Annotated in this window: 104 protein-coding genes and 1 tRNA gene (1 of these 105 running past the window's edge); 38 read left to right on the top strand and 67 right to left on the bottom strand. The window is 54.6% G+C overall.

Annotation, left to right across the window (positions count from 1 at the left end):
• Both Q0824_RS15890 and Q0824_RS15885 read left to right on the top strand, forming a co-directional pair.
• A protein-coding gene (locus tag Q0824_RS15890) for a hypothetical protein (protein ID WP_298452958.1) crosses the window boundary here: on the top strand, positions 1-274 show its end. 302 nt of this gene lie to the left of the window's left edge; 274 of the gene's 576 nt are visible here — the last part of the coding sequence; its start codon lies beyond the left edge, outside the window; its stop codon occupies positions 272-274.
• A gap of 28 nt (positions 275-302) precedes the next feature.
• Positions 303-2,519, top strand: coding sequence for a patatin-like phospholipase family protein (locus Q0824_RS15885; RefSeq protein ID WP_298452956.1), 2,217 nt, complete (start codon positions 303-305; stop codon positions 2,517-2,519).
• On the opposite strand, the gene Q0824_RS15880 is transcribed toward Q0824_RS15885, so the two are convergent.
• The 3 genes from Q0824_RS15880 to Q0824_RS15870 form a co-directional block, all read right to left on the bottom strand.
• Positions 2,516-3,199: a GntR family transcriptional regulator gene (locus Q0824_RS15880; RefSeq protein WP_298452954.1), complete on the bottom strand. Its 684-nt coding sequence runs from the start codon at positions 3,197-3,199 to the stop codon at positions 2,516-2,518. The genes Q0824_RS15885 and Q0824_RS15880 overlap by 4 nt on opposite strands.
• Positions 3,200-3,297: 98 nt before the next feature.
• Complete coding sequence (cls, locus tag Q0824_RS15875; RefSeq protein ID WP_298453182.1) at positions 3,298-4,728, bottom strand: cardiolipin synthase; 1,431 nt, start codon at positions 4,726-4,728, stop codon at positions 3,298-3,300.
• Positions 4,728-5,777 (bottom strand): AraC family transcriptional regulator, encoded by a 1,050-nt coding sequence (locus tag Q0824_RS15870; protein WP_298452952.1) that lies wholly within the window; start codon positions 5,775-5,777, stop codon positions 4,728-4,730. Before Q0824_RS15870 ends, cls begins: the two co-directional genes overlap by 1 nt.
• 400 nt (positions 5,778-6,177) lie before the next feature.
• Here Q0824_RS15870 and Q0824_RS15865 point away from each other — a divergent pair, with 400 nt between their 5' ends.
• From Q0824_RS15865 to Q0824_RS15850, 4 genes are all read left to right on the top strand, one after another.
• Entirely contained in the window at positions 6,178-6,981 is an 804-nt protein-coding gene (locus Q0824_RS15865) for an alpha/beta fold hydrolase (protein ID WP_298452949.1), read from the top strand.
• A gap of 34 nt (positions 6,982-7,015) precedes the next feature.
• Entirely contained in the window at positions 7,016-8,098 is a 1,083-nt protein-coding gene (locus Q0824_RS15860; RefSeq protein WP_298452945.1) for an SMP-30/gluconolactonase/LRE family protein, read from the top strand.
• Entirely contained in the window at positions 8,098-8,562 is a 465-nt protein-coding gene (locus tag Q0824_RS15855) for an acyl-CoA thioesterase (protein WP_298452943.1), read from the top strand. Before Q0824_RS15860 ends, Q0824_RS15855 begins: the two co-directional genes overlap by 1 nt.
• A gap of 103 nt (positions 8,563-8,665) precedes the next feature.
• Entirely contained in the window at positions 8,666-9,649 is a 984-nt protein-coding gene (locus Q0824_RS15850; RefSeq protein WP_298452940.1) for an NADP-dependent oxidoreductase, read from the top strand.
• Between the two features lie 22 nt (positions 9,650-9,671).
• Here Q0824_RS15850 and Q0824_RS15845 read toward each other — a convergent pair whose 3' ends face one another.
• From Q0824_RS15845 to speA, 6 genes are all read right to left on the bottom strand, one after another.
• A complete protein-coding gene (locus Q0824_RS15845; protein WP_298452937.1) occupies positions 9,672-11,624 on the bottom strand; it encodes a sodium:proton antiporter in 1,953 nt (650 codons plus the stop codon).
• Between the two features lie 21 nt (positions 11,625-11,645).
• A complete protein-coding gene (gene tcdA / locus Q0824_RS15840) occupies positions 11,646-12,437 on the bottom strand; it encodes a tRNA cyclic N6-threonylcarbamoyladenosine(37) synthase TcdA (RefSeq protein WP_298452934.1) in 792 nt (263 codons plus the stop codon).
• A gap of 135 nt (positions 12,438-12,572) precedes the next feature.
• Complete coding sequence (locus Q0824_RS15835; protein ID WP_366521685.1) at positions 12,573-13,604, bottom strand: acyl-CoA dehydrogenase C-terminal domain-containing protein; 1,032 nt, start codon at positions 13,602-13,604, stop codon at positions 12,573-12,575.
• Between the two features lie 182 nt (positions 13,605-13,786).
• Positions 13,787-14,425: a ChrR family anti-sigma-E factor gene (locus tag Q0824_RS15830; protein ID WP_298452928.1), complete on the bottom strand. Its 639-nt coding sequence runs from the start codon at positions 14,423-14,425 to the stop codon at positions 13,787-13,789.
• Positions 14,422-15,021, bottom strand: a complete 600-nt coding sequence (locus Q0824_RS15825; RefSeq protein ID WP_298452925.1) for a sigma-70 family RNA polymerase sigma factor — start codon at positions 15,019-15,021, stop codon at positions 14,422-14,424. The genes Q0824_RS15830 and Q0824_RS15825 overlap by 4 nt, the downstream gene beginning before the upstream one ends.
• A gap of 132 nt (positions 15,022-15,153) precedes the next feature.
• Complete coding sequence (gene speA / locus Q0824_RS15820; protein WP_298452922.1) at positions 15,154-17,064, bottom strand: biosynthetic arginine decarboxylase; 1,911 nt, start codon at positions 17,062-17,064, stop codon at positions 15,154-15,156.
• 214 nt (positions 17,065-17,278) lie between these two features.
• On the opposite strand from speA, the gene speE reads away from it, so the two are divergent.
• Positions 17,279-18,160, top strand: a complete 882-nt coding sequence (gene speE / locus Q0824_RS15815; RefSeq protein WP_298452919.1) for a polyamine aminopropyltransferase — start codon at positions 17,279-17,281, stop codon at positions 18,158-18,160.
• A 66-nt stretch (positions 18,161-18,226) separates the two neighbouring features.
• Here the strand turns inward: speE and Q0824_RS15810 are convergent, their stop codons facing one another.
• Together Q0824_RS15810 and glnK are read right to left on the bottom strand one after the other, a co-directional pair.
• The gene (locus Q0824_RS15810) at positions 18,227-19,495 is read right to left on the bottom strand and encodes an ammonium transporter (protein WP_298452915.1); all 1,269 of its coding nucleotides are present in this window, start codon (positions 19,493-19,495) and stop codon (positions 18,227-18,229) included.
• Positions 19,496-19,566: 71 nt separating this feature from the next.
• Complete coding sequence (gene glnK, locus Q0824_RS15805) at positions 19,567-19,905, bottom strand: P-II family nitrogen regulator (RefSeq protein WP_200203395.1); 339 nt, start codon at positions 19,903-19,905, stop codon at positions 19,567-19,569.
• A 389-nt stretch (positions 19,906-20,294) separates the two neighbouring features.
• Here glnK and Q0824_RS15800 point away from each other — a divergent pair, with 389 nt between their 5' ends.
• From Q0824_RS15800 to trmB, 3 genes are all read left to right on the top strand, one after another.
• Positions 20,295-20,549: an accessory factor UbiK family protein gene (locus tag Q0824_RS15800; protein WP_298452910.1), complete on the top strand. Its 255-nt coding sequence runs from the start codon at positions 20,295-20,297 to the stop codon at positions 20,547-20,549.
• A 90-nt stretch (positions 20,550-20,639) separates the two neighbouring features.
• Positions 20,640-22,166 (top strand): YifB family Mg chelatase-like AAA ATPase, encoded by a 1,527-nt coding sequence (locus tag Q0824_RS15795; RefSeq protein WP_298452907.1) that lies wholly within the window; start codon positions 20,640-20,642, stop codon positions 22,164-22,166.
• Positions 22,167-22,237: 71 nt separating this feature from the next.
• A complete protein-coding gene (gene trmB / locus Q0824_RS15790) occupies positions 22,238-22,990 on the top strand; it encodes a tRNA (guanosine(46)-N7)-methyltransferase TrmB (RefSeq protein WP_298452904.1) in 753 nt (250 codons plus the stop codon).
• 17 nt (positions 22,991-23,007) lie between these two features.
• On the opposite strand, the gene Q0824_RS15785 is transcribed toward trmB, so the two are convergent.
• The 10 genes from Q0824_RS15785 to Q0824_RS15740 form a co-directional block, all read right to left on the bottom strand.
• Entirely contained in the window at positions 23,008-23,541 is a 534-nt protein-coding gene (locus Q0824_RS15785; protein WP_298452901.1) for a hypothetical protein, read from the bottom strand.
• Positions 23,541-24,689 carry a radical SAM family heme chaperone HemW gene (hemW, locus tag Q0824_RS15780; protein WP_298452898.1) on the bottom strand — a complete coding sequence of 383 codons (1,149 nt, stop codon included), beginning with the start codon at positions 24,687-24,689 and terminating at the stop codon, positions 23,541-23,543. Before hemW ends, Q0824_RS15785 begins: the two co-directional genes overlap by 1 nt.
• 5 nt (positions 24,690-24,694) lie before the next feature.
• Complete coding sequence (gene rdgB, locus Q0824_RS15775; RefSeq protein ID WP_298452895.1) at positions 24,695-25,294, bottom strand: RdgB/HAM1 family non-canonical purine NTP pyrophosphatase; 600 nt, start codon at positions 25,292-25,294, stop codon at positions 24,695-24,697.
• Positions 25,295-25,301: 7 nt separating this feature from the next.
• The gene (locus Q0824_RS15770; protein WP_298453178.1) at positions 25,302-25,727 is read right to left on the bottom strand and encodes a DUF4426 domain-containing protein; all 426 of its coding nucleotides are present in this window, start codon (positions 25,725-25,727) and stop codon (positions 25,302-25,304) included.
• A gap of 32 nt (positions 25,728-25,759) precedes the next feature.
• The gene (gene metW, locus Q0824_RS15765; protein ID WP_298452892.1) at positions 25,760-26,362 is read right to left on the bottom strand and encodes a methionine biosynthesis protein MetW; all 603 of its coding nucleotides are present in this window, start codon (positions 26,360-26,362) and stop codon (positions 25,760-25,762) included.
• A complete protein-coding gene (locus Q0824_RS15760; protein WP_298452889.1) occupies positions 26,359-27,507 on the bottom strand; it encodes a homoserine O-acetyltransferase in 1,149 nt (382 codons plus the stop codon). Before Q0824_RS15760 ends, metW begins: the two co-directional genes overlap by 4 nt.
• A gap of 135 nt (positions 27,508-27,642) precedes the next feature.
• A complete protein-coding gene (locus Q0824_RS15755) occupies positions 27,643-29,607 on the bottom strand; it encodes a dynamin family protein (RefSeq protein ID WP_298452887.1) in 1,965 nt (654 codons plus the stop codon).
• 258 nt (positions 29,608-29,865) lie between these two features.
• Positions 29,866-30,450 carry a YggT family protein gene (locus Q0824_RS15750; protein ID WP_298452885.1) on the bottom strand — a complete coding sequence of 195 codons (585 nt, stop codon included), beginning with the start codon at positions 30,448-30,450 and terminating at the stop codon, positions 29,866-29,868.
• An 18-nt stretch (positions 30,451-30,468) separates the two neighbouring features.
• Entirely contained in the window at positions 30,469-31,314 is an 846-nt protein-coding gene (gene proC / locus Q0824_RS15745; protein ID WP_298452882.1) for a pyrroline-5-carboxylate reductase, read from the bottom strand.
• 61 nt (positions 31,315-31,375) lie between these two features.
• A complete protein-coding gene (locus Q0824_RS15740; RefSeq protein ID WP_298452879.1) occupies positions 31,376-32,080 on the bottom strand; it encodes a YggS family pyridoxal phosphate-dependent enzyme in 705 nt (234 codons plus the stop codon).
• Between the two features lie 139 nt (positions 32,081-32,219).
• Between Q0824_RS15740 and Q0824_RS15735 the strand changes: the two genes are divergently transcribed.
• The 3 genes from Q0824_RS15735 (at position 32,220) to Q0824_RS15725 (ending at position 35,996) form a co-directional block, all read left to right on the top strand.
• A complete protein-coding gene (locus Q0824_RS15735) occupies positions 32,220-33,254 on the top strand; it encodes a type IV pilus twitching motility protein PilT (protein ID WP_200203444.1) in 1,035 nt (344 codons plus the stop codon).
• 77 nt (positions 33,255-33,331) lie between these two features.
• On the top strand, positions 33,332-34,453 hold the full coding sequence (locus tag Q0824_RS15730) for a PilT/PilU family type 4a pilus ATPase (RefSeq protein ID WP_298452874.1): 1,122 nt from the start codon (positions 33,332-33,334) through the stop codon (positions 34,451-34,453).
• Positions 34,454-34,574: 121 nt separating this feature from the next.
• Positions 34,575-35,996 carry a TonB-dependent receptor gene (locus Q0824_RS15725; RefSeq protein ID WP_298452871.1) on the top strand — a complete coding sequence of 474 codons (1,422 nt, stop codon included), beginning with the start codon at positions 34,575-34,577 and terminating at the stop codon, positions 35,994-35,996.
• Positions 35,997-36,068: 72 nt separating this feature from the next.
• Here the strand turns inward: Q0824_RS15725 and polA are convergent, their stop codons facing one another.
• Positions 36,069-38,816, bottom strand: a complete 2,748-nt coding sequence (polA, locus tag Q0824_RS15720; protein ID WP_298452868.1) for a DNA polymerase I — start codon at positions 38,814-38,816, stop codon at positions 36,069-36,071.
• Between the two features lie 87 nt (positions 38,817-38,903).
• Here polA and Q0824_RS15715 point away from each other — a divergent pair, with 87 nt between their 5' ends.
• The gene (locus Q0824_RS15715; RefSeq protein WP_298452865.1) at positions 38,904-39,242 is read left to right on the top strand and encodes a DUF2782 domain-containing protein; all 339 of its coding nucleotides are present in this window, start codon (positions 38,904-38,906) and stop codon (positions 39,240-39,242) included.
• Positions 39,243-39,255: 13 nt separating this feature from the next.
• On the opposite strand, the gene Q0824_RS15710 is transcribed toward Q0824_RS15715, so the two are convergent.
• A complete protein-coding gene (locus Q0824_RS15710; protein ID WP_298452862.1) occupies positions 39,256-39,771 on the bottom strand; it encodes a fibronectin type III domain-containing protein in 516 nt (171 codons plus the stop codon).
• Positions 39,772-40,134: 363 nt separating this feature from the next.
• Between Q0824_RS15710 and Q0824_RS15705 the strand changes: the two genes are divergently transcribed.
• Positions 40,135-40,515 (top strand): hypothetical protein, encoded by a 381-nt coding sequence (locus Q0824_RS15705; RefSeq protein WP_298452858.1) that lies wholly within the window; start codon positions 40,135-40,137, stop codon positions 40,513-40,515.
• Positions 40,516-40,649: 134 nt separating this feature from the next.
• Here the strand turns inward: Q0824_RS15705 and Q0824_RS15700 are convergent, their stop codons facing one another.
• Both Q0824_RS15700 and pyrE read right to left on the bottom strand, forming a co-directional pair.
• Positions 40,650-41,303 carry a DUF4124 domain-containing protein gene (locus Q0824_RS15700; protein WP_298452855.1) on the bottom strand — a complete coding sequence of 218 codons (654 nt, stop codon included), beginning with the start codon at positions 41,301-41,303 and terminating at the stop codon, positions 40,650-40,652.
• 3 nt (positions 41,304-41,306) lie between these two features.
• A complete protein-coding gene (gene pyrE, locus Q0824_RS15695) occupies positions 41,307-41,945 on the bottom strand; it encodes an orotate phosphoribosyltransferase (protein ID WP_298452852.1) in 639 nt (212 codons plus the stop codon).
• 81 nt (positions 41,946-42,026) lie between these two features.
• Between pyrE and Q0824_RS15690 the strand changes: the two genes are divergently transcribed.
• Positions 42,027-42,833 (top strand): exodeoxyribonuclease III, encoded by an 807-nt coding sequence (locus tag Q0824_RS15690; RefSeq protein ID WP_298452849.1) that lies wholly within the window; start codon positions 42,027-42,029, stop codon positions 42,831-42,833.
• 138 nt (positions 42,834-42,971) lie between these two features.
• Here the strand turns inward: Q0824_RS15690 and rph are convergent, their stop codons facing one another.
• Positions 42,972-43,688 carry a ribonuclease PH gene (gene rph / locus Q0824_RS15685; RefSeq protein ID WP_298452845.1) on the bottom strand — a complete coding sequence of 239 codons (717 nt, stop codon included), beginning with the start codon at positions 43,686-43,688 and terminating at the stop codon, positions 42,972-42,974.
• A gap of 168 nt (positions 43,689-43,856) precedes the next feature.
• Here rph and Q0824_RS15680 point away from each other — a divergent pair, with 168 nt between their 5' ends.
• Entirely contained in the window at positions 43,857-44,723 is an 867-nt protein-coding gene (locus Q0824_RS15680; RefSeq protein WP_298452842.1) for a YicC/YloC family endoribonuclease, read from the top strand.
• 42 nt (positions 44,724-44,765) lie between these two features.
• Here the strand turns inward: Q0824_RS15680 and Q0824_RS15675 are convergent, their stop codons facing one another.
• Entirely contained in the window at positions 44,766-45,350 is a 585-nt protein-coding gene (locus tag Q0824_RS15675; protein ID WP_298452840.1) for a TetR/AcrR family transcriptional regulator, read from the bottom strand.
• 151 nt (positions 45,351-45,501) lie between these two features.
• Here Q0824_RS15675 and Q0824_RS15670 point away from each other — a divergent pair, with 151 nt between their 5' ends.
• A complete protein-coding gene (locus Q0824_RS15670; RefSeq protein ID WP_298452838.1) occupies positions 45,502-46,722 on the top strand; it encodes an oxygenase MpaB family protein in 1,221 nt (406 codons plus the stop codon).
• A gap of 182 nt (positions 46,723-46,904) precedes the next feature.
• A complete protein-coding gene (locus Q0824_RS15665; protein WP_298452836.1) occupies positions 46,905-47,519 on the top strand; it encodes a TetR/AcrR family transcriptional regulator in 615 nt (204 codons plus the stop codon).
• A gap of 11 nt (positions 47,520-47,530) precedes the next feature.
• Here the strand turns inward: Q0824_RS15665 and Q0824_RS15660 are convergent, their stop codons facing one another.
• Genes Q0824_RS15660 through Q0824_RS15640 form a run of 5 tightly spaced genes read right to left on the bottom strand, consistent with a single transcriptional unit; the run spans position 47,531 to position 54,593 of the window.
• On the bottom strand, positions 47,531-48,952 hold the full coding sequence (locus Q0824_RS15660) for a coniferyl aldehyde dehydrogenase (protein ID WP_298452833.1): 1,422 nt from the start codon (positions 48,950-48,952) through the stop codon (positions 47,531-47,533).
• 1 nt (position 48,953) lies between these two features.
• Positions 48,954-49,916 carry an alpha/beta hydrolase gene (locus tag Q0824_RS15655; RefSeq protein WP_298452830.1) on the bottom strand — a complete coding sequence of 321 codons (963 nt, stop codon included), beginning with the start codon at positions 49,914-49,916 and terminating at the stop codon, positions 48,954-48,956.
• A gap of 2 nt (positions 49,917-49,918) precedes the next feature.
• Positions 49,919-51,454: an AMP-binding protein gene (locus Q0824_RS15650; protein ID WP_298452827.1), complete on the bottom strand. Its 1,536-nt coding sequence runs from the start codon at positions 51,452-51,454 to the stop codon at positions 49,919-49,921.
• Positions 51,455-51,487: 33 nt separating this feature from the next.
• Positions 51,488-53,104 (bottom strand): GMC family oxidoreductase N-terminal domain-containing protein, encoded by a 1,617-nt coding sequence (locus Q0824_RS15645; RefSeq protein ID WP_298452824.1) that lies wholly within the window; start codon positions 53,102-53,104, stop codon positions 51,488-51,490.
• Positions 53,088-54,593, bottom strand: coding sequence for an NAD(P)/FAD-dependent oxidoreductase (locus tag Q0824_RS15640; RefSeq protein ID WP_298452821.1), 1,506 nt, complete (start codon positions 54,591-54,593; stop codon positions 53,088-53,090). The genes Q0824_RS15645 and Q0824_RS15640 overlap by 17 nt, the downstream gene beginning before the upstream one ends.
• A 353-nt stretch (positions 54,594-54,946) precedes the next feature.
• Between Q0824_RS15640 and Q0824_RS15635 the strand changes: the two genes are divergently transcribed.
• Positions 54,947-55,720 carry an enoyl-CoA hydratase/isomerase family protein gene (locus tag Q0824_RS15635; RefSeq protein WP_298452818.1) on the top strand — a complete coding sequence of 258 codons (774 nt, stop codon included), beginning with the start codon at positions 54,947-54,949 and terminating at the stop codon, positions 55,718-55,720.
• A 6-nt stretch (positions 55,721-55,726) separates the two neighbouring features.
• Here the strand turns inward: Q0824_RS15635 and Q0824_RS15630 are convergent, their stop codons facing one another.
• Both Q0824_RS15630 and Q0824_RS15625 read right to left on the bottom strand, forming a co-directional pair.
• Positions 55,727-56,542 (bottom strand): RluA family pseudouridine synthase, encoded by an 816-nt coding sequence (locus Q0824_RS15630; RefSeq protein WP_298452815.1) that lies wholly within the window; start codon positions 56,540-56,542, stop codon positions 55,727-55,729.
• Positions 56,542-57,429 carry a universal stress protein gene (locus tag Q0824_RS15625; RefSeq protein ID WP_298452812.1) on the bottom strand — a complete coding sequence of 296 codons (888 nt, stop codon included), beginning with the start codon at positions 57,427-57,429 and terminating at the stop codon, positions 56,542-56,544. The genes Q0824_RS15630 and Q0824_RS15625 overlap by 1 nt, the downstream gene beginning before the upstream one ends.
• A gap of 147 nt (positions 57,430-57,576) precedes the next feature.
• On the opposite strand from Q0824_RS15625, the gene gmk reads away from it, so the two are divergent.
• The 4 genes from gmk (at position 57,577) to Q0824_RS15605 (ending at position 61,288) form a co-directional block, all read left to right on the top strand.
• The gene (gene gmk / locus Q0824_RS15620) at positions 57,577-58,221 is read left to right on the top strand and encodes a guanylate kinase (RefSeq protein ID WP_298452809.1); all 645 of its coding nucleotides are present in this window, start codon (positions 57,577-57,579) and stop codon (positions 58,219-58,221) included.
• 89 nt (positions 58,222-58,310) lie between these two features.
• A complete protein-coding gene (gene rpoZ / locus Q0824_RS15615; RefSeq protein ID WP_298452807.1) occupies positions 58,311-58,523 on the top strand; it encodes a DNA-directed RNA polymerase subunit omega in 213 nt (70 codons plus the stop codon).
• Between the two features lie 146 nt (positions 58,524-58,669).
• Positions 58,670-60,811: a RelA/SpoT family protein gene (locus Q0824_RS15610; protein WP_298453175.1), complete on the top strand. Its 2,142-nt coding sequence runs from the start codon at positions 58,670-58,672 to the stop codon at positions 60,809-60,811.
• A 90-nt stretch (positions 60,812-60,901) separates the two neighbouring features.
• Positions 60,902-61,288, top strand: coding sequence for a RidA family protein (locus Q0824_RS15605; RefSeq protein WP_298452804.1), 387 nt, complete (start codon positions 60,902-60,904; stop codon positions 61,286-61,288).
• Between the two features lie 67 nt (positions 61,289-61,355).
• Here Q0824_RS15605 and Q0824_RS15600 read toward each other — a convergent pair whose 3' ends face one another.
• On the bottom strand, positions 61,356-62,222 hold the full coding sequence (locus Q0824_RS15600; protein WP_298452801.1) for an NAD-dependent epimerase/dehydratase family protein: 867 nt from the start codon (positions 62,220-62,222) through the stop codon (positions 61,356-61,358).
• Between the two features lie 76 nt (positions 62,223-62,298).
• On the opposite strand from Q0824_RS15600, the gene Q0824_RS15595 reads away from it, so the two are divergent.
• From Q0824_RS15595 to Q0824_RS15585, 3 genes are all read left to right on the top strand, one after another.
• Positions 62,299-63,258 (top strand): hydrogen peroxide-inducible genes activator, encoded by a 960-nt coding sequence (locus tag Q0824_RS15595; protein ID WP_298452798.1) that lies wholly within the window; start codon positions 62,299-62,301, stop codon positions 63,256-63,258.
• Between the two features lie 8 nt (positions 63,259-63,266).
• Positions 63,267-65,342, top strand: coding sequence for an ATP-dependent DNA helicase RecG (gene recG, locus Q0824_RS15590; protein WP_298452795.1), 2,076 nt, complete (start codon positions 63,267-63,269; stop codon positions 65,340-65,342).
• Between the two features lie 103 nt (positions 65,343-65,445).
• Positions 65,446-66,810 carry an HDOD domain-containing protein gene (locus Q0824_RS15585; RefSeq protein ID WP_298452792.1) on the top strand — a complete coding sequence of 455 codons (1,365 nt, stop codon included), beginning with the start codon at positions 65,446-65,448 and terminating at the stop codon, positions 66,808-66,810.
• A 295-nt stretch (positions 66,811-67,105) separates the two neighbouring features.
• Here the strand turns inward: Q0824_RS15585 and Q0824_RS15580 are convergent, their stop codons facing one another.
• From Q0824_RS15580 to rpsU, 10 genes are all read right to left on the bottom strand, one after another.
• Entirely contained in the window at positions 67,106-67,561 is a 456-nt protein-coding gene (locus Q0824_RS15580) for a DUF2489 domain-containing protein (protein ID WP_298452789.1), read from the bottom strand.
• Positions 67,562-67,580: 19 nt separating this feature from the next.
• Positions 67,581-69,878 (bottom strand): molybdopterin-dependent oxidoreductase, encoded by a 2,298-nt coding sequence (locus Q0824_RS15575; protein WP_298452786.1) that lies wholly within the window; start codon positions 69,876-69,878, stop codon positions 67,581-67,583.
• Between the two features lie 160 nt (positions 69,879-70,038).
• Complete coding sequence (locus Q0824_RS15570) at positions 70,039-73,290, bottom strand: Ig-like domain-containing protein (protein WP_298452782.1); 3,252 nt, start codon at positions 73,288-73,290, stop codon at positions 70,039-70,041.
• A 13-nt stretch (positions 73,291-73,303) separates the two neighbouring features.
• Positions 73,304-74,641 carry an outer membrane protein transport protein gene (locus Q0824_RS15565; RefSeq protein WP_298452779.1) on the bottom strand — a complete coding sequence of 446 codons (1,338 nt, stop codon included), beginning with the start codon at positions 74,639-74,641 and terminating at the stop codon, positions 73,304-73,306.
• A gap of 342 nt (positions 74,642-74,983) precedes the next feature.
• Positions 74,984-75,793: an OmpA family protein gene (locus Q0824_RS15560; protein WP_298452776.1), complete on the bottom strand. Its 810-nt coding sequence runs from the start codon at positions 75,791-75,793 to the stop codon at positions 74,984-74,986.
• 26 nt (positions 75,794-75,819) lie between these two features.
• On the bottom strand, positions 75,820-76,194 hold the full coding sequence (locus Q0824_RS15555; protein WP_298452773.1) for a DUF4398 domain-containing protein: 375 nt from the start codon (positions 76,192-76,194) through the stop codon (positions 75,820-75,822).
• 364 nt (positions 76,195-76,558) lie between these two features.
• Positions 76,559-76,635 (bottom strand) — tRNA-Ile (locus Q0824_RS15550).
• Positions 76,636-76,734: 99 nt separating this feature from the next.
• Entirely contained in the window at positions 76,735-78,591 is a 1,857-nt protein-coding gene (gene rpoD / locus Q0824_RS15545) for an RNA polymerase sigma factor RpoD (protein WP_298452770.1), read from the bottom strand.
• Between the two features lie 108 nt (positions 78,592-78,699).
• The gene (gene dnaG, locus Q0824_RS15540) at positions 78,700-80,436 is read right to left on the bottom strand and encodes a DNA primase (RefSeq protein WP_298452767.1); all 1,737 of its coding nucleotides are present in this window, start codon (positions 80,434-80,436) and stop codon (positions 78,700-78,702) included.
• Between the two features lie 150 nt (positions 80,437-80,586).
• On the bottom strand, positions 80,587-80,802 hold the full coding sequence (gene rpsU / locus Q0824_RS15535; RefSeq protein ID WP_072794797.1) for a 30S ribosomal protein S21: 216 nt from the start codon (positions 80,800-80,802) through the stop codon (positions 80,587-80,589).
• A 249-nt stretch (positions 80,803-81,051) separates the two neighbouring features.
• On the opposite strand from rpsU, the gene tsaD reads away from it, so the two are divergent.
• Positions 81,052-82,110 (top strand): tRNA (adenosine(37)-N6)-threonylcarbamoyltransferase complex transferase subunit TsaD, encoded by a 1,059-nt coding sequence (gene tsaD / locus Q0824_RS15530; protein WP_298452765.1) that lies wholly within the window; start codon positions 81,052-81,054, stop codon positions 82,108-82,110.
• A gap of 1 nt (position 82,111) precedes the next feature.
• Here the strand turns inward: tsaD and plsY are convergent, their stop codons facing one another.
• Positions 82,112-82,681, bottom strand: coding sequence for a glycerol-3-phosphate 1-O-acyltransferase PlsY (plsY, locus tag Q0824_RS15525; protein ID WP_298452763.1), 570 nt, complete (start codon positions 82,679-82,681; stop codon positions 82,112-82,114).
• 161 nt (positions 82,682-82,842) lie between these two features.
• Between plsY and folB the strand changes: the two genes are divergently transcribed.
• Together folB and folK (Q0824_RS15515) are read left to right on the top strand one after the other, a co-directional pair.
• On the top strand, positions 82,843-83,220 hold the full coding sequence (folB, locus tag Q0824_RS15520; RefSeq protein ID WP_298452761.1) for a dihydroneopterin aldolase: 378 nt from the start codon (positions 82,843-82,845) through the stop codon (positions 83,218-83,220).
• Positions 83,213-83,737, top strand: coding sequence for a 2-amino-4-hydroxy-6-hydroxymethyldihydropteridine diphosphokinase (gene folK / locus Q0824_RS15515; protein WP_298452759.1), 525 nt, complete (start codon positions 83,213-83,215; stop codon positions 83,735-83,737). Before folB ends, folK (Q0824_RS15515) begins: the two co-directional genes overlap by 8 nt.
• Here the strand turns inward: folK (Q0824_RS15515) and pgi are convergent.
• From pgi to dksA, 10 genes are all read right to left on the bottom strand, one after another.
• The gene (gene pgi / locus Q0824_RS15510) at positions 83,720-85,381 is read right to left on the bottom strand and encodes a glucose-6-phosphate isomerase (RefSeq protein ID WP_298452757.1); all 1,662 of its coding nucleotides are present in this window, start codon (positions 85,379-85,381) and stop codon (positions 83,720-83,722) included. The genes folK (Q0824_RS15515) and pgi overlap by 18 nt on opposite strands.
• A gap of 35 nt (positions 85,382-85,416) precedes the next feature.
• Positions 85,417-86,265, bottom strand: a complete 849-nt coding sequence (gene panC, locus Q0824_RS15505; RefSeq protein WP_298452754.1) for a pantoate--beta-alanine ligase — start codon at positions 86,263-86,265, stop codon at positions 85,417-85,419.
• Positions 86,262-87,056: a 3-methyl-2-oxobutanoate hydroxymethyltransferase gene (gene panB, locus Q0824_RS15500; RefSeq protein ID WP_298452751.1), complete on the bottom strand. Its 795-nt coding sequence runs from the start codon at positions 87,054-87,056 to the stop codon at positions 86,262-86,264. The genes panC and panB overlap by 4 nt, the downstream gene beginning before the upstream one ends.
• Positions 87,057-87,128: 72 nt before the next feature.
• Positions 87,129-87,626, bottom strand: a complete 498-nt coding sequence (folK, locus tag Q0824_RS15495) for a 2-amino-4-hydroxy-6-hydroxymethyldihydropteridine diphosphokinase (protein ID WP_298452747.1) — start codon at positions 87,624-87,626, stop codon at positions 87,129-87,131.
• Positions 87,626-88,987 carry a polynucleotide adenylyltransferase PcnB gene (gene pcnB, locus Q0824_RS15490; RefSeq protein WP_298453172.1) on the bottom strand — a complete coding sequence of 454 codons (1,362 nt, stop codon included), beginning with the start codon at positions 88,985-88,987 and terminating at the stop codon, positions 87,626-87,628. Before pcnB ends, folK (Q0824_RS15495) begins: the two co-directional genes overlap by 1 nt.
• A 726-nt stretch (positions 88,988-89,713) precedes the next feature.
• The gene (locus Q0824_RS15485; protein WP_298452744.1) at positions 89,714-91,111 is read right to left on the bottom strand and encodes a sigma-54 dependent transcriptional regulator; all 1,398 of its coding nucleotides are present in this window, start codon (positions 91,109-91,111) and stop codon (positions 89,714-89,716) included.
• 7 nt (positions 91,112-91,118) lie between these two features.
• Positions 91,119-94,082 carry a sensor histidine kinase gene (locus Q0824_RS15480; RefSeq protein ID WP_298452741.1) on the bottom strand — a complete coding sequence of 988 codons (2,964 nt, stop codon included), beginning with the start codon at positions 94,080-94,082 and terminating at the stop codon, positions 91,119-91,121.
• Entirely contained in the window at positions 94,072-94,248 is a 177-nt protein-coding gene (locus Q0824_RS15475) for a hypothetical protein (protein WP_298452738.1), read from the bottom strand. Before Q0824_RS15475 ends, Q0824_RS15480 begins: the two co-directional genes overlap by 11 nt.
• A gap of 50 nt (positions 94,249-94,298) precedes the next feature.
• A complete protein-coding gene (gene gluQRS / locus Q0824_RS15470; protein ID WP_298452734.1) occupies positions 94,299-95,174 on the bottom strand; it encodes a tRNA glutamyl-Q(34) synthetase GluQRS in 876 nt (291 codons plus the stop codon).
• A 63-nt stretch (positions 95,175-95,237) separates the two neighbouring features.
• Positions 95,238-95,678: an RNA polymerase-binding protein DksA gene (gene dksA / locus Q0824_RS15465; RefSeq protein WP_298452730.1), complete on the bottom strand. Its 441-nt coding sequence runs from the start codon at positions 95,676-95,678 to the stop codon at positions 95,238-95,240.
• A 181-nt stretch (positions 95,679-95,859) separates the two neighbouring features.
• On the opposite strand from dksA, the gene sfsA reads away from it, so the two are divergent.
• Positions 95,860-96,591 carry a DNA/RNA nuclease SfsA gene (gene sfsA / locus Q0824_RS15460; RefSeq protein ID WP_298452726.1) on the top strand — a complete coding sequence of 244 codons (732 nt, stop codon included), beginning with the start codon at positions 95,860-95,862 and terminating at the stop codon, positions 96,589-96,591.
• Here the strand turns inward: sfsA and Q0824_RS15455 are convergent.
• The 3 genes from Q0824_RS15455 to Q0824_RS15445 are packed head-to-tail and all read right to left on the bottom strand — an operon-like array spanning position 96,575 to position 98,924.
• On the bottom strand, positions 96,575-96,961 hold the full coding sequence (locus tag Q0824_RS15455; protein WP_298452724.1) for a Rieske 2Fe-2S domain-containing protein: 387 nt from the start codon (positions 96,959-96,961) through the stop codon (positions 96,575-96,577). The two genes, sfsA and Q0824_RS15455, sit on opposite strands and share 17 nt — an antisense overlap.
• Positions 96,958-97,317, bottom strand: coding sequence for a pentapeptide repeat-containing protein (locus Q0824_RS15450; protein WP_298452721.1), 360 nt, complete (start codon positions 97,315-97,317; stop codon positions 96,958-96,960). The genes Q0824_RS15455 and Q0824_RS15450 overlap by 4 nt, the downstream gene beginning before the upstream one ends.
• Before the next feature lie 32 nt (positions 97,318-97,349).
• Positions 97,350-98,924, bottom strand: a complete 1,575-nt coding sequence (locus tag Q0824_RS15445; protein ID WP_298452718.1) for a bifunctional aminoglycoside phosphotransferase/ATP-binding protein — start codon at positions 98,922-98,924, stop codon at positions 97,350-97,352.
• 121 nt (positions 98,925-99,045) lie between these two features.
• On the opposite strand from Q0824_RS15445, the gene mrcB reads away from it, so the two are divergent.
• Positions 99,046-101,379: a penicillin-binding protein 1B gene (gene mrcB / locus Q0824_RS15440; RefSeq protein ID WP_366521680.1), complete on the top strand. Its 2,334-nt coding sequence runs from the start codon at positions 99,046-99,048 to the stop codon at positions 101,377-101,379.
• A complete protein-coding gene (locus tag Q0824_RS15435; protein ID WP_298452712.1) occupies positions 101,376-101,942 on the top strand; it encodes a tetratricopeptide repeat protein in 567 nt (188 codons plus the stop codon). Before mrcB ends, Q0824_RS15435 begins: the two co-directional genes overlap by 4 nt.
• Before the next feature lie 55 nt (positions 101,943-101,997).
• Here the strand turns inward: Q0824_RS15435 and Q0824_RS15430 are convergent, their stop codons facing one another.
• From Q0824_RS15430 to Q0824_RS15405, 6 genes are all read right to left on the bottom strand, one after another.
• Positions 101,998-102,918, bottom strand: a complete 921-nt coding sequence (locus Q0824_RS15430; protein ID WP_298452710.1) for a triacylglycerol lipase — start codon at positions 102,916-102,918, stop codon at positions 101,998-102,000.
• A 345-nt stretch (positions 102,919-103,263) separates the two neighbouring features.
• Entirely contained in the window at positions 103,264-104,544 is a 1,281-nt protein-coding gene (gene hemL, locus Q0824_RS15425) for a glutamate-1-semialdehyde 2,1-aminomutase (RefSeq protein WP_298452707.1), read from the bottom strand.
• 15 nt (positions 104,545-104,559) lie between these two features.
• The gene (gene thiE / locus Q0824_RS15420) at positions 104,560-105,228 is read right to left on the bottom strand and encodes a thiamine phosphate synthase (RefSeq protein ID WP_298452702.1); all 669 of its coding nucleotides are present in this window, start codon (positions 105,226-105,228) and stop codon (positions 104,560-104,562) included.
• The gene (locus Q0824_RS15415) at positions 105,216-106,004 is read right to left on the bottom strand and encodes a hydroxymethylpyrimidine/phosphomethylpyrimidine kinase (RefSeq protein WP_366521684.1); all 789 of its coding nucleotides are present in this window, start codon (positions 106,002-106,004) and stop codon (positions 105,216-105,218) included. The genes thiE and Q0824_RS15415 overlap by 13 nt, the downstream gene beginning before the upstream one ends.
• A 12-nt stretch (positions 106,005-106,016) precedes the next feature.
• Positions 106,017-106,439: a protoporphyrinogen oxidase HemJ gene (hemJ, locus tag Q0824_RS15410; RefSeq protein ID WP_298452699.1), complete on the bottom strand. Its 423-nt coding sequence runs from the start codon at positions 106,437-106,439 to the stop codon at positions 106,017-106,019.
• Between the two features lie 3 nt (positions 106,440-106,442).
• Positions 106,443-108,218: a chloride channel protein gene (locus tag Q0824_RS15405; protein ID WP_298452696.1), complete on the bottom strand. Its 1,776-nt coding sequence runs from the start codon at positions 108,216-108,218 to the stop codon at positions 106,443-106,445.
• 170 nt (positions 108,219-108,388) lie between these two features.
• On the opposite strand from Q0824_RS15405, the gene argC reads away from it, so the two are divergent.
• The 4 genes from argC to erpA all read left to right on the top strand — a co-directional run bounded on the left by argC (position 108,389) and on the right by erpA (position 111,075).
• Positions 108,389-109,426 carry an N-acetyl-gamma-glutamyl-phosphate reductase gene (gene argC, locus Q0824_RS15400; RefSeq protein WP_298452694.1) on the top strand — a complete coding sequence of 346 codons (1,038 nt, stop codon included), beginning with the start codon at positions 108,389-108,391 and terminating at the stop codon, positions 109,424-109,426.
• Positions 109,427-109,435: 9 nt separating this feature from the next.
• Positions 109,436-110,176, top strand: coding sequence for a DUF6776 family protein (locus Q0824_RS15395; RefSeq protein WP_298452691.1), 741 nt, complete (start codon positions 109,436-109,438; stop codon positions 110,174-110,176).
• 2 nt (positions 110,177-110,178) lie between these two features.
• Entirely contained in the window at positions 110,179-110,658 is a 480-nt protein-coding gene (locus tag Q0824_RS15390) for a polymer-forming cytoskeletal protein (RefSeq protein ID WP_298452688.1), read from the top strand.
• Positions 110,659-110,742: 84 nt separating this feature from the next.
• Entirely contained in the window at positions 110,743-111,075 is a 333-nt protein-coding gene (erpA, locus tag Q0824_RS15385) for an iron-sulfur cluster insertion protein ErpA (protein ID WP_298453167.1), read from the top strand.
• A gap of 39 nt (positions 111,076-111,114) precedes the next feature.
• Here the strand turns inward: erpA and Q0824_RS15380 are convergent, their stop codons facing one another.
• Both Q0824_RS15380 and Q0824_RS15375 read right to left on the bottom strand, forming a co-directional pair.
• On the bottom strand, positions 111,115-112,212 hold the full coding sequence (locus tag Q0824_RS15380) for an anhydro-N-acetylmuramic acid kinase (protein ID WP_298452685.1): 1,098 nt from the start codon (positions 112,210-112,212) through the stop codon (positions 111,115-111,117).
• Between the two features lie 6 nt (positions 112,213-112,218).
• Entirely contained in the window at positions 112,219-113,598 is a 1,380-nt protein-coding gene (locus tag Q0824_RS15375) for a peptidoglycan DD-metalloendopeptidase family protein (protein WP_298453165.1), read from the bottom strand.
• 303 nt (positions 113,599-113,901) lie between these two features.
• Here Q0824_RS15375 and tyrS point away from each other — a divergent pair, with 303 nt between their 5' ends.
• Positions 113,902-115,104 (top strand): tyrosine--tRNA ligase, encoded by a 1,203-nt coding sequence (gene tyrS / locus Q0824_RS15370; protein ID WP_298452683.1) that lies wholly within the window; start codon positions 113,902-113,904, stop codon positions 115,102-115,104.
• The last annotated feature ends 239 nt before the right edge of the window (positions 115,105-115,343 follow it).

Below are 115,343 nucleotides of genomic sequence, written 5' to 3'. Positions count from 1 at the left end.
CCATTCGGTGGTACCCGCTGTTGAGGCCGGTGACCGTTTGCCGGTAGCAGGAGACAAGGTTGATGACATTCTTGCGGGATCAGCCTTGGGGCTCGATCCTGTCGGGGTAACGCTGGTGGAGCCAGATGAAGTAGAACCACCCATGTTTCAGCATCTTGATGACTGGACGCTGGCGCCCCCGGGGAGTGACATAGGTGTTGAAAGGGATCTCCCTCCACCGATGGTGCCCGACGTGTCTCACCTTTCGTTGGTAGACGATGAGCCCAAGAAGTGAACATAAGACGCACGGAACTTGCCCGGTTTTGAAGCCGCTCTCATTATTAGCGCTGACCTGGTTGATTTTGGTGTCGCCCATATCGCTCGCTGCAGCGGCCAGTGATACTGCGGCTGAGCGCCCCCGAATAGGACTGGTGCTAAGCGGCGGTGGCGCCAAAGGCATGGCCCATGTAGGCGTGCTTCGGGTGCTGGAGGAAATGAAGATACCCGTGGACATGGTGGTGGGAACCAGCGCGGGTTCTGCTGTCGGCGCCCTCTATGCCTCTGGCATGCCAGTTTCCGAGATTGAGCACCGCTTTCTTGAGATGGACTGGTTGTCGAGCTTCCGGGATGACCCTGGCAGGGTTTACAAGCCTGTTCGCCGGAAACAGGCCGACTGGAAATACCCGCTAGCGCCGGGCCTCGGAGTTAGCCTTGATGGCCTGCATGTGGGTGCCGGCATCATTGCCGGTCAGAATCTGGGGTTTATCCTCAACGAACTGACAAACAGTGTTTCGCTGGTAGAAGATTTCGATCGATTACCTATTCCCTTTCGCGCTGTTGCGACTGATCTTGAAACCGGTGAAATGGTGGTGCTTGGCAGTGGGAATCTTGCTACAGCCATCCGTGCCAGTATGAGCATTCCCGGTGTTTATGCACCCGTCAGGTTAGGCGACCGCTTGTTGGTTGATGGAGGCATTGCTGCCAACCTTCCTGTCAGTGTCGCTCGCGATATGGGTGCAGACCTGATCATTGCGGTTGATATTACCGATGCCTTGTTGGGGCCAGATGAACTTCGGGAGGCATTCTCCATATTTGGTCAACTGACAACGATCATGACCCGGCGAAATACCGACTCACAATTGGATATGCTTGATGAGAAAGATATTCTCATCCGTCCGGATCTGGAAGGCCACGGTGCTGCAGATTTTGAAAACGCCTCGGTTTTGTTTGAATTGGGTGCCAGCGGTGCCCGAATGAACGCAGTTGAGTTGAATCGTCTGGCCGTGTCGGACGAGGCGTGGCACTTATACGCATTACACATGGCCTCTGCCACCCACAGGAAAAATATCGTTGCCGGAATTGAGGTGAAGCATGAGCGTCGCCTGGGCCGCGAGTTTCTTCGGGAACGGATACGGCAACCCATCGGTGAGCCGCTGGATGTAGAAGCGCTGGAAGCAGACCTGAAACGTATCTATGGGCTTGGGTACTACGAAATTGTGTCCTATTCCCAGACGCCATCTCCGGATGGAATTTTGCTTCTTATAGAGGTTCAGGAAAAAAGCTGGGGGCCCAACTATTTGTCGTTTGGCCTTAGTTATGAAGACAATTTTGACGGCGACACTCATTTCAATCTTGCGTCCTCCTTACGTGTAACCGAACTGAACGTGTTGGGCGCCGAGTGGCAAACGGGGGTGCAGCTCGGTACTGAGCCCTTTATTCGAACTCAGTGGTACCAGCCGATTGATTATGGGTATGAGCGGTTTCTGGTGGCAGGAGTGGAGTACTATCAGGACACCTTTGGAATTTATGGCTCCGAAGGTGAGCGGGTTGCTGAATTGGATGTGGCGTTTAGTCAGGTAGATCTCGGTTTGGGTATGGAATTAGGCGGCAACGCCGAAATCCGGTTTGAGTATGCCCGAGGGTATGCCACCGTAGATCAGCAGCTTGGCACCACAACGGCGCCCGAAGACGCAGTTCACCAAGGCAACCTTAGCCTGCAATTGGTACACGACTCCCTTGATGATGCCTTCTTCCCCCAAAATGGAGCGTTTGCGGGTATTCGTGGCCGTGTGGAGCGTGAAAGCCTTGGATCTGACAGGCACTTCGATTCGGTGACCGGAATGGTACTTGGCACTGACAGCTGGAATAGCTTTACCCTCACAGGACTGCTTTACGCACATACAGTCACTCGCGGGGAACCCGGGATTGAAAATGCGATTCGTCTTGGAGGGTTTCGGCGTTTGTCTGCCTATGCGCCCGGTCAGATTACGGGCGACAGTGCGGCCATGGGGTCTGTTTATGCCAGCCAGTCGTTCGGTGGGCCTATTACCCCATGGTTTGCCGGCATGGGGTTTGAGACGGGAAATGCCTGGGAATCGCTCAGTGATGCCAGTTGGGCGAGCTCGGTGAGATCATGGAGTGCATTTGCCGGGCTCGATACATTTCTTGGCCCCGTGCAGCTTGCAACAGCCTATAGCAACCAGGATAACTGGACGGTTTATCTGAACATTGGATTTTCGTTCACGCAGCTTTTTTATTAGATCTTTTTGCCTGGGCCATCGGTGGTGGCTGTCGCCTCCCGCACCTGCTGACACTGCTGGTTAGCATATTGGTGGAGGATGGCGGCCAGCCTCTCTTCGTCTCTGTCCTTGAGTGCGCTGATCGATTCCCGCATGTGCTCCAAGTTGTCTTCCAGGAGGCGACTTCCGCCACTTTTGAAGGCCGCGAAGGCGCAACGTCTTGCCGAAGGCCATAGGTCTTCAATTGCCGCAACGATAAAATAGTTGTCAGCGTAGGCGAGAGACGCTTGGGTATACTCAATGCCCAAATCCAGAAAAGCCATCAAGTCATTGTTATGAAAATGAGCTTCCATTTGTTGATACAGCTGCTCTAACCGCTCAATGTCTTTTGGTTGCCACTGGCGGGCGAGTTTTTGACCGGTATGGGTCAGGTACAGCTTCAGTGTTTCGTAAAGGCTGCGCACAAAATAATCATCCAGCTCCGTCACAAAAGCGCCCTTGCGCGGCACGTTCTTTACCAAGTGACGCTTTTCGAGAAGTAACAGACCTTCCCGGATAGAGCCGTGGCTGACTTCCATACTTTTGGCCATGGCAGCCTCGTAAATGCGCTCGCCGGAGCTAAGCTGGCCGAAAACAATCAGGTTTTCGATGTGACGGGCGACCTGCTCGGTCAGCGTTACCTTGGGCTGGAAGGACTTCATGGGTGGTGTTCGCTGGGCTTAAGTGAATGAATATTGGGGATAATCGCATATTCATCCATAGCGGAGCCAGTGTTCCTGTGATTTGAGGCCAGGCCAAGCTAGAGCAAAGGCGCCAGAAGCCGAACGGCACGGCACGTCAGCCGGAAGGCAATGGAGCGATCCTGATAATCCTCTTTTGTCATTTTTCGGCAATAGGAAAGGTCCTCGGTGAGCATGGTAGCTACATCGGAAACAAAGGCTTCTGAGGTGTTGATAGCCATTATCTCGAAGTTCAGGCGCATAGAGCGGTTGTCCAGATTTGCCGTGCCCACAGCGGCATAGTGATCATCCACGAGGACAACCTTCTGATGCATAAAGCCGGGCTGGTAACGATAAATACCAATGCCAGCCTGGTTGGCTTGAATCAAATAGGAATAGGCTGCCAATCCAACCAGTCGGCTGTCTGATTTTTCCGGAATTATGATTCGTACGTCCACCCCCCGGAGGGCAGCGAGCTGCAGCGCGTTCACAACCTGAACATCTGGAACAAAATAAGGGGAGGCGATCCAGATGCGGGAGCGGGCATTGTTGATACAGCTCAGGAAAAACAGTGTGCAGGTTTCCCAGGTATCCGCCGGGCCAGTGGGGAGTACCAGCACCTGTTCATTGCCAGGCAGTGTTTCCTTGGGAGTCCAGTCCAGGTCGGGGAATTCATTGCTTGCCCAGTTCCAGTCTTCCAGCCAGGCAAGCTGCAACCCGGTCACGGCGGGGCCTTCTATCCTGCAGTGGGTATCTCGCCAGAACTCCTCGCCCAGTGCAGTGCCCATATACTCATCGCCGAGGTTGATGCCCCCGACAAAACCGATTCTTCCATCGCAGACCAGCAGTTTTCGATGATTGCGGAAATTGATCTGAAACCGCCGGCGCCGGATGTTTCCGTCGCCGAACGAAGCCACCTTGGCGCCGGCTTTTGCCAGTTCTTTCAGATAGCGGCGGGACAGGCCGAAGCTGCCAACGTCGTCATAGAGAAACCACACCTGCACTCCCTCTGAAAGCTTTTTTTCAAGGGTCGTTTTGATGCGTTGGCCAATCTTGTCTGAGCGAACAATATAGAATTCCAGAAGAATATAGGAAGTGGCGCTCTCCATCGCCGAAATCAGCGCCTCAAACGTCGCTTCGCCATCCTTGAGTAGCGTGCATTTGTTGCCCTCGGTGAACGGCTGCCGCCCGAGCCTGCAAAGAACCTGGAGCTGCTCATCAAGATGCTGTTGCTCCAGCATGGAGAGAGATGTGGTGTGCTGTTCAAAGCGTTTGAGCAGGGCCGTGAGGGACTTGTCTCCCATCCGCCGCGCTTTAACGTACCCGCCGAATCGCGAACGTCCCAAGACCAGGAAAAGTGGCACTGCAATATAGGGCAGGCCTAGCAGACCAATGATCCAGGCGATGGCGCCCTGAGTGGTGCGGTAGGTGAGCAGAATTCGATAAATACAGGCCGCCGAGCCCAGATAGAGCAGGCTGACAGCAAGGGCCACTAATGAGGTATCAAGCATCATTCATCCGCTTTTGGAGTAAGGTGCTGCTCGCGGTATTGGGCTGGGGCCATGCCGGTCCAGCGCTTGAACGCGCGGCTGAACGCACTGAGTTCGGAGAAACCGAGCAAAAAGGCGATTTCACCCAGAGCGAACTGGTCAGACGCAACGTAGCGCAGAGCCTTGTCTTTGCGCACATGCTCTACAAGTTCATGAAAACTGTAACCTTCCTTTTTCAGCCTCCGGTACAGGGTTTGGCGACTCATGTGGAACTGCCGTGCCAGAGTATCTGCATCAATCTTGTCCGTCGACATCTGGCGCGATATCAGTTTGCGTATTTTGCGACTGAAAGAGCGCCGGGTTTGCAGGCGCGCCAACAGACCGTTGACCTGTTTCAGGACGGCTGAATACACATAGGGATTGCGGTGGGGTATCGGGTGGCTCATGTGGCGACTGTGGATGGCCAGCCGGGTCACCGCGGCTCCGAATACCACGGGCCCGCCCAGAAGAGTCTCATATTTATCGGCGTAGTCCGGACGAGGGTGAGCAATTTCTGCCCACTCGACAGTCAGCCCGGAATAGATAAAATGCCGGCCCCGGGACAAGGCAGCGGCTATTGTCCGGTCCATATCCTGGCGACAGTAGTGTTCCGGCGAGTCCGCTTGCCAGGTCAGAATGACCAGGTCGCCAACCTGCTCAAAGCTTAGTATCACGGATTCATTGATGAGTCTGTGCAGGCGCACGTATTGGGTGACTGCTTCGCCCAAGGTGTCGCAGTTGAAGAACACATGCCCAACCAGCCCCATACGTTCGGGGTCAATAATCTGGCCGGCTTTCAGGCCCACGGCCGGGTCGCCGGTGACTCTCTCGGCATGATCCCAAAGCCGGTAGTGTGCCTGCGCGGGTACACGCCTGTCTGGCTCCCTGAGTGCTGACAGGTCCATACCAAGAATCTGCTCAACCCGTTGCCTGTTCAGTACACCCTGGCGGTTCAGGTAGTGAGCCAGCGCCAGCGTACTGGATGCAGCAACAAAGGGTGTTGTTGTCGTGCTGATAGGCGTTTGGGTCACATTTACAGGCTCATTAACGGGTTGTCAGGGGTTTGTTACAAAATGTCAAACGATTGGGACAGTCTGTCAACGCACTTCACCTCTTGTAACGATAGCATTTAAGCCACAGGTTGAAGTAATGGATAACTCATCAAGGAGATGTTTTATGAAACCAGTCATTTTTGTACCGAGTACAGAGTTTGAGCGCAAAAACGTAGCAGCGCTGGCAGAATATCTTGGCGAGATTTACTACTGCTAATTGCTCAGTAAACCAGCTTATGACTTTAATAACCGGGCACTGCCCGGTTTTTTTCTGCCCCCAGGAAAGCTTCGCCGACAATCCTTCCCCTTGCTCGCCTGACTGGCAGTGTTAATGTATCCGCATCTGAACATTGTGATACCCGACGGAGACTGCCTGCCCATGAGTGTAATACTGAACCATCGAATTACCGGAGAAGGTGCCCCACTTATTCTGATGCATGGCGTTTTTGGCGCGCTGGAAAATCTGGGCGCTATAGCCCGTAAGTTCCATACAAACTGGCAGGTTCATGGTCTGGATTTGCGTAACCACGGCAGTTCTTTCCATGCCGACACCATGGACTACCCTTCCATGGCGGGGGATGTCATAGCGTACATGGATGAGCAGGGGCTCGACAAAGCCTGCCTGCTGGGACATTCCATGGGGGGCAAGGTTGCCATGCAGGTTGCTTTGCAAGCACCAGAGCGGGTGGAAAAGCTGATCGTTGCCGACATCGCTCCGGTTGCCTACAAAGCCGGGCACGATGCGATTCTTGAGGGCATGATGCGAGTCGATCTTGCAAGCGTACGTTCCCGCCGCGATGCCGATAAACAACTGGCTGAGTTTGTTGAGACACTAGGTGTCCGGCAGTTTTTGCTGATGAATCTGGAACGTATTCCGAACGAGGACCAGCCAAAAGACGGATCTGTATATCGGTGGCGCCTGAACCTGGAAGCGATTGATGCCTGCTATGCCAATCTGGCTGCCGCACCAGAAGGCGATACGCCCTATAAAGGCCCGGTTTTGTTTTTGAAAGGCGCTGATTCGGCCTATATTCAGGAAAAACATCGTGAGGAAATCTACCAGCTGTTCCCTGAGGCGCAACTGGAGGTGATTGATGGCACCGGGCACTGGCTGCATGCGGAAAAGACTGACACCTTCGTGGCGTTGTGTCAGCAGTTTTTGACGGGGAAGGATGCCGTTTAAGCCTTTAAAAAAACAACAAACACAGGTTGAGCGTATGAAGTGGTTGATGGGTGGGTTAGTGGTTTTGTTTATTCTTCTGGGTGGCCTTTTTATGGCGCCATCCCCTATTGATGCCAAAGCCTGGCAGCCGCCAGCCCCGGAATCCATGACGGGCTTGCTTACCCCGAATGAGCATCTACGGCAGGCGAAATTGTTGGCAAAGGGCCAGGTTTATGGCCCGGAAGACACAGCCGTTAGCTCCGAAGGTGTGGTTTTTGCCGGCACCCAAGACGGTTACATTGTGAGGGTGTTTCCCGATGGTCGGGTTGAAAACTGGTTGTCTACCGGAGGCCGCCCCTTGGGCATGGTGTTTGATCAGAGTGGCAACTTGATTGTCGCGGATGCATGGAAGGGGCTGCTGTCCGTGACGCCTGCCGGCGAGATTACGGTGTTGAGCACGGAGGCTGAGGGAGTACCCTTCCGGTTTACAGATGATCTGGATATCGCTTCTGATGGGCGCATCTATTTCTCCGATGCCAGTTCCCGTTTCTACCAGCATGACTACCTTCTCGATCTTTTTGAAATGCGCCCCCATGGTCGGCTTTTGCGGTATACCCCGGAAACCGGTGCAACCGAGGTTTTGCTGAGAGACCTGCATTTTGCCAACGGCGTTGCGGTGGCACCGGATGGCGATTACCTGCTGGTGAATGAAACCTGGAAATATCGCATTCATAAATACTGGATAAATGGCCCGAAAGCTGGCCAGGCAGAGATTTTTGCAGAAAACCTGCCAGGCTTTCCCGACAATCTTGCGGTGGATGACCAGGGTAGGTTCTGGGTAGCCTTTCCTACACTCCGGAATGCCAATATTGATAAGTTACACCCCAAACCCTGGCTCAAAGAACTGGTTGCAAAACTGCCGCAGAGCTTTCAGCCTGCACCTCAGGAATATGGTCTGGTGGTAGCGTTTAATGGGGAAGGAGAGGTCATCACCAGTCTGCACGACACCGAGGGCAAACATTTGCAGGAAATTACGTCGGTTAACCCCCACGGCGATTACCTGTATTTTGGCTCATTGCACAATGATCGCATCGGGCGTTTGCCGTTGCAGGATGTTCCGGGCCTTGGAGAGCGGTAATGACCGAACAGAAGCCAATACAATGGGATCTTCCTGACCCCTATACCCTTGAGATCCAGGTGGTTGAGGAGGATACCGACGAGTTGGGACACGCCAACAATGTGGTCTATGTGCGCTGGCTCGAAGACGTCAGCTGGGCGCACATCAAGAGTCTCGGTATGACCTGGGAACTACATGAAGCCACTGGCAAAGCTATGGCAATCACCCGTACAGAGATCGATTATCTTGCATCTGCCAACCCGGGTGATCGGCTGATTTTGGGCACTTGGCTTACCGGCTTCGACGGCCGTTTTCGTTCTGCACGGCAGTTCCAGTTGGTGCGGCCAGCCGATGGAAGAACTCTGGTGCGGGCAATGTCGACACACGCCTGCGTGGATTTGAAAACCCAGCGCCCCTCCCGGGCACCGAAAGAATTTGCCGGCATCTTGAAAGCCGCCAGTGTAGAGGGCGGGAAAGGTTTGTAAGTTGGTGGTCAGTCACTATTACTGTCAACTTCTGGTAGTCTGAAAAGAGAATAAAGCGCCCCATCCAAATCAATCACTATCGGCACCCTTTGCGGAGATACCCATGGATACCCCCATTGATCAGCATTCTGAATCGTCCATGAAAAAGGTGGTCTACCACCAGTTTGGTGAGCGTGATGTTCTGGACGTTGTCAGCTCAGAGATTCCATCGCCACAACAAGGTGAGGTGCTGATTCGTGTCCACGGCGCCGGAGTGAATCCTATCGACTGGAAAACCCGCAAGGGCTTCGGGTTTGTAGCCCAGCAGATAGAAAGTTCTTTGCCCTGGACTCCAGGCTACGATGTGGCTGGAGAAGTTGTTGCCATCGGTGATGGCGTAACGACCTTGGCACCCGGCGACCGGGTTATGGGGTTGGTGGGTTTTCCATTGAATGGCGGGGGCTACTCGGAATATGCGCTGGCAACAGCAGACGAGCTGGCCGTTGTGCCCGAGGAGCTTGATCTTGTAACCGCAGCTGCCTTGCCGCTGGCAGCGCTCACAGCCTGGCAGGCGCTGTTTGAGGTGGCAGAGCTTGCGCCTGGCCAGAAAATCCTTGTGCACGCAGGCGCTGGCGGTGTGGGGCACTTGGCGGTGCAGTTTGCACTTGCACATGGCGCTCACGTTATTGCCACGGCCTCTGCAGGCAATCGTGATTTCCTTGCGGAGCTGGGTGTGCACGAGGTGATTGACTACAACACCACAGATTTTGCTGACGAATGCTTTGGGCTGGATGTTGTGTTGGATCTGGTTGGCGGTGAGACCGGCAAACGCTCCCTGCGGACACTTGGGGAGAACGGTGTGTTGGTTACTATTCCTACGGTTACAGCCGATGAGGTTATCAGCGCTGCCGAAGCCCAAGGGCTGAAGGCTTACGGCATGACCGTGCGCCCGGATGTGTTTCACCTTGATGAAATTGCCGAGCTGATTGAAGACGGTGATGTGAAGGTGCACATTGAGAAGGCTTTTAAGCTGGATCAGGCGGCACAAGCCCACGAACTACTTGAGGGTGGGCATGTGCGGGGCAAGCTGGTTCTGGATTGCAGCTAGCCCTTAAGTACTTTTGCTGAATTCAGCTTCTGGGAGACGAGCTTTCTGTTGAGGCGTCGCCCTCTGAAGCTGAGGGCTCCTTCCCGGGGGCCGAAGGCTCTTTGCCCATGGCCGAAGGCTCCTTACCCATAGCTGAAGGCTCTGCTCCTTCCCCATTGCTTTCTCTGCTTTTCCGTTCTTTGCGGTCTTGTGGTGGCACCAGGCTTATCAGGATCCAGTCATCATCTGGCTTCAGATCATCCATGCTACGTACCGGTTTTATGCGGCTCTTGCTGTCAAATACAAACAGTACCAAGGCCTGTCCCTGGTACTTCGCCAGAAAGTCGTTGTATCCAAACTCTTCGCTGAGCTGGGTGGTTTTTACCGTGTACCCCTGGCTCGCCAGGCTCGCAAGTTTGGCGTAGCTCACGTCGTCGAACAGGCCACGAGTCATCTGAATCTTCCCTGCGGTCTGGTGCCGTGCCTTCTGATCCTGGTCGCCTTCCGAAAGGCTGAATACGCTGGTGTCACCGAACCAGTCCAGGAAGTGATATGTGGCCAGCGAGTTCATGTGCTTGTACGGAGAGATAACCAACAGGTTGCCGATTCCAGTGAGATCAAGGTGAGTTGAGGCATGCTCGGAAATCGGGTTGCCGAAATACACCTTCAAGTTGTCCATCCGCGCCTGGCGCACGTTCTCCCAGTTGGTGTCCGCCAAAGCGACTGGAACCTCATGTTTTTTGAGCGCCAGGCCAATCATGCGGGCCACCGGGTTAGCGCCTAAAATCAGGAAACCATACTCAGCCGGTTCGGTCACTTTGAGCAACCGGGCGATAGGCCTTGCAGTCAGGCTTTGCAGCGTAACTGTGGCAATAATCAGTACGAACACCATGGGCACAAGAGCGGCTGCGCTTTCGTAGCCGAGGTTTTGAAGCTGGAAGGCGAATAGGGCAGAAACAGCAGCCGCAACAATGCCCCTTGGCGCAATCCAGCTTAAGAACAGCTTTTCACGCAAGTTCAGATCAGTGCCTATGGCCGAAATAAACACGCTGAGTGGCCGTGCGACCAGCATCAGAACAGCGAGAACCACGGCCAATCCCCAGCCCAGATCTGCAATGGCGGCAAACTCTACCCGGGCAGCGAGGATGATAAACAAAGCCGAAATCAGAAGTACGCTCAGGGACTCCTTGAACTCCAGAATGCTGTCGACAGAAACCTGCTTCATATTGGCCATCCAGATGCCCATAACCGTAACGGTGAGCAGGCCGGACTCGTGGGCCATTTCATTGGAGAAGGCGTAGACACCCAGCATAAAGGTAAGTGTTGCGGCGTTGTGCAAGTAATGAGGCATCAGGTGTTTGCGCAGCACCAGGCCATTCAGATAACCCGCCAGAGCACCAGTGGTGAAGCCAATGACCAGGGTTTTACCGAAGATATACAGGGAATGGCCGAACACGTTGCCCTGACCCCATGACACTATGCCCTCGAATACCAAAACAGCCAGCAAGGCACCTACCGGGTCAATAATGATGCCTTCCCAGCGCAGGATATTGGCCAGTTTGGCGCTCGGGCGCACAGAGCGAAGCAGGGGCGCGATAACAGTTGGCCCAGTGACAACAGAAATTGCACCAAAAAGCATGGCAACAGCCCAGGAAATCTCCAATACCCAGCGTGCTGCCAGTGTGGCAATAATCCCGGTAACAACAGAACCAACGAATATGAGATTGCGGGTCATTTTGCTGTGCCCGCGAATCTCATCAAAGCGCAGGGTCAAGCTGCCTTCGAACAGAATGATGGCAACCGCCAATGAGACCATGGGAAATAGCAGGTCACCGAATACTTCGTCGGGCTTCAGAAAACCCAGTACCGGGCCCACAAGAATACCGCCGGCAAGCAGAAAAAGAATGGCAGGCACGCGCACACGCCAGGCAAGCCATTGAAACGACAGTGAAAGAATACCAATGATGGCAAGAATCAGGACTGTGCTGGCTGGCATAAGGATCTGGAACCCGTGTGATTATTGGTTAGCGCGTTTTGCAATGCGATTTAACAGCCGGGAAGCTGCAAACAGGCCAAAGCTGGCTGTAACAGGGCAGGCGGCGCCAAAGCCGGTGGCGCAGTCTAGCCGTGTGGGGCCCGAGGTTGCAGGCTTTTGCAGGCAAATTTCGCCATCTCCGGCAGGATATGTGAGTTGTTCAGTTGAGTATACGGCCTCGATCCCAAATCGCCGCTTTGGATTACGAGAAAAACCGTATTCCCGGCGCAGAAGATTACGAACCTTCGCCAGCAACGGATCCTGTGTGGTTTTGCTGAGGTCTGCCACCAGAATTTTAGTGGGATCTGTTTGGCCACCCGCGCCTCCGGCGCAGACGATGGGAATCTTGCCCCGCTGGCAGTGGGCAATCAGGGCCGCTTTGGGTTTCACGCTGTCTATGGCGTCTACCACCGCTGTTATGTCCGGGGTGATCAGCTCGGTCAGGTTTTTCAGAGTGAGAAAGCCAAAGTGAACACGGATATCGGCATGGGGATTGATGGCTTTCAGCCGATCCGCCATGGCATCGGTTTTGGTGCGTCCGTACTGGCCTTCCAGAGCATGGAGTTGGCGGTTGGTGTTGGATACACAGATATCATCCATGTCGACCAGTGTAATGGTGCCAATTCCACTGCGGGCTAATGCCTCAGCCGCCCAGGAACCAACTCCGCCCAAGCCGATTACAGCAACGTGGGCATCGCGGAAGGCGTGCAGGGCGCGGCGCCCGTACAGGCGTTCGATGCCGCCAAAGCGGAGAGCGTAGTCATCGGTGTTCATGGGGTCTCCGTTTGGATCCGGGTGCTAGCCGGATGAAATCAGGGGCGCGATTATACCCTAGTGTCTGAGCAGACATGAAACAGGTGAAAAAAGCCACGCATGGCGTGGCTTAATCAGGAATGTCTGGCTAAGGCCTCAGCCAGCCCAGTGATCATCCCCCATATCCATAAGAGTGTCCTTTCCGCTCTCAATATCGCTCAACAGCCAGTGAATTTCCGGCAACAGCTTTTCAAAATAGAAGCGGGCAGACACTAGCTTGGCCTCCAACAACGGCTTGTTACCTTCCCCGGCGGCAAGCTGCTGGCTGGCAACATTCGCCATGCGCGACCACATATAGCCGACAACCGTCAGCGCCATCAAACGTAAATAAGGTGTGGCTGCTGCGCCGGCCTGCTCAGGATCTTTCGGGGCGTTGGTTGCCAGCCACATGGTGGCTTTTTCCAGCGCACCCATGGCACCTTTCAGGTCTTCGCGATGAGGCGCTTCCGGGTTGTCCTTCAGGTAGCTTGAGAGTACACCAAATAAAGTGCGCACAAGCTGCCCGCCTTTCAGGCTCAGTTTCCGGCCTACCAGATCCATTGCCTGAATACCGTTTGTACCTTCGTAGATGCGCGCAATACGGCCATCACGAACCAGCTGCTCCAGCGGCCAGTCGGTAGTGAAGCCGGAGCCGCCAAGTACCTGTAGCCCCGTGTTTGCATTATTGGCGCCCTCAAAGTTCATCACGCAGGTGGCGGAGCCCTTGATGCCCATTTTGTGTTCCAGCCCACCGCAAAATGCCGGGTTGCGCTCACCGGATTCCGGAAGAAACTTGGGCACGATAAACAGGGAAATGCCTTTGGTGGTATCCGGCGCGCCGGGCAACTTGGCTAGCACCAAATGCACGATATTGTCAGTGAGATCGTGTTCGCCGCCGGTAATCCAGATTTTGGTGCCTTCAATGGCGTAGCTGCCATCATCATTCGGCGTGGCGCGGGTGCGAATCATACCCAGGTCGGTGCCACATTGGGGTTCTGTCAGACACATGGTGCCTGTCCATTCACCGGAGATCAGCTTTTCCAGATAGGTTTGCTTCAGTTCGTCAGAACCGTGGGCGTAAAGAGCGCTGATGGCACCATGGGTCAGCCCCGGGTACATGCCCAGAGACAGGTTGGTGGAACACACCATTTCATCCACTACAAACTTGAGGGTGTGGGGCAGCTGCAGGTGCACAGCCCGGCTGAGACCGCCGGGAATCTGTTGTCGGTTATTGGGGGGATAGCGCACAGAAGGAGAAAAGCTGGGATGGCTCAGATTTGACCTGGTAATGGGCAGCTAAAGCGGCAGTAAGCCGAAATGGGTGTGGAAAGTCAGCGTATAAACGGGTTCAGCAAACGAGTGAAGGTGCCCGTCAGCTTCAATGGAGCACTCAGAACCGAAAGCGTAATGCAGTCCTCTGAACCCAGTGCGATGGGCTTGTGTTCATCCTGTTCATTCAGAACCACAAAGTCCCATTGGTTGAATACGCCTTTCTGGTCAGAGAACATTCCCTGCAACACGATGGTTGTTTCTGTGCCACGATGGGTGTGAGCGGGCGCCTTGCCCCCTGCTACCAGTTTCTGTAAGACAACCTGCTCATTCTGGCCCGGAAACTTTTCGGTAATGTCCAGAACGCTGACATCCCCCAGTTGTCGTTTCCAGGGCAAATTGTTGATGTCTTCACCTAACAGTTTCTGGAGAAGGCTCGTTTTGGGCGGTACGGTCGCTTGTGGTTTGAGCTCCGGAGAGCTGTCAATTCTGGCAAGAATATCGTCGAACATCGCCCCGGAAACGCTGACTTTCGGCTGCTGCTCCATCATCACAGCACCAAGGCTGTCGAGGGTGTCAACCTGGCGGCGGCAATGTGAGCATTTATCGAGATGGAGGCGGATGCACAGAGCGTGGGGTTCGCTCAGGTTGCCCGCACTGTATTCCATCAGGCTCAGGCTATCGGGGTGATGCCGTGTCATACGTTCTGATCCTGCAAAATCACTTTCAGTTTGCTTAGCGCCAGGCGCACCCGGCTCTTCACAGTGCCCAGGGGAATGTTCAGTTCGTCGGCCACTATCTGGTGGGACTTCTGCTCCATGTATACCTTGGCAATGACCGTAATCTGATCTTCAGGCAGCTGGCTGAGCGACTCCCTTACGCGCCGCTCAGACATGAGCCGGTGCAGAGAGGTTACCGGTTGGTTGTCGTCTTCTCCGGGAATCTGCCAAAGATCTTCGGTTTCAACCGCCATTTCAACACTGGTTCGGCGCATCTTGCGCAACATATCAATGCGCTGGTTACGTGCGATGGTGAAAATCCAGGTGGAGGCTGCGGCTTTTTGCCAGTCATAAAGGCTGGCCTTGCGCCAAATAGAAACGAATACTTCCTGAACCAGCTCATCTGCGTGACTGGCCATGCCGTTTGCCATAGCGTAGTACTTGAGCTGTGGTGCGAAGTGCTCAAACAAGGAGTGATAGGCTTGGCGGTCCTGGCTTTTCCCCACCTTCACCAACAACTGGCTCCAGGGGTCCTTTCGGCCCTCGGCGCGTGCTGGCTGTTGATCCAGTGTGGTCACCGGACGCTCCTTGACTGTTGCATGATGTATGTTTGTTACGGTATTCATTCTATGCACTCGCCCCGAGAATGTCAGTCACCGTATTTACGGGGCGGATTTCAGTGCGGATCAGTCTGGTATCGAAAGAAACGCTTATTCTTCGAGATAGGTGTATCCCTCAAGCCCGGCAGCCAGCTCTTCCAGCAGCGCGGATTGAATACCTTCAGGCAAGCCGCTTGAAGCAAACTTGTTGCGGTAGGCTTGCAGCAGGTTGTTGGGCTCGAAGTTAACATACCTGAGCACATGGGCCACCGTGTCGCCGATAATGGGCGTATTGATATCATAGCCCCCGGCTTCGTTCAGGCGCACGTCTACAGAATGCGTGTCACCAAACAGGTTGTGCATATCCCCCAGGATTTCCTGATAGGCGCCGGTCATAAAGAAACCCATCAGCAAAGGCTCGCCAGGCTTCTCTTCGGGCAGGGGTAGGGTGGTTTCCGTGCCTTGGCCATCCACATAGCGATCGATACGACCATCCGAATCACAAGTGATGTCTTGAATAACGGCTCTGCGGGTAAGCGGGCGGTTAAGACCATTCACCGGCATTACCGGGAATATCTGGTCGATCCCCCACACATCCGGCAATGATTGAAACAGCGAGAAGTTTACAAACAGCTTCGCAGCAAGCTTTTCGTTCAGCTCGTCAATGATTTCACGGTGGGCACGGCTGTTTTTGTCCAGTTGACCATGAAGCAAACGACAGCAGCGGATATAGAGTATTTCCGAATCTGCACGTTCCTGCAGAGACAGCGTACCGTGGGCGAACTGGCCGTGAACATCTGACATGGCGTGTAATACGTCGTGATAGATTTCTGCCAGCGAGCGTGGAGATTCCGGGTCTTCCAGGCTTTTAAGGTCACGCCAGAGATCCTGCAGAGGTGCCGGTGCATCCTCCTCTGGCTGTTTGGAAGAGTGATCTTCCGGTTCCTCATGGTCGATTACGTTGGTCACCAGCACGGAATGGTGTGCGGTCAGAGCCCGGCCGGATTCGCTGATCAGATCTGGATGCGGAAGGTTGTAACGATCACACTCAGCTTGCAGCACGCGCACCACGTTGTAGGCGTACTCATACATGGTGTAATTCATGGAGCAGGCGCTACGGGAGCGAGTGCCTTCGTAGTCAACGCCTAGCCCTCCGCCAATATCCACAGTGTTCACCGGGGCACCCATGTGTCTCAGTTCGCTGTAAAAGCGCGCACATTCCCGCAACCCGGTCTGAATATCGCGAATATTGGCTATCTGGGAACCCAGGTGGAAGTGCAGAAGTTGCAGGGTATCCAGGGCATCGGCCTGGCGCAGAGTGTTCACCACATCCAGAACCTGGCTGGCAGACAAACCGAACTTGGACTTCTCGCCGCCTGTGTTCTGCCAGTTACCCTTGCCAATGGTGGCCAAGCGAACCCGAACACCAATAAGGGGAGAGACCTCCAGCTTTGCGGCTTCTTCCAGGATCAGCGGCAGCTCTGATTGTTTCTCCACCACAATAAACACTCGGTGGCCCAGCTTCTGGCCGATAAGCGCGAGGCGGATGTACTCTCTATCTTTGTAGCCGTTGCACACGATAACCGAGCCAGCTTGCCTGGCCAGTGCCAGCACAGCCATAAGCTCTGGCTTGCTGCCGGCCTCCAGGCCGATTTGGCCGTTGCTGGCAGCCGGTTCGGCTGCAATCAGCTCTTCAACCACTCGCCGCTGCTGATTGACCTTGATGGGGTAAACCGCGGTGTATTGCCCTTTATAGCCATGCTCAGCGGTTACTTTGTTGAACGAATTGCACAGCTTGTTCACCCGGTCGTGAAGGATGTCTGTAAAACGGATCAGCACAGGCAGTTGAAGCCCGGAGCCCACTAACGAACGAGTCAGCTCCGGCAGATTGATCTCCGCCTCGTTCTTGCCTCGGTTTGGCCGAATAACAACCTCACCCTCCGGGCTGACGCCGATATAGCCATCGCTCCATTGGGTGATGTTATAAACCTTGTGGGCCGGTGAGGCGCTGGTGTTGCTCATGGATACTATCCTTCTGAAAACCGGGGGCCGGGCAGGCCGGCTTAATGATTGGTATTGTAGGGTTTAGCCATTGCAGCCGAAAGGGCCTGATTCAGTAGATGACGCTGTAACACCGGCAAACCTCAACAATTGCCAACAAACACTATGGCTGGCCGACACAGGCCCCTACAATACACGTTTTGACCATTGCACCAGGGTTTTGCAGGAGAGCATCATGACAACGCTGAATAAAGATTGGTTCACCGAAGTATTCCAGGATCAGGGAACCGCCTTCTCCCTTCAGGTGAAGAAGAAACTGCACGAAGAGCAGACACCGTTTCAGAAGCTGGAAATCTACGAAACCGAAACCTTCGGCAACCTCATGGTGCTGGATGGCTGCGTAATGCTGACCACCCGGGATAACTTCCTTTACCATGAGATGATGACCCACCCGGTGCTCTTTACACATAAGAACCCGAAAAAGGTAGTGATTATAGGTGGTGGTGATTGCGGCACATTGAAAGAAGTGCTGAAACACCCCGACGTTGAAGAGGCATGGCAGGTTGAAATCGACGAGCGTGTAACCCGCATGTCTGAAGAGTACTTCCCCGAGCTGTGTGAATCCAATGATGACCCTCGAGCCAACTTCTTCTTTGGCGACGGCGTTCAGTGGATGCGGGAAGTGGATCCAGGCAGCATCGATATCATCATTATCGACAGTACCGACCCGGTAGGCCCTGCAGAAGGGCTGTTTGCTCTGGATTTCTATCGCGACGCCATGCTGGCGCTGGGTGAGGGCGGCATTATTGTGCAGCAGAGCGAATCGCCGTTACTGCATACCGATACCATCATCAAAGACATGCACAACGACATGCGCAAAGCCGGCTTTGATCATGTGCAAACCTTGCCGTTCCCTCAGCCCGTATACCCCACCGGCTGGTGGAGCTGCACCATGGCCAGCAAAGACAATCCGCTGAGGTATTTCCGCGAAGACGACGCCAATAAACGCCCCTTCGTGACCCGCTATTACAACAGCGGCATTCACCACGGAGCGCTGGCTATGCCGCAGTTCATGATCGACGCCCTTGAAGATGAGACACGTCCGGGTGAAGGTTAAGATTTAGCTCCGCTTGAAAAAAAGGGGTGCCATTTGGCACCCCTTTTAGCATGGATAGCATCTGTATCACTTCCCGGTAACAAACTCCGGATAAGCCTCCATGCCACACTCAGACAAATCAACGCCCTCGTACTCGTCCTGTTCGCTGACTCTTACTCCCATTATCGCCTTGATGATGCCCCATGTCAGCAGGCTGGCGAGGAACACCCAACCGAAGATGGTTGCGGCGCCAATCAATTGCCCGCTGAAGGTTGCATCGGCGTTGGTGACAGGTACCAGCATCAGTCCGAGCAAGCCGCATACGCCGTGAGCCGAGATGGCGCCCACCGGGTCGTCGATACGCAGCTTGTCGAGAAAGATAACGCTGAACACCACAGCTACACCGCCCAGGCTGCCCCAGAGCGTTGCAATCAAGGCACTTGGAGTGGAGGGTTCGGCGGTGATAACCACCAGGCCAGCGATTGCACCGTTAAGGAGCATGGTTAAATCCGCTTTACCGAACAGTAGGCGACCGGTTACCAGGGCGGCTATGGCGCCACCAGCGGCAGCTGCGTTGGTGTTGAGGAATACCATTGCAACGGAGTTGGCACTGGCGATATCCCCCAGTTTCAAAACAGAACCGCCGTTGAAACCAAACCAGCCCATCCAGAGGATAAAGGTGCCCAAAGCAGCCAAGGGGAGGTTAGAGCCAGGTATTGCGCGAATTTCGCCCTTGGGACCGTATTTGCCTTTCCGTGCGCCCAGCAGCAGTACACCCGCAAGAGCGGCGGCCGCGCCTGCCAGGTGGACGATGCCGGAGCCGGCGAAGTCACTGAAACCAAGGTCGCCCAGGTTATACAACCCGAAAACATCCTTGCCGCCCCAGGTCCAGGAGCCTTCCAGAGGGTAGATGACGCCGGTCATTACTACTGCAAAGGCGAGAAATGCCCAGAGTTTCATTCGCTCCGCAACGGCGCCGGATACGATCGACATGGCGGTGGCGACAAATACCACCTGGAAGAAGAAGTCCGCAGCGCTGGAGTAAATGGCACCGCCCTCAAAGCCATCTTCACGGCTTGCAAAATCTCCCAGAACTGCTGCAGCATCGGTTTGCTCAATGCCGCTCAGCAGAAGGGTACCGTCGTACATGATGGCATAGCCGCACACCAGATACATGGTGCAGGCAATGGCATAGAGTGCGACGTTTTTGGTGAGGATTTCAGTAGTATTTTTAGCTCTTACCAGCCCGGATTCGAGCATGGCAAAGCCGGCGGCCATCCACATTACTAATGCGCCGCACATCAGAAAATAAAAGGTATCTATTGCATACTGCAGGTGAAAAACATTGCTTTCCATAGGAAGCCCTCCGCACAAGGCACTTCAGAGTGATTTTTTTGCGTTGGTTTGTTCAGGTAATCAGAACCGAATCAGACCGCTTCTTCGCCGGTTTCGCCTGTCCGAATTCGAATCGCCTGTAGCAGTTCGGTCACGAAGATTTTGCCATCGCCAATCTTGCCGGTGTTGGCAGCTTTGGTAATAGATTCGATAACCTGATCCAGCAGGTTGTCGCCAATAGCGACTTCCACTTTCACCTTTGGCAGAAAATCCACCACATACTCTGCGCCACGATAGAGTTCCGTGTGGCCCTTCTGCCGTCCGAAGCCTTTCACTTCGGTGACGGTAACGCCTTGTACGCCAATCTCGGATAGTGCCTCTCGGACATCATCCAACTTGAAAGGCTTGATGATCGCTGTCACAAGTTTCATTGCTTTCTCCTTGGTAAAACCGTCCCAACATAAGAGGCCACCGGCCATTCGTTGAGTTCGGAGTGCTGCTGCTCTGCACGTCAACTGTGCGGATTGCGTACAAGAGCTATAGCACCGGGTGTGCCAACGCAAAAAAATACATTTAAATCATGTCGTTAGATTCTTTGATTGTAGGTTGGTATTAGTCCTAGAACCAGTTTGCGCACCAGAATAGGGCACTCTGCCATCCCGTGAGCCACAACGGAGCAAGCCAAGGGGCAGGCAGGGTTATTATAGTGCTCACCACGCCTAGTATGGCAGGGCTGGCGGTGTGATACACTCTTGCTAACAGGTCGCGGCTGTTGTCTTTCGGCCGAAACCGGACATTATTTTAATCAGTGAGGTGACGAGTGAAAGGCCCACAGGATATTTTTGCACAATTACAGGGGCAGTTCGGGCAATTTGTGCCAGATATGGCCCGTGCCGCCAGAGACGATTTTGAAACCCAGGCCCGTGCTACGGTCATGGCGGTACTGTCTCGTCTGGAACTCGTGACTCGCGACGAATTTGATGCCCAGCAAGCAGTGCTTATGAAAACCCGTGAAATGGTAGAGTCCCTCGAAAAAAGAGTGGTTGAGCTGGAGAAGTCTGCGAAAGCTCAGTAAGTTCATTTTAACCCCGGCAGGAAGCCGGGCTAAGGTGGGTCGGTCAGTCCAGGGCCCGCACTGATTATTCAGAAACCATGGAAGGTTGTTATGCTTGCCGTTGTTCATTCCCGCGCCATTATTGGCGTGTCCGCACCCGAGGTCACGGTTGAGGTTCACCTCTCAGGAGGGCTCCCCGCGCTTTCGATTGTTGGCCTACCAGAAACCGGGGTGCGTGAAAGCCGCGAACGGGTAAGAAGTGCGCTATTGAACGCAGGTTTCGAATTTCCAGCCAGAAGAATAACCATCAACCTTGCCCCCGCAGATCTCCCGAAAGAGGGTGGGCGTTTTGACCTGCCCATTGCTCTTGGCATCCTCGCCGCCTCCGGACAGATTCCTGCCGAAAGCCTTGCTGCCTTGGAGTTCCTTGGGGAACTCTCCCTCGATGGTGCACTTCGCCCGCTAAAAGGCGTGTTGCCAGCGGTTTTGGCAGCGCGGAATGCCGGGCGGAGTTTGCTGGTGCCCAATAGCAACGCTGAAGAAGCGGCGCTTGCAAGCCATGATGATGTGCTGGCAGCGGGGCATATACTGGCGGTTTGCGAGCACCTGTGCGGGCGCGCCAGATTGGTGCCTGTGCCCCGCACAAAGCCTGAACCATTTGCTCTTGCGAGTATGCCTGATTTGGCGGATGTGCGTGGCCAGAGTGTCCCTCGCCGTGCACTGGAAGTGGCTGCCGCTGGTGCCCATAATTTACTCTTTTTTGGCCCTCCAGGAACCGGGAAGAGCATGTTGGCCAGTCGGTTACCCGGAATCCTGCCGGACTTGAGCGATGATCACGCCATGGAAGTGGCCAGCGTGCACTCGGTCGCCGGGTTGGGAGTAGGAGAGGGCGGTTGGCGCCAACCGCCGTTCAGATCTCCCCATCACACCGCTTCCGCTGTAGCGCTGGTGGGCGGGGGCAGCAGCCCGAAGCCGGGCGAAATCTCGCTGGCACACCGAGGAGTGCTTTTTCTTGATGAGTTGCCGGAGTTTGAGCGTCGGGTTCTGGAAGTGCTGCGTGAGCCCATGGAAACTGGTGAGATTTCCATCAGCCGCGCGGCGCGGCAGGTCACTTTTCCTGCTCGATTTCAGGTCATCGGCGCGATGAACCCCTGCCCATGCGGTTACAGTGGGCATCCCACCATTGAATGCCAATGTACACCGCAGCAGGTGATGCGTTATCGCTCGAAAATTTCCGGCCCGCTGTTGGATCGTTTCGATTTGCACGTAGAAGTGCCTGTGCAAAGTGGCGATGTGCTGATGCAATCCGGCGGTGACGGCGAGCCCAGTGCCGTGGTGCGAGAGCGGGTAGCGCTTTCCAGAGAGCGCCAGGCACAGCGCGGGTGTGTGAATGCGACCTTGTCCGGCCGCGAGTTGCAAAAGGCCTGTCGCCTTGAACACACCAGTGAAAAGTTGCTTTCTGGCGCCATGGAAAAACTGGGGCTATCTGCCCGGGCGCTGCACCGGATACTGCGGGTTGCCCGCACACTGGCGGATCTTGACGGGTCGGATTCGGTTACTCAGCCTCACCTGATCGAGGCCCTGGGCTACCGACAGTTTGATCGTCAAACCGGAAAGAGTTCTGTGGTATCCGCCTGATTCTTTCTACTCTGGTAAACTGTATGCAAATACCGTTAACAACACCCATAGCCGGGGGTTAAGGATTGCAGATGACTGATCAAAAAGAACCGCACGACCTTGGCGACGAAAATCCATCGAAACAAGCAACAAGCGACTCGCCGATTACAACTCGTCGGGGCGTTCGTAGTTTTGTGTTGCGCCAAGGGCGCATGACGGAAGGCCAGAAAAAGGCCTACGAGCGCAGTTGGCCAAAGTTTGGCTTAAGCCGTGAAAACGGCATGATTGATCCGCGTCAGGTGTTTGGCCGCGATGCCATGCTCAACCTGGAGGTCGGTTTCGGCATGGGTCGTTCCTTGGCGGACATGGCTGAAGCGGCGCCGGAGCAGGATTTCATTGGAGTGGAAGTTCATTTGCCGGGCGTGGGCGCTTTGCTCAAGGAGATCGAAGAGCGAGGCCTGGAAAATATCCGCGTTTACAACATAGATGCTAACGATGTGATCGATCTATGCCTACCGGATGCTTGCCTGGATCAGGTTATGGTTTTCTTCCCGGATCCCTGGCACAAAAAGAAGCATCACAAACGCCGATTGGTTCAACCTGAATTTGTTCAGCGTATCCGCCACAAGTTGCGTGTGGGCGGCATTCTGCATCTGGCTACAGACTGGGAAAACTACGCAGAGCATATGATGGACGTAATGGGCGAGTCGGAAGGTTTTGCTAATACCCAGGAGCAGGGCGAATACTCACCGCGACCGGATTATCGCCCAGTCACCAAGTTTGAAAAGCGTGGGGAAAACCTGGGCCACGGTGTTTGGGATTTGTTATTTCACCGCACCAACTAGGTTTCACGTTCTGGCAGTTACCCCGGTGCCAATGGCTGGCGCCGGGCAGCACGAATAATCACCAGCCCTGCAATGCCGAGTGTAAGCGCCGTAAATTTGGTCAGGGAGCTGATAGTGGCTGCAAGACTGATGGCATCTGTGGGTGCGTCCAGGTTGTTCAGCAGCAGAACATTCTCTGTCGCATCCGCCAGACCGGCCAAAATAAACAATGTTCTGACCCAGCGGGCAGCGGTCCGCTCACGAATGCCAGGTCGGTCGAGTGTGCAGTGTCGGGTTAGCAGAATCAGGGTCAGGCAGTAGACAGGAATGAAAAAGAAATCGAGCCAAAGGGACAGTTTGGCCCATCGCAGACCCTCATCTCCCCAGCTTTGTACAATCGCCAGCGCGTGCTCAGCACCCCCCGCTAGCTGAAAGCTTACAATTCCTTGATGCGCAGAGCCGGTTTTCAGGGGCTGATTAATCAGTATTAGTGCAGCGAGTAACACCGCCGTTGCGATCAGGCAGCCTTTCAGACGTTTGGGAAAAGCCAACAATCGTTTTGCCGTGTTCATTACAGAAAACGCTCCAACAGGCTGTTCAGATACCTTTGCCCCAAGCCGGTGGCTTGCAGTCGGTCATCAATCAGCAGTTTATCATCACGCAACGACTGAAGTTGTACCTCAATGGATGATAAGGGTAAACCCGTACGCTCATAGAAAAGACGTTCGTCCACCCCTTTGCGCAGGCGCAGCGCGTTCATCAGGAACTCTAAAGGGAGCTCGGCGGCCTCAATAGTGTCGCTTCCTGCGGTGCGACTGCCAATTCGGTTCAGGTAGGCCTCTGGCTGCCGTGTTTTCCAGTAACGCTTTATGGTGCCGTCGGGAAGACTGATTTTGCCGTGGCCTCCTGCGCCCAGTGCCAGGTAGTCCCCGAAAGTCCAGTAGTTAAGGTTGTGCTTTGAGGCCTTGCCTTGCTGACACCAGGCAGATACCTCGTAGTCACTGAATCCGTGCTGGTGCAAAAACTCGCCACCGCGCTGGGCAATCTCCCAGAGCAGGTCGTCGTCTGGCAAGTCTGGCGGTCGACTATAGAACTCTGTATTGGGTTCAAGAGTCAGCTGGTACCAGGAAATGTGAGGAGGCTCATGACCCATTGCTGTCTTGAGGTCGTCAAGCGCCTCACTTGGAGTTTGGTCGGGGAGGCCGTGCATCAAGTCCAGGTTGAAGTTATCGAAGCCGGCTTTTTTAGCAGACTCGATCGCTCTATGTGCCGCCGTGCTGTCGTGAATCCGGCCGAGAGCTTTCAGGTGAGCCGGGTTGAAGCTTTGCACACCGATAGACAAGCGGTTGATGCCGGCATCGCGGAAGGCCTCAAACCGGCCTTCTTCCAGAGTGCCCGGGTTAGCTTCCAGAGTGATCTCTGCATCGGGTGCAAAGCTCAGCCGCTCCCGCAGCCCTTTAAAAAGATTTTGGTAAAACCCACCGCTCATCAGCGAGGGTGTCCCACCACCTATAAACACGGTTTCCACCGTGCGGCCTGATGCCAATGCTATATCCTGATCAATGTCTTCAAACAGCGCATTCAGGTAAGCGGATTCCGGTATGTCGCTCTGAACAGCATGGGAATTGAAGTCGCAGTAGGGGCATTTGCGCACGCACCAGGGTACATGAATGTACAGGCTTAAAGGTGGTGTGACCGGCGTGGGGGTGAGTGTGGCCAAGGGGCTCAGGCCTCGGCCTTGAGCTGTTCCATCAGCAACGCCAAGGCCCGGCCCCGGTGACTGATCCGGTTTTTTTCATCACGGCTCAGTTCCGAGGCGCTGCACTTCTTTTCCGGGCAAAGAAAGATGGGGTCGTAGCCGAAGCCGCCGTCGCCCTGCGCCGCCCTGAGAATCGTGCCCGGCCAGCGTCCATGGCAAACAATGGGGGTCGGGTCGTCTGCATGGCGCAAGTACACCAGCACACAGTGGAATTGCGCACCGCGTTGGCCATCGGGCACATCAGCCATGGCCCCAAGGAGCGCATTAAGGTTGTCCAGGTCGGAAGCCCTGGCCCCTGCATATCGTGCAGAGCGAACCCCGGGCGCGCCGCCCAGCGCGTCCACCGCCAGACCGCTATCGTCAGCCAGTGCAGGCAAGCCGGTTTCGCGTGCGGCATGGCGCGCTTTGAGAATGGCGTTTTCTACGAAGGTAACCGCTGGCTCTTCGGCTTCACTCACTCCCAGTTCGCCCTGGGGCACCGGAATAAGATTCAGTGGCGCAAGGAGTTGGGTAAATTCGCTGATTTTGCCTTTGTTGTTACTGGCAATAACGAGTTGCTCGGGCATAGTCTGCTCAGTCGCCAAAAAGTGTGTGGGCAAATCGTACCGGCAGGTCTTGCTTATACCCGGTAGGGCGAGCGGTAACGTTGAATGTCATCAGCTCGCCGGATGAGTACTGGTACTGGGCAATAAAATACACGGAGTCACCTTCCTGTATTCTACGAAAGGCTAGAAACTTCACTTGCTGAATATCGTTTGAAACCTTGCCTTCTACCTGACCGGATACGGGCTCAATAGCACCGTTTGTGCCTTCCTGCATAATGGAAATATTGACGACGCCAATACTTCTGCTGCGCTGCAGGTTGTTGGCTTTTGCAACTTCAGGTGTCAGAAAGGTACTTGGAAACACGCTCCAATGAATCTGATAGTCTCCAAAATCTTCTGATCCGGCCAGAGCAGGAAAGCTCACAACAACGGCCAGGAGGGCGGCTGCCGCCATGGCAATAATGTTGTGCAGGGCGTTGGGTTTCATTATGTCTTCTCCCGGGTAATGCGGTAGATCGCGATCTCACCCAACAGGTTCGGCCAGAAACGCGCCAGCCAGTTGTTCTGGTGTTGACCGTCCACTACGCGACGGCTTTTGATGCGTATGCCTTTCTCTCGGCATAGGGCTTCAAAATCCTTGAAGGTACATAACCGTATGTTGGGGGTGTTGTACCACTTATAGGGTAATGCGTCGGACTCGGGCATGCGACCGCTGAGGGCCAGCCCCCAGCGCAGTCGCCAGTGTGCAAAGTTGGGGAAGGTCACTATGCCTTCGTCGCCAAGGCGCAGCATTTCATCCAGCACCTTGTCTGGGCGGCGAACTGCCTGCAGCGCTTGCGTCATCAATACAATGTCGAAACTGTTGTCTTCAAAGTTGTCCAGGCCCTGGGTATCCAGGTTCTGCTCAATCACTGAAACGCCGCGGTTCATGCAGGTCGTTATGTGGTCGGGGTTAATTTCCAGACCAAACCCGCTGGCATTGCGTTCCCGCTTGAGGTAATCGAGCAAGGTGCCGTCACCACAGCCAAGATCCAGTACATGGTGGCCAGGCTTTACCCATTGCTGGATGATTTCAAGATCCGCTCTCATGCGCCCACCTCTCTGGCAACACGATCCATGTATGCGGTAAAGATATCAGTATAGCGAGGGGTTGGAATCAGGAATGCATCATGGCCCCAAGGCGCATCAATTTCTGCATAGCTGACTCTCCTGCGAGCAGCAATCATGGCGTTTACCATTTCCTCGGAGCGGGCCGGAGTGAAGCGCCAATCAGTGCTGAACGAAAGCACCAGAAACTCACATGTGGCTTTGGCCAGAGCTTTCGAAAGATCACCGCCAAATTCATAAGCGGGGTCAAAATAGTCCAGCGCGCGGGTCATCAGCAGGTAGGTATTGGCGTCGAAGATTTCAGAGAAGCGCTCGCCTTGATAGCGGAGGTAACTCTCTACCTGGAACTCGGCATCGTAACCAAATTTGTAAGCCTGATCTCGCAGCTCACGGCCAAACTTCTCGCCCATGGAGGCATCGGAGAGATAAGTGATGTGGCCTACCATCCGAGCCAGCATCAACCCACGGCGGGGCAGTGTGTCGAAATCGAAGTAGCGGCCATCATGAAATTCCCGGTCTGAGGTGATTGCCTGCCGCGCGACTTCATTAAAGGCGATATTCTGAGCTGTGAGCCGTGGGCTGGAGGCAATAGCCACCGCATGTTTCAGCCTGTCCGGGTAATCCAGACTCCATTGCAATGCTTGCATGCCGCCCAGAGAGCCACCTACTACCGCTGCCCAACAGTCGATTCCCAGGCGATCCGCCAGCAGTGCCTGGCTTTTGACCCAGTCGCCAACGGTGACTACGGGGAAATCCGGGCCGTAAGGCTTGCCTGTGGCAGGGTTGGTCGAGATGGGGCCGGTGCTGCCGTGACAACCACCAAGGTTGTTGAGGCAGACCACAAAAAACCGATTGGTATCAACGGGCTTGCCGGGGCCTATGCAGGTGTCCCACCAGCCGGGCTTGCGGTCGTCCATAGAATGATAACCGGCGGCGTGGTGGTGACCACTCAACGCGTGGCAGATGAGGACAGCATTGCTGCGGTCGGCGTTAAGTTCGCCGTAGGTCTCAACCACAAGATCGTATCGCTCCAGTGCTTGGCCACATGCCAGTTCAATGGGCGTTTCAAAATGGTACGTCTGCGGGGTGACTACCCCGACAGAATCCACAGGCAGGGAATCGGGCATTGGCGCGGCAGGTTCCTGGTTCGGTCCGTTAAAAACTGCTTTGCTGGTAAGGGCAAAAACCTGTACCAGCAGAGCAGTTTAAAGGCGGGTCGTCATACCTGCAACCAACAGACTGTATGAGGGTCAAGCGGCGGGCTAGAACCCGCCTGATATGTTGACCACTTTTTGCTGAATCATGGTTGGCGCAGGCTTACGGATTTGCCGTTGCATGGCATCTGCCAGTTCCAGCTGACGGCGCAGGTCCATGATGGTGTTGTGGAGTCGTTCGCGCTCGGTGCGGCTGTCACGATCGCTTCTCACCATATCCTTAAGGCGACGGATTTGATGCTCCAGCAGCTGTTTTTGCTCCATGGAGTACTGCATGATCGGTAGCAGCGCTTCTGAAGGCCAGCGCTCTACATCAGCGCGTACACGGGCGTGCAGGGTTCTGGCTTCGCTCACCATGACATTAAAAAAACGTTGTACCAGGACAGACTGCTCGGTCAGCAGGTTTTTGGGGCTGGCGCGGAAACGCCGGGCTTTTTTGCGCAGTTCTCTTATAGCAATAACATGGCGGCCGGCGCGGAGAGGAATAGGCTCCAGGTGGCGGGCACGGGTATCTTCGTTGTAGCGACGGTATATAGCACCAACCATTTTCTCGGCAAGGCGCCCCTCACTCAGTAGGTTGCTGAAGTCGCCTTCAAGTAATTCGAAAAATTGCTCCATGGCGTTGTTCATGCCCGCAGTTGTCCAGCTTTTTGTCATGGATTTGCGGATTTTTTCGGCATGGGCTTCAAACCGGTCTTCGTCTACCAGCTTTTTCAACATATCGCCTTGAGATGCCATAAGCCGGCGGCTTGAGCGCAACGTGATCAGCTTTTTATAGTAAAAGTCGTAATCTTTCTGGGAACGGTCGGCCAAGCGAGAAAGGGCTGCTTTGTCCATGGTGACGCCGGAGCAGGCCTTGAATTCCTCATCAAGGGAATCCAGCCGGTTTTGCATGGCGGCCTGGCTGTTTTGCAACATACCCAGCAGATCGTTGATCAGGCTTTGGGTGATCAGCTGCTCTTTATGCATCAGGATGCGTTGAATGATCAGCTGCTCAAGATTGCCAATGTTAGAGCGGGCAAACAGATCATTGTCTTTCCGCACTCTGGCAACCAAGCCCTGCTTTGCCGAAAGTGGGATGACATCTTGTTGGCGGATGCCCAAATGATCTGCGGTATAGCCGCGCACCCGTTCAATCGCATCGTGAGTGTGCTTCTCGCCCTGCAAGTCATCCCACAGCACGTCAATCTTGTTCAATACCGCAAAGCGACCGGCGCGGTGGTCGGCATGCTCGGTATCAATGAATTCCTTCCAGATAGTCATATCGCTGGCGGTGACGCCAGTATCGGCACTTAGCACGAAGATAATAGCGTGCGCGCGCGGTAACATGCTGATGGTAAGCTCGGGCTCGGAGCCGAGTGCGTTCAGTCCTGGCGTGTCGAGAATTCGTAAGCCGCGCTCAAACAGGGGGTGACGAATACTGATCTGGGCATTGCGCCAGGCAGGAATGAGAACCTTGCCCGGATTGTTTCGGTCTTGCTCCAGCATGCCTTCATCAAAGCCCAGAGCGCGTGCTTCTCCGGGTGAAACGCTTTTCACTCGAGCTACTTCACCCAGTACCTCGCGCATGATTTCAGGGTCGCGCTCATCCAGTTCATGTTTTACCCAGCGTTCTGGTTGCTTGCGCAGCTGCTGCAGTGACAATTCGCCGGTGCGGGTTTCGATGGGCAGCAGCAAAAGGTAGTTTTCGTTGGCGTTGCGATCAAAAAACAACTCTGTAGGGCACATGGTTGTGCGCCCGGCCTGTGAAGGCAGCATGCGCTGGCCAAAGTCGGAGAAGAACAGAGCGTTTATGAGTTCCGTTTTGCCACGGGAATACTCGCCAACGAATGCAATGGTGAGCTCATCTTCAATAAGCAGTTCAAGCCCATGGCGAATCCGTGCGCTGATGTCATCAGAAAACAGATTGTTGTCCTGGAGCCATAGCCGGTAACGGCCGATCTGGCGGATCAGCTCTTTTTTCCAGTTATGGTAGGCCTCTACCTGCTGGGTAAGGTTTCCCTGAAGACTCATCGGATATTCCCTCTGCACCACTTTCGGCATTCCCGCGGCTAGCTAAACCGGGATCCGTATGATGGACGAATTAATTAATTAATTACTTTTAATACTAACTTGTTCCCGTAATGTTTGCGGCCAGGCATTTTCGGGGTGTGTAGCGGTCGGTGGCAGGATTCTAATGGAAGTTGCCGCAAAATCAACAGGTTGAAGATGCGGCATGATATTCTGAAGTTTTGTGGAAAACTGTTACAGATTGTTGATTTGAGACGTAACCTACATTCCCAGCCCAATGGCGCCAAGGCCGACAGCCACTTTCATGTGGCCAATAACAACCGTGATAACGTTCAGAATCAGAAAAACGATAATGGGTGACAGGTCCAATCCGCCCATGGACGGCATCAAATTGCGCACCGGGCGCATAACGGGCTCTGTGATTTGTGCGACAAGCTGAATGGCGGGGTGGCTGCTTCCCGGGGCAATCCAGCTGACAACCACCACAGCGATAACCGACCAAAAGTAAATCTTCACGATCAGTTCCAGTACTGCGATAACGCCCCAAACCAAGAGTATGAGCGGGTTTATGGATGGAATGCCGCCGTTAAGGGCTACAAGAATCAGGAAGAATACGACTGCCTGAATGAGAACCGCCAGTACCAGTGCCGCACCGTCAATACCGCCCCAGCCAGGAATAATCCGGCGCATAGGACGAAGCAAAGGGTTTGTTGCTTTCACCGCGAACTGGGAGATCGGGTTATAGAAATCAGCCCGGGCCAGTTGCAGCAAAAAACGCAGCAGAATGATGGTCATGTAAAACGTGGACGCGATCAGCAGGATCGTAATCAGGATGTCTGCCAGCATGTAACCTGTTCTCCGTTGTCAGTGACTGTTTTGATCTTCGCCTGCCAGCTTTTTGGCCATTTCTTCCGAGCGCTTGTACGCAGCGTTATACGCTTTTTTAACCAGTTCGCGCATGCCGCCCTCTTCGAAGGTATGCACCGCCTGTTCAGTTGTTCCGCCCGGAGACATCACATTCTTCTTCAGTTGCGCTGGATCCTGCTCGCTCTTGGCGGCCATTTCAGCGGCGCCTGCCATGGTTTGAATGGCAAGCTGGCGCGCGGTTGCAGGGTCTACGCCTGCGTCTGTTGCTGCGGCCTCAAGGGCCTCCAGCATCAGGAAAAAATAGGCAGGACCGCTACCCGACAGGGCGGTTACGCCATGGAGCAAGGCTTCATCGTCAACCCACACCGCAATGCCGATGCCTTCGAAAACCGACTGCACAGCTTTTTTCTGGGCATCAGTGACGCTTTCGCTGGCGAATAGACCGGCCGCGCCCTTGCCCACAAGCGAAGGGGTGTTGGGCATGACTCTTACGATAGGCAAACCACCACCGAGCCACTCATCAAGAGTTTCGGCACCCAGACCAGCGGCGATAGAGACCATCAGAGGGCGAGTGTTCTGGGCAATGGGAGCTATGTCGCGACATACGTCGGCCATGGCTTGGGGTTTAACCGCGAGCACCACTATATCTGCTTGCTGCGCGCAGTACCGGTTATCGGTTGTCACACTGATTCCAAAACGCTTACGAATAGATTGCAGGTGCCCGTCGTCTGGCGCGCTGGCCCAAATGCTGCTGGCTTTGAAACCGCTATCCAGCATGCCCCCAATGATGGCGCTGGCCATGTTGCCTGCACCGATAAACGAAATGGTTGGTGATTTGCTCAAGGTCTGCTCCAGCGATTGTTCATTTGTATTCCGGTTCGGATAATAACAGGTAAGGGCCTGCTCAGCTCTTCTGGGGGCGCTCGCCAAAAACGGCTGAGCCAACGCGAACACAGGTGGAGCCTTCTGCGATTGCCATTTCTAGATCACCGGACATGCCAATGGATAGAGTGTCCAGTGGCCCGGCTTCCGGGAAGTCTCGCTTCAGGTCCTTTATGATGGTCGCAAGCCGTCGGAAACTCTCCCTCAAACCGGACTCGTTTTGGTCAGGGTCGGGTATGGCCATAAGGCCTCTGAGTGTGAGCCCCGGCAACTGGCTTATCTCCGAAACCAGTTCCGGCAGTTCATCTGGACGGCACCCGGATTTACTCTGTTCATTGTTAATGTTGACCTGAAGGCAAATATTCAATGGGGGCAGCCCGGTTCCTCTGTGTTCGCTCAGGCGTCTTGCAACTTTCAGGCGGTCAACACTGTGAACCCAGGCAAAAGCTGAAGCGATTTGCCGTGTTTTGTTGGATTGAATGGGGCCAATGAAATGCCATTCAATATCGGCCATGTCGCTGAGCTCGGATATTTTGTCGAGCGCTTCCTGAAGGTAGTTTTCCCCGAAGGTCAATTGGCCGGCCGCAGCGGCTTCTCTGAGTTCCTCAGCCGAGCGGGTCTTGCTGACCGCCAACAGGCTCACAGAACCGGCATCACGGCCCGCCTGCAATGTTGCTTTTTGTATGCGTCGGGTTACGCTCCCGAGGTTGTCTGCTATGCTGCTCATAGTATGAAATAGTCGCGTTTGGTCTGCCCATTCTATGGCGACACGTTACTCGCAGGTCACTGAAATGCCAAGTGATCGGAGTAGGGTCATGCCAGACAGGCGCTACCTGGATAAAAGAATAAGCCCTCCGAGGACTTGTATGGATATTACTGAACTGCTTGCCTTCTCGGCGAAACAGGGTGCGTCTGACTTGCATCTTTCCGCCGGTCTGCCACCGATGATTCGTGTTGACGGTGATGTGCGCCGTATCAATCTTCCGCCCCTGGAACACAAAGAAGTTCATGGGCTTATCTACGACATCATGAACGACAAGCAGCGCAAGGACTACGAGGAGTTTCTGGAAACGGACTTTTCTTTCGAAGTACCCGGTGTCGCACGCTTCCGTGTTAACGCCTTTAATCAGAATCGGGGCGCAGGTGCTGTTTTCCGTACCATTCCCTCGAAAGTTCTGACCATGGAAGACCTTGGCATGGGCCAGGTGTTCAAGGATATTGCTTCAGTTCCCCGTGGGCTGGTTTTGGTTACAGGGCCGACTGGTTCCGGTAAATCGACCACGCTTGCAGCGATGGTGGACTATATAAACGATACGCGCTACGAGCACATTCTCACTGTAGAAGATCCTATCGAATTTGTGCACGACTCCAAGAAGTGCCTGGTCAACCAGCGGGAAGTGCACCGGGATACTCTCGGCTTTAACGAAGCCCTGCGTTCCGCATTGCGGGAAGACCCCGACATTATTCTGGTTGGTGAGCTTCGGGATCTGGAAACTATCCGTTTGGCGCTCACTGCGGCAGAAACAGGGCATCTGGTATTCGGAACTCTGCACACCACCTCAGCGGCAAAAACCATCGACCGGGTGGTAGACGTATTCCCTGCGCAGGAAAAATCCATGGTGCGATCCATGCTTTCCGAATCGCTGCAAGCCGTTATCTCCCAAACACTTATGAAAAAAATGGGCGGTGGCCGCATAGCAGCTCATGAAATCATGATCGGTACCTCTGCGATTCGGAACCTGATTCGCGAAGATAAAATTGCCCAGATGTATTCTTCCATTCAAACCGGTGGTTCGCTGGGCATGCAGACGCTGGATCAGTGTCTGGAGCGCCTGTTGCAGAAGGGGCTGATTTCCCGCGAAGCTGCGCGGCTTAAGGCGAAAATGCCGGACAATTTCTGACCCTCGAGTCATCGAGGCAAAGAGAGTGCTGGCACAAGGTAGACCCAAAGAAAAAAGAAAGAACATAGGTAAATAAAATGGAATTCGAAAAGCTGCTTCGCCTGATGGTTGAAAAAGGAGGTTCAGACCTCTTTATCACTGCGGGTGTTCCGCCCAGCATGAAAGTGCACGGTAAAGTGTTGCCTGTCACTAAAAATGCATTAACGCCGGAGCAGACCAGGGATTTGGTTTACGGCGCAATGACTGAGAAGCAGCGCGCCGAATTTGAGGAATCCCACGAGTGCAACTTTGCCATCAGCGCACGTGGTATTGGCCGCTTCCGGGTGAGCGCCTTTTTTCAGCGCAATCTTTGCGGCATGGTACTGCGACGGATTGAGGTGAAGATCCCTCAGGTCGATGAGCTTGGGCTGCCGGAAATCGTCAAAGAGTTGGCTATGACCAAGCGTGGGTTGATCATGTTCGTGGGCGCCACAGGCACGGGTAAGTCAACCTCGCTGGCCGCCATGCTGGGGCACCGTAACCGCAACAGCCGTGGACATATTATTTCCATTGAAGACCCCATTGAATTCGTGCACCAACACCAGGGTTGTATCGTGACCCAGCGGGAAGTTGGCATTGATACCGAGAGCTTTGAGGTCGCGCTGAAAAACACATTGCGCCAGGCACCCGATGTTATTCTCATCGGCGAGGTGCGTACCCGCCAGACTATGGAGTACTCGGTTCAGTTCGCTGAAACCGGCCACCTATGCCTTGCGACACTCCACGCAAACAACGCCAACCAGGCGCTCGACCGGATTATCCAGTTTTTCCCGCCAGAGCAGCACAATCAGATCTGGATGGATTTGTCTCTTAACTTGAAGGCTATTGTTGCTCAGCAGTTGATTCCCACACCAGACGGTAAAGGCCGCAAGGCGGTCATTGAGGTTCTGATCAATACGCCACTGGTCGCCGATCTGATTCGAAAGGGCGAAGTTCACAAGCTTAAAGAGCTGATGTCCAAGTCCAACGAAACCGGTATGCGGACTTTTGACCAGGCGCTGTATGAACTTTATGCTGAAGGTTCAATCACCTATGAGGATGCGTTGGCGCATGCCGATTCGGCAAACGATCTGCGCCTGATGATCAAGCTGGGTGCTGATGCACAAGGGGCAGATAAGCTGTCGTCATCTGTGGATAAACTGACCATACAGAACGACTAAGCAGGTAAACCCGGCCTGGCCGGGAACTGTTAGCAATTCGAACTATTAGTTTTGGCATTTGAGGCCAGTAAGCACAGATGCGTATACTCCGCCCAAATTACACAATGGAGTGAACGCTGTTATGCAATCTACACGTCTGATTCGCGCTATTCGGCTGGCCACGCTGGCCGCAGTAGCTGCTCCAGCCAGCGTTTATGCTGGCGGTTTTTCCTTGAATGAACAAAGCGCAAGTGCCATGGGCGTTGCAAACGCCGGTGCTGTCGCTAACCCTGAGAACGCAACCACGGTACTGTTCAACCCGGCGGGCATGAGTCAGCTGAAAGGGACGAATATTTCTTTTGGTGCGGCAGTTCTTGATATTAAAGCTGAGGCTAAGAGTGCCAGCGCCACGAATACACTGGGTGGGCCAGTAAACGGTGGTACCGGCGGTGATATTGCAGACCCGGCCTTTCTGCCTAACTTCTACCTGACCCATGAAATCAACGAATCGATCGATGTGGGCTTTGGCTTTCATGCGCCTTATGGTCTGGCTGCAGATTACGAGGATGATTTTGTTGGGCGCTATTTTGCAGATAAAACCGAACTGACCGTAATTTCGTTTTCGCCAGCAATATCTGTGAATAACGGTAAAGGCCTGTCCATGGGTCTTGGCTTGAACGTAATGTACGCTGAAGGACGTTTGTCGAAGTATCAGGATATCCGTGGCGCGCTTGCACAGCAAGTTGGCCCTGCTCAGGCAGGTCCTTTGGCTAACGCATATGAGGCTGAATTCGGCGCCCCCTACGCGGATATAAACGGTGACGACATTGGCGTAACTTTCCGCGTTGGCTTTTTGTACGAGCTGTCTGACCGCACTCAGTTTGGTTTGGCTGCGCAAACAGGCACCGAATTTAACCTGGAAGGGGATGTTGAAATTAGCAATTTCCCTGCTCCAGGTGGGCAGCCACCAACTGGTTTGATGCCGGTAACTCTTACCGAGGACGTGCGAGTACCCTTGGCCATTCCCGAGAGCATCACTCTCGGCGCACGGCATCAGTTGAACGATACCGTCACGCTTCTCGCTGGAGCTAGCTATTCCAGATGGAGCCGTTTTGAGGAGCTGGATATCATCAGCCGCGAAGGCGGGACGGGCCAGGTTTCCGGGTTGACAGGAAACGAAGTCATTACCCACATCACCGAAAAGTGGAAGAACACTTGGCAGTTTAACGTCGGTTCGATCTGGCAGGTAACTCCAGAGTGGGCGTTGAAGGCTGGTTATGCTTGGGATGAGTCGCCTGTAGACAACTATCTGACAGCCCGTATCCCTTCGAGCGACCGGCACTGGCTGACTCTGGGTGGCCAGTGGAAGAGCGTTGATAACGGTTGGACCGTTGATGCGGCCGTCGGTACCTTGCTGTTTACTGACGACCCGAAGGTTGATGAGTACTCCTACCTCCATGCTGCGCCAGATCAGAAGGATCCATCTGCGGGTGCGTCCAACTATAAAGGCGAATACGAGCTGAGCGCCTGGAGTGCTTCCTTACAGGTAAGTAAGGCCTTCTAAGCCTCTCGGTGAAGTCCTAGCAAACTGGCAATAGAAAACGCCCGGCCGAGTTCACTCGCCGGGCGTTTTTATTCAGTGTGCCTGATCCCAGTTATCGCCCACCCCAGCTTCCACTAACAGTGGTACTGCAAGCTTCGCTGCGCCGGACATGCGTTTGATCAACCCTTCACGAATCTCATCAACGGCTTCTTCCTTCACTTCCAGAATCAATTCGTCGTGAACCTGCATGGTCATGCGGGCGGTATCGGGATGTTCTGCCAGCAGCCAGCGTTCCACTTCAATCATCGCAAGCTTAATGATGTCCGCAGCTGTGCCTTGCATGGGCGCGTTAATTGCCGTGCGCTCAGCGGCCTGCTGCAGCTGCTTGTTGCGGGCATTGATCTCGGGCAGGTAAAGGCGTCGGCCAAACAGGGTTTCAACAAAACCGTCGTCATGGGCCTGCTTGCGAATATTGTCCATGTAAGTGAGTACGCCGGGGTAGCGTTCAAAGTAGCGGTCTATGTATTCCTGCGCTACTTTTCGGCTCACGTCCAGCTGCCGACCCAGGCCGAAGGCAGACATGCCGTATATCAGGCCAAAGTTGATGGCCTTGGCACTGCGGCGCTGGTCGCTGTTCACGTCCTCCAGTGCCACGCCAAAGACTTCTGCGGCAGTTGCCTTGTGGATATCTTCGCCATTCTCAAAGGCTGTCAGCATGCCTTTGTCACCGGAAAGGTGCGCCATAATGCGCAGTTCAATCTGCGAGTAGTCCGCCGCCAGAAGCTTGTAGCCCTTCTCGGCTATAAACGCCTGGCGAATGCGCCGGCCCTGGGCTGTCCGAATAGGAATGTTCTGCAGGTTGGGCTCAGACGAAGACAGCCTTCCGGTGGCTGTTACTGCTTGATGATACGAGGTGTGCACACGCCCGGTGCGGTGATGGATCAACTCCGGCAAGGTGTCCGTATAGGTGGACTTGAGCTTGCTAAGGCTGCGGTGTTCCAGAATCAGTCTCGGCAGCTCGTGCTCATGGGCCAGTTCCTGCAACACGGGTTCCGCGGTGGAGGGGGCACCTTTGGGCGTTTTCTTGATGACAGGTAGCCCCATTTTCTCGTAGAAAATAGCCTGCAGTTGCTTGGGTGATGCGAGGTTGAAGTTTTCGCCGGCCACGTCGTGGGCTTCTGATTCCAGCTCTGCCATCCGTTCCGCCAGTTCCTGGCTATGCTGTCGCAGGGTGCTTGCGCGGATTAATGTGCCGCGTTGTTCCATGCGCGACAGCACCGGCACCAGGGGTAAGTCTATGTCTTCATAGACTGATTGGAGTTTGCCGATCTTCGCCAGTTGGGGGCGCAGCACTTGATGCAGGCGCAAGGTAATGTCGGCGTCTTCTGCGGCATAGGGGCCTGCTTTCTCAAGATCCAGCTGATTAAATGTCAGCTGCTTGGCGCCTTTGCCGGCAATGGATTCAAATGTGATCGTCTCCTCGCCCAGGTAGTTCCGGGCCAAGGTGTCCATGTCGTGGCGAGACGACACGGAATTCAGAACATAAGACTCCACCATGGTGTCTTCGGCGATGCCTTCCAGGCAGATGTCGTGGTTGGCCAGTACGTTTTTATCGTACTTCAGGTTCTGGCCGACTTTTTTCAGGGCCGGGTCTTCCAGTAGCGGCTTGAGCTGGGCCAGAACGTCATCACGATCAAGTTGCTCAGGTGCGCCCATATAGTCATGCCCAAAAGGCACATAGGCCGCTTCGCCTGCTTCAATGGCAAAAGACACGCCCACCACTTCCGCACTCATGTATTTCAGGCTAGTTGTCTCAGTATCAAAAGCGAACAGCTCGGATTTTTTCAGCCTTGCGACCCAATCGTCCAATTCCTTCTGGCTGGTAATTACGCTGTAACGCTTCTCCTTTGGTGCCGGTGCAGGGGTGTCATCGGGTGTTTCGGCTGTCTGCTTTGAGGCGTCTGCGGCGGCTTCCGGAGCTTTGCTTTCCAACTCGCTGGTCCAGCCTCGAAGTTCGTATTCCCGGAACAACTCCAGCAGTTCAGCGTCGTTCTGCTGCCGCTCCTCCAGGTCTTCAAGGCCGAAAGCCAGTTCCACATCCATTTTTATAGTGGCCAGTTCACGGCTTAGCGGCAGGGTGTCGAGGGCATCACGCAAGTACTCGCCAATCTTGCCTTTAATCTCGTCGGCGTGCTCCATCACCCCGTCTAACGTGTCGTATGCGGCAAGCCATTTTACGGCTGTTTTCGGGCCGCACTTGTTCACACCCGGAATGTTATCCACTTTGTCGCCAACCAGCGCCAGGTAGTCAATTATCTGGTCTGGGCGAACGCCAAACTTTTCCAAAACACCGTCCCGATCCATGTGGACTTCGGTCATGGTGTTGATCAGGGTTACGTGGTCGCTCACCAGTTGGGCCATGTCTTTGTCGCCGGTTGAAACCACCACATCAATGCCTTTGCTGGTGGCTTCGTTGGCCAGGGTGCCGATAACGTCGTCGGCCTCCACGCCCTCCACAATCAGCAATGGCAGACCCATGGCTCGCACCATCTGGTGAATGGGCTCAATCTGTATGGCCAGGTCTTCCGGCATGGGTGGCCGGTTGGCCTTATACTCTTCATAGAGGTCGTGGCGGAACGTTTTGCCTTTGGCGTCGAACACGACAACGACTTTTGATCCGGGAAAATCCTGGTCAAGGCGCCGGATCATTGCGATAACGCCTTTAATGGCGCCAGTAGGGTGGTTCTTGCTGGTAGTGAGTGGCGGAAGTGCATGATATGCACGGAATAAATAGGACGAACCGTCCACAAGCACCACAGGTGGGGTCTTTTGCTCTGTCATGTCAAAACGGGTCCGGATTCTGATTGAAGCGTGGGTTGGCTTGTGCAACTCTGTACTTAATAGGATGTTTAAAAGGGTATCACGAAAATGAAGCGAATCGCCTGCTCTGCCTTTTTGTTGGTTTTGGGCTTTGGTTCTGCAATAGCACAAGACAGCGGTGCTTTGGATGAAACCTTGGTGGAAACACCCAGAGAGCCGGTGGTGGTTTCTGATTACCAGTCATCAAACGCAGGCCCACAGATTGTTATCCGGCCAGGTGATGATGAGGTGTTCTATGAGTACCGGGTGAATGGCCAGCTTATGGAGATCAAGGTGGTACCGGAAGTGGGGCTCGAATACTATCTGGTGCCCGCGGATGGCGGCGGCTGGATACGGGAAACCGATTCCGACATGCTGGTGCCGAGCTGGATACTGTTTCGCTGGTAAGTCCGCCTTGTATTCAAATCAGATCAACCAGAACCGGCGCCGAGCGCCGGCTTTCCAGCCCTTCTGCATCCACGGTTGTAATCTCAAATTCGTAAGCGCCAGGAGACAAGTCGGTAAGTGGCTGAGTTGTGCGCTCCGGGTTGTCGACAGGGATTACATGGAAGCTGTCCTCGTGCCGTAAGCGGTAGTAAATCCGGAACCCTGCAATTTGCCCTGGCGTCAGTGCGGAGCCATCCTCTCGAGTTTGTGGAGCGCTCCAGCTCAATGCTTTTGGGGGCTTTGCGTCATCTGTGGGCTTGTTGGTTGGCGGTTTTTGTCCAAGCGTTTCGAGTAATCCACCTGTTGCCATGTCGAACCTGCTGTTAGCGAGCTCAGATGCCCGGGCAACCGTTGTGCGAGTTGCTCTGGCATCTTCCTGACAGCCAGCCAGAAGCAACAGTGCGGAGGTAATGGCAATAAATTGCAGGCAAGCGAGCAGGCTAAACCCGCTCCGCCGCGAGAAGACTCGATAAGGCATGGCACGTTTCATGACGTTCTCTAAATAGGCTATCGATAGAGCCGCAGCTATATCGCTCGCACGTTGGGGCTGGTGTTGCAGCCTCTAATTTTTATGAGTTCGCGGCGCCGGAATAAAACGGGGAGACGGGCTACAGAAAACCGCTAAGCATTATGCGGATCGAGAGGTGCCTGACAAGTAAATAATCCGTAAAAAAACCTATATGCAGACGCAGTGCTCATTTTGCTTTTAGTATGAACATTCTAATTTTTCACCGTAACCTTGGATACAGAATCAAAGAAAAGCGCTTTCCTTCTCGCTGATCAAGCAGCCCAAACCGCAGTCAGCAATGAGGGGAAGGTCTAAAAAAAATTCGGTAAACCAAGGAGAAGTGACATGAGCAAACTCAAAACTTACCAGGAACAGCTTCAGGAAATCGTAGCGAAAGGCATCAATGCCGCTGAAGAGCAGCAGAAGAAGCTTTCGGCCAAGCCGTTCGATTTCGCAGAAAAGCTCGAAACAGAAGCGCGTGAATACAGCGTCAAGACCCTGCGCAAGCGTTACAACGGTTACAGCGACAGCCTGTTTGGTCAGCTGCGCACGTTGAACAGCCGTTTCGGAAACTTTGCTGGCGACCTCGTAGCCAAGCTTGAGAAAGAAGCTGCTGAAGGCGCAGACGTTGTGGCTGAAACCGCTCAGGACGTCAAGAAGTCTGTAGAGACCAAGAAGCCGGCCGCTAAGACGACTGCAAAGAAGAAAACTGCTGCTTCTGCCTAATTTAAGGTGATGCAGTAAGGCCAGCACGCAGTTGAGTGCTGGCATGTAAAAAAGGGGCGCCAAACTTGGTTTTGGCGCCCCTTTTTATTAGGTGCTGGTATGTGGTGGCTGGTCGTCGGCGCTTCTGAGGCAACTCAGTTGTCAGAGTTGTCGGGGTCCAGTGTCAGGGTGCGGGTTTCGCCGGTGACTCGTTCAAGGCGTTCGATGTCTTTTTCGTACGTCTGTTTAAGAGAGTCTATTTCTTGAGTTTGCCAAGAGATTTCCCGCTCAATATCGCGGATCTGGGACTCAAGACGTCGGATTTTTTCGAGTGTGGTGTCCGGTATCTTCTGCCCGGTGCGCTCCATATCCGCTGCGCGGCTCTGCTCGCTGTCCAGCTGGCTGGAAATGACGGAAATGTTGCCTCGTTTAAGCTGAATCAGCCCTCGCAGCTCGTCGAGCTTACGGTGCATGGCCTTGATGGCTTGATCCGGATGGCTGAATCGTTTTAACAGCAGTGCGTCTTTTTCACGCTGAATCGAGAGTTCTTTCTGGCGCTGCTTTTCTGCCTCGCGCGCAGAAATTTCCTCTTCTGTTGGCGCGGGAGGGATTGTTTCAATCACGCGCCCGTTCGAGTTGAGGATGTCGTAGCCGCGCTGTGTGGCTGGTTGCGGGATGGTGTTGCTGATGACAAGTTGGCCGTCTTCGTCCGTGAAACGGTACATGCTAGCCCCCGCTTTGACTGGAATAACCAGCGAAAACAGAAGGGCAGAAGCAGTAACTGAAAAAACGGTGCGGCGTTTGTGCATCAATCAGACTCCATAGCGTTCCCGGTAGTTGGCAACCTTTGCAGCGTGGCCAGAAAACTCAGGGTTAGTCTCAAGATAGTCTAAAATCTGTTCCAGGCGGATAATACTGACCACCGGAATACCAAATTCGCTTTCTACTTCCTGTATTGCAGAAAGCTCGCCGTTGCCTCGCTCCTGCCTGTCCAGGGCGATCAATACGCCGGCAGGCTCGGCACCTGAGCCGCGAATAAGATCGATGGATTCGCGTATGGCTGTGCCGGCTGTAATGACATCATCGACGATTAGCACTTTGCCCTGCAACTGGGCGCCAACAATATTACCGCCTTCGCCGTGATCTTTCTTTTCTTTACGGTTGAAGGCAAAGGGCTTGCTGTTGCCCTCCTGGGCCAGTGCCATGGCGGTTACAGTGGCCAACGGAATGCCCTTATAGGCAGGCCCGAAGATGATGTCATAATCAACGCCACTGCGGGCAATTGCAGCCGCATAAGCTTGGCTGAGGTTTAGTAGATCGTCGCCGGTGTTGAACAGCCCTGCATTAAAAAAATATGGGCTGGTGCGGCCGGATTTGAGAGTAAAGTCACCAAAACGAAGTACGTTACGACGAATGGCGAATTCAATAAAATTTTGCTGATAGTCGTGCATGGCAGGGCTTCTGGCGGGTGTGAATCTTTTAATAGCGCGTAAAAACGGTATCATACACACAAACCGAATCAGGGAACACGTATGCGGGTAGTATCAATCAGCGTCAACGGTCTTGCCCAGGCTGTTGAAAAAGGTTTTTTTGACTGGCTGGCCGAGCAGGACGCAGACGTTGTGTGTGTTCAGGATCACCGTATGCGCGCCTATGAGATTGAGGATTTCAACCTCATTCCTGAAGGGTATGAAGCTTACTTCATCGATGGCGAAAACAATGAGGACGGTGGCGTGGGCATTTACACGCGGCACTTCCCCAAGGCCATTATGTATGGCTTCGCCAACGAGCAGGCGGATCGCGAAGGGCGCTTTATTCAGGCGGATTTTGATAAGGTTTCTGTTGCCTCTGTGCTGGCGCCCTGTGCGCTGGGACGTGAGGAGGAGCTGATTAGCGAGGACGATCTGACGGTTCTCGACCATAAAGACGATTTTATGGATGCGTTCGGCCTGCATATGCAGAAAACCTTGCGTAAGCGCCGGCAGTTTATTTTCGGTGCAAACCTGCAAACAGCACAGCATGTAACGGACGCAAGTCCGCTTTACCACAGGTTGGATTTTTCAGGCTTCCTGCCCCACGAGCGGGCTTGGCTGGATCGTTTGTTTGATGAGATGGGTTGCGTAGACGCGTTCCGTGACATCAACAAGCAGAGCAACCAGTTTACCTGGTGGCCGGAGCAAACTGAGGGTTCGCGGAAGAATGCAGGTATTCGGGTGGATTATCAGTTGATGACGCCGGGTATTCGCAAGACCATTCAGGATGGCTGGATTGATAGCACGACCCGGTTTTCGGATCACGCTCCGGTGATTATGGATTACGATATCGAGATTGGCATTTGAGCTTTGGAGGGGAGTGTCGGCAGTGATGCCGCTCCCCCAGACACGCTGCGAGTACATCCCTGTACGCTTGTTTCCGGCCATCCATGGCCTCCAACAGTCTGGGCGAGCGGCATCACTGCCAACACCCCGGCATCCGTATTAGCCTTCCAACGCTTCTTTCTGCAGCACAAACAATTTCTCAATACCCTGCTTGGCCAATGCCAGCATGCTGTCCAGTTCTTCCTGAGCAAAGGGCGCCGCTTCTGCAGTTCCCTGGATTTCGATGAAGCCGCCCTGGTCGGTCATGATTACGTTCAGGTCTGTATCGGCTTCGGAGTCTTCCGGGTAATCCAGGTCAACCACCGGTGTGCCTTTGTAGATGCCAACCGATAGTGCAGCAATCATTTGCTTCAGTGGTGACTTCTTCAGGCGCTTGGTTTCAACCAAATGGTTCAGGGCGTCTGCCAGTGCCACGCAGCCGCCGGTGATGGCTGCTGTGCGGGTGCCGCCGTCGGCCTGAATTACATCGCAGTCGATGGTGATGGTGTGCTCTCCCAGGGCTTTCATGTCAACGGCTGCGCGAAGCGAGCGGCCGATCAGGCGCTGGATTTCGACGGTGCGGCCGCCTTGTTTGCCGCGGGCGGCTTCACGGCCCATGCGGCTGCCGGTTGAGCGGGGCAGCATGCCGTATTCGGCGGTTATCCAGCCTTTGCCTTCGCCGCGCAGGAAGGGTGGCACTTTGTTTTCTACAGAAGCCGTGCAGATGACCTTGGTGTCCCCGAATTCAACCAGTACGGAACCCTCAGCATGGCGGGTGTAATTCCGGGTTAGGCGAATTTCTCTGGGCTGTTCGGGGGTTCTGCCGCTTGGACGCATAGTGTTTCCTGATTTCTGAGGTAAGTGTCCGGGATGTTTCCCCGGGCGGGTTCGATTTTGGTAGCCGGCAAGTATATCACGTTGGATCTGGGTGCCGGGGTGGCTGCTGGCTGATAGACTCGGGTTCTATAGTGAATGATCACGATTACTGACCAAACCGGAGCTAACATGATCAGAAGTATGACAGCATTTGCCCGGAAGGATGTTCAGGATGGCCAGGGAACGCTGACCTGTGAGATTCGTACCGTTAATCACCGGTATCTTGAACCGTCGTTCCGGTTGCCCGAAGCCCTGCGCGAGCTTGAAAACCCATTTCGGGAAGAGCTGCGAAAGCAGTTAAAGCGAGGCAAGGTGGATGTGTCGATTCGTCTGCAGTCGGCTGAGGCTGGCGTGCCGGGGTTTGAGATCAATGAAGACATAGCGAAGGCGGTCAACGAGGCTGCAAATCATGTTAACCGTATGTTGGACAACCCCGCCCACATCAATGCTCTGGATATTCTGCGTTGGCCTGGCGTTTTGTCGGTGCCGGAGCAGGACTACAGCCCGGTTAAGGAAGCTGCGCTGAAGCTCTTTAAAGACACGGTTGAAGAGCTTGCTGTTGTTCGAGCGCGTGAAGGCGAGCGCTTGCGCCCGCTATTTGAAGACCGCCTGACACAAATGAGAGCCTTGGTTGCGACCGTTCGCGAAGGCATGCCGGGGTTGCTCAAGGCGCAGGAAGAGCATCTCCGTGAACGTTTTCAGAAGGCGAAAGTGGAGCTGGATCCTGAGCGTGTTGCTCAGGAAATGGTCATGCTGGCGCAGAAGAGTGACGTTGCAGAAGAGCTGGACCGACTGGACGCGCATATTAGTGAGGTTACAGACACTCTCAAGCGTGAGGAAGCCATCGGTCGACGGCTCGATTTTCTAATGCAGGAGCTGAACCGGGAAGCTAATACTCTAAGCAGCAAGAGTATTGATGCTGGCGTGACCCGTGCAGCAGTGGATTTGAAGGTGTTGATAGAGCAGGTACGTGAGCAGGTGCAGAATGTTGAGTGATGTCCACAGGGAGGCGGCGTTGTGCAGTTGCCCCCCCCCCCCTTATTTTTGCCCTGCTGCTACCCGGTGAATTAATTCCTCAGCAGTGGGTGCAAGCGCCATCAGTGAGCCGTTATCCTTTTCAGTGAGTTCATAGAGAATGAGCTCATTTATTCCCGCCACCAACGCCATGCTCATTTGCAGGCTCAGCGACTGCAGTGTGTTGTCTTGGGCACGCTGCTGTTCAACTTGTTTCTGCAGAAAAACGGCGAACTGCTCTGCTACCTTTCGCCGCATTTCCACCCCTGATTCTCCCAGCGCCGCGAGATCGATATACAGCGCCCGCATCAAGTGGGGTTTGGACTCGATAAAGGACAGGTAAGCCTGAGTTATATCGCGTACCAACTCCGGCCAGGTTTTGGTGGATGAACTGACGTCAAGAACGGCCACCATCATGCCTTTGCTTGTGTAATCGGCAAGCGCCAGCAGGCAATCGTCTTTGCTTTGGAAATGCTCATAGAACGTACGTCGCGACACCCGTGCAGCTGCGGCGATATCCGCCAGGGTAATCGCGCGATAGCGTTTGCTTTCAAGCGCTTGCGCAAGGCCGTCCAGCAGCCGAACACGGTAACTGTTTTCAACCTTCATTCTGTTATGTCCAGCTCGGGTGCCTCGCCACTCGGGACTATTTAGCGAGGTATTATTAACTTTGGTACTCAATAGTACCAAAAGGCGCTGCGTGCTGGTAGTCTGGTACTGAGGCGTACCAAAAACAATTGATGACAGGGGAAGCTGATTTATGGATCTTCAGACAGTGCCATCACGACACGGCACGGACAGGGCCGAAGCTGAGAGAATTGCCAAGCCGTTGCTATGGCTGATCCGTGACCGCAAGGCGGCAGTTCCCGACGAACAGCAATGGCAGCGCATGGGTGAGGCCTTGATGGTAGGTGATCCTGTTGCAGACGACTTGGCAAAATGGGTTCGTGGCGAAGGTGGTGGCAAAGCGTTCAGTCAGTTCAAGAAAATCCTGGATTCTGGGAACTACGATCAGATGGATATGGCTCCGCCGCTGCGCGCGTTTTTCGATGCTATCAAGCAGCCCCCCGCCTGGGTGGACTGGGAGCGGCTCGAGCGAGGCTCGCGGGCCAGTGCCATTTCAGGGCAAACCGGCATGCGTGTCTTGCGTGATCTTGGCCTGATGGCCGGATACCAGGCAAGAGGCATCAATCAGACACTGATCATGACTGGCGCCCTGGAGCGAGGGGCTACGCGCAGGGTTGCAGAGACCACAAAATGGTGGCTCGACTGCATTTCCTCCGGCGGTCTTAATCGTGATGCCGAAGGCTTTAAAACGACACTTCGGGTTCGCTTGATCCATGCAATGGTTCGGCAGCAACTTCTTGATAGTCCAGACTGGGATACGTCCGAATGGGGGTTGCCGGTCAACCAGCTTGATATGCAAGCCACCTATCTGGCGTTTTCTGTGTCCTTCCTGTTTGGCCAAAAGCTCCTGGGCACTCTTATCAGTCGCCAGGATTCAGAAGACATCATGCACCTTTGGCGCTATATCGGCTGGCTTATGGGTGTTGACGAATCTCTGCTGTGTGAATCAGAGCAGGAAGGCAGAATTGCGCTGTACCAAAACGTCATTAGCCAGGCCTCGGCTGACGAAAACAGCCGCAAGCTTGGTCGGGCCTTGATGGACGAACCCCTCGGCAGACGTTACCCCAATTTTGGCAAAATTCGTGGGCGTTGGGAGCGCCAGGTTCATCTGAGCATGACGCGGTTGTTTGTGGGCGGAAAAGGAATGGAAGCGCTAGGCCTTCCGAAGCGGACATTGCCTTGGTATCCCGCCGTATTTGCGCCACTGAATGCCGCCTGGACGACAGGCCATAGAATATTGCCGGGAGGACGCGCCCGATTGATGCGTCAGGGCCGAAAAGCGCAGCGGCAGCAATTGCAGACGCTGTTCGGAGAAGACCAGCCTGAGATTACGAGCGGTGTGCAATTTGGGTGACGAGTATCGCCCCACCTGCCTTTGGGGCGGCCGCCAACCGTTGAGGAAGCTTGCAGTTACCCGGCCGAATGCCGGATAATAGAGCCTCAAATTATCCCTTCGCACATCACTTTCCCGGTTGCCGATCAGGTCTCCGAAAAATCTGATCAGGGGGCGCAATTCACTCTCATGGCTAATGTTCAATGACCGGCGTACAGCGACATATTCTGGATACTGCCCTTCGACATTTTGCCGATACAGGTGAGCAGAGCATATCGGTAAGTGACCTGTCGCGAACCGCTAAAATCGCCCGTGGCACCATCTATAACAACTTTGATGATGTAACGAATCTGTTCCCCATGGTGACGGAGCAAGTCTGTCGCCGGTTTGAGGATGAAGCCCGGGAGTTAATCAGCACCGTTGAGAACCCCAGGGTCGCTTTGAGTGTGCTGCTTGGGCTTTTCCTGAGGTACGCGCACGAGCTGCCAGAGCACGGGCGTTTTCTGATTCGGTTTGCTCCGTATATCGGGCGTCTGCGCGACATCTGGAGCAACCTGCCGTACGAGGTTCTGCGCCGCGCGGTTGAGGAAGGGCAGTTGCCGTTGGCGAAAGACCAGGCTGTGTACTATCTGCAGTTGCTTGCAGGGTCCACATACGGGTTCATGACACTGGTTGTTGAGGGGCAAAAAAGCTGGAGGGAGTCAACGGAGGCGTTAAGCCTGATGGTATTGGCTGCGTGTGGTGTGCCTCAACAGGATGCCAAGAATGATGCCCGTGAAGCGCTTGAGATTTTGACGGCCTCCTCAGAGGCCGTCTGAAAGCAATCAGATCATACGATCTTCCGCAGTACCTTTCCTACAAACTTGTTAAAACCGCCGGCTGGCGGATTAAAGGCGAATGCGCCGTTAAGCTTGGGCTGTATCAGTACCGATTTGAGATGGCTCAGCTGATCAAATCCGGCTTTACCGTGATAGGACCCCATACCGCTCTCACCAACGCCGCCAAACGGCATGGTGTCTGCAACGACATGAAACGCAGTTTCGTTCACGCAGGCCCCGCCAGACAGGGTGCCATTGAGCCAGAAGTCCCGCTCTTGGCGACCGTCTGAGAATACATACAGCGCGAGTGGCGACGGGCGAGAGTTTACAAATCCCCGGGCTTCCTCGGGAGAGTCGTAGGTGATCAGCGGCATTACAGGCCTGAATATCTCCTCACGCATTATTCGGCTGTCTTTGGGCGGGTTCAACACCAGCGTTGGGTTCATTTTACCTTTGGCATGCTCGGTGTTTTTGGGTAAAAGCTCCCGCACTTCAGCACCTGCGGCTTTGGCATCAGCTACCAACTCGTGCAGGCGGCTAAGGTGGTTGTCGTTAACGATCCCTGTGTAGTCCGGGCTTTGCGGTCCCTCCGGGAAAAAGTTGTGTACCGCCGCTTCCATTGCCGTCGCAAAGGCTTCCAGCTGATTCCGTGGTAGCAATACATAATCCGGAGCAACACAGATTTGCCCGGCATTGGCTACTTTTCCGAATGCAATTCTGCGTGCTGAATAATCGATGCTGGCGTGTTCACCAATGATGGCCGGAGATTTCCCACCCAGTTCGAGCGTAACGGGGGTGAGATTTCGCGCAGCTGCGATTGCCACTTCCCTTCCTACCCGAGTCGAACCGGTGAAAAACAGGTGATCAAATGGCACGTTGGAAAATTCCTGAGATAGTTCAACGCCGCCGATGCACACAGAGACCTCTGTTGGTTCAAACGTGTCGGCAATCATCCGGGCCATCACTTCGGATGTTTTGGGCGTTAATTCTGATGGCTTCAGCATGACGCGATTGCCCGCAGCAAGTGCCGCAGCTATGGGAGCAATCGCCAGATAAACGGGGAAGTTCCAGGGCGATATGACGCCCACCACCCCTTTGGGCTGGGGAATGATACGACCGCGCGCAGGCTTCAGATGCAGTGGCACTCCGACCTTACGCGGTTTCATCCAACGTTTGACGGAGCGGCGATTGCGCCGAATGTCGCCAAGCGGAACAGTGATGTCGAAGATGCTTGAATCAGCCTCCGAACGGTGCCGGAAGTCCGCATTCATCGCGGCGACCAACTCCGGCTCGTACTTGAGCAATGCAGTTTCAAGTCGGGATAGGCGCTCTTTACGCAATGCCGCAGAAGGCATTGGGTCGGTTAAGTGCGCGGCACGAGCGGCTGAAAAAATGGCTAGCAGTTGATCAGATTGGGGAGGATTCGAAGTCATATCAGCGCTCCTCAGCGAGATGAAGCTGGAAAGTGTCGGGCCAGAATGCACGCCTCAGGAAGGCGGCCATCTGGTTGTTGGCGAAGCTGGCTTCAGGCGTCAGATGCATACGGACGGGCCAGATGTGACCCGCGCCGGCCTGCCGCAATACCTCTACCTGACCGCCGGCAGCTGAAAGCGCGTTCGCCATACGTTCGGTATCATCACGCAGGAGTTCGTCTTCGCCGGTGAGCAGCATGGTGGGTGGGGGCGGGCGGTCCCATTCTACAAACAGGGGTGATACCGCAGGGTTATCAAGCGGCTGGCCGTCGGCATAGAGTTGTGCTGTTCGCCTTAACCAGCTTTCCGGCACCATGGCTTCGCTGCGCTTGTTGGTGCGCACAGATTCTCCTGAAAGCGACAGGTCAAACCAGGGAGAGACAGCCACCATGGAGGCTGGGTCGGGCAGCCCGGCGGCGCGAATACGGGCCAGCAGGGCAAACGCGAGTGCGCCTCCGGCGCTGTCCCCGGCAACGGCGATATTGGAAGGCTGGTAGCCTTCGGCAAGCAGGCCGCGATAAACCGCTTCGGCATCGTCAGGGGCTGCGGGGAATGGATGTTCCGGCGCCAGCCGATAGTCTGCCAGAAACGCACGGGCGCCACTGGCTGCGGCAACGCCGGCTGCCCAAGCCCCGTGGGAGCCTACGCCGCCTACAGTAAAGGCGCCGCCATGAAGCCATAACACCACTCTTTTGGAGCCAGGCGTGACGGCGGGGGTGCCAAGGTCACACCAGTGCCCCAGAACCCCACCCACTTCGCCCTTTTGCAGGCGAACATCCATGGGGCGGGGATAACACAGCCAAGCGTGCAAACTCGCCACACGGCGTAATAGCTTTTGTGATGGAACCGCGCCAATCAAGGGCTTTTCGAACAGGTGCTGGAACAGCGTCCAGAACCGTTGGCGCTTTGAAATACCGTTCGCCATGATCAATCTCCGGTAAGTTGGGCGCGGAGCTTGTGCTTTAGCACCTTGTTCATGGGTGAGAGTGGCAGCTCATTCACCAGCGACAGGCTTCGAGGGTGTTTGTAGCCGGCAATCCGGTCTTTCAGATAGCCATTCACCTCGTCCAACGTGGGGGCGTGACTTTCTTTAGGGACGATTACGGCATGAACTCTTTCACCCCATTTCTCGTCCGGTAAGCCAATCACTGCGACCATGGCGACTCCAGGCAGTGTTGATATGGCGCTTTCAACCTCCGAGGAATAGACGTTCTCGCCGCCGGTAATGATCATGTCTTTTAGCCGGTCGCGCACATAGAGAACGCCCATGTCATCAAGCATGCCGAGGTCACCCGTTCGGTAGCCGCCGTTACGCAGTGCGGCGTCGGTCTCCGAGGGGCGGTTGCGGTATCCGGACATCACTGTCGGCCCATAAACCACAATTTCACCAACCTGGCCTTGGGGCAGGGCGGCACCATTATCATCCTCGATGCGGATCTGTACGCCGGGCGCTCCGGGTTGGCCTGCACCGTCGATACGCTCATGCTCACCGCTATGGAACTGGGGCCCCAGAAATATGGTTATCCCGGCCTCTGTCATGCCATAGGCCTGGGTGTAGGTCACGCCAGGGAAGGTTCCTTTGAGGCCAGCGAGGAGCCCGGCGGAGATTGGCGAGGAGCCATACATCAGCCGTTCCAGACCGGAAAAGTTTTTGCAGCTGAACTCCGGGTCTGTGATCAGCATCTGCATCATGGTGGGCGCCAGCCCCAATTCTTGTACGCCGTGGTCACGCACTGCTGCAGCTACAAAATCCGGCCTGAACATAGGCATCAACAGTTGGGTTGAGCTTTGAATCAAGCGGGTCAGCGTGGGCTGGATTCCGGCAACGTGGAAAAACGGGAAGCAAGAGCTGTAAGTCTTCTCAGCAGTAGGGAAGCCCGCCACAGCCATGACCATGGCGCCGGCGACCAAGCTGGAGTGGGAATGAACCACCCCTTTAGATCGGCCGGTGGTGCCGCCGGTATACAGAATAATAGCCGGGGTTTCAGGGTCTCGCTCGCGGTTCAGTTCAACAGGCTCGGCGCGCAGATCAGTAACCGACTGCATACCCGCAGGCGTTTCGCCCTGACCGATATGCACGAAGATCAACTCCGGCCTGTTTTTGGCGAGTTCTGTCGCCAGGGGCAGGAATGGATCGTCCAGAGCGACCACTGACACGTCTGCATCATCCAGCGCAAAGGCGATTTCCGCTGCAGCCCACCGTAAATTGAGTGGGACTGGAACCAGGTTCGCCAAGGGAGTGGCCAGGATGATCTGCAGGGTTTCGATGCTGTTAAGTCCCAGTACGGCCACGCCCTTGCCGGGGTCGAGCCCAAGCTTGGTTAGCCCGCCGGCGATTTGCCGAAGGTCGCGCACAAAGTCCGGGCTGCTCAAGGCTCGCCCGGAGAGGTCACTGAAGGCCACTCGCCCGCTATCGGTTTTTTCGGCGAAAAGGTAAAGCTCATCTAATGTCTGGAAAGTCATTGTTGTAGTCTCTAACCAGTGAGTAAGGCCGTGTCAGTCGTGGAAGAATTCTGCTGCTGCCTTCTCTGCAATCATGATTGTCGGTGCGTTTGTGTTGCCGCTGATTAGCGTTGGCATTACGGAAGCGTCTATCACGCGAAGACCTTCAACGCCTCGTACCCGCAACGATGTATCGACAACAGAATCCTGATCGCTGCCCATGCGGCAGGTTCCAATGGGGTGGTACACGGTGTCGCAGTGGTTGCGGATCATTTCCATAAGGTCTTCGTCGCTGTCGGTAGAACGAGCGGTGAAAGACTGGGTAATTCGGCTCGCAACCGGCTCAGATTCCATGATCTGCAAGGTGCGACGAACCGCCTTTAAAAGTAGCTCTGCATCTCGCTCGTCGCCCAGGAAATCGGGATCGATTAGTGGCGCTGCCATGGGATCGGTGGAGGCGAGGGCAACATGGCCTCGGCTTTCAGGCCGCAGAATGCAGGCATGGCAAGAGATTCCGTAGCCTGGCTTGATCTTCCGGCCGTGATCTTCAACTCGCGCGATAACGAAATGCAGCTGCACGTTGGGCCAGTCATCATGCACCCCGTCGACTGAGAAAAACGCACCACCTTCTGTGAAGTTGGTGGACAGCAAGCCTTTACCGCTGGAAAACCACTCACGCATCCCGCCCAGTAAGCGGAAGGTGCCTGACACGCCCACGCCAAATACATCGGTGGTGTTAACCCCGTAGGACAAAACAACATCGGGATGGTCTTGAAGGTTTTGGCCCACGGCAGGCGAATCATGTATCACCGGTATGCCGTGGTGTTGCAGGTGCGCTGCCGGCCCTACTCCGGAGAGCATAAGCAGCTGCGGAGATTGAAACGCGCCAGCAGACAATATGACCTCTTTGGCTGCTTCGACAGACAGGGTTTTACCGCCTTGGCGATACTCAACACCGGTGGCCTTGTTTCCGGAGAACAATACTCGGGTAGCATGTGCACCGGTAATCACTTTCAGGTTGGGGCGGGTGTCCATCACAGGGTGGAGATAGGCCGCCGCTGCTGAGCAACGTTGCCCCCTGCGACTGTCGTGGAACTGGGTTACCTGGTAATAGCCGATGCCGGCCTGGGTTTCGCCATTGAAATCGTCTGTAAGCGGTAATTGGCAAGCCTGGCCGGCGGCGATCCAGTCTTTGGTGATGGAGCGAGGGCTGGACGGATCGGCAACATGCAGCGGCCCTGCAGCGCCATGGAGATCGTTGCCTCCACGTTCATTGCTTTCGGATTTTCGGAAGTAGGGCAGTACCCCTTTCCAATCCCAGCCTTCGGCACCAAGTTCGGCCCAGCGATCATAATCGCGGGGGTTGCCGCGGGTGTATACCATGGCATTGATTGCCGAAGAGCCGCCCAGGGTGCGCCCGCGTGGCTGATAGCCACAGCGTCCATTGAGCCCGCGTTGTGGCACGGTCGTAAACGCCCAGTTGTTCAGCTTTACCGGTTTGCCGGGCATCATCGCCACGGTCAGGGCGGGCATGCGCACCAGCAGATCTTTTCCTTCGCCGCCCGCCTCCAGCAGGCACACGCTCTTGCTGGGGTCTTCGCTTAACCGGGCCGCCAGTACAGAGCCAGCCGAGCCTCCTCCAACAATCACATAGTCAAACTGAGACGGCATCGCGAACCTCCTGCTGGCAGGGCTCGGTGCGAGCCATTGTCAGGTCGCTCCGGTCGATCTCGGCCATGGAAGCGACAAACTCTTTCCAGGTGTAAGGGAAAACAACGGGCACACCCGCTGCATCCAGGTACCAGCTCTGGCAGCCGCTCGTCCAGACAGATTCACCAAGTCCGGCTTTTATGTACTCGACGAACGCCGATACAGCTTCCGGGGTGGGTTCGATCTCATCTGCAGAGCCGTCACGCCAGATGTCCATCAACCGCAACACGTAGTCCAGCTGCTCTTCTGCCATGCCGATAACCGAGTTGTTGCCGATGGGGGTACCCGGCCCGAGCATAAGGAAGTAGTTGGGGAAGTTTTCCATGAGCACAGCGTGGTAGCTGGGGTAGGTGCCGTCTTTCCATGCATCATCAATGGTATGACCAGAGCGCCCTACCAGGCTGCCCGGACGCATGTAAGCGAAGTTGTCGAATCCTGTTGCCAGTACAATAACGTCGAGGGGAACCAGCTCTCCTGTAACCAGGCGCACGCCCTCAGCCTCAATACCTTTGATGCCGTCGGTAATCAGGTGTGCATTTTCTTTCTGTATCGCAGGGTAGAACGTGAAGTTGACCACCATGCGCTTACAACCAACGCCGTAATCCGGCGTGAGCTTTTCGCGCAGATCGCGTTTACGAACACCCAAGCGAAGATAGGCTTTGCTGGACAGGTTCAGAAGCGTTCGCTGTACGGGCTCCCCTGTCGTTGCTTTTACGAAGAACTGCTCAATAAATGTTTTGTACAGTGACTTCCAAGGCTTGATCCGCTCGGGTTTTTCCTTCCAGCGGTTGCGCATCCATTCCGGGAAATTCAGGTTTGGAAAGGGAAATACCCACTGCGGCGTTCTCTGGAATACAAAGGTTTCGTGCCCGGCCTTAACCAACTCGGGCACTACCTGGTGGGAGGTAGAGCCTGTTCCAATGACACCTACCCGCTTGCCTTTCAAGTCCACATCGTGCCGCCACTCGGCGGTGTGCCACGTCTCGCCGCTGAAACTGTTCAGCCCGGGAATGTCAGGGCGCTTGGGTTTGTGCAGAATGCCGGTTGCTGCAATCACAAAATCCGCAGTGAACACATCGCCCTTGTCGGTCTTTACTGTCCAGATTGCTGTGGTCTCATCGTAAACGGTTGAAACGGCAGTCGTTTCAAAGCGAATCATCGGGAGTACGTTGTATTTTTTCGCAACGTGTTCCAGATACTCCTGAATTTCTCCACCTTGTGCGCACTGGCTCGACCAGGGCCAGGGCTCGAATGAGTAGCAGTAGTGAGGCGAGGGGATGTCGCAGGCTACACCGGGGTAGGTATTCTCACGCCATGTGCCGCCAACCCGGTCTGCTTTTTCAATAATGATAACGTCGTTGATTCCTGCTTCCGGCAGTTTGATACCTGCAAGAATACCGGTGGCGCCTGCCCCAATTACCAGCACTGAAGGCTGCCTTTTGTTATTCATAATATCTCCCTCTAGCTGGTCGACATCCGGCCCTTTGCACTCAGCTGCCATCGCGAACAGTTTTCTGAAACGGCTTTTAGTGAACACCCGTGATCAAAAATATTCATGGGCGGTTAACAGCTAATCATAAAAGCAGAACACAAACAAATTTTTTGGACTTTGTTGACTTGTTTTGAACGTTAGTGTTCAATTTGGCCTGATATGCAGGATGAAGCGGCTACTCATGGAAGGTTTCGCAGATGAATATTTGTGCTCAGAAGTGCAGTCTAGGTGTAGCGAAAATAGCAGTCGTGATTTTGGCGAAGGCCGGCGCGAAAACAAAAGAATCGATTTAACAGAGAAGGAACAATGAAATGAGTGACACGCCAGTTCTTTTGTCCCGCGATGGGCAAGTTGCGACGATTACACTCAACCGGCCGGAGCACTACAACGCTCTGAATGCGCCGATGCGCAAAGCCTTGACCTCTACCTTGGCTGAGGTGGAAGCAGATCCAACGATTCGGGTTTGCATTATTGGTGCTGCCGGTAAGGGATTTTCTGCAGGGCAGGACTTACAGGATTTTGACTACAAGCAAATATCGGATCTGCTGCTGGATGAATACGAGCCGCTTCTGAAAACTATTCATCACGGCAACAAGCTCTATATCGCTCGCGTCCATGGCCAGGCAGCCGGTATTGGCGCCGCGCTGGCCCTGACATGCGATCTGGTGATGATGGCAGAGGATGCCAGTGTGTATCTGGCGTTTGCTGCCATTGCGCTCGTGCCCGATGGAGGCCTCACCTGGCATCTGCTGAATGCCATGGGGCGCCACCGCGCGCTGGCTGCCATTATCGAAGGAAAGCGGCTTGATGCGGAGACGTGTTTAACTCATGGCTTGGCCAATAGGGCCGTGCCTGCTGAAGGCCTGGAGCAAGAAGCGTTTGAATGGGCCAGTTCTCTGGCGGGTGCTGCGCCACTTGCTGTTGCCGGGACCAAGCGCTTGCTGCGCGAAGTGGCCAGCTGTGACTGGGGTTCAGCAGTAGCGGTTGAGGCCGAGGAACAGAATGTCACCACCAAGTCGAAGGACTTCATGCGGGGCGTTCAGGCATTTGTTGCTCGTCGTGCCCCGGAGTTTGAAGGTAACTGATTGGGCTCATTCGGCCAGGCTGGCAAGCTCTCTCGGTAATTCCAGAGTTACCCGCTGGCGGCTAAGGGGGCAGTCAAACTCCAGGCTGGCGGCGAGGAGCTGCAAGGGAACTCCTGCAGGTTTGCCGTAAAGGCGATCGCCAATAATCGGATGCCCTATGCTCTGCAAATGCTTGCGGATCTGGTGTTTGCGGCCTGTCTCGATGATGACTTGCAGAAGACTTGTTTCGGCTGCGTCATCGGTGCTTAGCGTGGACGCATGACTGATTGCGGCTTTGCCATCAATCGGTGTGTCGATCAGTTGGTCCTGCGTATTGATGACGCCGGCCACTCGGGCCAGGTAACGCTTGGTCATGGTGCGCCCGGAGAAACACTGGGAGAGCGCACCCGCGGCTTTTGAGTCGTGGGCAATCAGCATTAGCCCGGCAGCATCGCCATCCAGCCGGTGAATAAGGAAGCAAGGTCGCTTCAGTTCAAGCTCCGCCCAGCGCAAGAGGCTGCAATGGTCTCCCCATTGCGAGCCTTGAGCTAACAAGCCGTGGGGCTTGAACCAGACACTGTAGCGGCTTTTATCCTCTACCAGGATCGCCGCTTCCGGTTTGCGGTTCAGAACATTCTCATCGTAATAAAGCTGCAACTGAGTGCCGGCTTGCAGCTCTTTGGTTGCGCGCCGCAGCCGCACTTTCTTGCCTTTTAGAGTCCACCAGCAGGCGCCTTTGTTCATGGCGTCTTTGATGCGCTGGCGAGGAAGCCCGGAGGCTTCGCTCAGGGCTTCACTGGCTGTTTCGGGCTGCTTTACTGTAACGTCGAATTTTCTACGCATTACTGGCCAGTATCTCCGGGCTTGATGGCTAGTAAGTCGGTTCTCAGATGAGTGAGCACCTTCTCTGCGGTGTTTCCAATCACACGGGCCTTCAGGCCGGTTTTACCGCTGGTGCCGATGACCACCATATCGACTTTCAATTTGTTGGCCACGCTGGGGATCACCTTGTGTGCCGGGCCAGCGGCCAGGTGAACCTGGTCCCGGCTCAGGTGCCAGGTGTTGCACAGGTGCGTAATGGTCGGTTCCAGAGCTGTTCGGCGCCGCTGCTCATGGTCAGCTACATTGATGATCTCCAGGTCTGCCAGCACCTCGGAAATATGCAGCGCATGAACCAGATGAACCTCCGATCCAAAGGCCTTTGCCAGTACGAAGGCCTGCTCAATGATCTTGGTGTTCAGTGCTTTTTTGACCGGTTTGGTGGAACTCAGGTCTACCGCGGCCAGAATCGGGTGGGCATGGTTCCATTTTTGCTCAGCTACCAGCATCACCGGTACCGGGCACTCACGGATAAGGTGCCAGTCAGTCGGCGTGTATAACCATGTTTCCGAGCGGCTTCCGGTTTTGATGACGGCCTTGAAGCGGTTGGGATGGGCGTGTTCAATGATCCATTGGTGAATATTCTTTTCCCACACAGTATGCGTGGCGACTTGCAGGTCGGTGCAGTCGGAAAGCGCCAGCATCTGATCCAGCCAGCGCTGACGAAGTTCAATGAGGGCATCGCGGGCACGTTGTTGCACGGTAGGGTCTGACGGCAAAGCGCCCAGATGTTCATGGGTGAACGCCACGATTTCCAGTTGGGCGCCCGTGGCGCGGGCCAGTTCGATTCCCCGGGCCAGAGCTTTCTGGTGCTTGTGGGCCGGATCCATGACAATCAGAAGTTTATCCATGCTGCCTTCCGTCGTTTGCTGCTGTTTCCTTGATGTTACCAGTTGTGGCGGCATCCGGGATGCGGTGTTTGGTCAAAGGTCGTATAATTATTCGCTTTGCGGGCCTCCAGTAGTGGCGGCCAGGTCCAGTCCAGGAGTTGTTCAATCATGAGCCAGGCCGGTGAAACGGGTACGCTGTTTGTTATTTCTGCGCCATCGGGTGCCGGTAAGACCAGTCTTGTAGCAGAGATGCTACATGCAGACCACAAGTTGGGAGTATCCGTCTCTCATACGACGCGCCCCATGCGCGAAGGCGAGAAGGATGGCATTAACTACCATTTTGTTGGCCGCTCCGAGTTTGAAGCCATGATCGGTAAAAGCGACTTTCTGGAGCACGCAGACGTTTTCGGTAATTATTACGGCACATCTCAGGTGTGGGTCCGAGAGATGCTGGCCAGCGGGCGAGATGTGATTCTGGAAATCGACTGGCAGGGCGCTTCCCAGGTGCGTCGGCTTATTCCCGAGTGTGTCAGTATTTTTATTGTGCCGCCTTCGGCGGAAGCCCTTCGGGAACGCCTCGTGGGCAGAGGAACCGACGCGCCGGATGTCGTGAGTCGGCGGTTGACTGAGGCCAGGGAAGAGTGCCGCCATGTAGGCGAGTTTGACTACATTGTTGTAAACGATGAGTTCAAGGAAGCGCTGGCGGACCTGCTGGCGATCGTACGCAGCCAGCGTATGCAGGTAACCACGCAACAGTTACGGCACAGGCAACTGCTTGCGGAACTCTGTGGTGAAAGTGACGGCTCCGCCTGATAGGGACTTTTGCTGTATACAAATTGTGCCGCTAGCAGTAAACTACGCGGTCTGCTAAATCAGTCATTTTTATTATTTTCGGGGATGTTATGGCACGAGTTACTGTTGAAGATTGTCTGGAACACGTTGATAACCGCTTCCAGTTGGTCATGCTGGCCACTAAGCGTTCCCGCCAGATAGCCACCAAAGGCGCTGATCCGATGGTTGCGGAAGAAAACGATAAGCCTACGGTTATCGCCCTGCGCGAAATTGCTGCAGGTTTGGTCAGCCGCGATTTGCTGAACGAAATCGAAGAAGACTAAGAATGCATTGAAATCTGCCTCCGCAGTTTTATAGTGTATCTATAGATCGTTGCTGGAAGGATAGAAAAAGACCCGAATGCATGCATTCGGGTCTTTTTGTTTCTGCTGCTGGCAATCGTGGGAAACTGGAGTTTTACGGAGGCGCGGTGTCACTTGAGGCTAGGGTAGAAGGTCTGGCGGTTGAGCTCAGCACCTATCTGGATACCAATCGCATTAACCAGGTGCGAAGGGCCTACTATTATGCCGAGCAGGCCCATGAGGGCCAGATGCGCAAAAGTGGTGACCGTTACATCACCCATCCCCTCGCCGTTGCTCACATTCTTGCAGATCTGAAGCTTGATCATCAGAGTTTGATGGCGGCTATGCTCCACGATGTTATTGAAGATACCGGTATTCCCAAGGATGCGCTTGCCGAGCAATTCGGTGAGGACGTAGCGGAACTGGTGGACGGCGTCAGTAAACTGACCCAAATAGAATTCCGTTCCCGCGCAGAAGCCCAAGCCGAGAACTTCCAGAAAATGACTCTGGCCATGGCCAGGGATATTCGCGTTATTCTGGTAAAGCTGGCTGATCGCCTGCACAACATGCGCACTCTCGGCCCCATGCCCTACGAAAAGCGCCAGCGCATCGCCACAGAAACCCTCGATATATACGCCCCCATAGCTAACCGCCTTGGTATGCACGCAATTTCCACAGAGCTCGAAGATCTGGGGTTTGCTGCGCTGCATCCAATGCGCTCCCGCTATATATCCAAGGCCGTCGACAAGTTGCGCGGCAGTCACCGGGAGATTATTGAAGACATACGAGGCCGACTTCAGGAAAAGCTGGAAGAGCGTGGCCTGCCAGGCCGGATCATGGGGCGCGAGAAGCATCTGAACAGCATCTATAACAAGATGAAGCTCAAGCAGAAGTCCTTTTACGAAATCATGGACGTATACGCCTTCCGCATCATTACCGACACTGAAGACGACTGCTATCGGATTCTGGGTGCCGTTCACAGCTTGTACAAACCAATGCCTGGCCGATTCAAAGATTACATTGCCATGCCCAAGGCCAACGGTTACCAGTCTTTGCATACCACCCTTTTTGGTATGCACGTAAACATTGAAATCCAGATCCGTACCGAGGAAATGGAGCACATAGCCAACGATGGTATTGCCGCTCACTGGATGTACAAAAATGAACCCAGCAGCGTTACCAGCGTGAACCAGATGCGGGTTGATCGCTGGGTGAAAGGGTTGATGGAGATGCGTGAACGTGCCGATGACTCCCTGGAGTTTATCGAACACGTAAAAGTGGATCTCTTCCCGGACGAAATCTATGTGTTTACCCCGAGGGGTAAAATCATGGAGCTGCCCAGGGGCGCTACGCCGGTAGATTTCGCCTATGCCATTCATACAGATATTGGCAATGCTACGGTCGCTTGCCGAATCAACCGTAATCTCGGATCGCTGAGCAAGCCATTACAAAGCGGCCAAACCGTTGAGGTTATCACCGCGCCCGGGGCCCGCCCGAACCCCGCCTGGCTCAATTTTGTGGTGACCGGTAAGGCTCGCAGTAGCATACGCCATACCCTTAAAGGGCAAAAGCTGGCGGAATCAATGGAGCTGGGGCGCGTGCTGCTGAAAAAATCCCTCAATGGGTTTGGCAAGCGCTTTTCTGATATCGACGATGCTCAGAAGCAGGCTGTTGTGAACCATAATCAGGTAAACAGTTTCGATGAGTTGATCAGCGATATTGGTCTGGGCAATCGAATGGCCTACCTGGTGGCGCGCCAGCTCGTGAGTGGTGTCGGTAAAGAGGAGTCTGAAGCCACGGTCAAGGATCTTCAAGGCGGCGGCAATGAGCCGGTGACGATTCAGGGAACCGAGGGCATGCTGGTTCACTTTGCCTCATGCTGTAAGCCAATACCCGGCGACCCAATTGTTGGTTCGATGGATTCTGGCAGTGGTATGACAATCCATTCGGACACCTGCTCAAAACTGCCTGAAGATGGTGAGGGTCGCTCACGCTTGACCCACCTGTCTTGGGCAAAAGATATTACCAATGAGTTTTCTGTAGAGCTTCGCGTCGAGCTTGAGCGGCAGCGTAGTCTTATTGCTGAAATTGCCGGTGCTGTTGCCAAGGCGGACGGGAACATTGAGCGCATCCATGTGGTTGAGCAGAACGCCCGTTTTGGGGTTGTCAGCCTTGTGGTTAAAGTCCAGGGACGTAAGCATTTGTCCAGGGTGATGCGCCGGGTTCGTAACATCAAGGCCGTTACTTCGATCAACCGCGTGAAATACTGATCGGGTGGCGATGGAATGAACTGCCTTATTGACAGTTCACGTATGTAACAGCGACGATTGGTGTTTTAGACGATAAGGAAAGTAAACGGTATGACCAACAAATCCATAATTCAGACTGAAAACGCACCCAAGGCAATTGGCCCCTATTCCCAGGCTGTAAAGGCCGGTGACACTGTCTATATTTCTGGTCAGATTCCGCTGGATCCTGAAACCATGGAAGTGGTCGGGGGCGATTTTTCAGCGAAAACCCGTCAGGTATTCGATAACCTTCAGGCCGTCTGTAAAGCGGCGGGTGGTGAACTGAAAGACATCGTCAAGGTGAATATCTATGTGACCGATCTGGCAAACTTTGCCACGGTTAACGAGATTATGGCGACGTACTTTCCCGAACCATACCCGGCACGTGCAGCGGTGCAGGTTTCAGCGTTGCCTAAGGATGTTCCTGTAGAAGTAGAAGCGGTAATGGTGCTGAGCTGATTCAGCACACACAGCCAGGATAGTCAGAACAAAGGCGGCCTGCGGGTCGCCTTTGTTCGTTGCAGATCTAGCCCTTATCGATCATATCGCGATATCCGTCCCGGAAGTCCGGGTAGCGAAACGTAAACCCGGTTTGCAGTAACCGCGAGTTATTGCAGCGCTTGCTGCCGGCCCGGCCGCCCTTTCTGGCGTCAGCTACGGGCTCGGCGCAGGGCACTTGCTGGCGAACCCAGTCGACCACCTCATCCAGCCGCACAGGCTCGCAATCGCTGGCAAGGTAGCAGGTATCGAGTGACTTGCCTGATAGCGCTCGCTGGTTAAGAAAGACCACAGCCGCGGCTGCGTCATCTTCATGAATGCGATTGCTGAATGGTGCCGGCTTTGTCGGGTTCATGCGGCCGTCGATCACCTCCTCCAGAAAACGACCCCTTGATGGTCCGTAGATTCCGCTAAAGCGAATAACAGAAGCGGGATGACCACTATTCAGTGCTGTCTGTTCTCCGGCCAGAATTTGCTGGCCCGTGACACGGGAAGGTGAGGCCGGGCTGGTTTCATCAACCAGACTGTCATCGTTCTGGGCGTAAACGCTGGTGCTGCTGATAAAAAACAGCCGCTTTAGAGGCTGGTCGCCAATTGCTTCCAGCAGGTTGGACAGGCCGTTAACGTAGGCATCGCGATAGCCCTGCTCGTCATAGCTGGAGGGTGTCAGGCAGTAGATAACCGTTTCGAGGTTGTCTGGCAGCTTGCCAGCTAAGGTTTCCGGACGGGTCAGGTCGGCGCCTATACCTGTTACACCCTCGGGCACCTTGGCCGGGTTACGGCGTAATCCGTAAACGTGCGCCGACTCAGTCAGCATGCTGGCGATGGCGCCCCCAAGCTTGCCACAACCGGCTATGAGAATTCCCGGCATACTATTGCGATCAGCGATTGCCATAGACAATATCAATCCTTATCCTCTATCTCATAAATTAGTGAAACTTCGACCCGTATCCTTTTGACCGGAGATCACCATGACTCTTACCGAGTTACGATACGTCGTTACGCTTGCTCGCGAAAGGCATTTTGGCCGCGCAGCCGAGCGCTGCCACGTTAGCCAGCCGACACTCAGCGTTGCGGTCAAAAAGCTGGAGGAGGAGTTGGGAATCCCCCTGTTTGAGCGAAGCAAAAGCAGTATCCGCGTAACGGAAACTGGTCAGCGTATTGTCGAGCAGGCCCAGCGGGTTCTGGATCAGGTGGGTGTTATCCGCGACATGGCTCAGGATGGTAAAAACCAGTTGAGTTCGCCGCTCAAAGTGGGTGCCATTTACACCATCGGGCCTTATCTGTTTCCGCACCTCTTGCCTGAATTGCGCCGTGCCGCGCCGGAGATGCCGCTTTATATAGAAGAAAACTACACCGCTAACCTGCGCAAGAAGCTGCGCCAATCCGAACTGGATGCCATCATCATTGCGCTGCCGTTTGAAGAGGCGGAAGTGCTGACATTGCCACTTTACGATGAGCCTTTTGTAGTGCTTCTGCCAGCAGATCACCCCCTTGCGGCCAAGAAGGAGATCACAGGTGATGAACTGGCTGACGAGCAGTTACTCCTTCTTGGCCCTGGTCATTGTTTTCGGGATCAGGTGCTGGAGGCTTGTCCACCATTGGTGGAGGCCGTCACTCGCCGTGCGGATGCCGGCACACCATCACTGGTAACCGAAGGCAGTTCCCTGGAAACCATACGCCACATGGTCGCCTCAGGCTTAGGAATTACCGTACTGCCGCTTTCCGCAGCGACGGGCATGCGCTACCAGAAAGATGTGCTGGTCACCCGGCCTTTTGCTCCACCTGTGCCTTCCCGAACGGTTGCCCTGGCCTGGCGGGTAACCTTTCCCCGGCCTAAAGCCATTGATGTCCTCTCGCTTGCAGCCGGCCAATGCCGGGTGATTGAAAAGGCGACAGAGGACACCCCGGTTGCTGCAGCAACAGACTGAGCCCTGCTATGGCATCACTGGATGACATCCCGGTTACGGAGCTCAAGGGCGTAGGAAGCGCCCTTGCCGAGAAGCTTGCGCGGTTGGGAATCTCATCGTTACAGGATCTGCTATTCCATCTTCCCCATCGATACGAAGATCGCACCCGCATAATCCCCATGGGGAGCTTGAGGGTAGGCGATGTCGCCGTTGTGGAAGGCGAGGTGATGAAATCAGATTTGGTGATGGGGCGTCGCCGAAGCCTGCAGGTTACCCTGAAAGACAGCAGCGGGTTTCTGGTGCTACGGTTTTTCCACTTCAATGCCGCCCAGAAAAACCAGCTTTCAGAAGGCACCCAGGTTCGCTGCTTTGGCGAGGTGCGCCCGGGCCGCGCCGGATACGAGTTTTACCACCCGGAGTACCAAACCAATCCACCGCCTATGCCCACAGGGGAACAGGCCACCCTTACGCCGGTTTATCCGCTGACCGAAGGCATACAGCAGCCCAGGGTAAGAGGTTTGTGTCAGCAGGCTCTGGGGTACCTTCAGCGCCATCCTATACGTGACTGGTTGCCCGCTGAGCTGTTGGCGGGCTATCAGTTGCCGGGAATTAATGAAGCCGTCCAGATGGTGCACTCTCCCCCAGCCAGCGCCCCGGTTCATCTTCTGATGGAGGGGCGCCACCCGGCACAGCAGCGCCTGGTAATGGAGGAGCTGCTGGCTCATCAGTTGAGTATGCTCCAGGTTCGCGAACAGATTCAGGCCCGGCAAGCCTTGTCCTTGCTCCCCACCGGCGACCTGGCAGAGCGTTTTCTTGAGGAGTTGCCGTTTGCGCTCACGGGGGCTCAGCGCCAGGTTGTGAGTGAGATTCGACAAGATCTCAGCCAACCGCTGCCCATGCTGCGATTGGTGCAGGGGGATGTGGGCTCGGGTAAAACCGTGGTGGCCGCGCTGGCAGCTATACAAACCCTTGGTGCTGGTGCCCAGGTGGCACTTATGGCGCCGACAGAGATACTGGCGGAACAGCACTATCAGAACTTTAAAGGCTGGCTGGAGCCCCTCGGTATCCAACTGGCCTGGCTGTCTGGCAAGGTCAAAGGCAAAGCCAGGAAAGAAGCGCTGGAAGCCGTGCATACGGGTGCGGCCAGCGTAATCATCGGTACCCATGCGTTGTTTCAGGATGATGTGCTGTTTCACCGCTTGGCGTTGGTCATTGTGGATGAACAGCACCGGTTTGGCGTGCACCAGCGGCTGGCCCTGCGGGAAAAAGGTGTAGGCGGAACCCTGGCGCCCCACCAACTGATCATGACCGCCACACCCATTCCTCGTACTCTCGCCATGAGTGCCTACGCCGATCTGGATACCTCGGTGATCGATGAATTACCCCCGGGCCGAAAGCCCATTGAAACTATCGTCATTCCTGACAGTCGTAGGGACGATGTGATTGAGCGCGTACGCAGCGCTTGCGCTGACGGCCGACAGGCATACTGGGTGTGCACACTGATTGAAGAGTCGGAAGCCTTGCAGTGCCAGGCGGCAGAAGTAACAGCGCAAGAACTGACGGAGCGCTTGACTGGCCTGAAAGTCGGGCTGGTGCACGGGCGGCTCAAATCCTCGGAAAAGGCCGAAGTGATGGAACGCTTCAAGCAGGGGGAGCTGGATTTACTGGTTGCTACGACGGTGATTGAAGTGGGCGTGGATGTGCCCAACGCCTCACTTATCATCATTGAAAATCCGGAGCGCCTGGGCCTGGCCCAGTTGCATCAGCTCCGTGGCAGGGTGGGCCGGGGTGAGCAGGCCAGCTTCTGTGTACTCATGTACCACCCTCCGCTGTCAGCCAATGGTAAGGCCCGCCTGCAGGCCTTGCGAGACAGTCAGGATGGTTTTGTTATTGCCGAAAAGGACCTGGAAATACGAGGGCCTGGGGAAGTGCTTGGTACCCGCCAGACTGGCATGATGCAGTTCCGGCTGGCAGACTTTGAGCGAGATAAGGGCTGGATTGAGCCGGTACGGGAGATGGCGCCGGGGCTCATGAGGCAGCCACAACTGGTGCAGGCTCTGATTCGACGATGGATGGGTGAAAAGATGCGTTACGGGGATGTTTGAATCGGAGCATGTCAATTTATACAGCTAACACATGATCTATACTAAAAAACCAACGCCAGATTCTGGTGGCCGGATGGCAAGCAGCGATAATCAGGAGATAACGATGGAACTACCTGTCACGGTTCAACAGGCTTTGGGCGATTCGGCCAAAGGCGTATCACTGAGAGATATGCGCCAGGCTAATCAGCACGAGCTGTTACGGATGGTGTTGCTTCACGACGGGCAGGACAACCTTCAAGCCATATGCTGCAAAGACGATTTGATTGATCTGGAGCGATTGAACAAACAGATGGGGCGGGACTTTCGCCTGATGAAACCTCGCGAGCAGATCCGGGTTAAAGAGCGTGCCGGCCTGCGAGAACTGCCGGCTCTGCCTTCACTTACGGGCTGGCCCACCATTGTGGATCGCCGGGTCGATGATTTGCCCGCGGTAGCTTTAGCGTTGGGCGATCAAAATCTGGCGATGGTGATGCCTGCTGAAGAGTTCCGTGCGCTGACCCAAAATGCGGATCGTCTGTCGTTTACGGTGGCATCGGAAAACATAACCGTGAATCTGGATGATCCCGGCAATGACCGTAATCAGCTGACCTTCGCCATCAAAAAATTTACCAGCTTGCGCATTCAGCAGCGCCTTGAAGATACACTGGAACTGCCGCCTTTACCGGAAACCGCCCAGCGCATTATCCACCTGCGGGTAAACCCGAACGCTGTCATGGGGGATTTGGTTGATATCGTCGAGAGCGACCCAAGCCTGGCGGCTCAGGTGGTCAGTTGGGCGTCATCATCTTTTTATGCCGCGGCCGGGCAAGTGCGCTCTGTGCACGATGCCATATCACGCGTTCTTGGCTTCGACATGGTAATGAACCTGGCGATGGGATTGTCGCTGGGGCGTGCGCTCAAGCAGCCCCAGGACCATCCTGAAGGCTACGTGGACTACTGGCAGCAAGCTATCTGGCAAGCTCAGTCGGCTGGTATTCTGGCGAGCATGATGCCGCGGGGAGAGCGCCCCATGTTCGGGCTGGCCTATTTGGCAGGCCTGCTACATAACTTTGGTTACCTTCTGCTGGCCCAGGTTTTCCCCCCCCATTTCAAGCTGGTATGTCGCTCTTTGGAGGTGAACTCCGATATTGATTCCTCGGTATCGGAGCACTACCTTTTGGGGATCACCCGGGAGCAGATCGCAGCACAGCTTATGGAAAACTGGGGTATGCCAGATGAGGTCACACAGGCCATAAGGTATCAGAAAAGCAAAACCTACCAGGGCACCCACAATGTATATGCCCGAATCCTGTGGCTTGGCCGGCAGTTGCTTACCGAAAGGGGCGTCGCCATGGGTGCATATACACCCGTTGAGCAAGAGGTCTATGACGAGCTCGGCCTTAATCGTGAGCACGTAGAAGAACAGTTTGATGAGCTGGTAGCCAGCCGGGACAAGGTCATGGCCATGGCCGGTATGATGAATCAGTAAACATAAAAAGGCCGGCCATAAAGGCCGGCAAGGTTTCCGCTCATTGCAGCGTCGTCCGAACGTAACAGGAGAAATAACCCAGGGCGATCATCGCAATCTCAATACCAACCGTTAAAAACCTATCACCCTGATTTCAACTTAGACAACATATGCAAAAAGGAAAGGCACCCACTGGCGGGAATGAGAAGCTGAGCGCTCCGTCATTTTTAGGGATTCGAGCAAGCTTCTGATATCACATCGATAAAATTATCATTTGTAGACATTTCTGTTACAAAACGACACAAATCGGGGTGGGTCAGAATCCGTGATTCCGGATAGCCGTTGCGGCACGGCGTATTTCATCGGTGTGTCGCCTTTCCACTTCAAACCGCTCCTTGTCCATCTTTTCCACGAAGCGCGTCTCGGTATTCTGACGAGCTTGGTGAGTAGGCATGTGACGAAGCTGTTCATATACATCCATAAATACCCGGTATGGAGGGGCATTCATCAATTCTGGTGCTACATGGTCGAGTAAGCCTTTTATGCGAAGGCATGCCTCGGAGTATTCGATCTGATTTTCTTCAATGGCCATGGCAATAACGCGAATGCTATCGACCATATCCTTGCGCCGTTTCGCCTGAAAAGCTTCGGCTTTTCGCTGCCTTCTCCGGTCTTCAGACAGGGTGACCATTTGCCGCCGGATAAACCCCAGCAGGGCAAGGATGGCGACCGTGCCGGCAATAATCAGGCTCCATTGTAGCCAGTGAGGCATGTTGTTCTCCCAGTCTGGTTCAGGCGAGTGCAGGTTGCTGTTCTGGTTGGCAGACTTTGACAGTTACTGGCTGACCATTCAATACGGAAGTACCCGCCACCGGGTCGGTTAATTCATCACTCAACACATCGTTGATACTGGTGCCAGCATGGGCCGTCGCCGTGGACTGCCGGGTTCCGTGGCGGTTATGACCCCAACCATGGGGAATGGAAACCACACCGGGCATGATGTCTTCAGTAATTTCCACCGGCATTATCACCAAACGGTCATCGGCGCGGACCTCGGCGCTGCCGCCTTCGTTAAGCCCCAAACGGTTGGCGTCGTCCGGGTGGACCAGCAGGGTACAGCGGTCTTTGCCTTTCACCAGACGGTGGCTGTTGTGCATCCATGAGTTGTTGCTGCGAATATGGCGCCGCCCAATCAGTAGCAGCTCGCCAGGAGATTCCGGAACAGAGAGTTGCTGGTGCAGGCGTTCTACGTCTTTCAGATAGCGCCGGGGAGCCAGGTTAATCTTTCCATCCCGGGTGAACAGCCGGCCGGGCAGCGCGGGCCTCAGAGCGCCGAGATCAATCCCGCTGGGGTGCTCCTTTAATCGCTTTAGGGAAAGCCCTTTAGGAAGTTTCTGCCACTGGGGGTTGAGAGAACATAGTTCGGCAAGGCCTCGCAAAGGATGTTGCTTGGGCAGCAGTTCCAGAATCCGTTTCGTCGCGGGCTCCAGTACCCCACGGGCGCGCCCTGTATCTGTGCCATAAGGCCCGGTACGCAGAAGCATATCAACGATGGTGTCAGGGCCTGCGCGTTTGAACGCTTGCCAGCCCAACTCGGAACGGATCGGCAGTTTGCCACCCTTGCGCAGCTTCTCAAGTCTATGCGCCAACTCCAGCAGAATCTGCCAGTCATGTCGGCTGTCCGGGCCAGCATCAAACAGTGCTTCGCTGTATTTCGATACATTGCGAACGGCCAGCAGGTTGAAAATAATGTCGTAGTGGCTGCGCTCGAGCACGGCGGTGGGCGGCAGAATAATGTCGGCATGACGAGTAGTTTCGTTAATGTAGTAATCCACCGATACCATAAAATCCAGCCCGTTAAAGGCATCGTCCAGTCGGCGCCCGTTCGGGCTGGAAAGCACCGGGTTGCCGGCAACGGTCACGAAGGCACGGATTTGCCCGTCGCCCGGTGTGAGTATTTCATCAGCCATGGTGCTGGACGGATATTCTCCAGCAAACTCCGGCAACCCCTTAACCCGGCTGTGGCGAGCGCCAAAGTGCCCTCGCTGACCAGACATGGCGCCCAGGGCGATCAGATCGATGGCTGGCTGGGTAAACATCACGCCGCCTACGGTGTCCAGTTTGCCGGTAAGAATGTTCAGGCAGTACGCCAGCCAGGTTGTGATGCTTCCGAACGTTTGGGTGCTGGTGCCCATGCGGGTGTAAAGTGCGGCTTTTGGCGTGTCTGCAAGCTGTTGAGCAAGATCCCGTATGGTTGCCGCTGCAATGCCTGTGCGTTGGGCTACAGCTTCGGGTGTAAAGGGCATGGATGCCAGGCGCAAAAGATCCAGGTCTTTTATAAGATGCTCTGTCGGCCCTGGATGGATCAGCCCTCCTGAAAACAGCGTGTTCACCATGGCCATCAGCAAAAATGCATCGGTGCCAGGGCGAATATAATGAAATTCCTCGGCCTGCTTGGCGGTTTCTGTGCGCCTGGGATCCACCACAATCATTTTACCGCCGCGCTTTTTAAGCGCTTTCAGCCGGCCACGGAAATCCGGCACCGTCATCAGGCTGCCGTTGGACGCCATCGGGTTGCCACCAATACAGATAAACAAATCTGTATGGTCGATATCCGGTATGGGGAACAGAACCTGATGGCCGAACATCTCCAGGCTTGCCAGCATGTGGGGAAGCTGGTCATTGGAGGTGGCAGAAAAACGATTCTGGGAGCCGATGGCCCGTAGAAACGGCATGGTGGCGATTAATGAGCTGTGGTTGTGGGCATTTGGGTTGCCAAGGTACACGCCAATACTGTTGCGGCCGTGGGTTGTGCGGGTTCCGTGCAGCTTTTCAGCCACGATTGAGAAGGCTTCATCCCACTCAATCTCTTGCCAGCCATTGGCGGTTTTACGAACCGGCTTGCGCAAGCGCTCAGGATCTTCATGTAGATCCTGTAGGGCCACCGCCTTGGGGCAAATATGGCCCCGGCTCAGGGGATCCTTGTCGTCTCCACGAATTGACGCAATGCGCCCCTCCTTCACATCAATGGCAACGCCGCACATGGCTTCGCATAAGTGACAGGTGCGGTAATGAGTGCCGTTTTGCATGAAGGTCTCTCCTGATGTTCTTGTTGTTACAGGTTGGGTTTCATTGTGCAACCAGATTAGCAGGAAATTAGCTGTGGTGGGAAACTCTGGGTCATTGTTATGGGCACAAAAAAGGCCAGTCCGGAGACTGGCCATTGGCCTTAAGAGTACCGCGGCAGCTTTACTGCACGGCGGGAAGATCCTTAACAGGATTTGTAATGAAGTTGAGGTAGGTACCACCCACAGGGATCTGCAGAGGCAGGTCGATAATGAGGCCCAAAGGTTTGGCCTCAACCTTGATATCTACCAGGTTCGTATTGCGTTGCTCGATCTGCATGCGACCATCATCGAAGAAGGTAACATCGCCCTCTAGATCAAAGTAGAAGGGCCGGGCGTAAAGGTCGTGCGGGCCGTCGGCAGTAATTTTCATTTCGGGAGCATCAAGCATCAACTCCGCTCGTGTTTTGAATACTGGCTTTCCATCAACCGTCACGATTGCGCCCTTTATCAACTGATTGCGAGGACAACCGTTTTGTCCAGCACAGCTCGGGTCTTCTGAATAGCGCATCCGAATGATCTGGGTGTTTGTAGGAACATCAGCTTCCAGTATTCCCAGATCAACGTAAGTGTCGATTGAACTCGTAGCCAGCAGAGTTGGATACAGCTCAACAAGGATTGCATCTTCCTCGGTGCCCGTCGCCGGGTCGGTCCAGGTACCTGGGCCTATGACTTCGCTATTCAGCGCATAGGTTTGGTAGATGAACTTGTCTTTCGGGCATCGCTCGTCATTCTTACATCCGACGCGAGCCGGGATTTGACTAGGGATTCCAAGAGCCGTCAGCTTGGCCTTGTTATTTACGACGCTCAGTTTTGTTGAGTTTGCTGAAGGCAACCATCCGCTTACATGGGTGCTGTCCGTGACGTCTGCTGGGTCCTTATACTCATGAGCAAAGGGCTCAAGGCAATCAGGGTCATCGTTGGAACCACAGTCGATGTTGAAGTTGGCATTGGTGTCGCGAATGGGAAGATTCCGCAAGGCTGTGAATACTGAATCTTTTGCTTCAGCGCCCTGGAAGTAGATCTTCATGGGGTTATATGGGGTTTCTCCATTTCCCCAGCCGCCATTCAAACCTTCCAGCAAATCCGCTTTGAGCGGATAAGCGTTTGTACCACAGATGGATTGAGGCACGCTCATATCGCAATAGTTGGAATACGCTGAGCCTGCCGTGGAGTCGTCGCCTCTCCTGGAGACCAGTGTGTACTGGTAGAATGCACCTACTTCCCAAGGCTGATCCGGATAGAAGCGCACACGCTGGTTGTTTTTTTCTAGACGACCAGTGATTGGTTCTACATCATTCCCATCGCTATCAACCTTTTGGACGATGAAGGTTTCGTTCAAGCGTATCGAATCAAGATCCATGGGTTGTGAAAAGACAACGGTGATCGGCCGATCATCCGGCATTTTGCTAACTGGTAGTACGTCACCCCGGTTATCTTTTGCTGTCCAGCATTTACCCAACACACCCGCTTCCAGATCCAGCTGTGTGTGGTCGGCTTCGCATGGATAGCCAGGGTAGGTGGTTAGCGCCAGAGGCGGTGCATTGGCGAGCACATCGCGTTGGCCATCGAGGCTGAACGATAAATCATCCGCCAATACGAAGGGGTTTCCGGCCAAATCGATCAAACCGGGAGCCGAAACCCTGTATTGAACACCTGGCTTCAAGCCGCCTTCCGGATTCAGTGTTAAGGCTGTCCCGTCGAGTGCGGTGTTGAGCACGCCGTTGGCTACAGTCAGTTCTTGGCCATCGGCATAGAGTTTGACACCTGCGGAGATTGACGCAGGGTCCAGAGGCTCATCGAAGAACAGAATTACCGGGTCACCTGGGCGATGCATAGACTGACGTGTTGCAGGCTTGGCATCTTCTGCGCCTGGCATCCAACTAACCAGTTGGGGAGGTGCTTGATCGCGGGTGGCTTCCCACTCGTCTGCCGCATCAAGGCCTTTCCCATCCATGTTAGCCTGCAGGTGGAATGCGATGGTTGAGTCTGTGTATTCCTGGCCCAACAGGTTTGGTTCAACCATACCTATGGCATCGATTGTCAGCACACCATCCTTAACGCGCACGATGCCCCGAAGCTCTACGCCCATTAAATCCTGGGAAAGGGCGGCGTTAGGCATTTTTTCCTCAGTGTTCATGGAAACGTCCATAAACAGTGTGATGTGGCGAGGTGCTGTTTTTTCGTTGGTATAGGCGTTGGGTGTCATGTAGCCAGAGGCGTCAGACAGCATGGTAACCTTGATGGTGCCGGTTTCCTGGGGGCTGCCATCATCTATGTTCAAAGCCTGAACTGTACCGCCAACCTTAATGCTCAAGCTGGTGCTCTCCAGCACACTGCCTTTGGGAATTCGCAAAGGTATTGCTTCATCCGCGGCAAAGGAGGGTGCATGCCCTAGCTCGGCAAACAGTGAGCCGGTTTGCTGTGATGAATCAGTAACGCCCTGTAGTACGGAGTTAAGCACTACCCCGTTAATGGCTTGGCCATTCAATATGGAGGAGTACCTTCCGTCAATTGAGTCTATTGCGTCCTGAGCCAATACCGCGGTTGGGCCTGTGGCGCGTGGTGTGAAGTTAAACTCTTCGCTGTATCGGGTGCCATCTGGGCCATTCGTCAGGCTGGCAATGTTATCGAGCTTGAGCGTATAGGTTTGGCCGGCGCTCAATACGTCTGCGCGACTTCCGCAGTCGATTTTTTGCTCTGTGAGACAAGGGTCAACGGTAATTCGGTTGCCTTTCACCAGTACAGTGGCGGGCACCGCTTCTCCATGTTTGTCCAAAAGCTCAATGGAGCCCCCAAGTGTTTGCCATTCAGGGTGAACCGGTTGAGTCATGGCCAGGCGGAAGGTGGAAAAGTTCATCGTCTGGAAAAGCCCATCATTATCGGGCACTTGCCATGCGACAGCGAAGCTATCAGACGTGTTGGCCAGGCCAGCACTACCGCTAAGCTCTCCTCGGGTATTAAACTGGATGCCCTCATCTCCAACAGCGTTGGGTGTGTCGACAAGTCTGCCGCCTTCAGCGTTGAGAGGTGTGTTGAAGGTAAGGGAATAATCCGCTCGGCTGCCCAGCTTTTGCCCATCAGCAATTTCCAGTTTCAGGCTTTTTCCACCGTCGATCTTTTTCACGGTAAACGCCGGAACGCTGCCGCTTGAGGCTAGCTCGATCTTATCGGCAATGTCTGTTTCATCATCCACAATCGCGTGGCTGAAGCGTAAAACGATGTCAGCTTTCGGGCTTACACCTGCCTGCCCATCGGTCGGGTAGGAATAAACCAACGACCCGGGCGTAGCTCTTTCTTTAACGCTCTGTTCGTCCCCACCACAAGCTGCCAGCAAAATGGCAGGAACCAAGGCTAATGTTTTAAGTTTTTTCATGACCTGCTTCTCCTCAGAACTTCAGGGTGATGGAGCCGCTGATTACATGGATATCACCGTCGGCCGTGACGCTGGTTTCATTGCCGTCATAGTCGACCAGTGTGAAGTCCCGCTCTTGTAGTTGTTGGTACTGATAGCCTAAGTCCAAACGTATCGGGTAGGCCAAAAGGCGCGTACGGTTGTATGTGGCGCTGACACCCACCCCGACGATTATTTTGTCGGTATCCAGATAGTTCAGTTCCGGGTTTTTAGTGGTTTTCAGAGGCGATTCTTCGTAGGCGATACCGCCACGGAAAGCGAAGTTCTCGTTGAGCTGATACTCGGCGCCGATGCGGGGAACAATTGTGTCGTTGAAACCGATGCGGTTGCCTGGAGGAACGGCCTCCTGATCCTTAATGCTGTCTTTGGAAAACTCATGTTCAAGCTCAGACCAGTTCTGTTGCTCGATGCTGCCGCCAACCCGCCAGCCATCGCCGCGGTACTGAGTACCAAAAACAAAGGTTTCGGGCTGGAACGAATCAATAGTGGAAACCGCCAAAATCAGGGGCTCGCTGACGGTTATACCCGGAACCTCAATGTTGGAGCCAACGGTAGTCTTGGCTGCTGATTTGGTGCGGTAAGAGAAAGCGGCTTCCCAACCATCGAGAAAACAGCTGTTGTCAGCGCAAAATGTGCTGCCAAAATCAATGTTAGTGCCAAGAATGGTTTTCAGGGTGGGCTCGGCGTTGACCGTCAACTGCTCCTGCCGGGAATCGCCGTTAAGCTCGGTTACCGCGTTAAGTTGTGCCGCCGCTGCAAGTGTAATGCGAACGGAGGCTCCGGCCGAGATACCCCGCCAAATGGGTGTGGCGCCACCAATGTTCAGAAATAGCGGCTCTTTGCCGTTTTGCAGGAACTGGCCGGTTTCCGACGTTTCCGATCCGAAGGCCAGCATTTCCTTGCCGTATTTCTCAACACCGGCAATGAAGCCCAGATAAATCGGGTGGTCAAACCGGGTAAGTGAACCCAGGTTGGTTTTCATGCCAATTAATACGTGCTGACTGGGAGAGCTGGAAAGCACATCGCCAGTTGCATTTGGATTTGCAGATCGAAGTTCCTGTTCAGCGTGCAGCAGGCCAGAGGTGAGTTCGCCGCGCTCATCCCGGGTAAGTGCCGCCGGGTTGTAGTAGGTAGCGGAAACCTGGTCATTAAACATGGAGAGAGACTGGGCGGTAGCAACGTCTACGGGCATCACGCCATAGGTTGTACCAATGTTGCCCATGCTGGCAGATGCTGACATGGTGAAAGTTGTGGATACAGCTGCAACCGCTAGGCTCAGCGCCCGTACTGAAAACCGGGTGGTGGGAACCATTGATACACTCCATTTTATTGCGTTGTTTTTATACTCTGGCCGTATGCTCATCAACTCGCAGGTGGACGATTAAGTAACGGCTGGTACGTTCATTGACCTGACAGTGTAGGGCGCTTGTCCTTTTAGGACGTTGGCATTTTTGACACGGTATCATGGCGGAATGACCATTTTCGGTGCATTGGTTCAAAAAATGCCTGTTAATTCAGTAGGTAAGAGTTTATTAATTTTGTCTGGTTTTGGAATATAGGAGGCAAAGGCGGTAAACAAGAGGCGGGGTTATCTGGAAAGAGGGGGGAGGACCGTCTCCCCCCCTGGTTAGATTTACAAGCGGTTGTGCTGGCTTTACCGCGTCTCGATCTTGCCTTCCTTGTCGGAGATCACAATCTCTACGCGGCGATTTTGTTGGCGGCCAGCGGAGGTGTCGTTGCTCGTTACAGGGTGTTGCTCACCAAAACCTTTGGTTTCGACTCGGCTGCGATTAATACCTTGGGACACCAGGGCATCACTCACTGACTGAGCGCGCCGCTCGGATAGGGTCTGGTTGTAACTCGCGGCACCGGTGCTATCGGTGTAGCCTTCCACGCGGACTCTCCGGTCTTCATACTCCCTCATGAACTCTGCAAGACGCCCTATAGTTTGTTCTCCAGATGGTTTCAAGTCTGCCTTGTTGAGGTCGAAGAGCACATCACCCAAGGTGAGTACCATGCCCCGATCTGTGCGCTCTGCTTGCAGTTCTTCCATTCTTTTGCGCAGCATTTCGGCTTCTCTTTGGGCGCGGGCCGCCTCGTCGGAGCGCTCGTCCAGCATGAGTGTACGTCGGCGTTCCTCTGCAGAATCAATCTGCTTTTGTAGCCTGGCGCGTTCTGCTTGCTCACTGGCAATCTGAGCGTGACGATTGGAAAGATAGGCAGCGTGCTCAATGCGCGAGGTATCTTCGCCTTCCTCCAGCAGAGTCTCGGCTCGGGTTAACTCATCCCGTGCGCTGCGCAATTGGCGGTCGCCACTGCGAGCAACATCCGGGTCATCTTTTATCTTGGCATAGGATGCGCGGGCTTCATTTACCATTGCATTTTCCTGCGGCGTTGAGGCGCAGCCAGCAAGCATTGCGGACAAGCCCATCGCCATGCCCAATGTTATGTTGCGTTTGTTCATAACAGTCTCCTTTTCACGCCGGGCGGTTACTGGTCTTGATTGATTTGCTGGCGCAGAGATTCAATGTTGCTATTGATCTCCTCTACCGCGTGTTTCGCCTTTGCTGTATCTGAGCGCGCGCTTGCAAGTTGAGCATCTACAGCGGCTTGCTCCAGCAGTCGCTCAGCTTGCGGATATTTTTCCTGTTCGATTAGCTTTTTAGCGTCAGCGACTTTGTTCTGGGCATTATTGAGCAGAACCGGCTCGAATTCCCGAGCGTCTGCGGCAACGGCCTGCTGGAGGGAACTCTCTGCGGACTGAAGCTCGGAATCCGGCGGCTCGCCAGGGCTGGCGCAACCACCCAAAGTAAGTAGTAGTCCGGCGATACCGGCGGTGTACAACATCGATTTATGTGTTTTCATGCACGATCTCCTTTCGGCGATATAACTGCTCTGCAGGAAAGTGTGGACTGCACGAATACCAACCTGCCGTCAGGGTTGACGGACACTTACCATGAACGGTGAGAACACCGTAAAACTGCGGAGTGCCATGCGCACCTGTTCCTAAGTTTAGCAGTCAGCTGGCCATCAACGGTGACTGATTCGCAATAGATGCAGGCTGCAGGACACCACCGGCGCGTAATTGGGGTTTGCGAGTGCGCTCAAGTGATTGAAATAAAATAATTTCGGGGGCAGATCTGACGTGAATAAGATGTCACGAACAATGATCTGAGGACGCGCCATAAACAACAAAGCCCGCTCGAAAGCAGGCTTTGACGTTAAAATATGGTGGGCCCAGGTGGACTCGAACCACCGACCAAGGGATTATGAGTCCCCTGCTCTAACCAACTGAGCTATAGGCCCGAAATGCAGTGTTCGCTTTGGGGGTTCCCGGAAGGGCAAACAAAGCGGGCGCCATTATACCGATGAGGTGCGGCGCCCGCTACTGTTAGTTCTTACGAATTACCCCTGATTTCCCTGATCGTCAATAAAGCCACGCAGGTGATCGGAGCGGGAAGGGTGACGCAGTTTGCGCAGTGCCTTGGCTTCGATTTGCCGGATCCGCTCGCGGGTTACGTCGAACTGTTTACCGACTTCTTCCAGCGTGTGGTCCGTGTTCATCTCGATACCAAAGCGCATCCGCAGTACCTTGGACTCACGAGCTGTGAGGCCGGCCAGCACTGAGCGAGTAGCTTCGCGCAGGCCTTCTGCCGTTGCTGAGTCCACTGGTGAGAGCGCCTGGATGTCTTCAATGAAGTCGCCCAGATGACTGTCTTCATCGTCACCAATGGGTGTCTCCATGGAAATCGGCTCTTTGGCAATCTTCAGAACCTTGCGGATTTTGTCTTCCGGCATTTCCATGCGCTCACCCAGCTCTTCCGGAGTGGGTTCGCGACCCATTTCCTGCAGCATCTGGCGGGAAATGCGGTTGAGCTTGTTGATGGTTTCAATCATGTGCACCGGAATACGAATGGTGCGCGCCTGATCCGCAATGGAGCGGGTGATGGCCTGACGAATCCACCAGGTGGCGTAAGTTGAGAACTTGTAACCACGACGGTACTCAAACTTGTCGACGGCTTTCATCAAGCCGATGTTGCCTTCCTGGATCAGGTCGAGGAACTGCAGGCCACGGTTGGTGTATTTCTTGGCGATAGAAATAACCAGTCGCAGGTTGGCCTCAACCATTTCCTTCTTGGCGCGGCGCGCTCTGGCTTCGCCAATGGAAACACGGCGGTTAATCTCTTTGATGTCGACAACATCAAGGTCCACATCGATCTGCACATTCATGATGCGCTTCTGAAGGCGGACGATTTCGTCCATACGCTCGCTGATGGCAGAGGCGTAAGGCTTTTTACTCTTGCTGATCTTCTCGCCCCATTCCTGGTTTGCTTCGTTGCCCGGGAATGATTTGATGAAGTCCTTACGTGGCATTTTACACTCGCGCACACAGATCTTCATGATGGCGCGTTCGTTTTCGCGTATCAGGTCATTGGTTGAGCGAACAACGTTAACCAGCTCGTCAAATGCCTTGTTACCCAGTTTGAACGGTGCGAAAACCACGCCCAGGTCGTTCAAGGCAGCCTGGGTTTTCTTATCGGCACGGCCATGCTTGGCCAGCAATTTTTCTGCAGCTTCCAGCTTTTCCTTGAGCAGCTCAAACCGCAAGCGTGTTTCTTCGGGATCTGGACCGCTTTCTGGTTCTTCCTCTTCCTCATCCGCATCGTTGTCGGCATCGTCGTCCGACGTATCGTCAGTAGAGGCTTCGGGCTTTGGTGGCGGTTCCGGCATGAAAGGTTCGGCGTCGTCCGGGTCCAGGAAGCCTGTAATAATGTCAGTAATACGGCCTTCATTCTCGATGATGCGATCATAGGCCTGAATAACGGTGCCAACGGTTCCTGGGAAGTGGGCGACGGCTGCCATAACATCGCGAATGCCTTCCTCGATGCGCTTGGCGATAACGATTTCGCCTTCACGCGTAAGCAGCTCCACGGTGCCCATCTCGCGCATGTACATGCGGACAGGGTCTGTGGTGCGACCAGCGTCGGATTCAACGGCGGCGAGAGCAGCCGCGGCTTCAGCGGCAGCGGCTTCGTCGGCGGTGGAGTCACCGTCGGTCATCAGTAAGGTATCGGCATCCGGCGCCACTTCGGATACCTGAATGCCCATATCGTTGATCATGCGAATAATGTCTTCGACCTGATCCGGATCGGCAATGTCTTCCGGGAGGTGGTCGTTTACCTCGGCGTAAGTCAGGTAGCCTTGTTCCTTGCCTCGTGCGATGAGGTCTTTCAAACGTGATTTCTGCGAATTGCCTGACATAGACACCCTGTGAACTCGCTTAAATAAATAAAAAATGAAACAGCCATTATAGCTGCCGCTCTAATGCACTGCCACCGAATGGTTAGATGGTGATCAATGCGCAAAGTTTCAAGTGCTGCTTTCCGGGGTTCCCCCGCTCAGCTCTCGCAGTTCCTGCCGTTCGTCGGCGGTAAGATTTGCGAAGTTACGTAAAAGTGTAGCCAGCTTTTGCTGTCTTGCAGCTTCTTCGTTGGGGCTCAACAGTTCTCGTGCTGCGGCCAGCGTGCTTTCCCGGGTTGGGATGTGCTCAATGCCGTCAAACAGATTGTAGAACCGTTCGCGTGCCTGGCTATCCATTGCCAGGGTCGTTATAAGTGATTTCCGATCCCGGATCTTTTGGTCCAGGATAAAGCCGGCAAATGTCATGGCTTGGTTATACTGGCGGGAGCTGCGCGCCAGTTCAGTTACTTCTGTCGCCAGATCCGGTGCTTCCAGTAGAGCAAGGCACAAGATGCTATCTTTGCTCAGCTTTACGTCAATGCGTTCTTCTGTAACCCGGTCGCGGCGCTCGCCTTTCCAGTTGCCCCGTTGCTGAGGCTTGCGATCTTGCCACTGGTTACGACCCCCGCAGAGCCGCAGCATTTCGTGCCACATGGCATCCCTGAGGGTGCTTCTGGGCATTTTATTCAGGAGCGGTTCGGCTCTGGCTCTCAGCTCGCCTCGATTTTCCGGCAGCTGAAGGTCCAGCCCTTCGCTCTGACGGTCAAACAGATACCGCGAGAACGGTGTTGCGCCATCAATGCGCTTCTGAAAAGCATCTGGGCCTTCTTTGCGCACCAAAGTGTCCGGATCTTCGCCTTCTGGCAGCATCAGGAATTGCAGGTGCAATCCGTCTGCCATTAATTCCAGGGCGTTTTCCATGGCTTTGTCTGCGGCTCTGAACCCGGCCTGGTCACCATCAAAACAGAACACGATATGCCGCACCTGTCTTAGCAGGGCGGTAAGACTATCCTGATTCGTTGCTGTGCCCAATGTCGCTACGGCGTAATGAATACCGTTTTGTGCGAGGGCAATAACATCCATGTAACCTTCTACTACAAGCAGCTTGTCGAGCTGCTTTAACGCCTGCTTTGCCTCAAACAGGCCATATATTTCCCGGCTTTTGTGAAAAACATCCGACTCCGGGGAGTTGATGTACTTCGCTTTGTCATCACCGAGAGTTCTTCCACCGAAGGCGATGGTTTTGCCTCGGCTGTTGCGGATGGGGAACATGACCCGGTTGCGAAAAAGATCCCTTGGCCTGCCGTACTTATCCGAGACGGTGCCGGTTTCGATCAGCGGCCCCTGCAAGTCCTTGCTGGCAACATCAAACAATGCAGTGCCGGCGGCAGGTGCATAGCCTACTTGGTACTGCTGAATAATAGTGCCGTCCAGTCCCCGTTGCTTTAAGTAGTCACGGGCGAAAGCGCCTTGCTGGCCGTGAAGCGCCGATTGGTAAAAGCGGCTGGCAAAATCCAGAGCGTCGGTCAGTGTTCGGGCTTGCTGAATTTCATGTTTGGCCGCCTCATCGTAAGGCACTTCCAGTCCCGCACGGCGGGCCAAATCTTCTACGGCCTCGGTAAACCCCAAGCCTTCAAATTCACGAACAAAACTTATGGCGTCACCATGGGCACCACAGCCAAAACAATGGTAGAAGCCTTTATCTGGCCTAACATTGAACGAAGGCGTTTTCTCATCGTGAAACGGGCAGCACGCCTTGTAGTTGGCGCCAGCCTTTTTGAGAGTGATGCGCGATCCGATCAGCTCTGCCAGATCTACCCGGTCGAGCAGGTCTTCGACAAAGCGTTGGGGGATCAGTCCGCTCATAATGGCTCCACATCAGGTCCTTGGCGTACAAGGTCCAATAGCCAAAAATGCCGCCGAAGCCAGGCCCCGGCGGCATTTCTTGGTCGCTCTGTGCAGCCTGTGGCTGTACAGGCAATCAGTGCTTTGCAGTCAAGCGGCGTCTGCGGTAACTCAGTACAGACGCTCGAACTTGCGCTGTTCCCGCTGAAGCTTCTTGAGATGACGCTTAACGGCTGCAGCTGCTTTACGCTTGCGAACGGAAGTCGGCTTCTCATAGTGCTCACGACGACGTACTTCCGAAAGCACACCTGCTTTTTCGCAAGAACGCTTGAAGCGACGCAGTGCTACGTCAAACGGTTCATTCTCTTTCACTTTAACAGCTGGCATTCGACAATCACCTACCTGATAGATTCGGTTTCATTTAGATGCGCATCTGGCAAGGCCAGACTGGCTCGATTCTCTCGATTCCTGGTCAGATTGGCTAAAACTCGACCAGTTCGTAATTTAGGGCGGCAATGATAGCGCCTCGGTCGTGGCAAGGTCAATGTTTGTTCGACGAAACTGCCTGTGAGTTTCGGGTTTCTGCTAAAATGCGGCTCGTTTATCCATTTACGCCAACCGAAGTGGCCGGGTTTTATGCTGATTCTGGGTATTGAGACTTCCTGTGATGAAACTGGTGTTGCGTTGTTTGACACCAACAAGGGGCTGTTGAGCCATGCTCTGTTCAGTCAGATCGACATGCACGCTGATTATGGCGGTGTGGTGCCGGAGCTGGCATCCCGCGACCACGTTCGCAAACTGCTGCCCCTGTGTGAGCAGGTTCTTGCAGAGGCTGGCCATGTTCGTGCGGATATAGACGGGATTGCCTACACCGCAGGGCCAGGTTTGATTGGCGCGCTTATGGTGGGTGGGTCGGTTGCTCATGCCCTGGGTTTTGCTCTTGGCATTCCGGTGCTTGGGGTGCACCACATGGAGGGCCATTTGTTGGCACCCATGCTGGAAGATAACCCACCGGCCTTTCCATTTGTGGCGTTACTTGTGTCGGGTGGGCACACCCAGTTGGTGCGGGTAGATGGCATTGGGGAATACCAGATGCTGGGGGAGTCAGTAGACGACGCAGCAGGCGAAGCCTTCGATAAAACGGCAAAAATGCTTGGGCTGGATTACCCCGGTGGCCCCCGGGTGGCTGCGCTGGCAGAAAAAGGCACGCCTGGCCGTTACCGGTTTCCTCGGCCTATGACGGATCGCCCGGGCCTGGATTTCAGTTTCAGCGGCTTGAAAACCTTCACGCTGAATACAGTGCATGCAGAAAAGAAGTCGGCGGAGGGCCTGAGTGCCCAGGTTCGAGCTGACATTGCATTGGCGTTTGAAACGGCTGCCGTAGATACCTTGGTGATCAAATGCCGCAGAGCGCTGGAGCAAACTGGCTGTGATCGGCTGGTGATTGCAGGCGGAGTAAGTGCCAACAAGCGGTTGCGGGCCGGCCTGGAGAAAATGGCGGAAAAACTCCGCGCCCATGTGTTTTATGCGCGCCCCGAATTCTGCACAGATAATGGAGCAATGATTGCGTATGCCGGGGCTCAGCGCATGAAGGTAGGTCAGCGCGACGGAGAGCGCATTGTAGCTGTGCCCAGATGGCCAATGAATACATTGCCACCTCTCAGTGAGGCTCGGCTGAGCGGGCTGGTAGACTGAGCTAGAGGCTGGTTTCCCGGCCTTGTGCTAGCCGGATCAGGTTGTTGCGATGGCGTACAACAACGAGGATCGCCAGCAAGCCGAACATGGGAAGCGTTTCGGGTTCTATGAGTGCACTAATGAGCGGCCCGCTAACAATGGCGATCACTGAGGCTAACGCGGAAATCCGCCAACGCCAAATGACCAGTAGCCACAGTGCCGCCATGGAGGCTGTGGTGACGGGAGCCAGAGCAAGGCCGGCGCCAAGGGCTGTTGCGACTCCTTTACCGCCTTTGAAGCGATAGAAAACCGGAATCATATGCCCGGTAACCGCGAAGAGCGCCACCATAGCCTGAACCAAAGCAGATAGCCCGGCGTTGTATGCGAGCCAGACTGGCAGCCAGCCTTTTGCTGCATCCAGGGCCAAAGTGATTAGCGCTGGGCGCCAGCCCCCGGTTCGGTAAACATTGGTGGCGCCAGGATTGCCGGAACCCTGCGCCCGTGGATCGGGCAGCCCCCATATCTTGCACACCGGCAGCGCAAACAGTATTGAGCCCCCCAGATAGGCAGCCATACAAAGCAAAACAATCATTACTGGGTCACTCAGGAACATTTGTGCGCTCAGAGACGAAGACGTGTCAGGGGAAAATGTGCGAAAATGCCGGCCCTCCATTTACAGGCTGTCGCCGTTACAGTAGTCGCAGTTTGTATGTTATTCAATCAGCAGTGTGTGGGATTGCCCCGGGAGCCCTCTTGGCAGACAGCGTATTGATCGAAGGCCTGGTTGTAGAAACCGTGGTGGGTGTATACGACTGGGAGCGCAATGTGACTCAGGCTCTGGTTGTGGATCTGGAAATGTCTTGGGATAACCGCATTCCCGGCGCGTCTGATGATGTCGCGGATGCGCTTGATTACGCATCGGTCAGTGAGTGCGTAGAGCGCTGCTTGAAAGAGCTAAAGCCAAAGCTGTTGGAGCACGGTGCAGAGGTTCTTGCAGAGAAACTGCAACGAGAGTTCGGCATTGGCTGGCTACGATTAACGCTGCGCAAGCCAGGAGCTGTGCCTGCCGCCCGATCTGTCGGTGTGTGTATTGAACGGACTGCATGCAAAGGAGTGCCCGGTGATGCCTGATCAGGTTCCGGTATATATCAGTGTCGGCAGCAATATCGACAGAGAGCGCTATGTGAAAGCGGCTCTGGATGCGCTGGCAGGCTGGTTTGGTGAGTTGGAGATTTCTCCCGTGTATGAGAGTGAGGCGGTAGGGTTTGACGGCTCTCCGTTCCTGAATCTGGTCGTGGGCGTGAAGACCAACCTCGCAGTGGGCGAGCTTTCACAGCATTTCAAACAGCTGGAGGCTGATAACGGTAGACGGCCGGACGCCCCGAAGTTCAGCGCGAGAACGCTGGATTTGGATATTCTGACTTACGGTGAAGCGGTAGGTTGTCTCGACGGCGTGGAGTTGCCCAGAAGTGAGATTCTCAAGAATGCCTTTGTACTGCGGCCTCTGGCAGATGTTGCGCCGGGAGTGAAGCACCCGATATGCCGCAAAAGCTACCTTGAGTTATGGCAGGCATATAACACCGACCAGAAACTCTGGCCGGTAAACTTCAGCTGGCAGGGCAGGGTGATCTCAACGGCCGTTTGCTGATCGAAATAGCGCTATCAGATTGTCCGTAGCGCTGTCACTCGCCTCGCCCGATGTTTCCGATTCAAGAAGCCGGGGTAGAATGTTTTCACCCAGTTTCTTGCCCAGCTCAACCCCCCATTGATCAAACGAATCCAGGTCCCAGATAACACCCTGCACAAAGGTGCGGTGTTCATACAGTGCTATCAATGCGCCGACGGTTTCCGGAGTTACCTTGTTCATCATCAAGGTATTGCTGGGCTGATTCCCGGGTATCACCTTGTGTGGCGCCAGACGCTCAATGTCTGCTTCCGCCATATTACTGGTTGCCAGTTCGGCTTTTGCTTCTTCCAGTGTTTTTCCGGTCATCATTGCGCGGGATTGGCCCAGGCAGTTGGCAAACAAGTCGGCGTGATGGGTCGCAACCGGGTTGTGGGTTTGCAGAGGAATGATGAAGTCGGCAGAAATCAACCGGGTGCCTTGGTGAATCAGCTGGTGGTAGGCGTGCTGGCCATTGGCCCCCACGCCGCCCCAGATGACGGGGCCAGAGTGGTAATCCAAAAGCTCGCCTTGCTGATTAACCCGTTTGCCGCTGCTCTCCATGTCCAGTTGCTGAAGATGATCTGGCAAGCTGCGAAGGTAGTGGTCGTAGGGCAGTATGGCGTGGGTCTCCGCGCCCCAGAAATTGCTGTACCAGATACCCAGCATGGCCATGATAACGGGCAGGTTCTGTTCCAGGGGGGTGTCCCGGAAATGATTATCCATGGCGTGGGCGCCTGCGAGCAGGGCCCGGAAGTTGTCCATTCCGATGGAAAGCGCGACAGGCAGACCGATCGCAGACCAAAGCGAATATCGGCCGCCAACCCAGTCCCACATGGGGAATACGTTGTCGGGGTCTATTCCGAATTTTTGTGCGGCATTTACGTTGGCAGTCACCGCCATAAAGTGGCTGGCGACCGCCTGTTCGTTACCGCTGCGCTCGATAAACCACTTTCGCGCGACTTTGCTGTTTTCCAGTGTCTCTCTGGTGCCAAAGGATTTCGACTGAACCAGAAAAAGAGTGGTTTCAGGATGAATTTTCGCCAGGGTTTCGCTGATTTCTGTGCCATCAATGTTGGCCACATAGTGGCAACGGATGCCCGGTGTCCGGTACGGCTGTAGCGCTTCGGTGACCAGTTTGGGGCCCAGAAACGAGCCGCCAATGCCAATGCTGACTACGTCGGTGAACGCCTTGCCGGTATAACCGGTGCGGGAGTGGTTCAGCACTTCTGCTACGAAGGTCTCCATGCGATCCAGGGTGGCGTTCACTTCTGCAATCACGTCCTGCCCATCGATTATGAGGGAGTCCGTTCCGGGATTGCGCAGCGCTGTGTGCAGTGCGGGGCGGTCCTCGGTAATGTTCACCTTGTCGCCGCGCAGCAACGCAGCCCTGCGATCTTCCAAGTTCCGGCTGCGTGCCAGAGCCATCAGTGCCTCAAGAGTTTCGTCGGTAAGCCGGTTCCTGGAGAAGTCGAGGGACAGGCCGGCACCCTCAATGAAATACCGGCTCGCTCGCTCCGGATCTTCCGCAAAAAGCGTCTTCATGGGGCGGTGTCGCAGGCTTTCCCGGCAGGCAACCAACTCTTGCCATTCGGGAGACGATGTCAGTGCAGCGTCTGGCGAAATCATTAGAGAGTCCTTTCTTGGTATTTTGGCATAAGTCTTCAGCGGGTTACTGAGATGTTGTCAATCAGCCGGGTTGAGCCAAGAAAAGCGGCAGCCAGCAGGGTAACGTTCCGGTCTTCTGGTGTGGCTGGCTTGAGAGTCTGGCTATTTGCAATGTTGAAGTAGTCAAGGCGTAAGCCGGCCGTTCGCAGGCTTTCACCCGCCTCCTGTGCAAGCACCAGGAAGTCGTCGCGCCCATCAGCAATCTTGGCGGCAGTAGCCTGCAGTACCTGGTAAATAGCCGGCGCGGTTTTGCGGTCTGCTACGGAGAGGTAACCGTTGCGTGAGCTTTTGGCCAGGCCATCGTCTTCCCGCACAGTGGGTGCGCCGATGACTTCAACCGGCATCATTAAGTCCCGCACCATCTTGCGAATCACGGCTAGCTGTTGAAAATCTTTCTCGCCGAATATGGCGAAATCCGGCTGGATCATGTTGAACAGAACAGAAACCACCGTTGCAACACCTTCAAAATGCCCAGTGCGGCTTGCTCCGCAGTGGCCATCACTGACGTCTGGCACTACTACGCGGGTGTGTCTGGCAAGGCCGTCGGGGTACACTTCCTCGGCTGAGGGGGCAAAGACCAGGGTGTTCCCCGCCTCACCAAGTTTGTTCTGATCATCGATCAGGGTGCGTGGGTAGGTATCAAGATCTTCGTTGGCGCCAAACTGCATGGGGTTCACGAAGATGCTGGTAACCACAACGTCTGCCGCTTCGGCAGCTTTGCGAACCAGCGAGATGTGCCCCTCATGCAGGTTGCCCATAGTGGGCACCAGGCCAATGGTTTTTTCCTGCTGGCGGTAACCGCGGAGGATGGCACGCAGTTCTTTCAGCGAATGGACGGTTCTCATGCCTTGAACGTATGCTCCTCGGCGGGGAATGTGCGCTCACGCACTGCTTTTGCGTAGGCCGCAATGGCCTCCTGAATGGAGTCGGTCTCTGCCAGAAAGTTTTTCACAAACCGTGGTTTTCGACCTGTGGTAACTCCCAGCATGTCGTGCAATACCAGAATCTGGCCGTCTGTATCGGCACCGGCACCAATGCCGATCACCGGGGCAGTGACAGCCTGCGCGATGCGTGCGGCCAAAGGCGCGGGTACGCATTCCAGCAGGATAACGTCTGCGCCTGCAGCGACCAATTCGCAGGCGTGGTTGATCATCAGCTCTGCAGATTTTTCATCGCGACCCTGAACCTTATATCCACCAAATTTGTTGACGAATTGGGGCGTGAGACCCAGATGTGCGCATACCGGCACCGCTCGCTCGCTGAGCGCGCTAATGGTGTCTTTCATCCAGTCTGTGCCTTCCAGTTTGACCATGTGGGCACCGGCCCGCATGAGTTCTGCGGCATTTTCCAGAGCTGCCTCTACAGTGCCATAGCTCATGAAAGGCATATCAGCCATGATCAGGGAACCACGGTTGCCTTTGGCGACACAGCTGGTGTGATACACGATCTGATCCATGGTGACGGGCAAGGTGCTGTCGTGGCCTTGAAGCACCATGCCCAGGGAATCGCCAATCAGGATAACATCCACGCCGGCTTCGCTGACTACCTGTGCAAAGGTGGAGTCATAAGAGGTGAGGGCGGAGAAGGCTTCGCCTTTTTGCTTGTATTCCAGCAGGGTGTTGATGGTAACAGCCATAATATCCTTGCCTTTTGGGTAGGTGGGCCAAGACCGTGCCGGGGTGACCGGCGTTTAGTTGCTATTTAATTGCTAAGGGTAATCCCGAGGTGGAAGTTTGCGCAACCGGTTGTCAGGGCATTGTGCCCTCAAGTTAGCGATTGTGGCGCCGTCAGGCAACTTCAGATCCGGTTTCAGATCCAAAAGCGGCTGAAGAGCAAAGTCCCTGTTGGGGAGTTCTCGATGGGGAACGGTGAGTCGGTCGTCATTCAGTACCTGGTCGCCGAATACCAGCAGGTCAAGATCAAGGGTGCGGGGCCCCCAGTGCCGGAGTCGCTCCCGCCCATGAGCATGTTCGATGGCCTGAAGATGGTCAAGCAGCGTGTGGGGGGGCAGTGCTGTGGAAATCCACGCTGCACCGTTCACAAAGTCTGGTTGGTCTTGAGGCCCGACAGGGCTGCTTGCGTAAAAAGGCGACTGTGCGACCAGTGTTGTACCAGGCAGTGCAGCTAGCTCTGAAACGGCTCTTGCCAGCTGGGCTGCCGGCTCTTTCAGATTGCTGCCCAGACCAATGAAGGCATCGGTTTTCATCAGGGGGCAGGCCGTTTTACCGGTTTGCGGCGACGTCGCTTTTTAGGGGCGTCACTGCTGAGCTCTGAAAGCATGCGCTCTTGCCCACGCTCGTCCAGGCGCTGAAATTCAGTCCACCACTGGCCAAGGCCAGGTTCGATTTCGCCGCAGTCTTCCCGAACCAGCAAGAAGTCGTAGGCTGCACGGAATCTTGGGTGGCTCATGGTTACAAAGGCCCGCTTGCCTTGGCGGCGGGGCAGGCGCATCTGCAGCTCCCAGATTTCTTTCATGGGGCCAGAGAAGCGCTTGGGTATAGAGGTGGCTTGTACCTGGCGGCCAATGACCTTGCCGATAGCGCCGTGCAGGGCGGGCTGCACCGGGTCGCCGTTATCCTGACGATGATTCCACTCTCTTTGCAATGCAGGCCAGAGCATGGCGGCAAACAGAAAGTAGGGGGTAACGGATTTGCCTTGGGCTATACGGCTGTCGGTGTTGCGCAGTGCCTGACGAATCAGTTCATCCGACTCCCCGGCTTCGATGGCTTTTACCGTTTCAGGAAATAATGGTTCCAGCAGATTGTAGTGGGTGAGAAGGTCGTAGGTTGCTTCGCCGTAACCGGCCGAAAACAACTTCAGAACTTCTTCAAACAAACGCGCTGGTGGAATGTGAGTCAATAAAGGAGCCAGCTCCCGGATCGGTGCTTCTGTCTCGGGCTCGATGACAAAGTCCATCTTTGCGGCGAAGCGAATTGCGCGAAGCATGCGCACAGGGTCTTCGCGGTAACGGGTTTCCGGGTCGCCAATTAGCCGGAGTTGCCGGTTATGGAGATCTTCCATGCCGTTTGCAAAATCAACAACGGTAAAGTTCCGAATGCAGTAATAAAGCGCGTTGACTGTAAAGTCCCGGCGCAGTGCATCTTCTTCCAGATTGCCGTAAACGTTGTCGCGCAACAGTAGGCCGTGCTCGCTGGTTTTGCGGTCATCGTCAGTATTACTGTCATCTGCATCTGTTGCATTGCCACGGAAGGTGGTTACTTCAATAACTTCGCGCCCGAAGACAACGTGAACAATTCGAAAGCGCCGGCCTATCAGGCGGGAGTTGCGGAACAGGTCGTGTACTTCCTCCGGAGTGGCATTGGTGGCTATGTCAAAATCTTTGGGTTGCTTGCCAAGAAGCACATCGCGCACGCCACCACCCACAAGGTACGCCTCATAACCGGAGTTGTTGAGTCGGCTGAGAACCTTTTTGGCGGGCTCGCTCAGTACTGAGCGTGAAACGTTGTGCTGGTCCCTGGGAACCTCCCGTCGCTGGTAGGCCCGAGCTTTTTTCTTCCCGTTTCCGGGGATGAATGAGCGGAGCTTATCGACAGATTGCTCGAAGATGGAGGAGAGTGATTTTGACATTGAAATCCGTGGTTGCGTTGAGCAAAACCGAGAGTTTAACGGTTTGAGCAGGATTTGCACACGTTTGCCGTGGAATCTTGCATACCCCGAATAATCAAAAGGCGGATTCGCTTACACGAATCCGCCCTCAAAACGTTGACGATCTGCATTGTTTTTATTTTTGTTCGGGATTTTTCTTCGTTTTTTTACCCCACTGTGCGTCCCCGAAACCGGGGCTAATCAGTAGTGCAAACGGAAAGCTTTGAACACAATGAGCAGTCAACGACATCAAACAAGTTATTGGTAGGTGCTGCGTCACCTCAAGGGTGATTCTTCTTTGCATCTCTACAACTTGCCCGTGCCAAGGGACTACCAAAAAAGCAAAGTACCCAAAACACTCAGTTCGCTCACGTTCTATTTTTGTTTTTGTTGCTGAACGCATTCCCGCAGCTTTTTGTTTTTGTTGAGGCGCTGCATTGTCACTGTTGTTTTTGTTGTCGTGCGCTTAACTAGAATGCAGTTGGTGTGCCAACATTTAAATATCGTTAATTAACAGTAGGTTAAAAAAATCCTCAGTGTAAGTGTTACCCCGTACCCGATATAAGTGTTACCCACTACCTGTGGTTTTCGTGGGAAGTGTTACCAAGAGGAACGGGCGGTAACATCTGAGTCGCGGTTCATACCATGGCTTTTGAAAAGAGGGGTATTCATGACCCCTTAACGATGTCAGTTTCCAGAGGTCTTCTTCCGGGGAATGCCAAGGCGCTGTCGACGCTCCCAAAGGGATTTCCGGCTAATGCCCAGCTTCTGAGCCAGCTCGGTTTCACTCATGCGATCCTGGTTTTCCAGCACAAAATGCTGAAAGTAGTCCTCCAGGGAGAGGTCATTTGCACTATCGGGTTCCCGGGCCGGTAGTTGCTCATTGTTGCCTGCCACCAGTGATTCCGGGATGTACTCGTCACCACCTTCACTATCGAGGTCCAGCAGTGACGGCGTAATGATATCGCCATCGCTCAGAATGCTGGCGCGCTCGATGGCATTCTCCAGCTCCCTTACGTTACCCGGCCAGCGATGCCGTTCAAGCGCTCGCATGGCTTCGGGGCTCAGGTTCAGGTTAGGCCGGCCTACTTTGTTGCCCTGGGTGATAAGAAAGCGTCGCGCAAGACCTAAAATATCGCTTTGGCGTTCCCGCAGTGGCGGAATACGTATCTGCATCACATTCAGGCGATAGTACAGGTCTTCCCGGAACTCGCCGGTGCGGGTCATTGCTTTCAGGTTACGGTGGGTGGCTGCGATCATACGCACGTTCACTTTTCGGCTCTGGGTTGAGCCCACTTTGCGAATTTCGCTCTCCTGAAGAACTCGCAGTAAACGTGCCTGGGCTTCCGCTGGCAGCTCCCCGATTTCATCCAGAAACAAACTGCCACCGTCTGCGGCTTCGATCAGACCTGTTCTGGCTGATACGGCTCCGGTGAAGGCGCCTTTTTCATGACCAAACAGTTCGGATTCGATGAGGCTTTCGGGAATGGCTGCGCAGTTTACCGAGATTAGCGGTTTTGTGGCGCGGGGGCTCAGGAGATGAAGCGCACGAGCAACGAGCTCTTTACCGGTACCCGACTCCCCCTGAACAAGCACGGTTGTCTCGGTCGGTGCCACCTTGCGAATAAGAGTGAAGACCCTTTGCATGGGCTCGCATTGGCCGAACATGATGCTTGCAGGGTCACCGTTCTCCGGGGCCGCAGTGGCATCGGTGTTGCGGTCATGGCCTGACGGAGCAGTACGGGCGAGAATGCTTTCTACCGCTGCCAGCATTTCATCATGATCAAAAGGCTTGGCAATATATTCCACTGCTCCCAACTTCATGGAGTCTACCGCTGAGCGCAGGCTTGCGTAGCTGGTCATGATTAACACTGGCGTATTTGGCGCGCGGTTGATCAACTCTGTTCCAGCAGCGCCTGGGAGTCGCAGGTCTGAAATGATCAGGTCGAACTGGTCAGGATCGTGGTTTTGTTCAGCCTCTTCTACAGAGCCAACATCTTCAACTTCGTAGCCCGCGTGCAATAGCAGTTTGCGAACGGCGGAGCGAATAATGTCTTCATCTTCCACGATCAAAATGCGGGGCATGGCAGTCTCAGTACCTTTCGTTCGGGCGGGTGGTGACGGAGTCTGTCTCCGGCTCGTAAGCTGGTAACTTCAATCGTACACAGGTGCCAAGCCCGGTTTGAGCACTGGCCGGGCTTTCAACCTGAATGTTCCCATAGTGTTCTTCAATAATGCTGTAAACCAGCGATAGACCAAGCCCCGTTCCTTTGTTGGAGGCTTTAGTGGTGTAGAAGGGCTCGAAGACATGATCAAGCTGATCTTCGGGTATGCCCGAGCCCTGATCAATGATCTCGATGATAGCCGAGTAGCCGTCTTGCTTGCCAGTCACCTGGATTGAGCCTCTGTCTGGAGAGGCATCACGGGCGTTGGCCAACAGGTTAACAAAAACCTGTACAAGCCGTTGTTCGTCACCCAGTACCTGCAGGGTGTCGGGGCAATCGTTAATGTAGCGAATGCCCATCCCTTTATCGCTGAGAGAGAGAAGGTTGCTGGCTTCCTCTACGCAACGGCGGATGCTAACAGGTTCGTATCGGTTGGTTCTGGAATGATTGCCAGTGCGGGCAAAGTTCATCAGTGATTGCAGAATGGCTGATATGCGGCGCGTCTGCTGTTGAATCTGACTGGCGGTTTCAAGGATATCCGGGTTGTCCGTTTCCAGCTTCAGGTTCTGCGCCAGAGAGGAGATGCCCGTAACCGGATTGCCGATTTCGTGGGCAACGCCTGCAGCTAAGCGCCCCACGGAGGCGAGTCGCTCGCTGTGCATCAGTTCGTCTTCCAGCAAACGGGTTTCAGTTTGATCTTCAACCAGAATAACACTGCCACCATCCGGGTGGTCGGGGCCGCTCAAGGCCGCTTTGTGCAGGTTTAGCCAGTGTGGCCGGCCTCGCAGATCCAGGCGGTGTTTGTAGCGATGCAGGTCTTCACCGCGGTTGAAGTCGTCGAGTAGGTGATGCCAGTGATCCGGTAGGGTCATCAGTCGGGCGCCGACAACTTCATCGGCCGTGATGCCGGTGAGCTCGGCAATCGCCTGATTCCACATCAGTATTTCGCCGTCTTCGCCCACAGAGCAGGCAGGTATAGGGAGGTTTTGAAGGGTCTGCCGGTAGTGCCGGCGCAGGGTGTCGAGTTCCCCGGCCAACCCTGTGAGCTGGCTTTGGTAATCACCCAGTGCGCGCTCTACATAGCGAATATCCTGGGCGCTGCTGCCGCGGGTCATCGGTTTGAAGCCCAGGTGGCGTTTTACCATATCCCTGGCCACCGATGGGCCAAGCAAGCCCGATAGGTTGATTTCAATCTGGTCGCGCAGGCGTCGTAGTTGGTACGGGCGGTATTCCACGTTTGGCAGCTTCAGCTGCCCGAGCGCACGCGTTATTTCGCGTTTGGCTACATCTCGGCCGAGGGGCTCGGCTAGCTGGCGTTCGAAGTCGTCTGACGAGCTTGCCAGTAATTCACGGCGCTGGGGGCGCGATAGGGCACCCATGGAGCAGGCTTGGGCTGCACTGGTTTCGTCATTTGAGCTGGAGCTCAATATTGACGTCAGGGTAAATACAATTATGTTTGCGGTAAGGCTGACAAACGTGAATATGTGCCAGTTGCCGTAATCCGGCACTATGGGGGCGTTCAGCCAGCCCAGCAGGTTAGCGGTGTGGGAGAAGGGCAGTACCAGGGTGATCAGCCAAATGGCTAAACCGGTCAGCAGCCCGGCAATCAGGCCTCGCCTGTTCCCTTCTGGCCAGTATATGACCCCCAGCGCGCCTGGCAGCAGTTGCAGTGTGCCTGCGAGAGATATTGCTCCGAGAATGGATAAGTCCAGATTCTTGCCAAGGGTCTCATGGAACAGCAGAGCCAAAAAGATGATTGCGGCAATCAGCATGCGCTTAACCCACTGTAGCCAGCGGTATATGTCGCCTTGATCCTTGGGGGTTTTCAGGGGCAGAACAACGTGGTTGAGAACCATGCCGGCTAATGCCAGTGTGCTGACGATCATCAGGCCGCTGGCGGCCGATAGTCCGGCAATGTACATGAACAGGGTCAGTGCCGGGTTTTCCAGTGCTTGAGCAATCCCCAGCGTATAGAAGTTGGGGCCGGTGGTTACCGCCAGTTCCTGACCACCCCAGAGAATCAATGGTACCGGGATGCCCAGCAGTAATAAATAGAACGGAAGCCCCCAGCTGGCTTTGGCTAGCGCCTTTTGTGAAGGGTTCTCGCTGAATGTCATGTGGTACATGTGGGGTAACACCAATGCCCCTGCGAAAGACATCAACATGAGTGCCCGCCAGCTGCCGTCGTCTATGCTCATAGACATGGAGGTTGCAGGCGTAGTGTTGCCCGCCAGCCAGGTTTCGAGTCCGCCCATGCCGCCAAAAACAGTGAAAAGCACAACGCCGCCAATCACCAACAGGGCGACCAGCTTGACCAGGGAATCAAACGCAATGGCTACGACCAGTCCGGGGTGGTTCTCCATTTCCTGATTGCGTCTCGCGCCAAAGAGCATGGCAAAGAGCACAACAATCAGGCTGAACATAATGCTGATCAGGTGGGGAGAAGTATCCGGGGCAAGAATGCTGGCTGATGTCGATACCGCCTGTATCTGCATACTCAGCAGTGACAGGATCGCGAGGCCTGAGCAAAGGGTAACCAGTGTTCCTGCCCATTGACTGCGATAGCGGTAGGCGAACAGATCGGCAAGAGAAGTGAGCTGGTAGGCCCGGCCAATTCTCATGATCGGGTTGAGAAGTACCGGCGCCAGTAAAAAGGCGCCACTGATACCCAGGTAGTACGCAAGGAAACCGTATCCGGATTCCGCAGCCAGACCCACAGCAGCATAGACCGCCCATATGCCGGCGTAGACGCCGAGGCTGAGAGTGTATACCAGCGGATGGCGTACCCAGTGTCGGGGAATAATGCCGCGCTCGGTTACCCAGGCAATGCCGAACAGAAGCATAAGGTAGAGAAGGCTGGCAAGGAGCAGCCCGGGAGCACTAAAACTCATTGGGGTCCCGTCGCCACTCAAGCCAGAAGCCGACGGCAATAAGAGCGGCCCAGATTACAAAGGGGCTGTACCAGGCATTCCCTGGTGTGGTCCACCAGTCAAGAATGTTGGGCGAAAAAATATAGATGGCCAGAACCAGCAAAAAAACCAGGCGATAGATATACATCCGGCATGCGATCCGCGCTGAGGATTGTGACAGGCTTTATACCACGGCAGTCACCGGGATGTCAGGTGAACGGCCCCTCTATTCCAGTGGATGCGACCCCACTCCAGAAGATCTTCCAGCGATCCGGACAGCAAGAATTGCGGTGGCTGTTGATTGAGAGCAACCAGCGCGGAAAACAGGTTTTGCACCGGATTAAGATTGTCCAGAGCCGGTGCGTGATTCTGTTTGGAGAGTTTTTGTCCGTGCTCGTTCACAATTACAGGTATGTGCAGCCATCGTGGGGGTGTTGCGCCCAGCGCCCGGTATACCTGTAGCTGCTGAGCTGTCATGTCCAGCAGGTCGGAGCCCCTGACCACATCAGTAATGCCCTGCTCGATATCGTCCACTTCCACTGCGAGCTGATAGGCAAAAAAGCCTTCCTTGCGCAAAATTACCGGATCGTCGATTTCTGCGCGAACAATGTGTGTTTGCGGCCCCAGTAGTTGATCTTGCCAGTGGCAGACTTCGTCCCTGAGAGCAAAGCGTATGGCAAAAGGCTGGTCGAAGTATTTTCTGCTGTGTTCCCTGCAACGCAGCGGATGCTTGCCGCGGTGCGCCTCAAGCTGTTTGCGTGAGCACGTGCAGCGGTATGCAAAACCGTTACTCAGCAGTTGCTCGGTGGCTGCCTGATAGACTGAATGGCGGCGAGACTGAAAAACGACCGGTTCGTCTGGGAAAAGCCCGTGGGCGTCAAGGGTGTTCAGGATTTGGCCGGTGGCTTCCGGAGGTTCCCGAAGAGGGTCAAGATCCTCAATGCGGATCAGCCATTGCCCGTTATGTGATTTGGCTTCCAGGTAGCTTGCCAGAGCAGTAACCAGCGAACCAAAGTGCAGTGGGCCAGTAGGTGAGGGGGCGAACCGACCTCGGTATTGCCGTGGTGTGATCATGGAGTGGACACAGTGGCCGGCTGCGCCATATCAGGCTGCGCCGGCCAGGTGGGGATTGCCGTATCAGATGCCAGTTTGGCGCTCGCGAATTTCGGCAAGAGTTTTACAGTCGATGCACAATGTTGCAGTCGGACGCGCCTCAAGGCGACGGGTGCCGATTTCTACACCGCACTGATCGCAAAAACCGTAGTCGTCTTTGTCGATACGATCGATGGTCTGATCAATTTTCTTGATCAGCTTGCGCTCGCGATCACGGGTGCGCAGTTCCAGGCTGAACTCTTCTTCCTGGGTTGCGCGGTCGCTGGGATCCGCGTAGTTTGCAGCGTCTTCCTGCATGTGGTGCATAGTGCGATCCACTTCTTCCATGAGTTCCTGCTTCCATTGCAGCAGCAGCTCTTTGAAGTGCTCCCGCATGTCAGCACTCATGTAGTCTTCACCCTTTTTCATTTCGTAAGGGGTGAAGTTGGTGAAACGTTCGCGTGATTGGTCTGCTGTGGTTGCCATATGACCAGGCCTCTTTTTATATTCCTTACAAGGACGCCGAGCTTCCCTGCGCGCCAGCCCCCGCCGCGGCGCGATTATTAGTTGGATGAAGCGGTCGTCCTAAAACGGGATTTTGCGGAAAATAGCAGATAAGTCACGGAGGTGCCAGCCCTATGATACGTACTTGGTGTTTGGAGAGCTCATGAAATTCCCGGAACCTTTGATTGAAGGACGCTTAATTCGACGCTATAAACGCTTTCTGGCTGATGTACGTTTGCCAGATGGCGAGGAGGTTACGGCACATTGCCCTAATACCGGCTCCATGCTGGGCTGTCAGCCTTCAGATGGCAGGGTATGGCTAAGTCGCAGTAATAATCCCGCACGTAAGCTGCCATTCACATGGGAGCTTGTCGAAACGGCACCTGGCATGCTGGCGTGTGTGAATACCGCAAGGCCCAATGCGCAGGCGCGTGAAGCCATTGAAGATGAGCGTATCAATGAGCTTGCCGGCTATAGCCATATTCGATCAGAGGTGAGGTACGGTGAGGAGAAAAGCCGGATTGATCTGCTGTTGTCGGGCCATGAGACAGAGCCGGATGCATGGGTAGAGGTGAAGAACGTCACCCTTGAGGAATCCGGTCAGGGTTTCTTCCCGGACGCGGTGACTACGAGAGGCCAGAAACATTTGCGAGAACTCATGGCTCAGGTGGCGCTAGGTGAACGCGCTGTGCTGCTTTTCGTGGTAAATCATACGGGGATTGAAACGGTGCGGCCGGCGGATCATATCGATCCCCATTATGGCCAACTGCTGCGGCAGGCGTGCGACGCTGGCGTGGAGGTTTTAGCTTATCGGGCAAATCTGATGGGTGAGGATGGTAATCCGTCGGGTGGCTTGGCTCTGTCAGAATCTGTCCCGGTTATTCTGGAAATCTGACTTCGACAAGGCCTTCGACCACTCGAATATCCAACGGAGTGAGTGCGTCGCCCTGACAGGGGCCGGCTATGCATTCGCCATCCCGGGGCTTGAACAGGGCGCCATGGGTTGAGCATTGAAGGAACAGGTTGTCGGAATCCATAAAGCTTCCGGGTTTCCAGTTCAGCTCGACGCCCATGTGCGGGCATTGATTCAGGTAGGCTCTTGGCGTTGAACCATCCAGGAATACAAAGCCGGTCGGTGGCAAGGTGTCGGAATGTGTTGCGAGACCGGCTTCGGCACGGGGCAGCGAACACTCTACAAATTGCCCCGCCTTCAGGTCCGCCAGGGTGCACACCGCCTGCCAGGGGTTTGTCTGTGTGCCGCTCATTTTTCTGCGTTGTACCGCATCCGCGTGCCATGGTTCAGCGACATCACAATTTCGGATGCCTCAAGTCTACGGGGGAAGAAGCATCCAGAAATCTTAGCGCCGGCAATGCTTGCGCCTTCCATGGCAGAGCGTGCGAAGTTGATGCCCCGCAAGTCTGCTCCGCGAAAGTAGGCGTGCCGGAAGTCCAGGCCTTTGGCGTCCAGCCCGCGTAAGTCGAGCCCGCGAAAGTCGCCGCGAGCGAAGCTTGGCAGGTCATCAGCTCGCGACAGTTTTTCAGCATTGAACGCAGTAACATCTTCCTTGCGAAGCATCTCGTAGAGCGGGTCATTGATTTGGCGTACTGCGTCGGTGTCCATGGTTTTTCCTTATTATGTTTCTTTCATGTTCTTTAGCGTGGCAGGCCAAAGTGCTGACGGATGCGGTCTGCTACTGCTTCTGCGACGTGCTCCTGATCACTGCGCAGGTGCACGGTGTAGCTTGTTTCTTCAGTTGTCAGAGGCTCAAACCAGTCCTTCTGCGCGTCCAGTAGCTCTACCGTCGCCTCGGAGGCGTCGCCCTTACGGTTGCGGACCCACTCTTTGCGCAAAGCGTCGGGCGCTTCGCAGTGAATCAGGGCAAAGGGCACGCCCTGACTTTCCGCAACGGCTGCCATCAATGCGCGCTCCTTTTCTTTCAGGCTGGCGGCATCGACAATTACAGGCAACCCGGCAGCGAGCAAGTCGCCGGCAAGCGTGGCCAGACGCGAGTAGGTTTTCTCATTGGCTTCGGCAGAATACAGGTTTCCCCCGGTGGGGGACTGGCTGTCTTCCAATGGTGCGAGCCCATGCAATCGCTTGCGTTCCACGTCAGATCTCAGGCGGATCAGGCCCAGTTCTGCTGACATGGCTGCGCTGATGCAGGTCTTCCCGCTGGCGGAAAGGCCCACGGTAGCCAGCAGGTAGGGGTTAGGAATGTTGCTATAGTCCTCCGCAAGTTGAGCGTAGTCGCGGTAGTGTTGCATAAGCCCTTCTTTCTCCTGTTCAGTAAGAGAAGGGTTAGCCATAGTGAACAGTGCGATCTTCGCCCTGACCAGCGCGCGGTATGCTTTATATAGAGGCAAAAGGGGCAGCGCTTCGAAATCGCTCCGGTACTCCAGATAAGTGTTCAGCACCAAGTTGGCCAGCGCTGACTCGCGTCGGGATTCCAGATCCATCAGCAAAAACGCAAGGTCGTTTATTACATCAATCCAGCGGAATGGCTCGTTGAATTCGATGCAGTCGAATACCGTTACCTTGCCTTCGTATACCGTGATGTTTGCGAGATGCAGATCGCCGTGGCATTCACGTACATAGCCGTCTGTTCGACGTTGGGCAATCAAGTCACGATGACGCTCGAAGGTGGTTTGGGTCCAGGCTTCGAGGTTGTCGAGTTGGCTGAGCAGGGAGGTGTCGCTGATCAGCGGCCGAATCTGGTCAAAGTTTTCCTGCATGGCCGCATACACTGCGTCTGGTGTGCCTAGCGGCTTGTCGTCTGCGATCGGTTCAAGGCTGTTATGGAAGTTTGCCACCTGTTTCGCCAGGCTGGACAGCAGCTCTGGTTTAAGCTCGCCGGCTTCCTGTTGCTGGTCAAGCAGCTGGCTTTGGCGGAACTGGCGCATTTTCAGCATGTACTCGAACGGCTCACCATCGCCGCCGATAACAGGCTGCTCCGGGCTGCCAGTAATCGGGAGCACCTCGAGGTAAAGCGGTTCCGCCAAGCGCCGGTTAAGGCGGAGCTCTTCTTCGCAATAGTGCTTGCGCAGTTCCAGCGTTGAGAAATCAAGAAACCCGAAATCCACCGGCTTTTTGATCTTGTAGGCATACTGGCCCGTCAGGATCACCTGGGAAATATGGGTTTCGATAATCTGAAACCCATCGACAGGGTGGTGGTACAATGCGGGGTTCTGCAATGCCAGCAACAGATTGCCTGGGGATGTTTCACTCACGGTGTGCTCCTCGCTTCCCTGAACTTATTGAGTTTTTATCGTCCCATCATAACGGGCAGGTTACATAAATAACACATAGTTGGCCTGCCTTATCTTGTTCAGGCTTCGTTATAATCCGCCTATGAAAAAAAACAGCTCCTCTGCAAAACAGCCCAATAAAAAGCCCCAGAAAAAAAATGCCAGGAATGGACGCCGCCCCTGGTTCTGGAAATTGTTCCTGCGAGTGTCTGCCATCGGCTTAGTGCTGCTGGCTTGCTGGATGGTGTACCTTGACGCAGTCGTTACGTCCAGATTTGAGGGGCGACGCTTTGAAGTGCCTTCCCGGGTTTACGCACGCCCCCTGGAGCTCTACAGCGGTGCAGGTGTGAGTTCTGGGGCGCTGGAGCGGGAATTGACCCTCGCGGGATATCGCAAGGGGGACGGAGCAAAACCCGGTAGTTACCGGCGCAACGGGGGCCACTTTATTATTAGCACCCGCGGCTTTCGCTTTCCCGATGGTAATGAGCCCAGACGAACGCTTTCTTTGAATATATATGGCGATCGTATCCAGGGTTTCTCCGTATCCTCCGGTGATGACGCTGCAATCGTAAGGCTGGAGCCTGCGCGCATTGGTGGCATTTACCCCGCCCACAAGGAGGATCGCATACTGGTGCGCCTGGAAGAGGTCCCTGAGTTGCTGCCCCAGGCCCTGATGGCTGTGGAAGATCGCAATTTTTATAGCCACTTTGGAATCGCACCGGCCTCCATAGGCCGTGCCATGCTGGCAAACATGCGAGCGGGGCAAATCGTTCAGGGCGGCAGCACCCTCACGCAGCAGCTGGTTAAAAACTTTTTCCTTACCCGGGATCAGACACTGCTACGCAAGGGCAACGAAGCCTTGATGTCGATATTGCTCGAATGGCATTACGAGAAAGACGACATACTGGAAACCTATCTGAACGAAGTGTATTTGGGGCAGGCGGGCACCCGCAGCATCAACGGATTCGGGTTGGCCAGCCAGTTCTATTTTGGTGAGTCATTGAAAGATTTGGGCGTGCACCAGATAGCGCTACTAGTGGGCATGGTTAAAGGACCAAGCTATTACAACCCCCGTCGCCATCCGGAGCGAGCGACTCAGCGCCGCAATTTGGTTATCAGTGAGATGGAGGACGCCGGCCTGATTGATTCAGCAAAGGCGGCCCGTGCTCGCGGCCTGTCACTTGGCGTTAGTGCAAAACCGTCGTATTCAGAAAACCGCTACCCCGCGTATATCGATCTTGTTCGACGGCATCTGGCACGGGATTACAAAGAAGCAGATCTGCGCAGCGAAGGTCTCCGAATTTTTACCACCCTGAACCCGGCCATCCAGTATGCAGCCGAGTATGCCGTTACGGATACCTTGCCAAGGCTGGCCAGCGGAGATGTCGGCAAAGCCCTGGAAGCGACGCTGGTAGTCACCGCTAAGGATACCGGTGAAGTTCTGGCTCTGGTTGGCGGCAAAGATCCGCAGTTTGCCGGGTTTAACCGGGCTTTGGATGCTAACCGCCCCATAGGATCCCTGATCAAGCCGTTTACTTATCTGGCCGCGTTGGAGCAGCCGGATCGTTACACCCTGATGACGCCAGTGCTGGATAAATCCTTCACGCTTGAATTTGATGATGGACGGCGCTGGCAGCCGAAAAACTACAGTGGTGAAGAGCGTGGCGAAGTACCCCTGCATCGCGCACTCTCGAAGTCCTATAACTTGCCCGCCGTGCGTGTGGGCCTGGATGTTGGCGTTCCAGCTGTCATTAAAACCTTGCGTGCCTTTGGTGTGGTTACACCAATTTCTGAATATCCCTCTATGCTATTGGGCTCAGTGGCCATGAGCCCAGTCACGGTTGCCCAAATTTATCAGGGGTTGGCGACGTCTGGATTCAATACGCCGTTGCGCACGATTAGAGAAGTGACGGATTCTGCCGGCGGGGCACTTTCACGGTATAGCCTTGAGGTGGATCAGGTAGCGGACCCCGCGGCAGTGCACCTGCTGCAGTACGCAATGCAGGAAACCATGCAGGAAGGTACAGGGCGCTCGGCCTACTACTCGGTTTCCAAGGAGCTGACGCTGGCCGGGAAAACCGGTACAACCAGCGACGGCCGCGACTCCTGGTTTGCCGGCTTCAGTGGAGACTTGCTGGCGGTTGCCTGGGTTGGCCGGGACGATAACGGACCCACTGCGCTAACAGGCGCTACTGGTGCCTTGCCCGTATGGTCGCGGTTTATGGCACAAGTGCCGCAGCATGGGTTCTCCCCGGTAGTTCCCGATGGTGTCAGCTATCATTGGGTAAATCCTGAAAAGCAGGCGCTAACCGATGAGTATTGCGATAATGCGCGCCTTCTGCCGTTTATATCGGGTAGTGAGCCGACACAAAGGGTGTCGTGTTCTGGTACCCTTGAACGGAAAATTCGAGGCTGGTTTGAAGGGTTGTTCCAATGAGTAGGCAAGGCATTTTTTATGTGAGTATGTTGGCGGCATTTCTGAGCCTGGCGGGTTGTGCATCCGGCCCCGGAGGCTCCATTTACGTGCCTGCCGGGGGCACTGAACGAGCGCCGGAACCACCGCAGACGACTGAAGAAAAAGGCGAAACTCAAGTCTGGCGTAAAAGCGAGCAGACGGAAAGCCGAGAGCCAGAGCAGCAGCGCAGCAGCAAACCGAGTTATCAGGATGCCGGGGATGCACTTTCACCAGCAGCTCTCAGTCTGGTTCGCGAAGCGGACGGCCTGTTGAAAAGGGGCGATGCCCAGGGTGCAATTGTTCGGCTGGAGCGAGCGCAAAGAATCGCGCCGAGATCTGCAGAGGTCTACTTTAAGTTGTCGGAAGCCTATGTGGCCGGTAATAAATTTGGGCCTGCAGAGCAATTCACCTTGAAGGGGTTATCTCTGGCGGGAAACGATACCCGGATGCAGCGTGCAGGTTGGTTGTTGCTGGCTGATATCCGCAGGGCGCGGGGTAATTTGGCAGGGGCAAGCCAAGCTGAAGAGCGTGCGGCAGCCTTGTAGCTTAGCGTGGTGAATGACCCTGCCGGAAAGATTTTCTGGCAGGGCCGGATGTCGTTTAAAGGCCGGCGTTCTTCAACCGGTTTGCGTGTTGCTTGATGACAGCTTTCGGATCGGTTTCAAATAAGCTGTGCAGTCCTAATGCCTGGTTTACTTCATCCAGGTGATTCATGAAGTAGTTGTCGCGGATAATCTTGCCAAAATGGTTGCTGCAGCGCTCAACAAGGCCGTCATGCTGAGATGAGCCCATTGCCAGGCTGGTAACGCCGAGTAGGGCGTCGGAAGGGTCCAGAACGTTGGTGAGAACGCCAGTGCCACCCCAAGAGTAGAAGCGAACGCCGTTTGCGGAATGTGCGCCTTCACCGCAAGCGCTTGTTGGAAGGCCTGCAGGTGCAAAGCTGTTGAACTCTGCACTGCCTTGGGTTGTAAGAGATTGCAGGCTTGCTTCCATATTTTGATCGTATCCGCCGCCGGAGATCAGGTCTATAAGACCGCCAAGCGCGTTGCCCAACGTGTTTGCCAGACCGCTTGCTGGTGATCCTATGATCACATCAGCAACAGCGGAGCCTTTGTGAGGCGAGCCTATAGATGTGACCGAGGCCACCAGGTCAGGTCGTACCCGGGCTACGTAGCGGGCCGTAGGTCCGCCATGGCTATGGCCTACGAGGTTTACCTTGCCGTGCACGGCAGCAATAGATTCTACCTGTGACAGCAGTGCCTCGCCCCTGGCAATAGTGCTTTCCAGCGCCGGTACCTGCGTTGTATAAACATCCGCGCCATTTTTGCGGAGATCCTCTGCGATGCCATACCAGTAGTCCACGCCAATAATAGAGTTGAAGCCGAACATACCGTGCACCAATACTATGGGGTACTGAGTGCCAGCGTAATTGGCGGGCTTAGAGTTCCACCACCAGGCGGCGGAGGGGGCTGACCAGGCTATGGTCACAACCAGAGCGAGTGTTTTGATCCAGAGTTTCATGGTTTTTCCTACAGTTTGAGGTTGTGTTTGTTATTCAAACTGCGGCTCAACCTAACGGGTTGTTTCAGATACTTCGTGCCTGTGCCATAACGCATGGCGCAGAACCTCTGCTTGCTGACTTCCATGTTGTTGTTAGATGTTTGCCGTCAGAGCATCGCTACGGATACTTGGCCATAATTTGATCAATGCGGTTTTATAGTCAACGGCTAAAGGGGCAAAACTTCCAGGGAGGGGGTTATAGCGTGATGAGGGTCACAGATTGTCACGGCAGGACATCGTTTTGACGTCCTGCCGAGTGTCGGTGCGAAAGCAAATTACCTGATCTGAATCGACAGGTTTAGGCAGTTAAAGCGTTGCAAAAACCTTCTTGGCTGCAGCAATCGTATCGGCGATATCCTGATCCGACAGAGCGGCACTGGTGAAGCCAGCCTCAAATGCAGAAGGTGCAAGATAGATTCCTTCTTTAAGCATGCTTTGGAAAAATTTCTTGAAGCGTTCCACGTCGCAGGCCATTACTTGATTGAAGCTGGTAACGCTGGGTTCTTCAGTGAAGAAGAAGCCAAACATAGCGCCTGCGCCCTGAACTGCGAAAGGGATGCCTGCCGCATCTGCTGCAGCCTTCAGGCCATCCCGCAGTGCAACCGTTTTCTCGGTCAGACGATCGTGAAAACCTGGTTCAGAGATGGCGTTCAGGGTTGCCAAGCCGGCGCTCATGGCCAGTGGGTTGCCGCTCAGCGTGCCGGCCTGGTACACCGGGCCCAGAGGCGCAATATACTCCATGATTTCACGCTTTCCGCCAAAGGCGCCAACAGGCAGACCTCCGCCGATTACTTTGCCTAGCGCTGTCAGGTCCGGGGTTACCCCATACAGACCCTGTGCGCCGCCAAGTGATACGCGGAACCCGGACATCACTTCGTCAAATATCAGCACGGTGCCGTGCTCATCGCAGACTTCACGCAGGCACTCCAGAAAGCCCGGAATTGGAGGTATGCAGTTCATGTTGCCGGCAACCGGCTCCACGATAATGGCTGCAATCTCATCGCCCATTTCTTTAAAGGTCTTGCGAACACCTTCAATATCGTTGAAGTCGAGAGTCAGCGTGAGTTCAGCCAGGCAACTGGGAATGCCGGGCGAGTTGGGAACGCCCAGAGTTAGTGCGCCGGAGCCAGCTTTAACCAGCAGCGAGTCAACGTGCCCATGGTAGCAGCCTTCAAACTTGATGATTTTGTCGCGGCCGGTGAATCCGCGGGCCAGTCGAATGGCGCTCATAGTGGCCTCGGTGCCAGAGTTCACCATGCGCACCAGATCAATAGAGGGCACCAGTTCGCACACTTTCCGAGCCATATCGGTTTCGATAGACGTGGGCGCGCCATAGCCAACCCCAAGGTCTACCTGTGCGTGTAGGGCATCTTTGATGCGCTTGTCCGAGTGGCCAAGGATCATTGGGCCCCAGGATCCGATGTAGTCGATATAACGCTTACCGTCCTCATCAAAAAGGTAGGCGCCCTCAGCGTGTTTGAAAAAGATCGGGGTGCCGCCCACGCCACGGAATGCGCGAACCGGGGAGTTGACGCCGCCGGGAATGTATTTCTGTGCCTGTTCGAACAGGGTTTCGGAGTGTGTCATTTGTGGGAGCTCCTGTTATTTGGGAGTTAAAAATAGTGGGTGGTGGCTGGCAAACAGCCTCTGGAATATTTGTGCTTTCTGCATTGTGGCTTCGGGGCTGCCTCCGAAAAGTCCGCCAACAACCGCCAGCAGATCGGCGCCCGCCCGTATAAGGAGCTCGCCGTTTTCTGTAGTGATGCCACCAATGGCCGTCAATGGCCGCTTAAAACGTTTTGCTTCGGCCAATATGGCGGTTGGGGCGGGCGGGGCATCCGGTTTGGTTGATGAATTAAAAAACCGACCAAATGCCAGGTAATCAGCGCCGCCATTAGTGGCCGCCTCAGCCAGTTCAAGGTCGGCATGGCATGTAATGCCAATAATTGCGCCATCGCCAAGCAGGCGGCGGGCCTCTGCAGCCGAGCCATCTGTTTGGCCAAGGTGAACGCCCGCAGCGCCTATGCGCTTTGCCAGCTCGATATCATCGTTAATCAGCAGTGGGATGTCTGTAGTGGCGCATACGGATTGCAGACTTCTTGCTTGTGCCAGGCGTTCCGCCATGGGCGCAGACTTTTCCCGATACTGCACCATCACAGCGCCACCGAGAATGGCGGCTTCTACGGAGGCAGCCATGGTTTCTGAAGGAGTTAGTTGGCTGTCGGTAATGGCATAAAGCCCGATGGGTACACGCCGCTTCATCGCTCCCACAGAATGCCTCGATCCGGAACCGGTTGGCCTCTTCCTACCTCAAGAGCGTGCAAGATAGTGCGGTGCACGTAGTTCTGAGCCTGGGAAATTGCGGCCCGGGGTGACAGACCTAGCGCTCGCCCGGCAGCAATTGCGGCTGCCAGTGTGCAGCCTGTGCCATGGTATTCTCCGCCAATGCGCTCAACGTCCCACGATGTGGGTGTGGGTGAGTGGTTGTAAAGTGTATTGGTGATGTGAATGCCAGTGCCATGCCCGCCGGTTGCGAGCACCGAAGCACACCCTTTGCTGAGTAGTTTGCGTGCAGCCTCCGCAGGGTCATCGCACTCTCCCAGTAATGCCAATTCTATTCCATTGGGCGTGATCATCTCCGCCAGGGGGAATAGGCGTGCTTTCATGGAGGCAAGCAGTTCATCATCCGCCAGATCGCCACCGCCGGCTGCCTTGATTACCGGGTCGGTTATCACCGGGATACCCGGATGCTTCTCCAGAAATTCAACCAAAACATCCACAACCGCAGAGTTGCCCAATGCTCCGGTTTTTACTGCGTTTATGGGAACATCCTCGGCGATGCATTTGAGCTGCTCGCGGATCAGTTCCGGGTTGACGGCTTCAGCACCGTATACATTCCGGGTATCCTGAACCGTCAGGCAGGTGAGCACGGGCAGCGGGTGACATCCCAGTGATGTAATGGCCTGGATGTCTGCCTGGATGCCGGCGCCGCCGGAAGGGTCGAGGCCAGAAAGAACAAGTACTTGGGGGCGAGTGTGGTATTTGATTGCTAAAACTCCCTAGAACGGCTTAACAACAGCGAGAATAACAACAGCCAGCAAGATAAGCACCGGCAACTCATTGAACCAGCGATAAAATACATGGTTGCGAGTGTTGAGGTCGTCGCGGAACACCTTGACCAAGTGCCCGCAATAAAAGTGGTAAACGATCAACAATGCCACGAGCAGCAGCTTCACATGCAGCCAGCCCTGGCTGAAGTAACCCGCCACATTATAAGTAAGCAACCAGGTGCCAAAGATCACGGTGGCAATCATCGAGGGTGTGGTTATCCCCCGATAGAGTTTGCGCTCCATGATTTTGAAGCGCTCGCGCCCCGGCTCATCCTCACAGGCAGCGTGGTAGACAAACAACCTTGGAAGGTAGAACAGGCCAGCAAACCAGCACACCAGAGAAATTATATGAAAGGCTTTAACCCACAGCATTGATCAACTCCGTCGATATTGGTAATAACTTTCGATATCAGATTTAAGCACAACGCCGTAAACCCTTTGAATCATTGGTGCTACATGACGTTGCACATACAGCGCCTCTGCGCTGGTGTTCTCAAACTCGTGCATTGCCTCTTCGAGGGTGGCCTGATATTGAACCGGCGCAATATCGCGCCGATGTGCGGGGATGTCCATCAAGTCAATGGATTCGACAGGCTCGTTCGTCTCGTTTGATGCCGCCTCAGCTGAATCTTCCAGATAGCGGGCGAGGTCAACTGCTGGCAACAAGGCTGTGGGACCGTTCTTGCCATCAACGATCAGCCATTTAGGTTCCGCTTGCAGCGCCTTCCGGGCCTCTTCGGCAGTCAGGTTCCGGTTTATGCGCAGTATGCTCTTGTCCATGATTGCCGCCACAGATACCCGGCGCAAAGCCTGGATCACCGGTGAGTTTTGATAGCTCAAGCCCTGGCTTTTAAGCACGGTCAGGAAGAGGGATTTTTTCCCGAATGCCTCACTTGTGATAAGCGTGGCTGTGGTAATAACCAGCATGCCAGGGAGAATGATGTTGGGGTTTCGGGTTAGCTCCATCAGTGCCATGAGTGCGGCCAGGGGTGCCTGTAAAACTGCACCCATCATTGCGCCCATTCCGAGCATGGCATAAAAGCCGACCGATGAAGCGTGGCCAGGGAGTATGTCTCCACCGATGAGCCCCAATGCCCCGCCAAGCGCAGCGCCCATAACAAGCGTTGGGCCTATAATGCTGCTGGGCATACCCAGCCCGACGGTCAACGCGGTGATAACCAGTTTCGCAGCACCTACGCTGAGAAGTAGCCAGAGGCCGAGTTCGCCGTTCATGGTTTCGTTTACTGTGTCGTATCCAATGCCCATGGTTTGGGGAACCGCCACAGCGGTAACGGCCATGAGCATCCCGGCGATGATCACTCGCAATAAGATGGGGCGCTGATTGAATCGCCCCATGGCGTCGACCAGATGAATGAACAGCGCGGCGGAAACGCCGATAATAATAGCGATAACCAGAATCCAGGGTATCTCCAGAAACGAGTTCATGGTCAGCGCAGGTACGTTGAAGGCCGGCTCAGAACCATACACAAGCTGGGTGACTACCGCTGCGCTAACTGCTGCAAGAATAATGGGCGTAAACCCGGCAATGGTGTACTCCATCATCACCACTTCCATGGCAAAAATCACTCCGGCAATTGGAGTGTTGAACGAAGCAGATATGGCAGCAGCGCAGCCGCATGCTACCAAGGTGCGTATGCTGTTGTTGGGTAGCCGCATCCATTGCCCCATCAGGCTTGAGAATGCAGCGCCCAAATGAACCGCGGGGCCTTCACGGCCAGCGGATTGGCCGGTGATTACTGTGCCCACGCCCACAATGAACTGAATAATGGCGCTCCGTGCGGTGATGTAACCCTGGTGGTAATTCAGGCGTTCCATCACATGGACGACACCGACCTTTCGGTCGTGAGTGGCAAGGCGATGCAAAAACAGGCCAATGCCGAGCGCACCTGCAAGTGGCAGTACGCCGCGGGTGATTAGATCGAGGCTTTCAAAGGCTTCGGAGCCTTCTCCCGGCAGGAAATACTCCAGTGGCCACTCGATGGCCAAGCGGAAGACCAGAATCACGGCGCCAGTAACCAGCCCGGATAGCAGGCCGAGAATAGCCAGTTGTGGCAAAGAATCCACACCGGACATACTGCGTGTGAAAACAGAGGTTATTCTTTCGCTAATCCGATGCCAGACTTTATTCATGGGTGCCGGTGTTCCGGTACAAGAGAGTGGCCTTCCAGAGGGTTTCTGACATCATTGTAACTGTCACCCTGCAGGCTGCAATGAGTCGTTGGTTTATCATGATAGACTAAGGCGTTAAGCTACAGGAACAGACTCCTCTAAATCCTTATCCAACGTCGCTGGAGAGCAAGTTGATAAAAGTAGGCATTGTGGGCGGCACCGGCTACACCGGCGTCGAACTCCTCAGAATTCTCGCTGTTCATCCGGAAGTAACGGTAAGCTGCATAACCTCAAGATCTGAGGCCGGAGTGCCGGTATCCGATATGTACCCAAATCTCCGTGGGCACTTTGATCTGGCTTATTCAGAGCCGGACTCCAGTGTTCTCGCCGCCTGTGATCTGGTGTTTTTCGCAACACCACACGGCGTTGCCATGGATCTGATTCCGGAATTGATGGCGGCGGGCGTACGGGTTGTTGACCTGTCGGCAGACTTCCGACTCAAGGATCTGAAGGTCTGGTCCCAGTGGTATGGCTTGCCCCATGAATCACCGGAGTGGGTTGAAAAGGCTGTTTACGGGTTGCCAGAAGTCGCGCGCGCTGAAATTGCCAAAGCACAACTGGTTGCCAACCCCGGGTGCTACCCGACAGCGGTTCAGCTGGGCTTCCTCCCACTGCTAGAGAATGGGTTGGTTGACCCGTCACGGTTGATTGCAGATGCCAAATCCGGTGCCAGCGGCGGTGGCCGGCAGGGCAAAATCGCCATGTTGCATGGTGAAGTTAGCGAAAGTTTCAAAGCCTATGGGGCGTCAGGTCATCGTCACTTGCCGGAGATTCGACAGGGCTTGTCTGCTGCGGCGGGCGCTGAAACCGGTGTGACATTTGTGCCCCATCTTGTTCCGATGATTCGCGGCATAGAAGCAACGCTCTATGCAGAACTGAAGAACCCGGCTGATTTTGACCGTTTACAGGCACTGTTCGAGGAGCGTTATCGTGACGAGCCGTTTGTAGACGTGATGCCGTTCGGTAGTCATCCGGAGACCCGCAGTGTGCGGGGCGCAAACTTGTGTCGTATGGCACTGCATCGCCAGGAACAGAGCAACATTGTGATCATCTCGTCTGTGATTGATAACCTGGTGAAGGGCGCGGCCGGCCAAGCTGTCCAGAACATGAACATCATGTTTGGGCTCAAAGAAACGCTGGGCCTTGAAGCACCTGCGCTACTGCCGTGAGGAACGCCAGTGAGCGAACAACGAAAACCCTCTGAGGAATATGTTGTTATCCGCCATCGGCCGGGATACCGGCTGAAGCGGGTGCTGATCATGATCGTATTGACAGTGATTGCTGGCGCTGGCGGGTATGCAGCCGGGTTGGCTCAGGGAGGCTTTCGGTCCACAGGGGTCGAGGCCTCCAACGAGCGACTGGAGGACAAGCTTGCAACGCTGGAAACCAACTATCGCGATGCTCGTCAGCGTTTGGTTAATCTCGAGCGTGGCAAACTCATCGATGAGCAGGCGCTGAATCAGGCCCGGAACATTATTGTGGAATTGGAAACCCGGGTAGGCTCGCTTAAATCGGATCTCACGTTCTATAAAAATATCATGGCGCCCTCAGAAACCAGCAAGGGGTTGCAGGTCGATCGGTTTTCACTGGCCAACGATCGTCATCCGGGAGTTTATAATTTCAAACTCGTACTGACGCAGGTTGGTAACAACAAGAGCTATATTTCAGGCGTTGTGGCCGTCAATATAATTGGCATGCGAGGTGAGGAGAAAGAAGTTATTGCGTTGCGAGACCTGTCAGAGGAAATAGTAGATCTTGGCGTGAAATTCCGTTTTCGGTATTTCCAGGATGTGGAAGGTAAACTTACATTGCCAGACGGTTTTGAGCCACTTGAAGTGCAAGTGGTTGCTCAGGCTGAAGGACGAAAATCCTCGCAGGCCGAGCGAACATTCGGTTGGGGCGATTTAACGGAGAACTAGAAATGTTTGGCAAGAAAAAGGTAAAGCCCCGTCGGGCCACGGGCAACTTTGACACACTGATTTCTTCGCGTACCACCATAGAAGGGGATGTGCGTTTTTCTGGCGGCTTGCATGTTGATGGGCATATCAGGGGCAAAGTGCTGGCTGAAGAGGGAAGTGATGCGGTACTGAGAGTTTCAGAAGTAGGTGAGGTGACCGGCGACATATCCGCCCCGCATGTAGTCATTAACGGCACAGTTCACGGTGACGTGTATGCGTCTGCGCATCTGGAACTTGCTGAAAAGGCCGCTATTAACGGCAGCGTTTACTACAATCTCATCCAGATGGCGATGGGGGCATCGGTAAACGGCAATCTCGTTCACCAGCGTGAGCCGTCTGGGCTGCTGACTCAGGATAAGGTGTCGCGGCCGGAGGTTGATCGCAATCATTCTGTCGAAAGCGCTGACGAGTCTTCCGATGAAGATGGTGGTAAGTCCGAATAGTTGATTGTTTTACTCAGGAATACCATAATCAATGCAGTTGTATCAGGTAATCCGGAGGCAAGCTTGAGTGTAGTCCAGCAGCAAATGGCCGCACCGCTGTTTTTCAGCGATAGTGCGGTCAACAAAGTACGAGAACTGGTTGATGAGGAAGGCAACTCCGACCTCAGGCTGCGCGTGTTTGTTACCGGCGGTGGATGTTCGGGGTTTCAGTACGGGTTCTCGTTTGATGAAACTCAGGATGAGGAAGATACCGTAATTGAGCGGGATGGAGCTGTACTGCTGGTAGACCCTATGAGTTACCAGTACCTTGTGGGCGCCACCGTAGATTACCAGGAAGGCTTGCAGGGCTCTCAGTTTGTGGTACAGAACCCTAACGCCAGCTCTACCTGTGGTTGTGGTAGCTCGTTTACAATTTGAGGTTGTGTGAGTGTTAATGCCCGGCAGCGATTGCTTGCGTTATGCCGGGTAAATTGCCCCAAGAATTCGCGGACCTTTAGCTCCGGTTACCTCTGGCAAGTTCCCTGGTTTGTGCTCCATCGTTTGCTGTGCCAGCCATGCAAAAGCGGTAGGCTCTACCCACTGCGGATCAAGGCCGAGTTCAGCGGTGCTGTGCACGCGAATAGGGCTAAGTCCCTGAGAAATTTCCTTCATAAGCAATCTATTCCGAGTACCCCCGCCACAAGCGTAAACGATCATAGCCGGTGACTGAGGCATTTGTCGGATCGCTGTGATCACGGTCAGTTGCAGTAGTGTGCGCTGAACGTCTTCTGGCTGAACATCTTCGTGCCGCTTCACCAGCGTTTTAACCCATTCAAGATTAAACTTTTCTTTGCCGGTGCTCTTGGGGGGCGGTCGCTCAAAGTAAGCATCCGTGAGCATGTCACTCAGCAGTGCTTGGTCAACTATGCCTTCCATAGCCCAGTGGCCGTCTTCATCGTAAAGGCGTCCGGTTTGATCTTGGCACCATGCATCCATCAGAGCATTTGCAGGCCCCGTGTCGAAGCCTGTTACCGGGCTGTGTCGAGCTGATGGAATCCAGGTTATGTTGGCGATGCCGCCGAGATTGAGGATGCATCTGTCTTCTGTTTCCGAACCGAAAAAATGCTGATGAAAGGCTGGAACCAGAGGAGCGCCTTGCCCGCCAGCGGCCATGTCACGGCTGCGGAAATCTCCCACTGTCGTAACGCAGGTTTTCTCCGCAATGATTGACGGGTTGCCGATCTGGAGTGAGAAACGGCCGGGCCCGGAAGGTTGGTGCCTCAGGGTTTGTCCGTGGCTTCCAATTGCACGAATTGACGATCTGTCTACCCCGGACTTGCAGATCAGGGCTTCCGCGGTGTTTGCGAAAAGTGTGCCGACCAGTGTATCGAGTTCGCCCACTTCGTCTGGTGTAGCTTGATTCTGGCTAGCCAGTACCAGGCGCTTGCGCAGGTCTTCAGGATAAGGAGAGGAGTGCGTGGCGTGAGTGCGGACAGATTTGCCCTGGAAGGACACCAGCACGGCATCTATGCCATCCATGCTGGTGCCGGACATGAGCCCGATCCAGGTGTCCATAATAACTCAGTTGTCCGAGGCCAAAGCCAGGTGCTGGTAGTTTGTCCGGAAGGCTTCAAACTGTGCAACTTGCTGTTGCGTATGCTTTTTGAATCGTGCCATTTCAGTCGCCGGAATTGGCTGTGCATCAGGCAATTTTACGGTTCTGGAGTTGCGCGGCGAGCCGTTTACGCGGAATTCATAGTGCAAGTGTGGCCCGGTTACCATGCCGGAGGAGCCAACGTAGCCTATAGTTTGGCCTTGCTTGACACGGGCGCCGTTTTTCATGCCTTTAGCTAATCGGCTCATGTGTGCATACAGCGTGGTGATGTTGTCACCGTGCTTTAAAACAATTGTACGGCCATAGCCGCCTTTCCAGCCGGAAAACTGAACTCTACCATTACCCGCAGCTTTGATTGGTGATCCTGGAGGTGCGGCGTAATCTGTTCCTTCATGAGGGCGCACTACATCCAGTACAGGGTGGCGGCGCTGTAGGTTAAATGACGAGGAAATTCGCGCGTCGATAGGTGTGCGCAAGAAAGCCTTGCGCATGCTTTTACCGTCGGGTGTGTAGTAGTCGCTATCGCCATTGCTGTCTGTATAAAGGAGGGCAACGTTTTCTTCGCCACGGTTTACGAAGCGAGCAGACAGAATGCGGCCGGTGCTGAACTTCTCACCATCGAGATAGAGCTCTTCATAGACAACTTCAAACTGGTCGCCCTTGCGAACGTCGTAAACAAAGTCGATATCCCAGCCAAATATGCCAGAAAGCTCCATGGTTAGGCGATCGTTTAGCCCTGCTTCGCGCGCGGCGAAGTATAGTGAGCCATCGATGGTGCCCGAAGCAAATGCAGGCTTGGGCTCAGGCTCACGGACTTCCGTTTTGCCTGTAAACGTCCCTTCGTGTATGTCAATCTTCAGTGTTTCTAAACGGCTGCGCTGGAGTTCAACTGCTGCAAGCTCGCCGTCGCTGTCAATGGCGAAGCGGATCGTTTCGCCAGCGTAAAGGCGTTGCAGCTTATCTGCTTCACCTTCGCCATGAATTACGGAGAGCATGGTGCCGTCATTGAATCCCGCTTTCTTAAAAAGGGAAGATAGTGTGTCGCCTGATCTAATATCGAATGTTTGCCAGGTATGGCGGGGTGTAACTTCTGCGGTTGCAGACTCTGGAGGCTCCGGAGTAATAACGGCAGGCTGATCTGCAGCAACGGGCTCGGCAGCGGTGGAGCGCTTCTGTTGCGGCTTTTGGGCGATAATTGCTGACGCCTTACCCTGCTCCAAATCGAGGGTGTATGACATCCGTTTGGCCTCAACGTCGGCGCTGGGGCTCATCAAAATTGCGGCAGATACTACAACGGTTGCAGCAGCGGCGATGGTAATATGGGTTTTTGGAAACATTTTCAGCAAGTGTCGCATCCGTTTCAATCCGTATTCCGGCAGCTTGTGCCATCTAGTTAAAGCTGTTGTTCAAGTGTAGGCCAACAGATTACCGTATAAAAAGCGCGTGGAACAGCGTAGAACATTACGGTTGTTGCGCTGCGGGCCGGATTTCTTGCGGTGCCATTGATATAATGCGGCCGCCCGAAATGCCCGATATTGTTTAAAAACTGAGCGCTTACACTTTAGCAGGGCGCCAGGTAACTCACAGAGTTCTTTTGTTGAAGTCTGTAACTGATATTTTTTGTGAAACCGATTGGGGATAAAAGATTCATGGCATCTATTGATGAAGCGCTGGCGATTATCAAGCGAGGCGTAGACGAACTAATACCGGAAGATGATCTGGTTGCGAAGTTAAAAGAAGGTCGCCCTTTGCGTATTAAGGCAGGTTTCGACCCTACGGCCCCCGATCTCCATCTCGGTCATACCGTGCTGATTAATAAACTGCGCCAGTTTCAGGATCTCGGGCATGAGGTGATTTTCCTTATAGGAGACTTCACCGGAAAGATCGGTGACCCCTCGGGTAAAAGTGCTACCCGGCCTCCGTTAACCGATGAGCAGGTCGCGCAAAACGCGATTACCTATAAAGAGCAGGTGTTCAAGATTCTGGATCCGAACAAAACCCGGGTGGTCTTCAACTCTGAGTGGATGAGCAAGCTGGCTGCAACCGACATGATCCAGTTAGCGGGTCAGTATACTGTTGCTCGAATGTTGGAGCGTGACGACTTCACAAAGCGCTATCGCTCTGAACAGCCGATTGCCATACACGAGTTTCTCTACCCGCTAATACAGGGTTACGACTCGGTTGCGCTGGAAGCGGATGTTGAGTGCGGTGGTACGGATCAGAAGTTTAATCTTCTGATGGGGCGTATCTTGCAAAAACACTACGGTCAGGCTCCGCAAGCTGTCCTGACTATGCCCATACTGGAGGGTTTGGATGGTGTTCAGAAGATGTCCAAGTCTTTGGGCAACTATATAGGTGTAAACGACGCGCCAGGTGAGATGTACACCAAGCTGCTATCCGTACCTGATGAGTTGCTATGGCGTTACTTTGAGCTTTTGAGTTTTCGACCCCTTGCGGAAGTGGTGGAGTTTCAGAGCGCTGTAGAGGCGGGGGCTAATCCCCAGGACTATAAGAAACTGTTGGCGGAAGAGATTATTACCCGCTTCCACAACGAAGAAGCTGCAAGTACAGCCCATAAGTCTGCAGGTAATCGTGTTGCGCTGGGGGATATCCCTGAAAACGTACCTTTAGTAGAGGTTTCATTGGAGGGGCAGGCCGAAATCCCCATGCCATCCGTTTTGCGTTTGTCTGGGCTTGTAAAGAATGGAGCTGCTGCTCGAGATGTACTGGGGCGCGGTGCTGTTTTTGTTGATGGCCAGAAATTTGAGGGCGATCGAGCCTTTGTAGAGGGTGACAGTTGTGTGATCCAGGCGGGAAAGAAGAAGATTGCCCGCATTTTGATCACGGCTTGATCGATTTTCGGCTATTTTGAGATTATTTCAAAATGGCCGTTGACAGATCTGCGTGTGTCTGTAGAATGCGCATCTCCTTCGAGGGACACACCGCTGAGACGGGGTGGATTGAGAAGGGCAACTGTTTGAAAGTATTAAAGAAAACGAGTTTGAAGATTCTTTAATTAAACGGTTGACAAGGCGGCGAGACGATGTAGAATACGCCACCTTGATTGAGCAACGGCTCAAACGCTCTTTAA

It is taken from the genome of uncultured Marinobacter sp. (genome assembly GCF_947488835.1).
In the GTDB taxonomy this organism is placed as follows: Bacteria; Pseudomonadota; Gammaproteobacteria; order Pseudomonadales; family Oleiphilaceae; genus Marinobacter.
Note: the sequence above shows the minus strand (reverse complement) of the source record. Positions and strands in the feature narration are given on the sequence as shown.

Coding starts and splice junctions, on each gene's coding strand:
- Q0824_RS15880 (WP_298452954.1), bottom strand. CDS start 3,199: ATGAAGTCCTTCCAGCCCAAGGTAACGCTGACCGAGCAGGTCGCCCGT.
- cls (WP_298453182.1), bottom strand. CDS start 4,728: ATGCTTGATACCTCATTAGTGGCCCTTGCTGTCAGCCTGCTCTATCTG.
- Q0824_RS15865 (WP_298452949.1), top strand. CDS start 6,178: ATGAGTGTAATACTGAACCATCGAATTACCGGAGAAGGTGCCCCACTT.
- Q0824_RS15860 (WP_298452945.1), top strand. CDS start 7,016: ATGAAGTGGTTGATGGGTGGGTTAGTGGTTTTGTTTATTCTTCTGGGT.
- Q0824_RS15855 (WP_298452943.1), top strand. CDS start 8,098: ATGACCGAACAGAAGCCAATACAATGGGATCTTCCTGACCCCTATACC.
- Q0824_RS15850 (WP_298452940.1), top strand. CDS start 8,666: ATGGATACCCCCATTGATCAGCATTCTGAATCGTCCATGAAAAAGGTG.
- Q0824_RS15845 (WP_298452937.1), bottom strand. CDS start 11,624: ATGCCAGCCAGCACAGTCCTGATTCTTGCCATCATTGGTATTCTTTCA.
- tcdA (WP_298452934.1), bottom strand. CDS start 12,437: ATGAACACCGATGACTACGCTCTCCGCTTTGGCGGCATCGAACGCCTG.
- Q0824_RS15835 (WP_366521685.1), bottom strand. CDS start 13,604: ATGGTGTGTTCCACCAACCTGTCTCTGGGCATGTACCCGGGGCTGACC.
- Q0824_RS15830 (WP_298452928.1), bottom strand. CDS start 14,425: ATGACACGGCATCACCCCGATAGCCTGAGCCTGATGGAATACAGTGCG.
- speA (WP_298452922.1), bottom strand. CDS start 17,064: ATGAGCAACACCAGCGCCTCACCGGCCCACAAGGTTTATAACATCACC.
- speE (WP_298452919.1), top strand. CDS start 17,279: ATGACAACGCTGAATAAAGATTGGTTCACCGAAGTATTCCAGGATCAG.
- Q0824_RS15810 (WP_298452915.1), bottom strand. CDS start 19,495: ATGGAAAGCAATGTTTTTCACCTGCAGTATGCAATAGATACCTTTTAT.
- glnK (WP_200203395.1), bottom strand. CDS start 19,905: ATGAAACTTGTGACAGCGATCATCAAGCCTTTCAAGTTGGATGATGTC.
- Q0824_RS15795 (WP_298452907.1), top strand. CDS start 20,640: ATGCTTGCCGTTGTTCATTCCCGCGCCATTATTGGCGTGTCCGCACCC.
- trmB (WP_298452904.1), top strand. CDS start 22,238: ATGACTGATCAAAAAGAACCGCACGACCTTGGCGACGAAAATCCATCG.
- Q0824_RS15785 (WP_298452901.1), bottom strand. CDS start 23,541: ATGAACACGGCAAAACGATTGTTGGCTTTTCCCAAACGTCTGAAAGGC.
- rdgB (WP_298452895.1), bottom strand. CDS start 25,294: ATGCCCGAGCAACTCGTTATTGCCAGTAACAACAAAGGCAAAATCAGC.
- Q0824_RS15770 (WP_298453178.1), bottom strand. CDS start 25,727: ATGGCGGCAGCCGCCCTCCTGGCCGTTGTTGTGAGCTTTCCTGCTCTG.
- metW (WP_298452892.1), bottom strand. CDS start 26,362: ATGAGAGCGGATCTTGAAATCATCCAGCAATGGGTAAAGCCTGGCCAC.
- Q0824_RS15760 (WP_298452889.1), bottom strand. CDS start 27,507: ATGCCCGATTCCCTGCCTGTGGATTCTGTCGGGGTAGTCACCCCGCAG.
- Q0824_RS15755 (WP_298452887.1), bottom strand. CDS start 29,607: ATGAGTCTTCAGGGAAACCTTACCCAGCAGGTAGAGGCCTACCATAAC.
- Q0824_RS15750 (WP_298452885.1), bottom strand. CDS start 30,450: ATGCTGGCAGACATCCTGATTACGATCCTGCTGATCGCGTCCACGTTT.
- Q0824_RS15740 (WP_298452879.1), bottom strand. CDS start 32,080: ATGAGCAGCATAGCAGACAACCTCGGGAGCGTAACCCGACGCATACAA.
- Q0824_RS15735 (WP_200203444.1), top strand. CDS start 32,220: ATGGATATTACTGAACTGCTTGCCTTCTCGGCGAAACAGGGTGCGTCT.
- Q0824_RS15730 (WP_298452874.1), top strand. CDS start 33,332: ATGGAATTCGAAAAGCTGCTTCGCCTGATGGTTGAAAAAGGAGGTTCA.
- Q0824_RS15725 (WP_298452871.1), top strand. CDS start 34,575: ATGCAATCTACACGTCTGATTCGCGCTATTCGGCTGGCCACGCTGGCC.
- polA (WP_298452868.1), bottom strand. CDS start 38,816: ATGACAGAGCAAAAGACCCCACCTGTGGTGCTTGTGGACGGTTCGTCC.
- Q0824_RS15715 (WP_298452865.1), top strand. CDS start 38,904: ATGAAGCGAATCGCCTGCTCTGCCTTTTTGTTGGTTTTGGGCTTTGGT.
- Q0824_RS15710 (WP_298452862.1), bottom strand. CDS start 39,771: ATGAAACGTGCCATGCCTTATCGAGTCTTCTCGCGGCGGAGCGGGTTT.
- Q0824_RS15705 (WP_298452858.1), top strand. CDS start 40,135: ATGAGCAAACTCAAAACTTACCAGGAACAGCTTCAGGAAATCGTAGCG.
- Q0824_RS15700 (WP_298452855.1), bottom strand. CDS start 41,303: ATGCACAAACGCCGCACCGTTTTTTCAGTTACTGCTTCTGCCCTTCTG.
- pyrE (WP_298452852.1), bottom strand. CDS start 41,945: ATGCACGACTATCAGCAAAATTTTATTGAATTCGCCATTCGTCGTAAC.
- Q0824_RS15690 (WP_298452849.1), top strand. CDS start 42,027: ATGCGGGTAGTATCAATCAGCGTCAACGGTCTTGCCCAGGCTGTTGAA.
- rph (WP_298452845.1), bottom strand. CDS start 43,688: ATGCGTCCAAGCGGCAGAACCCCCGAACAGCCCAGAGAAATTCGCCTA.
- Q0824_RS15680 (WP_298452842.1), top strand. CDS start 43,857: ATGATCAGAAGTATGACAGCATTTGCCCGGAAGGATGTTCAGGATGGC.
- Q0824_RS15675 (WP_298452840.1), bottom strand. CDS start 45,350: ATGAAGGTTGAAAACAGTTACCGTGTTCGGCTGCTGGACGGCCTTGCG.
- Q0824_RS15670 (WP_298452838.1), top strand. CDS start 45,502: ATGGATCTTCAGACAGTGCCATCACGACACGGCACGGACAGGGCCGAA.
- Q0824_RS15665 (WP_298452836.1), top strand. CDS start 46,905: ATGACCGGCGTACAGCGACATATTCTGGATACTGCCCTTCGACATTTT.
- Q0824_RS15660 (WP_298452833.1), bottom strand. CDS start 48,952: ATGACTTCGAATCCTCCCCAATCTGATCAACTGCTAGCCATTTTTTCA.
- Q0824_RS15655 (WP_298452830.1), bottom strand. CDS start 49,916: ATGGCGAACGGTATTTCAAAGCGCCAACGGTTCTGGACGCTGTTCCAG.
- Q0824_RS15650 (WP_298452827.1), bottom strand. CDS start 51,454: ATGACTTTCCAGACATTAGATGAGCTTTACCTTTTCGCCGAAAAAACC.
- Q0824_RS15645 (WP_298452824.1), bottom strand. CDS start 53,104: ATGCCGTCTCAGTTTGACTATGTGATTGTTGGAGGAGGCTCGGCTGGC.
- Q0824_RS15640 (WP_298452821.1), bottom strand. CDS start 54,593: ATGAATAACAAAAGGCAGCCTTCAGTGCTGGTAATTGGGGCAGGCGCC.
- Q0824_RS15635 (WP_298452818.1), top strand. CDS start 54,947: ATGAGTGACACGCCAGTTCTTTTGTCCCGCGATGGGCAAGTTGCGACG.
- Q0824_RS15630 (WP_298452815.1), bottom strand. CDS start 56,542: ATGCGTAGAAAATTCGACGTTACAGTAAAGCAGCCCGAAACAGCCAGT.
- Q0824_RS15625 (WP_298452812.1), bottom strand. CDS start 57,429: ATGGATAAACTTCTGATTGTCATGGATCCGGCCCACAAGCACCAGAAA.
- gmk (WP_298452809.1), top strand. CDS start 57,577: ATGAGCCAGGCCGGTGAAACGGGTACGCTGTTTGTTATTTCTGCGCCA.
- rpoZ (WP_298452807.1), top strand. CDS start 58,311: ATGGCACGAGTTACTGTTGAAGATTGTCTGGAACACGTTGATAACCGC.
- Q0824_RS15605 (WP_298452804.1), top strand. CDS start 60,902: ATGACCAACAAATCCATAATTCAGACTGAAAACGCACCCAAGGCAATT.
- Q0824_RS15600 (WP_298452801.1), bottom strand. CDS start 62,222: ATGGCAATCGCTGATCGCAATAGTATGCCGGGAATTCTCATAGCCGGT.
- Q0824_RS15595 (WP_298452798.1), top strand. CDS start 62,299: ATGACTCTTACCGAGTTACGATACGTCGTTACGCTTGCTCGCGAAAGG.
- recG (WP_298452795.1), top strand. CDS start 63,267: ATGGCATCACTGGATGACATCCCGGTTACGGAGCTCAAGGGCGTAGGA.
- Q0824_RS15585 (WP_298452792.1), top strand. CDS start 65,446: ATGGAACTACCTGTCACGGTTCAACAGGCTTTGGGCGATTCGGCCAAA.
- Q0824_RS15580 (WP_298452789.1), bottom strand. CDS start 67,561: ATGCCTCACTGGCTACAATGGAGCCTGATTATTGCCGGCACGGTCGCC.
- Q0824_RS15575 (WP_298452786.1), bottom strand. CDS start 69,878: ATGCAAAACGGCACTCATTACCGCACCTGTCACTTATGCGAAGCCATG.
- Q0824_RS15570 (WP_298452782.1), bottom strand. CDS start 73,290: ATGAAAAAACTTAAAACATTAGCCTTGGTTCCTGCCATTTTGCTGGCA.
- Q0824_RS15565 (WP_298452779.1), bottom strand. CDS start 74,641: ATGGTTCCCACCACCCGGTTTTCAGTACGGGCGCTGAGCCTAGCGGTT.
- Q0824_RS15560 (WP_298452776.1), bottom strand. CDS start 75,793: ATGAACAAACGCAACATAACATTGGGCATGGCGATGGGCTTGTCCGCA.
- Q0824_RS15555 (WP_298452773.1), bottom strand. CDS start 76,194: ATGAAAACACATAAATCGATGTTGTACACCGCCGGTATCGCCGGACTA.
- rpoD (WP_298452770.1), bottom strand. CDS start 78,591: ATGTCAGGCAATTCGCAGAAATCACGTTTGAAAGACCTCATCGCACGA.
- dnaG (WP_298452767.1), bottom strand. CDS start 80,436: ATGAGCGGACTGATCCCCCAACGCTTTGTCGAAGACCTGCTCGACCGG.
- rpsU (WP_072794797.1), bottom strand. CDS start 80,802: ATGCCAGCTGTTAAAGTGAAAGAGAATGAACCGTTTGACGTAGCACTG.
- tsaD (WP_298452765.1), top strand. CDS start 81,052: ATGCTGATTCTGGGTATTGAGACTTCCTGTGATGAAACTGGTGTTGCG.
- plsY (WP_298452763.1), bottom strand. CDS start 82,681: ATGATTGTTTTGCTTTGTATGGCTGCCTATCTGGGGGGCTCAATACTG.
- folK (WP_298452759.1), top strand. CDS start 83,213: ATGCCTGATCAGGTTCCGGTATATATCAGTGTCGGCAGCAATATCGAC.
- pgi (WP_298452757.1), bottom strand. CDS start 85,381: ATGATTTCGCCAGACGCTGCACTGACATCGTCTCCCGAATGGCAAGAG.
- panC (WP_298452754.1), bottom strand. CDS start 86,265: ATGAGAACCGTCCATTCGCTGAAAGAACTGCGTGCCATCCTCCGCGGT.
- panB (WP_298452751.1), bottom strand. CDS start 87,056: ATGGCTGTTACCATCAACACCCTGCTGGAATACAAGCAAAAAGGCGAA.
- folK (WP_298452747.1), bottom strand. CDS start 87,626: ATGAAAACCGATGCCTTCATTGGTCTGGGCAGCAATCTGAAAGAGCCG.
- Q0824_RS15485 (WP_298452744.1), bottom strand. CDS start 91,111: ATGCCCCGCATTTTGATCGTGGAAGATGAAGACATTATTCGCTCCGCC.
- Q0824_RS15480 (WP_298452741.1), bottom strand. CDS start 94,082: ATGAGTTTTAGTGCTCCCGGGCTGCTCCTTGCCAGCCTTCTCTACCTT.
- Q0824_RS15475 (WP_298452738.1), bottom strand. CDS start 94,248: ATGTATATCTATCGCCTGGTTTTTTTGCTGGTTCTGGCCATCTATATT.
- gluQRS (WP_298452734.1), bottom strand. CDS start 95,174: ATGATCACACCACGGCAATACCGAGGTCGGTTCGCCCCCTCACCTACT.
- dksA (WP_298452730.1), bottom strand. CDS start 95,678: ATGGCAACCACAGCAGACCAATCACGCGAACGTTTCACCAACTTCACC.
- sfsA (WP_298452726.1), top strand. CDS start 95,860: ATGAAATTCCCGGAACCTTTGATTGAAGGACGCTTAATTCGACGCTAT.
- Q0824_RS15455 (WP_298452724.1), bottom strand. CDS start 96,961: ATGAGCGGCACACAGACAAACCCCTGGCAGGCGGTGTGCACCCTGGCG.
- Q0824_RS15450 (WP_298452721.1), bottom strand. CDS start 97,317: ATGGACACCGACGCAGTACGCCAAATCAATGACCCGCTCTACGAGATG.
- mrcB (WP_366521680.1), top strand. CDS start 99,046: ATGAAAAAAAACAGCTCCTCTGCAAAACAGCCCAATAAAAAGCCCCAG.
- Q0824_RS15435 (WP_298452712.1), top strand. CDS start 101,376: ATGAGTAGGCAAGGCATTTTTTATGTGAGTATGTTGGCGGCATTTCTG.
- Q0824_RS15430 (WP_298452710.1), bottom strand. CDS start 102,918: ATGAAACTCTGGATCAAAACACTCGCTCTGGTTGTGACCATAGCCTGG.
- hemL (WP_298452707.1), bottom strand. CDS start 104,544: ATGACACACTCCGAAACCCTGTTCGAACAGGCACAGAAATACATTCCC.
- hemJ (WP_298452699.1), bottom strand. CDS start 106,439: ATGCTGTGGGTTAAAGCCTTTCATATAATTTCTCTGGTGTGCTGGTTT.
- Q0824_RS15405 (WP_298452696.1), bottom strand. CDS start 108,218: ATGAATAAAGTCTGGCATCGGATTAGCGAAAGAATAACCTCTGTTTTC.
- Q0824_RS15390 (WP_298452688.1), top strand. CDS start 110,179: ATGTTTGGCAAGAAAAAGGTAAAGCCCCGTCGGGCCACGGGCAACTTT.
- erpA (WP_298453167.1), top strand. CDS start 110,743: ATGGCCGCACCGCTGTTTTTCAGCGATAGTGCGGTCAACAAAGTACGA.
- Q0824_RS15380 (WP_298452685.1), bottom strand. CDS start 112,212: ATGGACACCTGGATCGGGCTCATGTCCGGCACCAGCATGGATGGCATA.
- tyrS (WP_298452683.1), top strand. CDS start 113,902: ATGGCATCTATTGATGAAGCGCTGGCGATTATCAAGCGAGGCGTAGAC.